General features: G+C 54.2%; 113 protein-coding genes, 3 tRNA genes, 3 rRNA genes and 1 pseudogene (1 of these 120 running past the window's edge). 14 read left to right on the plus strand and 106 right to left on the minus strand.

Annotated features, from left to right (window positions below):
- Window positions 1-426: 426 nt before the first annotated feature.
- The 68 genes and pseudogenes from WC859_02295 to WC859_02630 all read right to left on the minus strand — a co-directional run bounded on the left by WC859_02295 (window position 427) and on the right by WC859_02630 (window position 56,244).
- On the minus strand, window positions 427-903 hold the full coding sequence (locus WC859_02295) for a hypothetical protein (GenBank protein ID MFA5974980.1): 477 nt from the start codon (window positions 901-903) through the stop codon (window positions 427-429).
- A gap of 444 nt (window positions 904-1,347) precedes the next feature.
- A complete protein-coding gene (groL, locus tag WC859_02300; GenBank protein MFA5974981.1) occupies window positions 1,348-2,973 on the minus strand; it encodes a chaperonin GroEL in 1,626 nt (541 codons plus the stop codon).
- 27 nt (window positions 2,974-3,000) lie between these two features.
- Window positions 3,001-3,306, minus strand: a complete 306-nt coding sequence (groES, locus tag WC859_02305; protein ID MFA5974982.1) for a co-chaperone GroES — start codon at window positions 3,304-3,306, stop codon at window positions 3,001-3,003.
- A 132-nt stretch (window positions 3,307-3,438) separates the two neighbouring features.
- On the minus strand, window positions 3,439-4,224 hold the full coding sequence (gene proB / locus WC859_02310) for a glutamate 5-kinase (protein ID MFA5974983.1): 786 nt from the start codon (window positions 4,222-4,224) through the stop codon (window positions 3,439-3,441).
- A complete protein-coding gene (obgE, locus tag WC859_02315; GenBank protein MFA5974984.1) occupies window positions 4,214-5,494 on the minus strand; it encodes a GTPase ObgE in 1,281 nt (426 codons plus the stop codon). Before obgE ends, proB begins: the two co-directional genes overlap by 11 nt.
- Window positions 5,495-5,563: 69 nt before the next feature.
- Complete coding sequence (gene rpmA / locus WC859_02320; GenBank protein ID MFA5974985.1) at window positions 5,564-5,833, minus strand: 50S ribosomal protein L27; 270 nt, start codon at window positions 5,831-5,833, stop codon at window positions 5,564-5,566.
- A 9-nt stretch (window positions 5,834-5,842) separates the two neighbouring features.
- Complete coding sequence (gene rplU, locus WC859_02325; GenBank protein MFA5974986.1) at window positions 5,843-6,157, minus strand: 50S ribosomal protein L21; 315 nt, start codon at window positions 6,155-6,157, stop codon at window positions 5,843-5,845.
- Window positions 6,158-6,211: 54 nt separating this feature from the next.
- Window positions 6,212-7,918: an Rne/Rng family ribonuclease gene (locus WC859_02330; GenBank protein ID MFA5974987.1), complete on the minus strand. Its 1,707-nt coding sequence runs from the start codon at window positions 7,916-7,918 to the stop codon at window positions 6,212-6,214.
- Window positions 7,918-9,261 carry an FtsW/RodA/SpoVE family cell cycle protein gene (locus tag WC859_02335; GenBank protein ID MFA5974988.1) on the minus strand — a complete coding sequence of 448 codons (1,344 nt, stop codon included), beginning with the start codon at window positions 9,259-9,261 and terminating at the stop codon, window positions 7,918-7,920. Before WC859_02335 ends, WC859_02330 begins: the two co-directional genes overlap by 1 nt.
- Window positions 9,254-11,071: a penicillin-binding protein 2 gene (gene mrdA, locus WC859_02340; GenBank protein MFA5974989.1), complete on the minus strand. Its 1,818-nt coding sequence runs from the start codon at window positions 11,069-11,071 to the stop codon at window positions 9,254-9,256. The genes WC859_02335 and mrdA overlap by 8 nt, the downstream gene beginning before the upstream one ends.
- A gap of 3 nt (window positions 11,072-11,074) precedes the next feature.
- Entirely contained in the window at window positions 11,075-11,569 is a 495-nt protein-coding gene (mreD, locus tag WC859_02345; GenBank protein ID MFA5974990.1) for a rod shape-determining protein MreD, read from the minus strand.
- Window positions 11,566-12,411, minus strand: coding sequence for a rod shape-determining protein MreC (mreC, locus tag WC859_02350; protein MFA5974991.1), 846 nt, complete (start codon window positions 12,409-12,411; stop codon window positions 11,566-11,568). Before mreC ends, mreD begins: the two co-directional genes overlap by 4 nt.
- 49 nt (window positions 12,412-12,460) lie before the next feature.
- Entirely contained in the window at window positions 12,461-13,495 is a 1,035-nt protein-coding gene (locus WC859_02355) for a rod shape-determining protein (protein MFA5974992.1), read from the minus strand.
- Window positions 13,496-13,846 (minus strand): 50S ribosomal protein L17, encoded by a 351-nt coding sequence (gene rplQ, locus WC859_02360; protein MFA5974993.1) that lies wholly within the window; start codon window positions 13,844-13,846, stop codon window positions 13,496-13,498.
- Window positions 13,847-13,848: 2 nt separating this feature from the next.
- Window positions 13,849-14,868, minus strand: coding sequence for a DNA-directed RNA polymerase subunit alpha (locus tag WC859_02365; protein MFA5974994.1), 1,020 nt, complete (start codon window positions 14,866-14,868; stop codon window positions 13,849-13,851).
- Window positions 14,869-14,894: 26 nt separating this feature from the next.
- Window positions 14,895-15,527, minus strand: a complete 633-nt coding sequence (gene rpsD, locus WC859_02370) for a 30S ribosomal protein S4 (GenBank protein MFA5974995.1) — start codon at window positions 15,525-15,527, stop codon at window positions 14,895-14,897.
- Entirely contained in the window at window positions 15,527-15,982 is a 456-nt protein-coding gene (gene rpsK, locus WC859_02375; protein MFA5974996.1) for a 30S ribosomal protein S11, read from the minus strand. The genes rpsD and rpsK overlap by 1 nt, the downstream gene beginning before the upstream one ends.
- 9 nt (window positions 15,983-15,991) lie before the next feature.
- Window positions 15,992-16,399, minus strand: a complete 408-nt coding sequence (gene rpsM, locus WC859_02380; protein MFA5974997.1) for a 30S ribosomal protein S13 — start codon at window positions 16,397-16,399, stop codon at window positions 15,992-15,994.
- A gap of 9 nt (window positions 16,400-16,408) precedes the next feature.
- On the minus strand, window positions 16,409-16,522 hold the full coding sequence (gene rpmJ / locus WC859_02385; GenBank protein ID MFA5974998.1) for a 50S ribosomal protein L36: 114 nt from the start codon (window positions 16,520-16,522) through the stop codon (window positions 16,409-16,411).
- Between the two features lie 64 nt (window positions 16,523-16,586).
- A complete protein-coding gene (gene infA, locus WC859_02390) occupies window positions 16,587-16,805 on the minus strand; it encodes a translation initiation factor IF-1 (GenBank protein MFA5974999.1) in 219 nt (72 codons plus the stop codon).
- A gap of 9 nt (window positions 16,806-16,814) precedes the next feature.
- On the minus strand, window positions 16,815-17,600 hold the full coding sequence (gene map / locus WC859_02395) for a type I methionyl aminopeptidase (GenBank protein ID MFA5975000.1): 786 nt from the start codon (window positions 17,598-17,600) through the stop codon (window positions 16,815-16,817).
- Complete coding sequence (locus tag WC859_02400) at window positions 17,585-18,238, minus strand: adenylate kinase (GenBank protein MFA5975001.1); 654 nt, start codon at window positions 18,236-18,238, stop codon at window positions 17,585-17,587. The genes map and WC859_02400 overlap by 16 nt, the downstream gene beginning before the upstream one ends.
- Before the next feature lie 5 nt (window positions 18,239-18,243).
- On the minus strand, window positions 18,244-19,575 hold the full coding sequence (gene secY / locus WC859_02405; protein MFA5975002.1) for a preprotein translocase subunit SecY: 1,332 nt from the start codon (window positions 19,573-19,575) through the stop codon (window positions 18,244-18,246).
- Between the two features lie 14 nt (window positions 19,576-19,589).
- Complete coding sequence (gene rplO, locus WC859_02410) at window positions 19,590-20,042, minus strand: 50S ribosomal protein L15 (GenBank protein ID MFA5975003.1); 453 nt, start codon at window positions 20,040-20,042, stop codon at window positions 19,590-19,592.
- Window positions 20,029-20,511: a 30S ribosomal protein S5 gene (gene rpsE / locus WC859_02415; GenBank protein ID MFA5975004.1), complete on the minus strand. Its 483-nt coding sequence runs from the start codon at window positions 20,509-20,511 to the stop codon at window positions 20,029-20,031. The genes rplO and rpsE overlap by 14 nt, the downstream gene beginning before the upstream one ends.
- Window positions 20,512-20,595: 84 nt before the next feature.
- Window positions 20,596-20,961, minus strand: coding sequence for a 50S ribosomal protein L18 (gene rplR, locus WC859_02420; GenBank protein ID MFA5975005.1), 366 nt, complete (start codon window positions 20,959-20,961; stop codon window positions 20,596-20,598).
- Window position 20,962: 1 nt separating this feature from the next.
- Entirely contained in the window at window positions 20,963-21,538 is a 576-nt protein-coding gene (rplF, locus tag WC859_02425; GenBank protein ID MFA5975006.1) for a 50S ribosomal protein L6, read from the minus strand.
- A 4-nt stretch (window positions 21,539-21,542) separates the two neighbouring features.
- The gene (gene rpsH, locus WC859_02430) at window positions 21,543-21,938 is read right to left on the minus strand and encodes a 30S ribosomal protein S8 (protein MFA5975007.1); all 396 of its coding nucleotides are present in this window, start codon (window positions 21,936-21,938) and stop codon (window positions 21,543-21,545) included.
- A 7-nt stretch (window positions 21,939-21,945) separates the two neighbouring features.
- Window positions 21,946-22,131, minus strand: a complete 186-nt coding sequence (locus WC859_02435; GenBank protein MFA5975008.1) for a type Z 30S ribosomal protein S14 — start codon at window positions 22,129-22,131, stop codon at window positions 21,946-21,948.
- Window positions 22,132-22,140: 9 nt separating this feature from the next.
- Entirely contained in the window at window positions 22,141-22,764 is a 624-nt protein-coding gene (gene rplE, locus WC859_02440) for a 50S ribosomal protein L5 (GenBank protein MFA5975009.1), read from the minus strand.
- A complete protein-coding gene (gene rplX / locus WC859_02445; GenBank protein ID MFA5975010.1) occupies window positions 22,761-23,075 on the minus strand; it encodes a 50S ribosomal protein L24 in 315 nt (104 codons plus the stop codon). The genes rplE and rplX overlap by 4 nt, the downstream gene beginning before the upstream one ends.
- Complete coding sequence (rplN, locus tag WC859_02450; GenBank protein ID MFA5975011.1) at window positions 23,075-23,443, minus strand: 50S ribosomal protein L14; 369 nt, start codon at window positions 23,441-23,443, stop codon at window positions 23,075-23,077. The genes rplX and rplN overlap by 1 nt, the downstream gene beginning before the upstream one ends.
- Window positions 23,440-23,724 (minus strand): 30S ribosomal protein S17, encoded by a 285-nt coding sequence (gene rpsQ, locus WC859_02455; protein ID MFA5975012.1) that lies wholly within the window; start codon window positions 23,722-23,724, stop codon window positions 23,440-23,442. Before rpsQ ends, rplN begins: the two co-directional genes overlap by 4 nt.
- A complete protein-coding gene (rpmC, locus tag WC859_02460) occupies window positions 23,724-23,942 on the minus strand; it encodes a 50S ribosomal protein L29 (GenBank protein ID MFA5975013.1) in 219 nt (72 codons plus the stop codon). The genes rpsQ and rpmC overlap by 1 nt, the downstream gene beginning before the upstream one ends.
- Window positions 23,942-24,355: a 50S ribosomal protein L16 gene (gene rplP, locus WC859_02465; GenBank protein ID MFA5975014.1), complete on the minus strand. Its 414-nt coding sequence runs from the start codon at window positions 24,353-24,355 to the stop codon at window positions 23,942-23,944. The genes rpmC and rplP overlap by 1 nt, the downstream gene beginning before the upstream one ends.
- Before the next feature lie 2 nt (window positions 24,356-24,357).
- Window positions 24,358-25,161 carry a 30S ribosomal protein S3 gene (gene rpsC / locus WC859_02470; protein MFA5975015.1) on the minus strand — a complete coding sequence of 268 codons (804 nt, stop codon included), beginning with the start codon at window positions 25,159-25,161 and terminating at the stop codon, window positions 24,358-24,360.
- Window positions 25,162-25,172: 11 nt separating this feature from the next.
- Window positions 25,173-25,520 (minus strand): 50S ribosomal protein L22, encoded by a 348-nt coding sequence (rplV, locus tag WC859_02475; protein ID MFA5975016.1) that lies wholly within the window; start codon window positions 25,518-25,520, stop codon window positions 25,173-25,175.
- A 6-nt stretch (window positions 25,521-25,526) separates the two neighbouring features.
- Window positions 25,527-25,814: a 30S ribosomal protein S19 gene (gene rpsS, locus WC859_02480; GenBank protein MFA5975017.1), complete on the minus strand. Its 288-nt coding sequence runs from the start codon at window positions 25,812-25,814 to the stop codon at window positions 25,527-25,529.
- A gap of 12 nt (window positions 25,815-25,826) precedes the next feature.
- The gene (gene rplB / locus WC859_02485) at window positions 25,827-26,663 is read right to left on the minus strand and encodes a 50S ribosomal protein L2 (protein ID MFA5975018.1); all 837 of its coding nucleotides are present in this window, start codon (window positions 26,661-26,663) and stop codon (window positions 25,827-25,829) included.
- Entirely contained in the window at window positions 26,663-26,956 is a 294-nt protein-coding gene (rplW, locus tag WC859_02490; protein MFA5975019.1) for a 50S ribosomal protein L23, read from the minus strand. Before rplW ends, rplB begins: the two co-directional genes overlap by 1 nt.
- 1 nt (window position 26,957) lies before the next feature.
- Window positions 26,958-27,593, minus strand: a complete 636-nt coding sequence (rplD, locus tag WC859_02495; GenBank protein MFA5975020.1) for a 50S ribosomal protein L4 — start codon at window positions 27,591-27,593, stop codon at window positions 26,958-26,960.
- Window positions 27,594-27,703: 110 nt separating this feature from the next.
- Window positions 27,704-28,369, minus strand: a pseudogene (rplC, locus tag WC859_02500) (50S ribosomal protein L3).
- A gap of 7 nt (window positions 28,370-28,376) precedes the next feature.
- On the minus strand, window positions 28,377-28,715 hold the full coding sequence (rpsJ, locus tag WC859_02505; protein ID MFA5975021.1) for a 30S ribosomal protein S10: 339 nt from the start codon (window positions 28,713-28,715) through the stop codon (window positions 28,377-28,379).
- A 2-nt stretch (window positions 28,716-28,717) separates the two neighbouring features.
- On the minus strand, window positions 28,718-29,914 hold the full coding sequence (gene tuf / locus WC859_02510) for an elongation factor Tu (GenBank protein ID MFA5975022.1): 1,197 nt from the start codon (window positions 29,912-29,914) through the stop codon (window positions 28,718-28,720).
- A gap of 17 nt (window positions 29,915-29,931) precedes the next feature.
- A complete protein-coding gene (gene fusA / locus WC859_02515) occupies window positions 29,932-32,061 on the minus strand; it encodes an elongation factor G (protein MFA5975023.1) in 2,130 nt (709 codons plus the stop codon).
- 5 nt (window positions 32,062-32,066) lie between these two features.
- On the minus strand, window positions 32,067-32,546 hold the full coding sequence (gene rpsG, locus WC859_02520; protein MFA5975024.1) for a 30S ribosomal protein S7: 480 nt from the start codon (window positions 32,544-32,546) through the stop codon (window positions 32,067-32,069).
- Window positions 32,547-32,615: 69 nt separating this feature from the next.
- Window positions 32,616-32,993, minus strand: a complete 378-nt coding sequence (gene rpsL, locus WC859_02525; GenBank protein ID MFA5975025.1) for a 30S ribosomal protein S12 — start codon at window positions 32,991-32,993, stop codon at window positions 32,616-32,618.
- A gap of 3 nt (window positions 32,994-32,996) precedes the next feature.
- On the minus strand, window positions 32,997-37,073 hold the full coding sequence (gene rpoC / locus WC859_02530) for a DNA-directed RNA polymerase subunit beta' (protein ID MFA5975026.1): 4,077 nt from the start codon (window positions 37,071-37,073) through the stop codon (window positions 32,997-32,999).
- Between the two features lie 81 nt (window positions 37,074-37,154).
- Window positions 37,155-40,997 carry a DNA-directed RNA polymerase subunit beta gene (gene rpoB, locus WC859_02535; GenBank protein MFA5975027.1) on the minus strand — a complete coding sequence of 1,281 codons (3,843 nt, stop codon included), beginning with the start codon at window positions 40,995-40,997 and terminating at the stop codon, window positions 37,155-37,157.
- Between the two features lie 50 nt (window positions 40,998-41,047).
- On the minus strand, window positions 41,048-41,428 hold the full coding sequence (rplL, locus tag WC859_02540) for a 50S ribosomal protein L7/L12 (GenBank protein ID MFA5975028.1): 381 nt from the start codon (window positions 41,426-41,428) through the stop codon (window positions 41,048-41,050).
- 78 nt (window positions 41,429-41,506) lie between these two features.
- Entirely contained in the window at window positions 41,507-42,031 is a 525-nt protein-coding gene (gene rplJ / locus WC859_02545) for a 50S ribosomal protein L10 (protein ID MFA5975029.1), read from the minus strand.
- 2 nt (window positions 42,032-42,033) lie between these two features.
- Window positions 42,034-42,765: a hypothetical protein gene (locus WC859_02550; GenBank protein MFA5975030.1), complete on the minus strand. Its 732-nt coding sequence runs from the start codon at window positions 42,763-42,765 to the stop codon at window positions 42,034-42,036.
- 31 nt (window positions 42,766-42,796) lie between these two features.
- Window positions 42,797-42,913, minus strand: a 5S ribosomal RNA gene (gene rrf, locus WC859_02555).
- Window positions 42,914-42,971: 58 nt separating this feature from the next.
- A 23S ribosomal RNA gene (locus tag WC859_02560) occupies window positions 42,972-45,978 on the minus strand.
- 216 nt (window positions 45,979-46,194) lie between these two features.
- Window positions 46,195-46,267 (minus strand) — tRNA-Ala (locus WC859_02565).
- A gap of 14 nt (window positions 46,268-46,281) precedes the next feature.
- Window positions 46,282-46,355: transfer RNA gene (locus WC859_02570), tRNA-Ile, on the minus strand.
- Window positions 46,356-46,578: 223 nt separating this feature from the next.
- Window positions 46,579-48,126 (minus strand): 16S ribosomal RNA (locus WC859_02575).
- The 16S, 23S and 5S rRNA genes sit together here with 2 tRNA genes alongside, the layout of an rRNA operon.
- A gap of 318 nt (window positions 48,127-48,444) precedes the next feature.
- The gene (locus WC859_02580) at window positions 48,445-48,876 is read right to left on the minus strand and encodes a F0F1 ATP synthase subunit epsilon (GenBank protein ID MFA5975031.1); all 432 of its coding nucleotides are present in this window, start codon (window positions 48,874-48,876) and stop codon (window positions 48,445-48,447) included.
- Between the two features lie 15 nt (window positions 48,877-48,891).
- The gene (atpD, locus tag WC859_02585) at window positions 48,892-50,331 is read right to left on the minus strand and encodes a F0F1 ATP synthase subunit beta (protein MFA5975032.1); all 1,440 of its coding nucleotides are present in this window, start codon (window positions 50,329-50,331) and stop codon (window positions 48,892-48,894) included.
- Between the two features lie 45 nt (window positions 50,332-50,376).
- Window positions 50,377-50,799: a PilZ domain-containing protein gene (locus WC859_02590; protein ID MFA5975033.1), complete on the minus strand. Its 423-nt coding sequence runs from the start codon at window positions 50,797-50,799 to the stop codon at window positions 50,377-50,379.
- Between the two features lie 6 nt (window positions 50,800-50,805).
- Window positions 50,806-51,669, minus strand: a complete 864-nt coding sequence (gene atpG, locus WC859_02595; GenBank protein ID MFA5975034.1) for an ATP synthase F1 subunit gamma — start codon at window positions 51,667-51,669, stop codon at window positions 50,806-50,808.
- Between the two features lie 7 nt (window positions 51,670-51,676).
- Complete coding sequence (atpA, locus tag WC859_02600) at window positions 51,677-53,197, minus strand: F0F1 ATP synthase subunit alpha (protein ID MFA5975035.1); 1,521 nt, start codon at window positions 53,195-53,197, stop codon at window positions 51,677-51,679.
- A 113-nt stretch (window positions 53,198-53,310) separates the two neighbouring features.
- Window positions 53,311-53,847 carry an ATP synthase F1 subunit delta gene (atpH, locus tag WC859_02605; GenBank protein MFA5975036.1) on the minus strand — a complete coding sequence of 179 codons (537 nt, stop codon included), beginning with the start codon at window positions 53,845-53,847 and terminating at the stop codon, window positions 53,311-53,313.
- The gene (gene atpF / locus WC859_02610; protein MFA5975037.1) at window positions 53,848-54,348 is read right to left on the minus strand and encodes a F0F1 ATP synthase subunit B; all 501 of its coding nucleotides are present in this window, start codon (window positions 54,346-54,348) and stop codon (window positions 53,848-53,850) included.
- A 137-nt stretch (window positions 54,349-54,485) separates the two neighbouring features.
- Complete coding sequence (atpE, locus tag WC859_02615) at window positions 54,486-54,779, minus strand: ATP synthase F0 subunit C (protein MFA5975038.1); 294 nt, start codon at window positions 54,777-54,779, stop codon at window positions 54,486-54,488.
- 124 nt (window positions 54,780-54,903) lie between these two features.
- The gene (atpB, locus tag WC859_02620; GenBank protein ID MFA5975039.1) at window positions 54,904-55,683 is read right to left on the minus strand and encodes a F0F1 ATP synthase subunit A; all 780 of its coding nucleotides are present in this window, start codon (window positions 55,681-55,683) and stop codon (window positions 54,904-54,906) included.
- Window positions 55,680-56,042: a hypothetical protein gene (locus tag WC859_02625; GenBank protein ID MFA5975040.1), complete on the minus strand. Its 363-nt coding sequence runs from the start codon at window positions 56,040-56,042 to the stop codon at window positions 55,680-55,682. The genes atpB and WC859_02625 overlap by 4 nt, the downstream gene beginning before the upstream one ends.
- Entirely contained in the window at window positions 56,020-56,244 is a 225-nt protein-coding gene (locus WC859_02630) for an AtpZ/AtpI family protein (GenBank protein MFA5975041.1), read from the minus strand. Before WC859_02630 ends, WC859_02625 begins: the two co-directional genes overlap by 23 nt.
- Before the next feature lie 93 nt (window positions 56,245-56,337).
- On the opposite strand from WC859_02630, the gene WC859_02635 reads away from it, so the two are divergent.
- Together WC859_02635 and WC859_02640 are read left to right on the plus strand one after the other, a co-directional pair.
- Window positions 56,338-56,691 (plus strand): hypothetical protein, encoded by a 354-nt coding sequence (locus WC859_02635; GenBank protein ID MFA5975042.1) that lies wholly within the window; start codon window positions 56,338-56,340, stop codon window positions 56,689-56,691.
- 23 nt (window positions 56,692-56,714) lie between these two features.
- On the plus strand, window positions 56,715-57,572 hold the full coding sequence (locus WC859_02640; GenBank protein ID MFA5975043.1) for a GAF domain-containing protein: 858 nt from the start codon (window positions 56,715-56,717) through the stop codon (window positions 57,570-57,572).
- 15 nt (window positions 57,573-57,587) lie between these two features.
- On the opposite strand, the gene WC859_02645 is transcribed toward WC859_02640, so the two are convergent.
- The 13 genes from WC859_02645 to WC859_02705 form a co-directional block, all read right to left on the minus strand.
- Window positions 57,588-58,583, minus strand: a complete 996-nt coding sequence (locus WC859_02645) for a hypothetical protein (GenBank protein MFA5975044.1) — start codon at window positions 58,581-58,583, stop codon at window positions 57,588-57,590.
- Window positions 58,584-58,735: 152 nt separating this feature from the next.
- Window positions 58,736-59,575, minus strand: a complete 840-nt coding sequence (locus WC859_02650; protein MFA5975045.1) for a M23 family metallopeptidase — start codon at window positions 59,573-59,575, stop codon at window positions 58,736-58,738.
- Complete coding sequence (gene tyrS, locus WC859_02655) at window positions 59,572-60,747, minus strand: tyrosine--tRNA ligase (GenBank protein MFA5975046.1); 1,176 nt, start codon at window positions 60,745-60,747, stop codon at window positions 59,572-59,574. Before tyrS ends, WC859_02650 begins: the two co-directional genes overlap by 4 nt.
- Entirely contained in the window at window positions 60,744-62,000 is a 1,257-nt protein-coding gene (locus tag WC859_02660; protein MFA5975047.1) for a sugar phosphate nucleotidyltransferase, read from the minus strand. Before WC859_02660 ends, tyrS begins: the two co-directional genes overlap by 4 nt.
- A gap of 12 nt (window positions 62,001-62,012) precedes the next feature.
- Window positions 62,013-63,194 carry an aminotransferase class V-fold PLP-dependent enzyme gene (locus tag WC859_02665; protein MFA5975048.1) on the minus strand — a complete coding sequence of 394 codons (1,182 nt, stop codon included), beginning with the start codon at window positions 63,192-63,194 and terminating at the stop codon, window positions 62,013-62,015.
- Window positions 63,184-64,263 carry a tRNA 2-thiouridine(34) synthase MnmA gene (gene mnmA / locus WC859_02670; GenBank protein MFA5975049.1) on the minus strand — a complete coding sequence of 360 codons (1,080 nt, stop codon included), beginning with the start codon at window positions 64,261-64,263 and terminating at the stop codon, window positions 63,184-63,186. Before mnmA ends, WC859_02665 begins: the two co-directional genes overlap by 11 nt.
- Before the next feature lie 129 nt (window positions 64,264-64,392).
- On the minus strand, window positions 64,393-65,820 hold the full coding sequence (gene hpnE, locus WC859_02675; GenBank protein MFA5975050.1) for a hydroxysqualene dehydroxylase HpnE: 1,428 nt from the start codon (window positions 65,818-65,820) through the stop codon (window positions 64,393-64,395).
- Window positions 65,781-66,779 carry a squalene/phytoene synthase family protein gene (locus tag WC859_02680; protein ID MFA5975051.1) on the minus strand — a complete coding sequence of 333 codons (999 nt, stop codon included), beginning with the start codon at window positions 66,777-66,779 and terminating at the stop codon, window positions 65,781-65,783. The genes hpnE and WC859_02680 overlap by 40 nt, the downstream gene beginning before the upstream one ends.
- Before the next feature lie 2 nt (window positions 66,780-66,781).
- The gene (hpnC, locus tag WC859_02685; GenBank protein MFA5975052.1) at window positions 66,782-67,813 is read right to left on the minus strand and encodes a squalene synthase HpnC; all 1,032 of its coding nucleotides are present in this window, start codon (window positions 67,811-67,813) and stop codon (window positions 66,782-66,784) included.
- Window positions 67,814-67,823: 10 nt separating this feature from the next.
- Window positions 67,824-68,513: an HAD family phosphatase gene (locus WC859_02690; GenBank protein MFA5975053.1), complete on the minus strand. Its 690-nt coding sequence runs from the start codon at window positions 68,511-68,513 to the stop codon at window positions 67,824-67,826.
- Between the two features lie 22 nt (window positions 68,514-68,535).
- A complete protein-coding gene (locus tag WC859_02695) occupies window positions 68,536-69,303 on the minus strand; it encodes a glycerophosphodiester phosphodiesterase family protein (GenBank protein ID MFA5975054.1) in 768 nt (255 codons plus the stop codon).
- A 12-nt stretch (window positions 69,304-69,315) separates the two neighbouring features.
- Window positions 69,316-69,389 (minus strand) — tRNA-Met (locus WC859_02700).
- A 318-nt stretch (window positions 69,390-69,707) separates the two neighbouring features.
- Window positions 69,708-72,116 (minus strand): DEAD/DEAH box helicase family protein, encoded by a 2,409-nt coding sequence (locus tag WC859_02705; protein ID MFA5975055.1) that lies wholly within the window; start codon window positions 72,114-72,116, stop codon window positions 69,708-69,710.
- Between the two features lie 186 nt (window positions 72,117-72,302).
- Here WC859_02705 and WC859_02710 point away from each other — a divergent pair, with 186 nt between their 5' ends.
- The 5 genes from WC859_02710 (at window position 72,303) to WC859_02730 (ending at window position 79,595) form a co-directional block, all read left to right on the plus strand.
- The gene (locus WC859_02710; GenBank protein ID MFA5975056.1) at window positions 72,303-73,055 is read left to right on the plus strand and encodes a type IV toxin-antitoxin system AbiEi family antitoxin; all 753 of its coding nucleotides are present in this window, start codon (window positions 72,303-72,305) and stop codon (window positions 73,053-73,055) included.
- On the plus strand, window positions 73,055-73,879 hold the full coding sequence (locus tag WC859_02715; GenBank protein ID MFA5975057.1) for a nucleotidyl transferase AbiEii/AbiGii toxin family protein: 825 nt from the start codon (window positions 73,055-73,057) through the stop codon (window positions 73,877-73,879). Before WC859_02710 ends, WC859_02715 begins: the two co-directional genes overlap by 1 nt.
- 938 nt (window positions 73,880-74,817) lie before the next feature.
- Window positions 74,818-76,782: a TonB-dependent receptor gene (locus WC859_02720; GenBank protein ID MFA5975058.1), complete on the plus strand. Its 1,965-nt coding sequence runs from the start codon at window positions 74,818-74,820 to the stop codon at window positions 76,780-76,782.
- Between the two features lie 130 nt (window positions 76,783-76,912).
- Window positions 76,913-77,701, plus strand: coding sequence for an ABC transporter substrate binding protein (locus WC859_02725; protein ID MFA5975059.1), 789 nt, complete (start codon window positions 76,913-76,915; stop codon window positions 77,699-77,701).
- A 67-nt stretch (window positions 77,702-77,768) separates the two neighbouring features.
- On the plus strand, window positions 77,769-79,595 hold the full coding sequence (locus WC859_02730) for an ATP-binding protein (protein ID MFA5975060.1): 1,827 nt from the start codon (window positions 77,769-77,771) through the stop codon (window positions 79,593-79,595).
- Window positions 79,596-79,845: 250 nt separating this feature from the next.
- On the opposite strand, the gene WC859_02735 is transcribed toward WC859_02730, so the two are convergent.
- The 13 genes from WC859_02735 to WC859_02795 all read right to left on the minus strand — a co-directional run bounded on the left by WC859_02735 (window position 79,846) and on the right by WC859_02795 (window position 93,640).
- Window positions 79,846-80,928 (minus strand): response regulator, encoded by a 1,083-nt coding sequence (locus tag WC859_02735; protein MFA5975061.1) that lies wholly within the window; start codon window positions 80,926-80,928, stop codon window positions 79,846-79,848.
- 2 nt (window positions 80,929-80,930) lie between these two features.
- A complete protein-coding gene (locus tag WC859_02740; protein ID MFA5975062.1) occupies window positions 80,931-82,001 on the minus strand; it encodes a response regulator in 1,071 nt (356 codons plus the stop codon).
- Between the two features lie 75 nt (window positions 82,002-82,076).
- The gene (cheB, locus tag WC859_02745) at window positions 82,077-83,171 is read right to left on the minus strand and encodes a chemotaxis-specific protein-glutamate methyltransferase CheB (GenBank protein ID MFA5975063.1); all 1,095 of its coding nucleotides are present in this window, start codon (window positions 83,169-83,171) and stop codon (window positions 82,077-82,079) included.
- 23 nt (window positions 83,172-83,194) lie between these two features.
- Window positions 83,195-84,427 carry an ATP-binding protein gene (locus tag WC859_02750; GenBank protein MFA5975064.1) on the minus strand — a complete coding sequence of 411 codons (1,233 nt, stop codon included), beginning with the start codon at window positions 84,425-84,427 and terminating at the stop codon, window positions 83,195-83,197.
- A gap of 11 nt (window positions 84,428-84,438) precedes the next feature.
- Window positions 84,439-84,888 carry a chemotaxis protein CheX gene (locus tag WC859_02755; GenBank protein MFA5975065.1) on the minus strand — a complete coding sequence of 150 codons (450 nt, stop codon included), beginning with the start codon at window positions 84,886-84,888 and terminating at the stop codon, window positions 84,439-84,441.
- Window position 84,889: 1 nt separating this feature from the next.
- Window positions 84,890-85,273, minus strand: a complete 384-nt coding sequence (locus WC859_02760; GenBank protein ID MFA5975066.1) for a response regulator — start codon at window positions 85,271-85,273, stop codon at window positions 84,890-84,892.
- 20 nt (window positions 85,274-85,293) lie between these two features.
- Window positions 85,294-85,713 (minus strand): PilZ domain-containing protein, encoded by a 420-nt coding sequence (locus tag WC859_02765; protein ID MFA5975067.1) that lies wholly within the window; start codon window positions 85,711-85,713, stop codon window positions 85,294-85,296.
- Entirely contained in the window at window positions 85,710-86,576 is an 867-nt protein-coding gene (locus WC859_02770; protein ID MFA5975068.1) for a protein-glutamate O-methyltransferase CheR, read from the minus strand. The genes WC859_02765 and WC859_02770 overlap by 4 nt, the downstream gene beginning before the upstream one ends.
- A 25-nt stretch (window positions 86,577-86,601) precedes the next feature.
- Window positions 86,602-89,055: a Cache 3/Cache 2 fusion domain-containing protein gene (locus tag WC859_02775; GenBank protein ID MFA5975069.1), complete on the minus strand. Its 2,454-nt coding sequence runs from the start codon at window positions 89,053-89,055 to the stop codon at window positions 86,602-86,604.
- A 10-nt stretch (window positions 89,056-89,065) separates the two neighbouring features.
- Window positions 89,066-89,515: a chemotaxis protein CheW gene (locus tag WC859_02780; GenBank protein ID MFA5975070.1), complete on the minus strand. Its 450-nt coding sequence runs from the start codon at window positions 89,513-89,515 to the stop codon at window positions 89,066-89,068.
- A gap of 1 nt (window position 89,516) precedes the next feature.
- A complete protein-coding gene (locus tag WC859_02785) occupies window positions 89,517-92,333 on the minus strand; it encodes a chemotaxis protein CheW (protein ID MFA5975071.1) in 2,817 nt (938 codons plus the stop codon).
- Window positions 92,323-92,826: a chemotaxis protein CheX gene (locus WC859_02790; GenBank protein ID MFA5975072.1), complete on the minus strand. Its 504-nt coding sequence runs from the start codon at window positions 92,824-92,826 to the stop codon at window positions 92,323-92,325. Before WC859_02790 ends, WC859_02785 begins: the two co-directional genes overlap by 11 nt.
- A 7-nt stretch (window positions 92,827-92,833) precedes the next feature.
- Complete coding sequence (locus WC859_02795; protein MFA5975073.1) at window positions 92,834-93,640, minus strand: response regulator; 807 nt, start codon at window positions 93,638-93,640, stop codon at window positions 92,834-92,836.
- A gap of 327 nt (window positions 93,641-93,967) precedes the next feature.
- On the opposite strand from WC859_02795, the gene WC859_02800 reads away from it, so the two are divergent.
- Entirely contained in the window at window positions 93,968-95,830 is a 1,863-nt protein-coding gene (locus WC859_02800) for a PAS domain S-box protein (protein ID MFA5975074.1), read from the plus strand.
- Here WC859_02800 and WC859_02805 read toward each other — a convergent pair.
- Entirely contained in the window at window positions 95,827-96,342 is a 516-nt protein-coding gene (locus WC859_02805; GenBank protein MFA5975075.1) for a hypothetical protein, read from the minus strand. The genes WC859_02800 and WC859_02805 overlap by 4 nt on opposite strands.
- 169 nt (window positions 96,343-96,511) lie before the next feature.
- Here WC859_02805 and WC859_02810 point away from each other — a divergent pair, with 169 nt between their 5' ends.
- The 3 genes from WC859_02810 (at window position 96,512) to WC859_02820 (ending at window position 98,817) form a co-directional block, all read left to right on the plus strand.
- Window positions 96,512-97,411, plus strand: a complete 900-nt coding sequence (locus tag WC859_02810) for a response regulator (protein ID MFA5975076.1) — start codon at window positions 96,512-96,514, stop codon at window positions 97,409-97,411.
- Window positions 97,412-97,500: 89 nt separating this feature from the next.
- Window positions 97,501-97,701, plus strand: coding sequence for a hypothetical protein (locus WC859_02815; GenBank protein MFA5975077.1), 201 nt, complete (start codon window positions 97,501-97,503; stop codon window positions 97,699-97,701).
- Window positions 97,702-97,710: 9 nt separating this feature from the next.
- The gene (locus tag WC859_02820) at window positions 97,711-98,817 is read left to right on the plus strand and encodes an FIST N-terminal domain-containing protein (protein MFA5975078.1); all 1,107 of its coding nucleotides are present in this window, start codon (window positions 97,711-97,713) and stop codon (window positions 98,815-98,817) included.
- A gap of 20 nt (window positions 98,818-98,837) precedes the next feature.
- Here the strand turns inward: WC859_02820 and WC859_02825 are convergent, their stop codons facing one another.
- From WC859_02825 to folE, 6 genes are all read right to left on the minus strand, one after another.
- A complete protein-coding gene (locus WC859_02825) occupies window positions 98,838-99,620 on the minus strand; it encodes a HEAT repeat domain-containing protein (protein MFA5975079.1) in 783 nt (260 codons plus the stop codon).
- A 106-nt stretch (window positions 99,621-99,726) separates the two neighbouring features.
- Window positions 99,727-100,293, minus strand: a complete 567-nt coding sequence (locus WC859_02830) for a MarC family protein (protein MFA5975080.1) — start codon at window positions 100,291-100,293, stop codon at window positions 99,727-99,729.
- Window positions 100,294-100,337: 44 nt separating this feature from the next.
- Complete coding sequence (gene sucD, locus WC859_02835; protein ID MFA5975081.1) at window positions 100,338-101,240, minus strand: succinate--CoA ligase subunit alpha; 903 nt, start codon at window positions 101,238-101,240, stop codon at window positions 100,338-100,340.
- A gap of 42 nt (window positions 101,241-101,282) precedes the next feature.
- Entirely contained in the window at window positions 101,283-102,446 is a 1,164-nt protein-coding gene (gene sucC / locus WC859_02840) for an ADP-forming succinate--CoA ligase subunit beta (protein ID MFA5975082.1), read from the minus strand.
- A complete protein-coding gene (locus WC859_02845) occupies window positions 102,443-103,597 on the minus strand; it encodes a citrate synthase (GenBank protein ID MFA5975083.1) in 1,155 nt (384 codons plus the stop codon). The genes sucC and WC859_02845 overlap by 4 nt, the downstream gene beginning before the upstream one ends.
- 15 nt (window positions 103,598-103,612) lie before the next feature.
- The gene (gene folE / locus WC859_02850; protein MFA5975084.1) at window positions 103,613-104,209 is read right to left on the minus strand and encodes a GTP cyclohydrolase I FolE; all 597 of its coding nucleotides are present in this window, start codon (window positions 104,207-104,209) and stop codon (window positions 103,613-103,615) included.
- A gap of 86 nt (window positions 104,210-104,295) precedes the next feature.
- On the opposite strand from folE, the gene WC859_02855 reads away from it, so the two are divergent.
- Window positions 104,296-106,056: a glycogen/starch/alpha-glucan phosphorylase gene (locus tag WC859_02855; GenBank protein MFA5975085.1), complete on the plus strand. Its 1,761-nt coding sequence runs from the start codon at window positions 104,296-104,298 to the stop codon at window positions 106,054-106,056.
- Window positions 106,057-106,059: 3 nt separating this feature from the next.
- Here WC859_02855 and WC859_02860 read toward each other — a convergent pair whose 3' ends face one another.
- The 5 genes from WC859_02860 to WC859_02880 all read right to left on the minus strand — a co-directional run bounded on the left by WC859_02860 (window position 106,060) and on the right by WC859_02880 (window position 112,538).
- On the minus strand, window positions 106,060-107,349 hold the full coding sequence (locus WC859_02860) for a hypothetical protein (protein MFA5975086.1): 1,290 nt from the start codon (window positions 107,347-107,349) through the stop codon (window positions 106,060-106,062).
- Window positions 107,349-107,852, minus strand: a complete 504-nt coding sequence (locus WC859_02865; GenBank protein ID MFA5975087.1) for a type II secretion system protein — start codon at window positions 107,850-107,852, stop codon at window positions 107,349-107,351. The genes WC859_02860 and WC859_02865 overlap by 1 nt, the downstream gene beginning before the upstream one ends.
- The gene (locus WC859_02870) at window positions 107,846-110,404 is read right to left on the minus strand and encodes a carboxypeptidase-like regulatory domain-containing protein (protein ID MFA5975088.1); all 2,559 of its coding nucleotides are present in this window, start codon (window positions 110,402-110,404) and stop codon (window positions 107,846-107,848) included. Before WC859_02870 ends, WC859_02865 begins: the two co-directional genes overlap by 7 nt.
- A gap of 218 nt (window positions 110,405-110,622) precedes the next feature.
- Window positions 110,623-111,855, minus strand: coding sequence for an ATP-binding protein (locus WC859_02875; GenBank protein MFA5975089.1), 1,233 nt, complete (start codon window positions 111,853-111,855; stop codon window positions 110,623-110,625).
- Window positions 111,852-112,538, minus strand: a complete 687-nt coding sequence (locus tag WC859_02880; protein MFA5975090.1) for a response regulator transcription factor — start codon at window positions 112,536-112,538, stop codon at window positions 111,852-111,854. Before WC859_02880 ends, WC859_02875 begins: the two co-directional genes overlap by 4 nt.
- A gap of 170 nt (window positions 112,539-112,708) precedes the next feature.
- On the opposite strand from WC859_02880, the gene WC859_02885 reads away from it, so the two are divergent.
- Together WC859_02885 and WC859_02890 are read left to right on the plus strand one after the other, a co-directional pair.
- Window positions 112,709-115,237, plus strand: a complete 2,529-nt coding sequence (locus WC859_02885; protein MFA5975091.1) for a carboxypeptidase-like regulatory domain-containing protein — start codon at window positions 112,709-112,711, stop codon at window positions 115,235-115,237.
- On the plus strand, window positions 115,231-115,343 hold the 5' portion of the coding sequence (locus WC859_02890; GenBank protein ID MFA5975092.1) for a prepilin-type N-terminal cleavage/methylation domain-containing protein. 379 nt of this gene lie beyond the right edge of the window; only the first 113 of its 492 coding nucleotides appear in the window; it begins with the start codon at window positions 115,231-115,233; its stop codon lies off the right edge, out of view. Before WC859_02885 ends, WC859_02890 begins: the two co-directional genes overlap by 7 nt.

The raw sequence follows: 115,343 nt of genomic DNA on the forward strand, positions 1-115,343 counted from the left end.
GGAAAAAGCGATTGAAGACATCGTCAAGGAGGGTATTTTGGACTCCTATAAAAACAATTCTGCCCATGGCCACTTGTGAAAGGATTCCGGCAGGATTAACCCTTCAAGAACCCGCAAAGCCGCGTAAACCTACGGTTAGGCAAAAACGTCTCTTATCCCTACGCTAAAACAAGTCGAATCGCTATGGCACCGGAACCGCGGTAGTTTTCAGCTTTGGGTCAAACCCCTCTCATCTCAAGCTCCCGCCTATTCCACTCGTGAAAGGATTCCGGTAGGGTTAGCCCGCCGAGCACCCGCAAAGCAGCCTAAATTTACGGCTACCCCGTTCGGCTGGAACGTTTACTGGCACCACCGCAAATGAAGAACGGAAGCAACGTCCCCTATCCTGATTTGAAGAACGGAAGCAACGTCCCCTATCCTGATTTATCATCCATCCAAAGGCAAGCTCTTCTCCATCGCAGTTATTCGCCGATGCGCTTCATCCATGACTGACGAAAAAATCGCTTCCAGGGAATCGACTTGCTTTAACACTTCTTTTGGATCTGGAGGTTTAAAACCGATTGGATACATCGGCCCCACCTTGGTTTTCCAGCCATAGAGTTTTGGATCGAGGACTTTAAGATCAGTATGTGCTATCAATTGGTCGCGCAAATCAAGAAGTTGACGATGAAATGGAAGATGTTCCGGCGGGACATAGGATTCATCCAGTCGGATGGTATTTTCAATTTTTCCCCTACACTTCGTAAAAGGACGGCAGTAAGCTATTACAGAGTAACGGACTAAAAACGACTTCGCTTCTACATTCTCCAAGACCTTGGAAACTCTAACAGCTCTTAGTGCTTCAGTGAAATCATCGAATGCAAACCTATTAAAAACGAACATTTCTTCATTTTTATTATCCATGAATGTTTCCGTCCACCCGTACACCTCTCTCTCATTATTTTGTCCATTCGTTCCTTCAACTCCGGGCGGTCAGCCGGCCGCCCCTACGATTCTCATCCGATGTGTCGTATCGCCCGCAGGCCTCTGTCCGGCGGAGCGAGCGCCACACTACAGGCGCGCTCCGCCTGCCGTGTGGCGGAGACTTGCGGGTTCAGCGAGCAGACCGGCCGGATATGAGTCCGGAACCCGTGTGTGGGGCTCGGAAACGAGCGGCCAAGACGGCTGCGCGCCCGGAAACCCACCCGGAGCGAACGGAAAAGCGGTTCTGCCCGCTGACAAAAAAGCCCCCGACCATTGCTGGCCGGGGGCTTTTTGTTACATTCTCGAGGACGGGCGCACAGCGGTGCGCCCCTACAGTTCTAATGCCATGGCCGATGTTCGACCTTCAGCATTTGTTCCTGTCCTTTAATACATTTCCGCCGGGTTGGGCATGCCCGAAGGCGCGCCGGCTTTCTTTTCCGGGATGTCCGTGACAAGGACTTCCGTGGTCAGAAGCAGGCCCCCGATGGAGGCCGCGTTCTGCAACGCGGTGCGCACCACCTTGGCCGGATCGACAACACCCTGTTTGAGCAGGTCGCCGTACTGGAGCGTCTCGGCGTTGAGCCCGAAGTTCGGGTCGCTGGAAGCGCGGATTTTGTCCACAACAACGGAGCCTTCAACCCCCGCGTTCTCGGCGATCTGCCGGACCGGCTGCTCGAGCGCCTTACGGACGATGTTGATGCCCGTCTGCTCGTCTGCGTCATCCCCCTTGGTCTTGTCGAGCGCATCAGCCGCCCGCAGAAGCGCAATGCCTCCGCCGGCTACAATGCCCTCTTCAACACCCGCGCGGGTCGCGTGCATGGCGTCTTCAATCTTGAATTTCTTCGCCTTCATTTCGGTTTCAGTGGAAGCGCCCGCCTTGATCAAGGCCACACCGCCTACGAGCTTCGCCAGGCGCTCCTGGAGCTTTTCTTTGTCGTAGTCGGAGGTGGTGTCTTCGATCTGTTTGCGGATCTGGTTGACGCGCTTCTCCACTTCCTTTTTATCCCCGCCGCCATCGACGATCAGGGTGTTCTCTTTATCGACGACGATACGCTTGGCGCTGCCGATCATGGTGATCTCGGCCTTTTCAAACTTGACGCCCAGCTCTTCGGAAATGACCTTGCCGCCGGTGAGAATGGCGATGTCCTGAAGCATTTCCTTGCGGCGATCGCCAAAGCCCGGAGCTTTAACGGCCGCGCACTTCAAGCGACCCTGCAGTTTGTTCACGACGAGCGTCGCGAGCGCTTCACCATCGATTTCCTCCGCGACGAGCAGGAAAGGCCGGTTGCCAGCCTGCAGGAACTTCTCGAGGAAAGGCAGCATTTCATTGAGCGCGCTGACCTTCTTGTCCGTGATGATCACGGAGCAGTCTTCCAGAACGGTTTCCATCCGCTCCGGGTCCGTGATGAAATAGGGGCTCACGTAGCCGCGGTCGAACTTCATGCCCTGGACTTTGTCGATTTCGGTAATGGCGGATTTGCCTTCCTCCACCGTAATAACGCCGTCCTTGCCCACTGTCTTCATTGCATCCGCGATAAGTTTTCCAATTTCGCGATCATTCGCCGAAATGATGGCGATTTGTTCGATCTCCTGATCCTTCACCGGTTTGGACGCCGCCTTGATGCTTTTCACAACCAGATCCACCGCTTTGTCGATCCCGCGCTTGATGTGTATCGCGTTGGCGCCGGCCGTAATGTTGCGGAGACCTTCGGTGATAATGGCCTGCGCGAGCACGGTCGCCGTGGTGGTTCCGTCACCAGCCACGTCGTTCGTCTTCGAAGCCACTTCCCGCACGAGCTGGGCGCCCATGTTTTCAAACGGGTCTTCCAGTTCAATTTCCTTGGCGATCGTCACGCCATCATTGGTGATGGTGGGCGAGCCGAATTTCTTGTCGAGCACCACGTAGCGGCCCTTGGGGCCCATGGTGACCCGTACGGCATTGGCGAGCTTGTCGACGCCCGATTTAATGGCGCGACTGGCTTCGTCCTGATATTTCAATTGCTTAGCCATTGTTATTTTCCTCCAGAAAGATAACGGTTATGCGACAATGCCCAGGATATCGTCCTGGTGCATGATGAGATATTCCTGACCATCGATCTTCACTTCGGTTCCCGAGTATTTCCCATACAGAATCCGGTCCCCCGCTTTGACATCCATCGGGATCAGCTTTCCATCGTCCCCGATTTTGCCCTTGCCGGCGGCGATGATTTCGCCTTCCTGGGGCTTCTCTTTCGCGGTGTCCGGGATAATCAACCCTCCACGCATTTCGTCTTTTTTCTCAACAGCCTTGACGAGTACGCGGTCGCCCAGCGGTCTCAAATTAACGGATGCAGCTACGGCCATAATGAACCTCCTCTAACAGTTTTTAATTCGGATTTGCATCAAAAACCTTGGCAGGTTAGCACTCAGTTTCTGACAGTGCTAATTTTACGAATTGATTAGCAGCCTGTCAAGCAGGGTGCCAATTTAAACGGGTTATCGACGAGGAGTTGCGGGAAGAAAGCGGGTGCCGACCGCTTCATGGGCGAGAATGCGCTCCAATATTCCGGGTTTTTGGCCGTTGGCAATCACCAGGGTCACACCCTGCCGCGTCGCCAGTTTGGCGGCCCGGATTTTGGTCGACATCCCGCCGGTGCCCCCTTCGGTTCCAGGAACGGCATGGGCGATCGCTTCGATATGAGCGTTCACTTTGTCGACCAGGGGGATCAGTTCCCCCGGGCCATCCTGCGGGTGGACCGTCATGAGACCGTCCACATCCGTAAAAAGAACCAGCAGGTCGGCCTTGACCTGAATCGCCACGAGCGCGGCCAGCGTGTCGTTGTCACCGACCCGGATTTCTTCCACAGCCACGGTGTCGTTTTCATTAATAATCGGAATCACACCGGCCTTAAATAAGGTAAAAAGAGTTGCGCGGGCGTTTTCCCGGCGGGTCCTGTTCTCAAAATCTTCCCGGGTGAGCAGCACCTGGGCCACGCTGACGCCTTCCTGCCGGAAGTAGTAGCGATAACTCTCCATGAGCCGGGGCTGGCCCACCGCGGCCGCCGCTTGTTTTTTGGACAACTCCGAAGGACGCTTCTTCCATCCGAGTTCCCCCATGCCGGCGGCGATCGCTCCGGAGGTGACCAGGACCACATCGACTCCCTGTTTTCGAACTTCGGAAAGCTCGCGGGCAAAACGCGCGAGACGTTCTTGATCCAGGAGTCCTTCCTTCCGGGCCACCAGGCTGGTTCCGACTTTGACCACCAGACGTTTAAGGTTCATAGAAAAATTCTACCTTACCGATGCGGACGCTGTCACCGGGCTGGGCTCCCTGGTGGGCCAATTCTTTTTCCACACCCATCTTTTTAAGAATATTCTGGAACCGCTTCAACGCTTCCTGCTGATCAAAGCGCGTCATGGCCGCCAGACGCTCCACTTTCGCGCCCGTGACGATAAAGTGGTCCGCTTCTTTCTGGACCTGATAGTCCATCTCCACGATAAAGCGCAGCGGTTCCTCCGGTTCCACCTGGGCCGCCTCGGGTTCTGCTTTCGCCAGTTCTTTAGCGGCATAGGCCAGAAGCGCGTCGACGCCTTCACCCGTGACTGCAGAAATCGGGAAAAACCGGGCGCGTTTGAATTTCTTCTTCAATTGGGCAAGCGCCTGATCCGCTCCGGTTAAATCCATTTTATTGACGACAAGGACCATCGGTTTTTTCATCAGTATCGGAGAATAGAGCTTCAATTCCTGATCAATGACTTTGATCGTTGTGGCCGCATCATCCGGGCCGAACCCGAACACATCCACCATGTGAAACAAAATTCGGGTGCGTTCGATGTGGCGCAGGAAGTCGTGCCCCAGCCCTTTGCCGGCATGCGCCCCTTCGATCAAGCCGGGGATATCCGCAAAGATCGTACGGGTCCCGTGCCAGTCGGCCACACCCAAATTCGGGTTGAGGGTGGTAAACGGATAAGCCGCGATCTTGGGACGGGCGCTGGTCAGACGCGACAGCAGCGTGGATTTACCCGCATTCGGCGCTCCGATGAGACCCACATCCGCTAGAAGCTTGAGTTGAAGCTCTAGCTCACAGGTCTCGCCAGGCTCCCCTTTTTCAGAGAGCTGTGGGGCGGTATTGCGATGGGTCTTAAACGCCGCATTGCCGCGCCCGCCGCGGCCACCCTGGGCCACCTTTAACGTTTCGCCGGGAGTTTTAAGGTCGGCGATGGCTTTTCCGTTCCGGTAGACAACGGTTCCCATCGGCACATCGACCCAAAGGTCTTCGCCGCCAGCCCCGTATTTATCGGATCCCCTGCCGCCCGCCCCATCCGCCGCATAAAAATGAGGACGATACGTGAGATCGAGAAGTGATTTCTTATCCGGGGTAGCCTTCAAAAAGACGTCTCCACCTTTCCCGCCATTGCCGCCGTCGGGGCCGCCCATGGGGACATACTTCTCGCGCCGGAACGACAGGCAGCCGTCGCCGCCGCTGCCGCCGCGCGCCACAATGCGGGCGTGATCGATGAACATGGATCGGTCTTTGGATTCGGTGGACATAACGATTTGGGGTGCCAAAAAAATAAGGGCGCACAGCGGTGCGCCCCTACGGTTCAGAGGAAACGGATATCAGGCCGGTTTGGCGTTGACCGGATAAACCGAAATGCGCTGACGGTCTTTGGACTGCCACTCGAACTTCACCGTGCCCGGAATGCGCGCGAAAAGCGTGTTATCTGAGCCCATTTTCACATTCAGGCCCGCGAAGAATTTGGTCCCGCGCTGGCGAACAATAATGGAACCAGCGGTCACGACTTCTCCGCCGTAAGCTTTGATCCCCAAGCGCTGGCCGGCCGAATCGCGACCGTTGGATGAACTACCCTGAGATTTTGTACTCGCCATAAGAAACCCCTAAGCGCCCGTAATGGATTTGATCAACAGTTCGGTATAGTTCTGCCGATGACCGATCCATTTTTTGTATGTTTTTTTGGATCGTTTTTTGAAGACGATTACTTTTTTCGCCCGGTCGTTGGCCACCACTTGCGCCGTGACTTTGGCGCCGGTGACCACCGGTTTGCCGATTTTCAGGCCGCTGTCCGCCTGAAGCAATAAGACCTTATCGAGAGCGATTTCCTCTCCGACCTGATGAGGCAACGACTCCACCCGGAGACGGGTCCCCTCTTCGACACGATACTGTTTGCCGCCTGTTTCAATAATTGCGTACATAAAAAGCCTCTTTGCTTAATTTGGAAGTCCTAATAATAGCAATTTCCGTGCACCTTACTCAATCAGGATGCGGAATTCTTCCCAGGGCAGATTGGGATCCGGCTGAATGATTAAGTGATGCTTGACCGCATGCTCCAGGCGCTGATGGCGCTCCTGGAAGTACTGCGCCACCGCCGGATTGAGGAACAATTTGATGGTGTTCCCGGGCCGGCCGTGCGTCGTGGTCAAGATTTCACGCTTCAGCTTCACATACATCGAGTCTTTAGAGAGAACCCGGCCACTGGAATGGCATTGCGGGCAGGCTTCGCCGAGGAGCGCAAACAGGGATTCGCGCTTGCGCTCACGGGTCATCTCGATCAGACCGAGTCGCGTGATCGGCAGGATCTTGATCTTGGCACGGTCCGTGCGCACGTGATGAGCCAATACTTCCATGACCCTTTGCCGGTTGCGGGCATGCCGCATATCGATAAAGTCGATCACGATAATGCCGCCGATGTTCCGCAGGCGCAACTGGCGGGCTACCTCTTCAGCCGCTTCCACGTTCGTCGCGGTCACGGTTTCCTCTTGCGAGCGATTCCCGGTAAACTTGCCGGTGTTCACATCAATGGCGCACAGACCTTCCGCCTCCTGAATAATGATGTAGCCACCCGAGGGCAGGTCCACGCGCGCGGACCGGATTTTCTCGATCTGCTCTTCGATATGGAACGCCGTAAACAAAGGCGTTTTCCCTTCATAGAGCTTCACGCGGCTCTTCAACTCCGGGCTCAGGGAGTCCAGGAATTCCATCAGATCCCGGTATTCGCTCCGGGAGTCGACAAGGAAAATGGACGTACTTTCCGTAAAAACATCCCGCACCGTCTGAAATACAAGACCCAGATCGCGATGAATCAAGCTGGGAATGGGTGAACTCTCATAGCGGCGCGAGATATTCTCCCAGAGCCGTATCAGGTAGGCCATTTCACGCCGCAGGGCCTGTTCGTCGGCTCCTTCGGCCTCGGTCCGGATAATCACGCCGCCCTTCTCAGGCGCGCAGCTCTCGACAATGCTGCGCAACCGGTCGCGCTCCTTGCGGTCTTCGATATTTTTGGACACCCCCAGATGTTCGGCGATAGGCATATAAACCAGGAAACGGCCCGGAAGTGAAATATCCATGGTCACTTTGACGCCCTTGGTGCCGATCGCTTCTTTGGCCACCTGCAGCATCACAATGTCATTGCGCGAGATCATCTTCTCGATCTGTGAGGACGGGGCGTTTTTGCCCGTCGGCAGGACATCGCTGACATACAGATAAGCATTCTTCTCAAGACCGATATTCACAAAGGCGCTGGAGATCCCCGGAAGGACGTTTTCCACACGGCCTTTGTATACATTTCCAACGATCTTTTCGGACTCCGAACGCTCGATCAGCAGCTCGATCAGATCGTCGTTTTCAAGGACAGCCACACGGGTTTCCTCGGGGGAACAATTGACCAGGATCTCTTTTTTTTGTTCTTTCCCATTCTCCCGGGGTTCGCGGTGCCGGAGGTCTCGCTCTCCATGGCGGCGGAAACCGTGATGATATGGGCTCTGGTGGGGAGTGATCCGCTTATGACGGGAGAAACGTTCCACGTCTTTATCGGGCGCTTCCACGATTTCCAACGGTTCGTCCGGGAGAGCAGGAGCCGGCAACAACAACGGCGCAGCCGGGGGGTGCGATTCGACCGGGGGATTGGACTTGGGGGTCTCATCCACCGTGTTTGATGTGTTCTCAGAATTATCCATTAATAGATATACCTCCTAAAGTTAACGCTTTGCAAAAGACCGATGGCCAGCAGGCCACTCACCATGTGCGATCCGCCATAGGAAACGAGGGGCAGGGCCACCCCGGTCACTGGCAACAGACCGATGGTCATGCCGATGTTCATGACACACTGAAATCCAAACAAACAACCGAGCCCCACGGCGACCAGGGATCCAAACCTATCCTGAGTTTCCGTCGCAATCACAAAGGCACGCCAGGTGATCACCGCAAAAGCGATCAAAACCACGGAGGCCCACAGAAAACCTAGTTCTTCCCCGATGACAGAAAAAATGAAATCGGTGTGTTTCTCCGGCAAAAAACCCAGCTGGGTCTGTGAACCGGAAAAAAGGCCTTTCCCGAACACCCGCCCGCTCCCCACGGCAATTTCAGACTGCAAGATGTTGTAACCCGCTCCTAAAGGATCGAACCCGGGGCTTAAAAAAACAACGATCCGTTTACGCTGATAATCCTTAATGGAATGCTGGGCCAGATGAGCCGAATAAATGCCCAGAGGAATGATCAACGACAAAAAAAGCGGGTATCGCCAGGGAATCCGGAACCGCATTTTTTGGAAAAACCACCACAGCGCGAAAATAGCGGAAGTTGTGATGAACAGCAATTCAATCGCTTTCCGCCCACCCGCCGTACTCGCAATCAAAAAGCGCAACAGGGGATAGGAATCCATCAGCTGCGGCTGTATCGAAAAAAAGGTCGACAAAATCGGGATTCCGGCGGCAACGCTTCCGTAGAAAATAACAGCCAAAAGATACAAGGGGCGCATCCCCGCGAAGTAAAGCATCCCCAGCACAATCGGCACATAGGCGAGAATTCCCCCCAGATACGGTTCCAGGAGAATTAATCCCATATGGCCCCCGGCTAATGCAAAAACCACCGCCAGCAGTCGAAGCGGACGCATCTCACGCTCCGGCTGGTCTAGAATGGCCGCCAACACGAGGATGAAACCGATGCGCGCGAACTCCACCGGCTCAACCGACACCGGCCCAAAAACTATCCAGCTTTTCGCCCCATGAATGCGGCGACCGACCAAAAGAACCGAGAGAAGAGCCACCAACGTCAAGGCGTAGAGAATCCACGGGTGCGAACGAAATATTTGATAATTGAGACTCGTCAGCAAAACCAGACCGATCATCCCAACGCTCACCGCCGTCAACTGCTTGATCATGTAACGGGCAGGGTTTCCCATGGGACTGGTCGCCGATAAAACAACCACTAATCCAATGGCGAGGAGGGCCCCGACGGCCGCCATGAGCGGCCAGTCCACCCGCCGGCGCCAATGATCCAGGGCTTCGGTTCGTTTAATCACTTTCTGTTCTCAATTCTTCTCCATGCCCTTCGGTCTCGCTTCTCCCGAGCTCCAGCGCCAGCAGATCGTGCGCAATAGGTGCGGCCATAGAGCCCCCGTGTCCCCCATGCTCCACCACAACAGCGCAGGCGACTTGCGGGTTTTCCGCCGGAGCATAAGCGACAAACCAGGCATGGTCTTTGCCTTTGGATGCTTGGGCGGTGCCTGTTTTACCGGCAACATCAACTCCTTTGATTTTGGAAGCGGCACCGGTCCCGCTCTGAACCACCAGCAAAAGCCCCTTTCGAACTAAATCCAATGCGTCATTTGAAATCGCAATACGACCAAGCCGGTGGGAACTTCCCAGACGTTCCGGTTTCTCACCGAAATGCCTGGCTTCTGCGACCAAATAGGGTTGCCATAAAGATCCTCCGTTGGCGACCGCCGCAATCAAATTGGCCATTTGCAACGGGGTCACCTGAAGCAATCCTTGGCCAATGGCATAGTTCAGGGTGTCCCCACCCTGCCAATGCTGACGATGCGCCTCTTTCCACGCCAGGGGAAGCGCCCAACGCTTTTCATGCGGGAGATCGATCCCGGTCAGTTGTCCCAAGCCGAACAGCTTGGCCATTTTCTCAATCGCTTCCGACCCGGTCCGCTGCCCAAGATGGTAAAAATACACATCACAAGACTGAGCCAACCCCTCGAGAAAACTAATGCTTCCATGCCCCTTTGGTTTCCAGCAATGAAAAATACGCCTCTCTTTCCCCAGGGAATAAGAACCGTTACAATAGATGGTTTCCGCGGGATCCACGCGATGCCCTTCCAAAGCAGCCAGTGACGAAACGATTTTAAAGGTCGATCCCGGCGGATAGAGCGCTTGAATGGTGCGGTTATAGAGCGGCAGTTCAGGGTCTCGGAGCAAACGCTTGCGTTCTTCGGAATCCCCAAGCGGCAAAAAGATATTTGGATTAAACCCTGGCGAGGAGGCGAGAGCCAACACCTCCCCTGTCTGAGGATTGAGAACGACCGCGGCCCCGGGAAGTCCTGTGCTGCGAAGCTGTTCTTCGGCTAACTTCTCAAGTTTATAATCAATCGTCAGAACCAAGTCTTTGCCGGCCTGAGGCAGCAGATGGCGAACCACGCGCACTTGCCGGCCACGGGCATCGATTTCTGTCAGAAAACCACCGTCCTGACCATGCAGGGAAGGGTCGTAAAGCCGCTCGAGCCCTGATTTGCCGATCCAGTCCCCTGAGTGGTAGCCTTGCTCAGCGAATTTCTCCAGTTCATCTTCCGTAATCTGGCCAACATAACCCAGAAGATGGGAAGCAAACACCTCTTTGGGATAATAACGCTGTTCTTCGATCGTCAACGAGATTCCCGGCAAACGGGGACGGTCCTGCAGAATCCTGAACGCTTGAGCGCGCGTCAGGCGGTCCGAAATGCGCATCATGGACTTGGCCCGGACCGCCGCAAAAAGGCGCCGTTCCAATTCATTGGGGGGCACTTCGAGAATGACGGAAAGCCGCCCCACCGCTCGCTGGAAGTCCGCAGGACCCAATCCCAGCGGAGAAAACAGCGCCACAAAAACCGGTCGATCGTCTGCCAGCACTTCCCCGTTTCGGTCAAGAATGCGCCCGCGCGGCGCCCGTTCCACCAGCACCTGGGTATGATTGTTTTCCGAAGCCTGGACAAAAGCCCGTCCGCGAATGATCTGCAGATAACCCAACCGCAACAAACAGGTGCCCATCACAAAAAAACAAAAGGTCATGAGCCATCTCGCGCGCCAGGCGCGAACCGATTGGGCCGCCGCTCCAACTAAAAAAGCCATCGATTAATTCTCCGCCGGGAACAACTGCCACAGCTCGACCCAGGCATGGACAGACCAGAAGAAAATGGGGGCCAAGAACGCATTCACCAACGGCTGGACCGCCAACTGCCACCCCATGGATCGAGTGGTTGTTGCAAAGAGATGATCCAGAACCAGATACAAACCGGTGTAACAAACGGAAACAGCAAACGTGAGAATCACTTGCGTAAACGCCTTGCTCTCATCCAGCTGCCGCCGCAACATCCCCGCCCCATAACCGGCCAGCGCATAGAGCAGGCCATGCAACCCCATCACGCCAAGCGATGACGCGTCAATCAAGAGCCCCCAGACAAAGCCCATGACCTGTCCGGTGACGGGTCCGCGAAGAAGACCGAAATACAACACCACGATCAGGATCAAATCAACGGAAAAACGGGAACCACCCAAATAATGATTATGCAGCACTTGTGCCCACAAGACGAGCCAGATCGTCAGCACATAAAACAAGAATCGCTTCACTCGTGGGGCCTTTCGGTCGAATGGACCAGAATCAAAACCACATGGAGCCCACCCGTTTGAACCGCTGGCCGCAAACGAGCCTGTAAAAAGAGTTGTCGAGGATCCAAGCCGATCTCCTCGACCCAACCAATCGGGATGCCTTCCGGAAAGTTTTCCCCGAGTCCAGAAGTCAGGACCGGATCCCCAATTTTGATCCGGCTGTTGCGATCAATATAACGCAGATAGAGATCATGGCTGTTGCTTCCTTCGACCACCCCATCTTCGGCGCCAACCCCAAAGGCCGTCGCGGCCACCGCGCTGAGCGAATCTTGAATCAACATGACTTTCGCGACATGATCGGCCACGTCCGTGACGCGCCCCGCCAGGCCCTCCCGCCCCCCCACGACGGCAATGACAGGATTATTAATGGAAACACCGTCTCTTTTCCCTTTGTCGAGGACAAGCTCTTGGAACCACCGCTGAGGGTCTCGCCCCACCACATGAGCGGCCACAGCGTGCGGCCAGCGCCGTTCCTGTAACTCGAGAAGATCCAGCAACCGTTTGTTTTCCTGTCTCAGGACCTGAACCGTTCGCCGCGCCTCGGGTGGTCCCCCCCAGGAAGGAACGGTGGCCAGAGGCTCGTTAACGGATGACGGGGTAGAGGACTCTGTGACAGGGGAATTTTCCGGCGGCGCTTTTAAACCAGACAGGAAACGCTCGGTCGGCAACGTCGTAATAACCAGGAAAGTCCTTAAATGCCGAACAACAGAGGTGCGCTGGAAGATCAGCAACAGAAAGGAAACAAACACAACTCCCAGTAATAGGAGAGTGGCGCGGTATCGTTGGTAAAGTTCCCAGTCCATGGTTCCCGATGGACTCAGGAAGAAACGCGCCCGCAGGGTGGCGCCCGGTTTAATGCAGCGGCAGGGTGCGGCGCTCTCGCCGCATTTGATCCAACTCTTCTAAATAGCGCCCTGTTCCCATGACCACACAGGTCAAAGGATCTGCTGCCATGACAACCGGGAGTTCCGTCTCTTGAGACAACAGGTCAGGAAGCCCGCGCAAAAGCGCTCCGCCTCCTGCCAGAACAATTCCGGTGTCCACTAAATCGGCGGCCAATTCGGCCGGGGTTTCTTCCAGAGTCTGTTTAATGACCTCAATAATGAGTTTGATCGGATCTGCCAGCGCCTGGCGGACTTCCTCAGACGTAATCGCAACCGTCTTCGGCAATCCTGTCACCTGGTCGCGCCCTTTAACATCCATCACTTGTTCTTCCGCTAAAGGGAAAACAGAGCCAATTTTGATTTTAACATCTTCCGCGGATGTTTCTCCGATCAACAGATTGTATTTGCGGCGGAAGTACTGAATGATCGACTCATCCAGTTCGTCTCCGGCCACATCGAGTGATTTGGATACAACCATATCTCCCAGAGAGACAACCGCCACTTCGGTGGTGCCACCGCCCATATCCACAATCAGATGGCCTCGAGGCTCGTTAATCGGAATATCCGCCCCGATAGCTGCGGCCATCGGTTCTTCGATCAAATACACTTCACGGGCTCCCGCTTGTTGGGCGGATTCTCTGACCGCGCGTTTTTCAACTTCGGTAATACCGGAGGGCACGCCGATGACCACCCGGGGGTGTAACAAGCTTCGGCGGTTATGGACTTTTTTAATAAAGTAACGAATCATCCGCTCCGTCACATCAAAGTCGGCGATCACGCCATTGCGCAAGGGACGCACCGCAATGATGTTGGCGGGCGTTTTGCCCAGCATCCGCTTGGCCTCCGCGCCAATCGCCAATACATTACGAGTGTCTTTTTCAATGGCGACAACGGACGGCTCGCGAAGAACAATTCCCTGCCCTTTCACATAAACAAGGGTATTGGCCGTTCCAAGGTCAATACCCATGTCATTGCTGAAGAGGCTGAACAAATAATTAAACATTTAGGAAACCAACTTAAGGATACCCATTTCAGCGCCATCTGACAACCGGGAACCGATTCGGATGAACTGCGTATACCCGCCTGCCCGGCTTTTATAACGAGGAACCAAAACCTCAAAAAGCTTGGTTTGGACTTTTTTATCCCGAATATCCCGGGCGACTTTCCTCCGGGCCGAAAGGCCTTCCCCTTTGGCCGCCGTGATCAGACGCTCGGTAAAACGAGCCACCTCCCGCGCTTTGGGGACCGTCGTTTCAATCTTCTCATGGTGGAGAAGGCTCGTGGCCATGTTCCGGAACATCTGGAAGCGGTGGCCGGTAATTCGTCCGAGTTTACGCCCTGCGTGTGTTTTCATGATTAGGCCGTCGCCTTCACTGGCGGAAGCACTCCGGTGAGGTCCATCCCCAGTGTCAGGTTTAACTCTGCCAGGCGTTCTTTGATTTCGTCCAATGATTTTTTACCAAAATTCTTGTACGAAACAAGTTCTTCATCTTTTTTCGAGACTAAGTCCCCGATCGTTCGAATTTTGGCGGCTTTGAGGCAATTGGAAGCTCTGACGGATAACTCGATAATATCCACCGGCTGGTTTAACAACTCCCGGAGACGTTCAACATCCGGAGCGCCAACCGCTGCAGCCGTCGCCGTGGAAGAAGCCGACTCCTCAACCGGGACCACTTCTTCCTCTTCAAAGGTAATGAAAATGGAGAGGCTGTCCTTCAGGATCTTGGCTGAATAAGCGATCGCGTCGCCCGGAGCAACGGAACCGTCCGTCCAGACATCTAGGATCAAACGATCATAGTCTGTGACCTGCCCGACGCGGGAATTCTCAACGTCATAATGCACTTTTGTCACAGGAGAGAAAAGCGCATCCAGCATGAGCGTGTCCGCCGGATAGCTTTCACGATTTTGCCGGTCTGCTGAGAGATAACCGCGACCTCGGGCGACCCACATCTGAAGAGCCAGCTGTCCGGAGGTATCCAACGTCGCGATCGGCAACTCGGGGGTCAGAATCTCGACATTGGCGTTGGGTTCGATGTCTTTGGCGCGAACCACTCGTTCACCCTTCACGGAAAGACGCAGAATTTCAGGGTCAGGCGTATGCAGTTTGAACCGCAACTGCTTTAGGTTCAAAAGAATCGTAACGATATCTTCACGAATTCCCTTAATGGAGGAATATTCATGAACCACCCCGTCGATTTTAACAGCCGTAATGGCACATCCTTCAAGACTGGACAACAGGATGCGCCGCAACGAATTACCGATCGTATGGCCATACCCCTTCTCAAAGGGCTCGGCATAAAAACGGCCGTAGGTGTCCGTCAATGTATCCTGGTCGCACTCCAGCCGCTGTGGTAGAACCAAATCTTTCAGTCTCATCCGAACGTCCTCCTCGCTTAATCTGGTTATTTAGAGTAAAGCTCAACGATCAATTGTTCGTCGATCGGGTACGAAATTTCATCCCGCGTTGGCCAACTGCGCATCTTGCCGGAGGCATGCGCCACGTTCACTTCCAGCCACGAGGGAGAAGGCCCCCGTTTTTGAGCTCCCTGCAGGGACTGCTGGACAGCGGCATGTTGACGCATTTCATCGGACAAAGCAATGCGATCTCCCGGCTGAACCGCGTAACCCGGAACATCCACCCGCTTATCATTCACTTTCACGTGGCCGTGCAAGACCAGCTGACGAGCCTGCGCTTCTGAAGCGGCAAACCCCAGACGTTTGACAATGTTATCCAGCCGCGTCTCCAGCAACTTCAACAAATTCTCACCGGTCAGCCCGGGGAGCTGCTCCGCCTTTCTGAAATAATGACGAAACTGCTCTTCCGTCAAACCGGCGATTCGTTTTGTTTTTTGCTTCTCACGCAACCGACGCGCATATTCCGAAATCTTGGCTCGCCGCGCTAAATGCATCCCCGGAGCCGACTTCCGCTTGCCCTTTTCAAGGGTACAAGCCGAATAGCATTTCTCTCCCTTGATAAAAAGTTTCGTGCCTTCGCGGCGGCACAACCGACACACAGGACCAGTATATCGTGACATCAGACTCTCCTTGGCTTGGGCGCCCGGCAACCGTCATGCGGAATAGGCGTTACGTCGCGAATGGAAAGAATGGCCAAGCCCGCCCCCTGGAGCCCTCGGATCGCTGTTTCGCGACCTGACCCAGGCCCTTTCACCTGCACATGCACCTGTTTGACACCCGCTTCAAGAGCGCGTTTGGCCGCGGTATCGGCGGTCACCTGGGCGGCAAAAGGCGTTCCCTTTTTGGTGCCCTTGAAACCGCAACTCCCGGCAGTCGCCCAGACAATGACCTGCCCCTGTTCATCCGTAATACTGACAATGGTGTTATTGAAAGAGGATTGAATATGCGCCCGCGCGACAGTCACGTTACGCCAGACCTTTTTCTTGCGGGTGGCACTGCGCGCCCCCGCCGGCGGCGCTCCTGCAGCCGGTCGACTTTCGGATGAAGCAGGTTTGCTTGGTTTTTGTTCTGCCATAAATTCTCCTTAACTAGCGGCTGCCGCGGGTTTGGCCGTTGACGGCTTTTCAGCGCGCGCCGCGCCCACCGTCTTGCGACGACCTCTCCGGGTTCGAGCGTTCGTTTTGGTCCGCTGACCGCGACAGGGCAAGTTGCGGCGATGCCGGAAACCGCGATACGAGTTGATATCGATCAGACGGCGGATGCTGGCTTGAATCTCACGTCGCAGGTCGCCTTCGACTTTGACATCGCGCGAGATCAGGGTGTTGAGCTTATTGATTTCACCTTCGGTTAAATTCTTCACCCGGGTGGCCGGATCAATCTGAGCCTCGACAACCAGTTTCCGACCCAACGGTCGTCCGACACCGTAAATATACGCAAGCGCGATATCAATGCGCTTCTCTTTCGGAAGGTCAATTCCTGCAATACGCGCCATAAAGACTCCTTACCCCTGTCGTTGTTTATGGCGCGGTTCGCTGCAAATCACGCGAACAACACCTTTTCGTCGAATCACTTTGCACTTGCTGCAAATCGGTTTAACGGATGCCCGAACATTCATCTTTCGACTCCTTCCCCTTGCTTAGTCGCTCAAGATGACCCTGAGCGAAGTCGAGGGGTTCATCTTATTTCTCCCTGAAGGTGATGCGCCCACGCGTTAAGTCATAGGGCGAAAGTTCCACCTTCACCTTGTCTCCCGGCAAAATCTTGATGTAATGCATGCGCATCTTCCCCGAAATATGCGCCAGAACTTGATGGCCGCCTTCAATCTCCACTTTAAACATGGCATTCGGGAAGGCTTCCACAACGCGTCCTTCCACTTCAATCTTTTCTTCTTTCGCCATTCAGAATCCTCAGTTAGTATGGGGCGTCAGCACATCAGCCCCGTGAACCGTCAGGGCAACCATTTTCTCATAATGCACAGAAGGGCGGCCGTCCGCCGTCACCACGGTCCAGCCATCCGGCTTGTGACGAATGTCGGCGGTTCCTTCATTGGCCATCACTTCCAAAGCCAGGACCATGTTTTCCACGAGACGGATCCCGGTACCCTGTTTACCGTAACAGGGTACATGGGGTTCTTCATGCATCGCCCGGCCAATCCCATGACCGCCATACTCGCGTACCACATTGTAGCCGGCCTTTTCAATCACCGCTTGCATGGCCGAAGAAACATCCCCAAGTCGATTTCCAATGACGCACGCTTCGATCGATGCCTGAAGCGACTCCTGACCGGCTTTTATCAGCCGCTCTTGCTCCAGAGAGGCCTTCCCCCCTACAACAAAACTGATGGCCGTGTCACCGCAATACCCCTCGACGAACATCCCGATATCCACACTGAGCAAATCGCCGTCTTTCAAACGACGGGGCCCAGGGATCCCGTGAACCACTTCCTCGTTAATAGACGTACAAACAGTCGCAGGGAACCCTCGATAGTTCAAAAAAGCAGGACGAGCACATCGGCTCCGCATCAACTCCTGAGCCATCTGATCGATGTCGCGCGTGGCCATCCCCGCGACAATCCTGCTTTTCAACGTCATGAGGATCTCCGCCGCTACGTGACCGGCTTTACGTAGCAATTCCACTTCTCGCAGACTTTTGAGTTCAATCCGTGACGGTTGATCCACTAAATTTCGGAACATACAGCCGCGACCTGCCGGGTGACTTCTTCGACGGATAATGACGCATTGACCACTCTTAAAGTTCCTTTTTTCTCGTACTGCTCCAACAAGCGGCTCGTCGTCTCTTCGTAGACCGCCAAACGCTTCCGAATCGATTTAGGGTGGTCATCGGTACGCATCACCAGAGGAGCCGCGCACTTATCACACTTGCCGTCCGTTTGGGGCGGCTGCGAAAACAGGTTATAGGTCTGTCCACAGTGACTGCAGATGCGTCGTTTGGCCATCCGATCGATTACAACGGCCGCATCCACCTTAAAATAAAGAACCCGATCGAGAGGACGGTGTGACTTTTGCAAATAGACATCCAACGACTTCGACTGCCCCAGACTTCGGGGATACCCGTCTAGAATAAAACCTTTCTTGCAGTCCTTCTGTTTGAGACGCTCCACGACAATCGCGTTGGTCAGCTGATCCGGAACCAGAAGGCCGGCGTTCACAAACTGGGCAATCTGTTTTCCCATGGACGTCTCTTTGGCGATCGCCTCGCGAAAGATTCCGCCCGTTGCAATGGCCGGAATCGCTAATTGCTGGCTGACAACAACGGCCTGCGTCCCCTTACCGGCGCCCGGAGGACCAAGAAAAATGAACCGTGTGCCCATGATCGTCAGTTTCCAACATTGAACCAACGGCCTTTGAAGCCGCCGCCTTTGAAGAAACCGTCGTAGTGCCGCATGATGAGATGCGACTGAATCTGGACGATGGTATCGAGCGCCACACCCACGACGATCAGCAGCGCTGTCCCTCCAAAGAAAAACGGAGCATTCACCGCCCGTCTGAGGATATCCGGCAGCACCGCGATCGCCGCCACAAACAGCGCGCCACCGAGAGTAATGCGCTCCAGAATCTTTTGAATATAGTGCGCGGTCGCCTCGCCGGGTCGGATCCCGGGGATAAAGCCTCCCCATTTGCGCAAATTCTCGGCTAAATCAGATGGATTAAACGATACCGAATTATAGAAATAGCAGAAAAAAATAATCAATCCCGCATAGAGCAGCTCATAGATCCAGCTCCCGCGTTGTTCCAGCTGAGCAATCCGCGAGGCCCAGGCGGAATGCGGGAAAAAAGCGGCCACCGTGATCGGAACCGCGAGTAAAGACACGGCGAAAATCACCGCGATCACGCCGGACTGATCCACCTTGATCGGAAGATACGTGCTGGCGCCGCCATACATCCGGCGACCGACGACACGCTTGGCATATTGAACCGGAATTTTGCGCTGAGCCGTTTCAACCCATACGACCAATCCCGTTACAGCAATCACAAAGATCACAAGCCCCAGAGCCATAAATAATGACATTTCTTCAATCCGAACCAACCGCACCAGATCGGCGATGGCCGCCGGAAGCCGGTCGACGATCCCCGCAAAAATAATGAGTGACACGCCGTTTCCAATCCCGCGCTCCGTAATTTGTTCTCCAAGCCACATAATGAAAACGGACCCCGTGGTCAATGTTAGAACCGTCATGGCGATCCAACCGAGTGTCGGGTTGATCACAATCGGCAATCCGCCCGGTGCCGTCATCTTTGAAATCGTCAGCGTCAAGCCCAAGGATTGCAGCGCCCCCAAGACCAGTGTCATATAACGCGTGATTTGATTCATGCGCTTACGACCTTGCTCGCCTTCTTTGGCCAACCGGTCAAGGTAAGGGATCACATGAGCCCCCTGCAGCAAGCTCATAATAATCGACGCATTAATATAAGGACCAACCCCCATGGCGAAGATGGCCAGACGCCCCATCGCCCCGCCGGAAAAAATGTTTAAAAATCCAAGCAACGTGTTCTGTTGAGCCGAGAAAAAAGCTCGGAGCGCATCGGTATTCACGCCGGGTACAGGAATGGTCGCGCCAATGCGGTAAACGGTGATAATCGCTAATGCAAAGAAGATCCGGCGCTTAAGCTCCGGAACTTTGAAAATATCCGCGATCGGGTTGCCCATCCTCTCCGTCGCCATTATTTCTTTAGAACCTCGATCCGGCCCCCGGCTTTCTCAATCAGTTGTTTAGCACTGGCTGAAAAAGCATGGGCCTGCACCGTTAAGGGTTTGCTCAATGCACCCTGGCCGAGAATTTTCACACGGACGCCCATCCCCTTGATGAGCCCCAATTGTCGCAAAGAATCCGGCGTGACAGATGCATTTGCTTCAAAACGATTTTCCAATTCGCCTACGTTGACGGGTGAATACTCGATTCGCCACATGGTATGGCGAAAACCCCTTTTAGGAATCCGGCGAATCAACGGAACTTGGCCGCCCTCAAATCCAACCATGCCGCCAAAACCGGAGCGGGACCTCTGCCCTTTCATTCCACGAGTCGATTGAGCACCATGTCCGCTGCCAATGCCCCTTCCGACAATTTTACGACGATGCCGGGAGCCCGGAGCTGGTTTTAATTCATCGAGCCGCATCGCTGGTTACCGCCTCTTTTGATCGAATCGCATTGATTTGCTCTTTGGTTCGCAGTCCCTTGAGTGCTTCCAGGGTCGCATAGACCACGTTGTACGGGTTGGAAGATCCGAGCGATTTGGTCAGAATATCTTTAATACCGACCGCATCCAGAACCGCACGAACGCTACCCCCGGCGATAACACCCGTTCCCGGAGCCGCAGGCTTCAGAAACACGCGACCAGCCCCGAAACGACCGATAATCGAATGAGGGATGGTGACACCCAGCAGGGGGACATGGATCAGTTCTTTCTTCGCCCGGGCAATCCCTTTTTGGATCGCCGATTGGATTTCCTTCGCTTTACCAACGGCCGTGCCCACATGCCCCTTCTTATCCCCTACGACAATGAGGATACTGAATGAAAAGCGTTTTCCACCCTTGACCACTTTAGCGACCCGATTGATCGCAACAACGGTTTCGGCTAATTCCATTCCATTCGGATTAATTCGTGCCACAGGGGCTCCTCTTCGGCTCGCTCCGCTCACTCAGAGTGGTGAGCATAGTCGAACTACTTTTTAAAAATCCAAACCGGCTTTACGGGCCGCTTCGGCCAGCGCTTTGATGCGACCATGATAGACGTGCCCGCCCCGGTCAAAGACAATCTGCTTAATGCCCTTGGCCAGCGTTTTTTCCGCGACCAATTTCCCAACGGCCTCTGCGGCGGGAATATTCCCACCACTTTTCAGCTGCCCCTTCAAGTCTGAAGACAAAGAAGAAACGGCAACCAAGGTTTGACTCTTGGCATCATCTATAATTTGCGCATAAATATGCTTCGATGCCCGGTAAATGGATAGACGCGGCCGGGCGGTTTGCGAGGCCCGGATTTTTCGACGCGTGCGTGCTGCTCGATAGTGATAACGTTCCAGTGTGATTCCGTGCATATTATTTCTTGGCTCCTCCGGCCCCTCCGCCAACAGCCCCTGCTGCGGCTTTCCCGGCTTTCCGGATAATATGTTCGCCCACATACTTGATGCCGCTACCTTTATAAGGCTCCGGCTTCTTCAATCGGCGGATTTGCGAGGCCACTTCCCCAACGGTATAGGCATCCACGCCAGTAATCGTTAAAAGAGTCTGCTTGGGATCAATGGCCACTTTGATACCGGCGGGCAACCGGAACACAACCGGATGCGCAAATCCCAACGTCATGGTCAGCTTATCGCCTGCCACTTGGGCACGATAACCAAGACCGATGATTTCCAGCTCCTTTTTAAAACCTTGCGTCACCCCAACAACAGCATTATTGAGAAGCGAACGAGCCAAACCATGAAGGGCCCCTGCATTTTCAAGGGTTGGATCCACTTCCACAATCGCCTGATTTTTTTCCACTTTAACCGAAATACCAGGAGGAAGTTTCTGAAGATTCTTCCCCAAGGGGCCGTTGACTTCCACCAACCCGTCCTTGAGTTCGAGTTTGACTTTGTCAGGGATCACGATAGGCTGTCGTCCAATTCGACTCATACCATCACCAGATTTGGCAGAGGACTTCGCCGCCAGCCTTCGCCTGATAGGCTTGACGATCGGTCAGAAGGCCTTTCGACGTAGAGACAATCGTAATGGCACCGGCCTCTCCGCGCCGGGAAAAAGCGGTATAGGGACGGTAAATCCGCAGGCTCGGACGGGAAATACGCTTCAATCCCTGAATCACTTCCTGTTTACTCGAAGCGTATTTGAGATAAACGCGGATAAACGGATGCTTCTGGGCATCTTCCATGACTTTGTAATTGGCGATAAAACCTTCCGCCTTAAGAATACGAACCAACCCGACCTTCAGCCGTGATGAAGGAGCATCCACCTTTTCAAATTGACGGTGGCTGGCGTTTCGAATGCGGGACAACAAATCTGAAATCGGATCACTCATAATATTCTCACCAGCTGGATTTTACGACACCCGGGATTTCTCCACGGTGTGCCATCGATCGAAAACACAACCGACACAGACCAAAATCCCGATAGAAGGAACGCCCTCGCCCGCAATTACGGCAACGGTTCCGGAAACGCGTTGCGAACTTTTGGGGCTTCCGCATTTTTGCGACGATTGAAATACGAGCCACGATATCTCCTTATGCTTGCCCGGCCGCCGGAGTCGCCGCAGACCGCGACACACGGGTTTTGACGTCGCTGTCCGTCGCTTTAAAAGGCAACCCAAAAAGCGACAGCATCTCACGCGCCTGGACATCCTCCCCGGCGGTGGTCACGATGGTCACATTCAACCCGCGAATCTTGGGCGAATTATCCAACTCGACTTCCGGGAAAATGTGCTGTTCCGCCAGGCCAAGGTTATAGTTCCCGCGTCCATCAAAGGCGCGCGAATCCAGACCGCGAAAATCACGAATACGGGGCACCGCAATATTAATAAAGCGATCCAGGAATTCGTACATCCTGGCCCCACGCAACGTCACCCGCAAACCAATGGGCATCCCCTGGCGCAGTTTAAAGTTAGAGATCGACTTCTTTGCGCGCCGCACTTGCGGCTTCTGTCCCGCGATGGCCGCCAGCTCAGCCGTGGCCACATCCATCGCCTTGATATCTTCCTTGGCGTCGTTGACGCCCATATTGATGACAACCTTCTGGATACGAGGCACTTGAAAGATATTCTTGAGGCTAAATCGCTTAATCATTTCCGGAATGACCTGATTCCGGTAATGATCCTTCATTCGAGGGTTGTATAGTTTTTTAGAACTCATGACACCAGCATCTCCCCGCACTTGCGGCAGATTCGCACCTTGGTTCCATCCGTCAACTGGTCACTTTTCGGCCGCATGGCGCGATTGCACTTCGGACAAATAAGCATGACATTAGACAGATGAAGCGGCGCTTCCTTTTCTCGAATGCCGCCCGGCTGCGTCTGCGTGGGCCGGGTGTGGCGCTTGATGAAATTGACCTTGGAAACAATCACGCGGTCATTGCCTTTCAGCACCTGGACCACTTCGCCCTGCTTGCCGCGATTTTTCCCTGCTAAAACGAGGACCTTGTCTTTTTTTCGAATAAGCGACATCACACAACCTCAGGAGCTAATGAAATAATTTTGATATAGTCGCGCTCGCGCAGCTCACGCGCAATGGGGCCAAAAATCCGGGTTCCGCGGGGTTCGCCTTCTGCATCGATCAGGCATACGGCATTGTCGTCAAATTTGACATAGCTACCATCCGCTCGACGATGCTCGCGAGTCGTTCGAACGACCACCGCACGAACCACTTCCCCTTTTTTGATCGCGGACGTCGGGAGCGCATCCTGAACGGAACAGATGATGACATCCCCAAGACCCGCATAACGACGCCGGGTCCCGCCCAAGATCCGGAAGCATCGAAGACGCCGGGCTCCCGAATTATCGGCCACATTAAGAATCGAACGTTCTTGAATCAAGCGCTTTTCTCCAATACACGCATGACACGCCAGCGTTTTAATCGCGAGAGTGGACGAGTTCCCATAATTTCAACTTTGTCGCCCATGTGGCTTTCGTTTTTCTCATCGTGCGCATAAAAACGGCTCGATCGACGAAGCACTTTCCGGTAGCGAGGATGAGTGGTATTCCAACGCACCTCAATCACCCGGGTTTTATCCATTTTATCGGACACCACCCGCCCAATTCTTACTTTTCGGGCGGCACGCAACTCATGAACGGGGGCAGCCACTTTTGTTTCCATTAAACTGTTTCCTTTTCTTTCGTCCGAAGGATCGTTTTTAAACGGGCGACCTCGCGGCGCGCCTGTCGAATCTCCATGGGATTCTTCAAGGGATTGCTCGCATGACGAAAGCGAAGACGGAAGTGATTCTCCTGAACATCCTGTAACCGCGCTTCCAGTTCCTGGGCGGTCATCTGATGCAAGGATTCCGGCCCTTTCGTTTTTGCTTTTTTCGCCATCAAAATTCCTCTCGAACGACAAATTTGGTGCGGATCGGCAATTTATGAGCCGCCAACGTCATGGCTTTCTGGGCCTCCGCGACAGGCAACCCTTCCAACTCAAACAGGATTCGACCCGGTTTGACGACAGCCACCCAAAACTCAGGGGCCCCTTTACCTTTCCCCATACGTGTTTCAGCGGGCTTCTTGGAAATAGGCTTATCCGGGAAAATGCGGATCCACAGTTTGCCGCCTTTTTTAATAAACCGCGTTAAGGCGACTCGAGAAGCCTCTATCTGTCGGCTGGTGATCCAAGCCGCACCCAGCGCTTGAAGGCCGTACTGACCAAAATCAACGTTGGTGGCGCCTTTCGACAGGCCCTTCAGCCGGCCGCGATGGGATTTTCGATATTTGACGCGCTTGGGCATCAACATATTTAAACCCCTTCCTCAGGAAGCGTCTCTTCTTCGGTATTGGCTTCTGCCGGGACGTCGGCCACCGCGGCTTCTTCGCCGGCAGGCGGCGACAGGACGGCGGTTTTAGCCAATTGTTCCAACTCTTCCTTTGGAATCAGTTTGACCTCTTCGATCAAATCTTCGCGCGTCTTCTTAAAGAGCTCTTTCTTAAAAATCCATACTTTGCAGCCGATGCGTCCCATGGTGATGAGGGCTTCGGCGAATCCGTAATCGATATCCGCACGGAAGGTCTGCAATGGCACGCGGCCCTCTTTCATCCATTCCACGCGGGCGATTTCGGCGCCGCCCAATCGACCGGAAACGCGCACTTTGATTCCCAGCGCTCCGGCCGCCATCGTTCGTTCCATGGTTTTCTTCATGACCCGGCGAAAACCAATATTCTTTTCCAGCTGAAGAGCGATTCCTTCCGACACCAGCTGCGCGTCCAGCTCAGGGCGCTTAATTTCCATGACATTCAAAGAAACATCCGGAAGCTTACGATCCGTCATTAAGGAGATATCGCTGCGCAAATTATCGATATCCGCCCCCTTCCTCCCAATGACAATCCCAGGGCGGGCCGTAAAAATGGTCACGCGCAGCCGCTTGCCCGCACGCTCCACCATAATACGCGACACCGCCGCCCCTTGCAGTTTGTGCTTCAAATACTGGCGAATCCGGCGATCCTCCTCAAGAAGATCCGGCATCTGGCGGAGGTTAAACCACTTGGAGTCCCACTCCTTAATGTAGCCGAGCCGTAGACCTTTTGGATGGATTTTTTGTCCCACTGAATTTCCTCCTAGCGAACTTTCTTGCCCGCTGGTTTTTGATCGCTGACGACAATCGTCATATGCGTTGTCCGGTGACGAATGGTCGCCCCTCGCCCCATCGCAAATGCCCGCATGCGTTTAATCTGAGGTCCTGCCCCGACCCAGGCTCTCGCCACATACCACTGATCCGGGTTTTGCGCCCCAGAATTGGCAAACGCGCTCTGCAACGTCTTTTCAACGATCGGGCGTGCCCCTTTGGTGACCAGCCGCAACGTAGCCAAGGCGCCAGCCACGGACTTCCTGCGGATCAGCATCAAGATCTGATCCACTTTGCGTGGTGAAATTCGAGCATATCGAGCGTGCGCAATAGATTCCATGTTCAATTAGGTTAATGAAGACGCTTCTTTGGTATGGGCCGCCCCATGACCTCGAAAGAAACGAGTCGGCGCCATTTCGCCAAGTTTATGTCCGACCATTTCTTCCGTGATAAAGATCGGCAAAAATTTTCTCCCATTGTGAACGGCCACCGTATGACCGACAAAATCGGGGGTAATCGTGCTGCGCCGGGCCCATGTTTTAAGAACTTTTTTATCTCCACCCTTGTTTTGTTGTTGAATTCGTTTTAACAGTTTCTCGTCAACGAAAGGGCCTTTTTTAGTCGATCGTCCCATAGTCTCCTCGAATTAGATGACTGTAACCGTTTGTTTGGAGCGGTGCTTCAGGATCATCCAATCCCAAATCTTCTTGGAACGGGTCTTATACCCTTTGGCCGGCTGGTTCCACGGAGAACGGGGCTGGTTATTTCCCTTGGATCGCCCGCGACCGCCTCCATGCGGATGGTCCACTGCGTTCATCGCGGTTCCACGCACAACCGGACGAATTCCTAAATGGCGGCTGCGGCCGGCGTTACCCAGGACGCGGTTCTCATGATCAATGTTTCCGACCTGTCCCACCGTTGCCATACAGTTCCGCCACAACTGGCGGATCTCCCCGGAGGGCATACGAACTTGCACGTAAGGACCTTCTTTAGCCATCAACTGGGCGGCGGCACCGGCCGAGCGAACCAGCTTCGCGCCACGTCCCGGCATTAGCTCAAGATTATGAATAAGCGTTCCTTCCGGAATTCGGTCCAGAGGAAGCGCATTTCCTACTTTAATATCGGCTTCAGGCCCTGATAGAATTTGATCGCCAACTTTCAACCCTTCCGGATGCAGAATGTATCGTTTCGCACCATCCGCATAGTGGATCAAAGCAATGCGGCCACTGCGGTTCGGATCATACTCGAGGGCAACCACTTTCCCGGGTACCCCGGGCTTGTTGCGCAAGAAATCAATTTCGCGGAAAAGCCGTTTATGTCCACTGCCCTGATGGCGCACAACCACCAGCCCGAAATTATTACGACCGGCCTTCCGACGCAAGGAACGGGTCAGGCTTTTTTCCGGTTCTTTCTTGGTGAGCCAGGAAAAATCCTCAACCGTGATAAATCGACGCGACGGTGTATAGGGTTTAAACGATTTCATCAGGCTTCTTCCATCACTTTAATTTCTTGTCCCGCTTGAAGCGTCACAATCGCCTTTTTCCAATCCGCCCGGCAGGCCCCGGCCGATTTCCCCATGCGCCGGAATTTCCCGGGCACGCGCATGGTATTGACTCGAAGCACTTTGACCTTAAAAAGCTTTTCAACGGCCTGCTTGATATCCCGCTTGGACGCCTGCATCAGGACCCGAAAAACGTATTGGTTCGCCAGCGCCTTTAAATTGGTCGCGCGTTCAGTGATCAAAGGCCGCAGAATGATTGATAAACTGTTTTCCATATTAACCTTTCGGGAACCGGTTCATCAGCCCGTCAAGACCCGCCTTGGAGATCAGCACCTGCCTCGCCCGCATCACGTGGAATGCATTGAGTTCGGCCACATCCACCACGCATACTCTGGAAACATTTCGGAACGCCCGCGTAATGTCCGGGTTCTTTTTATCAAGCACCAGTAAAATAGTCCCGGCCACTCCTGTTTTCTTCAAAAGCGCATCACCGGAACGTGTTTTCCCGTCGCCAACCGCCACCGAGTCAATAACGCCCAACTGCCCCGCTTTCGCTTTTTCGATGAAGGCTGTGTGCAAAGCCGTTGACCGCTTGCATGCATCGAGGTCAATGCGGTAGGAACGTGGCTGAGGCCCAAAAATGATTCCGCCTTTTCTCCACAACGGCGACCGGTTCGATCCAGCCCGGGCATTTCCGGTTCCTTTTTGCTTCCAAGGCTTGCGTCCTCCACCGGAGACAAGACCCCTTGTTTTGGTGGCTGACGTTCCCTGCCGCTGATTGGCCTGAAGAGCGACCGTCACTTCATGAAGAATACGACGGGATCCCTCTCCACCAAACAAGGACTCCGGCAAATCAATTTTGCCTTTGGCTTCGCCTGAAGACGAATAAAACGATGCTTGCTGTAAGGCCATTACTTGGCAGCCTTTCCTTTTGGCGCGGCCGCAGGAGCGGCTTTCGCCCCCGCTTCTTTCTTCGCCTTCTTCGAGCTTTCGACGTGATGTTCCACTCGGTGTTTCATTCGCTTAACGGTTTCCTGTATCACCACAAGACTCTGCTTCGGCCCCGGAACAGCGCCTCGAATAATCAGCAAATCTTTTTCAGTATCCACTTTTACAATTTCCAGATGCTGAACCGTCACTTGTTCCGCACCTAAATGACCGGGAAAACGTTTACCCTTAAAGACGCGCCCCGGATACGTATTGGATCCCGATGATCCAGGGGCTCGCGCCCGGTCAGACTGTCCATGCGTGTGAGGACCCCCGCTAAAATTGTGGCGTTTCATCGCGCCGGCAAATCCCTTTCCTTTTGAAACACCCGTCACATCGACAAAATCACCCGGCGTAAAGGAATCGACTCGTAACGTTTGACCCACTGAAAAAGACGACGCTTTGTCCGTTCGCAGTTCACGCAACCATCGAGCGATGGCCACATTGCTCTTCTTGAACTGCCCCATCTGAGGCTTATTGACGGACTTTTCACGAACAGCTCCAAAGGCCACTTGAACCGCGGCATATCCATGCTTCTCTACCATAAGAACCTGCATCACATGACAAGGCCCCGCCTGGACCACTGTCACAGGGATAACGCGCCCATCCTGGCCGAAAATCTGGGTCATTCCTACTTTTTGACCCAGAATCGCCTTCAAGGACGGGGCTGCCGGTTTCTCTGTTGCTATTTCTGAACTCATAATGGATCTAGGATGATTTAATTTCGACATCCACACCCGCCGGTAGGTCGAGCTTCATCAACTCTTCCACCGTATTGGGTGTGGGTTCCGAGATATCAATCACGCGCTTATGGATTCGCATTTCAAACTGCTCGCGTGATTTTTTGTCGGTATGCGGAGAACGCAAAACCGTATACTTCTTAATCTGCGTAGGCAATAACACGGGCCCTACCAAAACCGCTCCAGTGCGCTTCACGACATCCACGATTTTAACCAGGGAGTCATCCAGCATTCGATGATCATATGACCGTAAACGAATGCGGATTTTCGGGGCCGTAATCTTCGGAGCGGCAGCGGGAGTAGCCATTGTCAGGCAATCACTTCCGAGACGACGCCGGCGCCCACCGTATGGCCGCCCTCACGGATCGCAAACCGCACACCCTTCTCCATCGCGATCGGCGTGATCAGTTCCGCCTCAAACTCAATGTTGTCCCCAGGCATCACCATCTCCACCCCGGTCTTTAATGTCACATCCCCCGTGATGTCGCTCGTCCGAAAGTAAAACTGCGGCCGGTAGCCCTTGAAAAAGGGCGTGTGCCGCCCGCCTTCTTCCTTCGTCAGAATGTATACGCTCGCCTTGAACTTCTTGTGCGGCGTGATCGATCCCGGCGCCGCCAGCACCTGCCCGCGCTCAATCTGGTCCTTCTCCACCCCGCGCAGCAGAATCCCCACGTTGTCCCCGGCAATGCACTCGTCCATCACCTTCCGGAACATCTCTACCCCGGTAATCACCGACTTGCGCGTCTCCTGGATCCCGACAATCTCGACGTTGTCCCCCACCTTCGCCTTCCCCCGCTCCACTCGGCCCGTCGCCACCGTCCCGCGACCCGTAATACTGAAAACGTCTTCCACCGCCATCAAAAACGGCTTGTCCATCTCCCGCTTCGGCTCCGGAATGCTCGTGTCCAGCGCTTCCATCAGCTTCTTGATCGACGGCTCCCCGAGCTCCGTCTGATCCCCCGCCAGCGCCTTCGTCGCACTCCCTCGAATCACCGGTATCTTGTCCCCGGGAAACTCGTACTTCGTCAAGAGCTCCCGCACTTCCATCTCCACCAAATCCAATAACTCCTTGTCCTCCACCACATCGCACTTGTTCATGTACACCACCAGGCTCGGGACGTTCACCTGACGCGCCAACAACACATGCTCCCGCGTCTGCGGCATCGGCCCGTCCGCCGCCGAGACCACCAAAACCGCCCCGTCCATCTGCGCCGCGCCCGTGATCATGTTCTTGATGTAGTCCGCATGCCCCGGACAGTCAATGTGCGCGTAATGCCGCTTCGCCGACTCGTACTCCACGTGGCTCACCGCAATCGTCACGATCTTCGTCTCGTCCCGAACCGTCCCGCCCTTGGCGATGTCCGCGTAGGCCAGCTCTTTGGCCTGTCCCGTTTTCGCCAAGACCTTTAAAATCGCGGTCGTTAACGTCGTCTTCCCATGATCCACGTGTCCGATCGTTCCGACGTTCACATGGGGTTTCGTACGCTCAAATTTAGGCTTGGACATAACTTTGTCTCCTCCCGTTATCCTTTAGAACTACCCGAAGCGCTGCTCCCTCCGGCTTTAGCGACAATCTCTTCAGATACATTGCGAGGCACTTCAGCATAATGGCTTGGCTCCAGATTGAACGAAGCTCGACCCTGGCTGAGGGATCGCACCGTTGTGGCATACCCGAACATCTCGGCAAGCGGCACCACGCCACGAATAAGACGTGCATTACCCCGCTGCTCATTTTCATTCACCTGAGCACGGCGGGAATTCAAATCCCCAATAATCGTCCCCATATAGTCTTCGGGGGTCACCACTTCAAATTTCATCACAGGCTCCAGCAATACCGGGCGCGCCTTCCTAGCACCTTCTTTGAAGGCCATTGAGCCCGCAATTTCAAACGCCATAGCATTGGAATCGACGTCGTGGTAGGAACCGTCGAAGACGGTACATTTTACATCAACCACAGGGTACCCGGCAAGGACTCCGCTTTCCATCGCCTGCTTCACGCCCTTTTCAACCGCCGGGATATATTCGCGAGGGATCGAACCGCCCTTGATTTTATCGACGAACTCAAAACCTTTTCCGGTCTCCAGCGGTTCCACAATAATCCAACAGTGTCCATATTGACCGCGGCCTCCGGTTTGCTTGATATATTTCCCTTCGACTTCGACTTTCTGACGGATCGTTTCGCGGTAAGCCACTTGCGGACGGCCGACATTAGCCTGCACGTTAAACTCGCGCTTCATGCGATCGACAAGAATTTCCAGATGCAACTCTCCCATACCCGAAATAATCGTCTGGGATGTTTCTTCGTCTGTTCGAACACGGAACGTCGGATCCTCTTCGGCCAAACGACTCAACGCCATCGCCAGGCGCTCTTCATCCGCTTTCGATTTCGGTTCAATGGCGACCGAAATCACCGGTTCAGGGAAATGCATGGACTCGAGGATAATGGGGTTTTTAATATCGCAAAGGGTGTTTCCGGTCGTTGTCCCCTTCAGACCAACCACCGCCGCGATATCGCCAGCGTAGACTTCTTTGACGTCTTCGCTTTTATCGGCATGCATGCGCAAGATTTGGCTAATGCGTTCTTCGGAATTTTTTGAGCTGTTCGCGACATAACTGCCCGCCTGAAGCGTCCCCGAATACACACGAAAATAGGTCAGTCTCCGTCCTCCGGCGCGAGGATCGACTTGGATTTTAAACGCCAGCGCGGAGAAAGGGGCCTCATCTTTTGGGTCTCGAGTGATCGCTTCATTGGTTTTCTGATCATGACCCGGCGTCGGAGGAAGATCGACCGGCGAAGGAAGGTAATCGCAAACAGCATCTAAAAGCGGTTGAACTCCTTTATTTTTGTAAGCAGAACCGCACAAAATCGGGAAAAATTTGCCGGTGATGGTCGCTTTCCGGATGCCGACGATCAGTTCATGCTCGGAAATCTCTTTGCCATCTAAATATTTTTCCATCAGCTTGTCGTCAAACTCGGCGACTTTTTCAACCAAGTGGGCATGGGCGGAGTGGGCCGCTTCCTTCATTTCGGATGGGATTTCCATCGTCTCATATTTCGTGCCAAGTTTATCGCTGTTCCAGACATAAGCTTTCATCCGAACCAGATCGATAAGACCCGAGAAGTTGACCTCTGCTCCGATCGGAAGCTGGATCGGAACCGGGCCCTTCGCATCCAATTTCTCGTGCATCGACCGGACGCACATATCAAAATCCGCCCCGACTTTATCCATCTTATTCATGAAGGCTAGGCGCGGCACGTGATAACGTTCGGCCTGCCGCCAGACGGTTTCCGATTGAGGCTCAACACCATTCCCGGCGTCAAAAACGACAACCGCCCCATCCAGCACTCGCAGAGAGCGCTCCACTTCCATCGTAAAATCGACGTGCCCAGGGGTGTCAATAATATTAACCTGCCGCTCCACCCCATCCACTGGTTTCCAAGTACAGTAGGTGGCGGCCGCCGTAATCGTGATGCCGCGTTCCCGTTCCTGCTCCATCCAGTCCGTCGTCGTGTTTCCGTCGTGCACCTCGCCGATTTTGTAAATGCGACCGGTGTAAAAAAGGATACGCTCGGTCGTGGTCGTCTTGCCTGCGTCAATGTGGGCGCAGATGCCAATATTTCGGATTCGCTCTAAAGGAAATTGTCTGGGCATAAAAATTACCAGCGGTAGTGTGCAAACGCCTTATTGGCATCCGCCATTCGGTGGGTATCTTCTCGCTTTTTAATGGCTCCGCCTTCCCGGCGACTGGCGGCAAGGATCTCGTCGGCCAATCGCTCCGAAAAAGGCTTCCCAGTCTTTTCGCGGGCGAACTGCATGATCCAACGCATCGCCAAAGCCGTTCCTCTTTCAGGGCGCACCTGGACTGGAACCTGATACGTGGCTCCGCCCACACGCCGTGGTTTGACTTCGACCAGAGGTTTCACATTATCAATCGCGCGATTAAAAATAGCCAGCGGCTCTTCTTTTGTTTTCGCTTGGATTAGATTAAAAGCCTGCTCCAAAATTCGCTCCGACATGCTCTTTTTCCCCTCAAAATTCATGCGGTTAATAAAGCGGGATACCAAAACGGATCCATACTTAAAATGGGGGTCCGGCAGTGCACGACGCTCACGAGGTTTTAACGTTTTTCGGGGCACTTCGAATTCTCCTTAAAAAATAATTGACATGACAAGGCATTGCCTTTGGACAGGCATCCTCGGTGTCGCCTAAGCCGCTTTCGGCCTTTTGGCTCCGTATTTCGAACGACTTTGTTTGCGATCTTGAACGCCCGTAGCATCCAGTGTGCCGCGAACGATATGATATCGAACTCCCGGAAGGTCTTTAACGCGGCCGCCTCGAACCAGAACAATAGAGTGTTCTTGCAGATTATGGCCAACACCGGGGATATAAGAGGTTACTTCGAAACCAGAGGTCAATTTCACACGCGCCACTTTTCGCAACGCCGAATTGGGTTTCTTAGGAGTGGTCGTATACACACGCGTGCAAACACCACGACGCTGAGGACACTCTACCAAAGCGGGGGCTTTGGTCTTCGAAATCAATGGCATGCGACCAGATCGTACCAACTGATTAACTGTAGGCACTTTTTAACTTCCTTCTGTTATCAAACGATTCTGCCGCAATCCGGTCCCGGCCGGAATGAGGTGACCAATAATAACATTTTCTTTGAGCCCGCGGAGATAGTCCATGGCACCGGAAGCGGAAGCCTCGGTCAGGACACGCGTGGTTTCCTGGAAACTCGCCGCAGAAATCAAAGACTCCGACGACAGGGAGGCTTTGGTGATTCCCAGGAGCACGGGCTGCGCCTCAGCGGGTTCGCCGCCATTGGTCAGGACCTGCTCATTCAGCCGCTTAAAGCGGTTTTTGCTGACGATTTCGCCAATCAGCAACTCGGTGTCACCGGACTTGGTGATCCGCACATTGGAAAGCATTTGCCGGACGATAATTTCAATATGTTTGTCGTTAATGACCACCCCCTGCAGGCGATACACTTCCTGAATTTCGTTAACCAGATGTTCCTGGACCGCCTTGGCATCTTTGACCTTCAGGATGTCGTGCGGATTAATGGACCCGTCGGTCAGCGCTTCGCCAACAGCGACCCGATCGCCTTCATAAACCACAAGGTGTTTACCATGCGGGATGTTGTATTCCCGAACTGTTCCAGTTTCTTCATCCGTCACAATAACCTTCTGGCCACCCTTCGGCGTCGTTCCCAGTTTCACGGTTCCTGGAATCTCGGAGATAATACAGGCATTTCGGGGACGGCGAGCTTCAAAAAGTTCGACGACGCGCGGTAAACCGCCGGTGATATCCTTGGTCTTGGTGACTTCCTGCGGAATCTTGGCGAGCACATCGCCGGCTTCCACCTTCTGTCCTTCTTCAACACTCACGTACGTATCCACAGGCAATGTGTACGCGGCCATCCGCTTTCCGTTTTTGAGAATGACCACCTGCGGATGCAGACGTTCTGCACGGTGTTCGATAATGACCCGTTCGGTCAGTCCCGTCACCTTATTCTTCTCCTGGTGAACGGTAATACCTTCGATTACATCCTCCAACTTGACCGTCCCGTCAAACTCCGTAATGATGGGCATCGCGTGCGGATCCCATTCCGCGATGAGGGTCGCTTTGGTAACCGCCTTATTCTCGGTGACTTTCATGCGCGCGCCATAGGGCAATCGATGATGTTCTCTTTCTTTGCCGCTTTCTTCCTTAATCGATACCTCGGCGTTGCGGCTGAAAACAATTTGTTGATTGCGCTTATCTTTCAATAGGCGAACATTAAAGAAGCGAACCGCTCCATCGTGCCCGGCCACAATTTGTGATCGTTTTACGACGCGGCTCGCCGTTCCGCCGATATGGAACGTCCGCAGGGTCAGCTGCGTACCCGGTTCGCCAATGGATTGAGCGGCGACAATTCCGGTGGCTTCTCCCATACCCACCATGCGGCCGTTCGCCAGATTCAAACCGTAGCATTTGGCGCACACGCCCCATTTCGATTCGCACGTCAAGACAGAACGAATCCGAATGCGGTCGATTTCCGCCTCTTTGACCTTTTTGGCCGCATCAGCCGTAATGAGCTCGCCCGCTTTAATAATGACCTCATCGGTCAACGGATGCGTCACCGTATCCAGCGCCACTCGTCCGACAATACGTTCTTCCAGAGGCTCAATGACTTCGTCACCAGAGGACAGGGTCCCGATGGACACTCCTGTAATGGTGCCGCAGTCCTCCTGCGTAATCACCACATCGTTGGCCACATCCACGAGTCGCCGCGTCAGGTAACCGGCATCCGCTGTTTTCAGAGCGGTATCGGCCAAACCTTTACGACCACCGTGCGTGGAAATAAAGTACTCCAGAACCGTGAGACCTTCCCTAAAGTTGGAGATAACAGGCGATTCGATAATTTCGCCGACGCCGCCCGTCAATTTCTTCTGCGGCTTAGCCATCAAACCGCGCATGCCGGCCAGCTGACGAATCTGAGCCGCGCTCCCGCGGGCGCCGGAGTTCGCCATCATATAGATCGAGTTAAATTTCGATTCACCGCTCTTGAAAACCGACATTTCCTGTTTCTTCATCTCGTCAAACATGAGGTCCGAAATACGATCGGTTACACGCGTCCACAAGTCGATAATTTTGTTATAGCGTTCGCTTTCCGTAATCAGACCGAGTTTGGCCTGCCGCTCGACTTCCAGGGCTTGTGTTTGCGCCTCTTTAATAAACCGTTCTTTCTCTTTCGGAATCAGCATGTCTTCGATCGAAATAGACAGCCCCGCGCGCGTGGCGAAACGGAATCCGATCTGCTTAATATCGTCGAGCAATTGGACGGTTCGCGCCTGTCCCAGTGTGCGATAACACCGGTCGACGAGCTCGGCCAACTCTTTCTTGCCCATCATATTATTGATGTGGCCCAATTCCGCCGGGACGACACTGTTGAAAATGACGCGGCCCACCGTGGTCCAGTCTTTCCACTTGGAGGGGTCCGCATTATCCGTTTCGGAGAGCTCGGGTTCAACCATTCGATTGATGCCGCGAACCTTGATCTTGGCATGAAGGGAGACTTCATCTCGCTGGAGGGCCGCTTCGACTTCTAAACGGGAAGCAAAAACTTTTCCTTCACCGAAATCGCCACCCTTGACTTTCGTCAGGTAGTTACACCCCAAGACCATATCTTGAGAAGGTACGGCAATCGGCCGGCCCGAAGCGGGAGACAGAAGATTGTTGGCGGAAAGCATCAGCAATCGCGCTTCAAGCTGGGATTCCAGGGAAAGCGGAATATGCACCGCCATCTGGTCACCGTCAAAGTCAGCGTTAAAGGCGGCGCAGGTGAGCGGATGCAGCTGGATTGCTTTTCCTTCGATGAGAACCGGCTCAAACGCCTGGACACCCAGGCGGTGCAGCGTTGGGGCACGATTCAAAATGACGGGATGGTGTTTCGTCACCTGATCCAGAATATCCCAGATCTCGGGCTTGACGCGTTCCAGCATGCGCTTGGCCGCTTTCAGCATGACGTTTTCCTTCTTCATCAGCTCGCGAATAATAAACGGCTTGAAGAGTTCGAGCGCCATCTCTTTCGGCAAACCGCATTGATGCAGTTTGAGATTCGGGCCAACGACAATGACGCTGCGGCCCGAGTAATCCACGCGTTTACCGAGAAGATTTTGACGGAAACGACCTTGCTTGCCTTTGAGAATATCGGAGAGGGATTTTAACGGCCGGTTTCCGGCCCCGACAACGACTTTGCCGCGCGCCCCATTCTCGATCAGGGCGTCAACCGCCTCCTGGAGCAGCCGTTTTTCATTATGAATCATGACCTCCGGCGCGCGGAGCGATTCAATGTGCTTCAAACGATTGTTGCGGTTGATAATGCGGCGATAAAGATCGTTCAGGTCGGACGTCGCAAATCGTCCGCCTTCCAACGGGACGAGGGGACGGAGATCCGGCGGGAGCACCGGTAAAATGGTCAGAATCATCCATTCCGGCTTCACTTTGGACCGCAGGAAAGCTTCCACAACCCGCAGGCGTTTCACCAACCGGCTTCGCTCCGCATCAGAGGTCGCTTTTTTGACCTTTTCATGCAGGTCGGTAGCTTCGAACGGGATATCGATTTTCGTCAGCAAGTCACGTACGGCTGCCGCGCCAATGCCGACCTTCACCTTGCCGCCATATTCCTGGCGGATCTTCTGATATTCTTCTTCCGTCAGAAGCTGCTGCGCGCTAAAAAGAATTTTATTATCAGTATCTTTAAAATCTTCCAAGACGATGTAACGCGCATAATAGACCACACGTTCCAAGTCCGAAATTTTCATATTCAAGAGAGTGGCGACACGGGAGGGCGTCTTGCGGAGATACCACACATGCGCGATCGGGACCGCCAGCTCAATATGTCCCATGCGCTCACGACGAACTTTTGATTCGGTTACTTCGACGCCACAACGGTCACAGATGACGCCTTTGTTCTTGACCCACTTATACTTCCCGCAGTTACACTCCCAGTCCCGGACGGGTCCAAAAATACGCTCGCAAAACAATCCGTCTCTTTCCGGCTTGAACGTCCGGTAATTGATCGTCTCCGGCTTGCGGACTTCGCCGTAGGACCACGAGAGGATTTGTTCTGGACTGGCCAAACTGACGCGAATTGCATCAAAGTCAGCGAAGTTCAACTCCTTGTCCGCTTTCTTTTTTTCGCGACCAGGGGTCAGAGATTTCCGCTCTAATAATTGTTGAAAGGACACTGAGGCCTCCTAGGATTTCGCCCCGACTTCTTCGGAGACTTTTCCGGCACCCGTCGACTTGGAACCGCTGCCGCTCTTGTTCTGATCTGAGCGAACCAGTTCGATATTCAAACCGAGCGCACGCAATTCGCGCGCCAGCACTTTAAAGGATTCCGGCACACCGGGCTCGGAGAACGTCTCCCCTTTAATAATGGCTTCATACATCTTGGCGCGGCCCGTCACATCATCAGATTTAACGGTTAAAAACTCCTGCAAACAGTGGGCGGCCCCATAGGCTTCGACTGCCCACACTTCCATTTCGCCAAACCGCTGGCCGCCGAATTGCGCCTTCCCCCCCAGCGGCTGCCGCGTAATGAGGGAGTAGGGTCCCGTCGAGCGAGCATGGATTTTATCCTCCACCAGATGGGCCAGCTTAATGATGTACATGTAACCGACGGTAATTTTTTCGTCGAATTTTTCTCCCGTGCGGCCGTCATACATGGTGAACTTGCAATAGTCACTGGGAAGGAATTCGTCGGGGGTACCGTTGCCCTTAAGCTTTTTCTTGGCTTCGCGAATCTTTTCAATCACCTGCTCTTCTTTTGCCCCATCGAAGACGGAGGTATTCATCTGCGCGCCCAGCTGTTTAGCAGCCCACCCCAGCATCGTTTCGAGCAACTGTCCCACATTCATTCGGGACGGGACACCCAGAGGAGAAAGCACCACATCGACCGGCGTGCCATCCGGAAGGAACGGCATATCCTCCTGAGCAACGATACGGGAGACCACTCCTTTATTCCCGTGCCGGCCAGCCAGCTTATCTCCGACCTGAACTTTGCGCTTAATCGCGATATAAACTTTAACGATCTTATTCACCGTTACAGGCAACTCATCACCCAGCTTCAACGCTTCCTTTTCTCGGGCCATTTCCAGACGAAGCTGCTGTTCTTTTCGCTGCGAGTAGACCTTGATTTTCTCTTTCTCATCATCCGCTTCACGGCTGGAGAACTTCTTTTCTTCCTTTAAGCGATCGACGTCCTCAATCCGGAGTTTGCGATCCTCCCGGATCGCTTCAACCAGCTTCTCGTAATGGGCTTCAATATCCCTCGTGCGGCGGTTTTCTTCTTTCAGCGCCATCTTTTCCCGGCGAACAAAAACGCGCACACCGATCACTTTCCCAGACACGCCCGGCGGCACACGCAAAGAAGCATCCATCGTATCTTCGGCCTTCTTACCGAAAATGACTTTCAAAAGCCGCTCTTCAGGCGTCACTTGTTGCTCGCCTTTAGGAGCCACTTTACCCACCAGAATATCACCGGGAATCACTTCCGCTCCTGGCCGCACAATACCGGTTTCATCCAGATTAATCAGTGCATCGGCACCGACATTCGGGATATCGCGAGTGATTTCCTCAGCCCCCATCTTGGTATCGCGGGCTTCCATTTGGAACTCGTGGATATGGACAGACGTCAGAAGATCGTCACGAACGACGCGATCCGACAATAAAATGGCGTCTTCGTAATTGCATCCTTCCCAGGGCATGAAAGCCACCAGGAGGTTGCGACCCAAGGCCAACTCCCCACCGCTCGTGGCCGGCCCGTCGGCAATCATTTGACCCCGTTTCACCTTATCGCCTTTTTGCACAGACGGGGTCTGGTTGACCGTCGTATCCTGATTCGATCGGATATATTTTTTCAATCGATAAATATCAATGTGTTTATCCATTCGGGCGTGAGGTTCCCCTTCCGGCAAAGGCTCATCCGAATGAAGGGCGATCTCATCTGCAGAAACCGCGATGACCTGTCCACCGCGCCGGGCGGTAATGGCGGCACCGGAATCCCGGGCCACGCGTTCTTCAATACCGGTTCCAACGAGCGGCGGATCAGCCACCAGAAGCGGGACCGCTTGCCGTTGCATGTTGGATCCCATCAAGGCGCGGTTCGCGTCATCGTGTTCCAAGAATGGAATAAGCGCCGTAGAAACGGACACCACCTGCATCGGGGAAATGTCCATATAGTCGATTTCTTCCGGCGGAAATTCGCGGAAATCCCCTCGGTAGCGACAAAGAATACGAGGGGTTGAAAATTTACCGTTTTTGTCGAGAGGCGCGTTGGCCTGCGCAACAACTAGATCGTTTTCGCGATCAGCCGTCAGATACTCCACTTCATCCGTCACGCGGCCATTGGAAGCTTTCCGGTAGGGGGACTCAATCAATCCGTACTCATTGACTCGAGCATAGCAAGCCAGGGAGGAAATCAGACCGATGTTCGGACCCTCCGGAGTTTCAATCGGGCAGATACGCCCATAATGAGTATGGTGTACGTCACGAACTTCAAAACCAGCGCGTTTCCGGTGAAGACCGCCGGGACCCAAAGCCGAAAGACGCCGTTTATGCGTGAGTTCCGCCAACGGATTGGTCTGATCCATGAATTGGGAAAGCTGAGAACTTCCAAAGAATTTTCGGACAATCGCCACCACCGGAGCCGCATTCATGATCCCGCGCGGTGCCAGTGTCGCTTTATCCTGGACATTCATCCGTTCGCGAACAATACGCGCCATTTGGGACAATCCAATGCGGATCTGATTCTCCAAGAGCTCGCCGACCGCACGAACACGACGGTTCCCCAGGTGATCGATATCGTCCATTTCGATGGGATGGGATTCTTTCCCAACCATCACTTCGCTGACATCGTTATTCAGGAGAATAATGTATTTGATGGTGCAGACAATGTCTTCCGGAGTCAACGTACGCTTTCTTTCATTGGGCACTTCATACTTCAATCCCGGTCGTTGCGTGATCCATTCACTCAAGGGCGCTAATTTTTTATTGATTTTGTAACGACCGACACGCGTTAAATCATATTTGCGGATCGACTTAAAAAGAAGGTTGTCGAGATACGTCTCTGCTTGATCGGCTGCGATAAACTCCTGCGCACGTAGTACGCGATAAATCATGTTAATGGAATCTTTACGACTCTTCAGATTGTCCTTGGCCAGCGTATTGCGGATGGTCACATCGTTAACCGCCGGGTCCAGAATCAGGAGAGTCACGTCTGACACTTTTTTGGCATAGAGCTGCGCCACATTCTCGCGCGTCAGCTCCCGATTCGCTTCAAATAGAACTTCTCCATTTTGTTTCAGAACCACATCGGTTGCCAGAATTCGCCCGACTAAAACATCGGCTTTGCCATCTTCAACCTTTAATGTCTCCTGGTCATAAAATACGCGCAAAATATCTTCATCCGACTCCAAGCCCATGGCTCTCAGAAGGACGGTGGCAGGCAGTTTCTTATGTTTATCGAGCCTCACAAAAAGAGCGTTATTCAAATCGTACTCAAACTCAACCCACGCGCCGCGGTAGGGGATCATACGAGCGAAGAAAAGGTTTTTCCCGTAGGAGGAAATTTTCTTTTCTTCGTCTTCTTCAAAAATAACACCCGGCGAGCGATGGAGCTGGCTGACCACAACGCGTTCAGCTCCGTTAATGACATAGGTGGCATTTTCCGTCATAAGCGGAATATCACAGATATAGACATCTTGTTCAGCGATTTGTTTGACTTTGCCGTTTTCTTCGCGCTGGAGGATGCGGAAGGTGGCTTTGAGAGGAGCGGAGTAGATAGTATCTTTGGCCAAGGCTTCTTCGACCGTATACCGTGATTCTCCCAGATCATATGCAACAAACTCGAGCGTTAAGCTCTCATCGTTGTTGCTGATAGGAAAAACATCCAGAAAAGCAGCCTGCAATCCTTGTATCTTCCGCTTTTCGGGGGGAACAGTCCATTGCAGAAACTCGGCCATGGACGTCTTCTGCATGGCCAAGAGTTCCGGCAACGGAATTATGGACGGGATCCGCGAAAAAGTAACTTTCTCCAAGCTATCCTCCTGTTTTAATGCGTGGTCTTAATACAGGTCCGTTGATTTGGTTACTTAATTTCGACGGTAGCACCAACATCGGTCAATTTCTTTTTTAGATCTTCGGCTTGACCCTTATTGACGCCTTCTTTGACCGGTTTGGGAGCGCCTTCAACCAGATCCTTCGCTTCTTTCAGGCCGAGTCCGGTGATTTCGCGAACCACCTTGATCACGGGGATCTTGTTCGCACCGCCACTGACGAGAACAACGGAAAATTCCGTCTTCTCTTCAGCCGCTGCACCACCCGCCGCCGGAGCACCCGCGACTGGAGCAAACGCCATGGGCGCTGCTGCCTTCACACCAAATTTATCTTCTAAGGACTTCACCAGTTCTGACACTTCCAGAATGGAGAGTTTGGAGATTTGTTCGACTAACTCTGTCATGCTTGCCATATGATCCTCCTGAGGACTACCGTTTGGAACGACCGCCTCTGATGGCCGGACACCCGGCGACCGGGGATCGTCTTGGTTCTAATTTTGCTCTGGCGATTTCTTGGCGACCTGGTCTAGGACGCTCACCAGATCACGCACCGGAGCTTGCAGAACGCTGACCAAATTAACCAGCGGCGCCTGCAACGTCCCTAAAAGTGTTGCGAGCAGAACTTCCCGTGTTGGCAGAGAAGCAATCGCCTTCAGTTCTGCGGCCGTGACAACTTTTCCATCAAAATAACCACCATTGATTTTGAGGCTCACGTGTGTCTTGGCAAATTCAAAAACAGCCTTGGTCGTTGCGATCGCATCGCCGCGCTCCAGGACTATAGCGCTCGGCCCCTGCAACGCATCGGCTAAAGCTTCCATGCCGGCCTGACGCAACGCGATGCGCGTGAGGCTGTTTTTCACAACATGGCATTCGCCCTGCAACGCGCGCAGCTTTAGACGCATTTCATTTAACTCGACCGTTTTCATGGCCTTGAAGCCTGCCACGATAAAGCCGTTGCAATCTTTTGTCTGTTTCTCTATATCCTCAACCGCTTTAATTTTTTGTTGTGTAGGCATAGTTAAAAAGAAGCTATCGTAAATCCGACGGTGGCGGCTGTTTCATAAAGGAACCGACCTTCCATCTGAATTCGGACATCCGGAGTAACCTGAACGGGCAAACCCGCAACGATCGAAAGATTGCCGTGTGCGTGACCGGAAATACCGTCGGTCGCTCCGGCCTCTGGCCTGTTATCTCTCCACGTCGCCGAACTCCCGAAACTCCGCAAACCCGCATACGGCGTCAGGCGTTTCAATCGCAAAGTGGCCAGTACCGCCCCATGGTATTCAACGCCCGATACTCTCTGATCAATCGTTGTGACGGTATTGCCGGAGATCAATCGATCAAGCGGCACCTGAAAACCCGTTGCACCGACACTCAATTGAATCCCTGGACGATACCCGGTCGCAGGGAACACTTCATTGTAAAGATCAACTCCGTAAAGATAGCCAGATCGGCTCTGCCACTGACTCCCTTGAGCGTCCTCTTGGGGATCCACAAGAACCGCAACCTTGACGGCGACAGCGATCTGGTCGGTGATTCCATAGCCAAACTGCGAACCGACCGCATGGCTTTTAAAATCAACTCGACCCCGATTATCAAAGTCCTCGCTGACCTTTAGATACTCATAAAGAAGCGAGGATGTCCATTTGCCTTGATGAATGGGTAATACGAGAACCCCAAGATCACGACCGAAGGCGTGAGAGGCGATGCTCCCGCAAATAACAACCATCAATATGAAGGATTTCTTCAATCAATTCCTTCTTTCAAATGGACAAAGAAAACCCCGGCAGCGACCTACTCTCCCAGTCACTTGCGCGACTAGTACCATCGGCCCTGGTGAGCTTAACTTCCGAGTTCGGAATGGGATCGGGTGTGGCCCCACCGGAAAAACCACCGGGAAATCTATAAAACCAAATGGATATCAACATCAAGCACGAATTTCAAGGATCGAATGATACGGCCAAGCCGCACGACCAATTAGTACAGGTGCGCTACACGCCTTTCAGCGCTTCCACGTCCTGCCTATCAACCCAGTAGTCTTCTGGGGGTCTTGAGTGCCCTTGCGGGCAGGGAATACTTATCTCAGGGCAGGTTTCACACTTAGATGCTTTCAGCGTTTATCCTATCCGAACTTGGCGATCCAGCCATGCTCCTGGCGGAACAACTGGTAAACCAGAGGTTCGTCCATCCCGGTCCTCTCGTACTAGGGACAGATCCCTTCAATATTCCTACGCCCACGGTAGATAGAGACCGTACTGTCTCACGACGTACTGAACCCAGCTCACGTACCGCTTTAATTGGCGAACAGCCAAACCCTTCCCACCTACTTCAGCGGGAGGATGCGATGAGCCGACATCGAGGTGCCAAACCGGATCGTCGATATGGACTCTTGGATCCGATAAGCCTGTTATCCCCGGAGTAGCTTTTATTCGTTGAGCGATGGCAATTCCACATTCAACCACCGGATCACTAGGTCCTGCTTTCGCACCTGCTCGACTTGTAAGTCTCGCAGTTAAGCTCCCTTCTGTCCTTGCACTCGAGGCGCGATTTCTATACGCGCTGAGGGAACCTTTGAACGCCTCCGTTACTCTTTAGGAGGCAACCGCCCCAGTTAAACTGCCCACCTGACACTGTCCTTCGCCTCGATGAAGAGGACGAAGTTAGAACCACAAGACCGGAAGAGTGGTATTTCACTGTTGGCTCCGCCCCACCCGAAAGCAGGGTTTCAAAGCCTCCCACCTATGCTACGCATCCAGTCCCGTGACTCCGTATCAAGATACAGTAAAGCTTCACGGGGTCTTTTCGTCTAGCCGCGGGCAGCAAGCGTCTTCACTTGCACCCCAATTTCACCGAGCCTCTGGTTGAGACAGCGCTCTCTTTGTTATGCCATTCGTGCAGGTCGGAACTTACCCGACAAGGAATTTCGCTACCTTAGGACCGTTATAGTTACGGCCGCCGTTTACTGGGGCTTAGGTTCAATGCTTTGCGCCTTGCGGCGCTAACATCTCCCCGTGACCTTCCAGCACCGGGCAGGCATCAGCCCCTATACATCATCTTGTGATTTCAGCAGAGGCCTGTGTTTTTGTTAAACAGTCACGAGAGCCAATTCACTGCGACCCGCCAACCCTTCCCCTGTACGGGGTTAAGCCAGCAGGCATCCCTTCTTCCGAAGTTACGGGACCAGTTTGCCTAGTTCCTTAACCAGAGTTCACTCGCGCGCCTTAGGATATTCTCCTCGTCTACCTGTGTCGGATTGCGGTACGGTCATGTCTAGCACTCCCTACGAGGCTTTTCTTGGCAGCGGGATTGGGCCACTTCCCCTGGGTTTCCCCAGAGTCGTATTCAGGTCTCGGCTATCTCGACGGATTTGCCTATCAAGAAAGGCCTACGCCTTTAAACCTACACATCCAACGGTAGGATGGCTTACTCTTCTGCGTCCCCCCTTAGGTGATAACGCACTAAACATGGTTCCGGAATATTAACCGGATGTCCTTCATGTACGCCTTTCGGCCTCCACTTAGGACCGACTAACCCTGAGCCGACGAACGTTGCTCAAGGAAACCTTAGACTTACGGCGGACAGGATTCTCACCTGTCATATCGCTACTTATTCCGACATTCTCACTTCTGGACAGTCCAGTGCTCCTCTCGGTACACCTTCGTCCCATCCAGAACGCTCCCCTACCCCTTCAGTTGCCCTTAGGCGACTGAAAGCCATGATTGCGGTACCGGGCTTGAGCCCCGATCATTTTCGGCGCAGACTCGCTTGACTGGTGAGCTGTTACGCACTCTTTAAAGGATAGCTGCTTCTAAGCTAACCTCCCAGCTGTTTCAGCAAATCCACAACCTTTACCACTTAGCCCGGATTTCGGGACCTAGATCGATGGTCTGGGATGTTCCCCTCTTGCCCGCGAAGCTTAGCCCTCGCGTACTGACTCCCAGGCTCACCTTGAGGTATTCGGAGTTTGGTTAGCTTCGGAACCAAGGTTATTGGCCCTACACTATCCAGTGCTCTACCCCCTCAAGTCATCGCCTGAGGCTAGCCCTAAAGCTATTTCGGGGAGAACCAGCTATCACCAAGTTCGATTGGCCTTTCGCCCCTAACCCCACCTCATGTAGGAGTTTTTCAACACTCAACACTTCGGGCCTCCACCACCGATTAAGGTGGCTTCACCCTGGACAGGGTTAGATCACTTGGCTTCGGGTCTATTGATGGCAACTAATCGCCCTATTCAGACTCGCTTTCGCTACGGCTTCCTCGGCTGCTATTCACAACCAAGTTAACCTTGCTACCACCAATAACTCGCCGGATCATTCTTCAACAGGCACGCTCTCACCCATTCCTTATCTTGCGATAAGGCATAGGGCTCGAACTGCTTGTAAGCATACAGTTTCAGGTACTTTTCACTCCGCGTCTGCGGTACTTTTCACCTTTCCCTCGCGGTACTAGTTCACTATCGGTCGAACGCTCATATTTAGCCTTGGAGAGTGGTCTCCCCAGATTCCCACCGGATTTCACGTGCCCGATGGTACTCAGGAACTTGTCCAGGAAGTCGATCCCCTTTCGCCTACAGGACTCTCACCCTCTTTGGTGGGCCTTTCCAGACCCTTCAACTAGGAGATCGATTTCTGACTTCCCGGCCTCGCGGCCAGACAAGCCCTACAACCCGAATCAAGTTTGCACCTGATTCGTTTAGGCTGTTCCCCGTTCGCTCGCCACTACAAGGGGAATCTCTTTGATTTCTTTTCCTCCGGGTACTGAGATGTTTCACTTCCCCGGGTTGTCCTCTACGCACTATGAATTCATGCGTAAATCCTTAATCTCACGATCAAGGGGGTTTCCCCATTCGGAAATCTCCGGATCAAAGGCTGTTTGCGCCTCCCCGAAGCTTATCGCAGCTTACCACGTCCTTCATCAACGGCGTTCGCCAAGGCATCCACTATATGCTCTTTGTAGCTTGGCCATATCATTTAATCCTTCTGACCTTTCGCCAGAACTCATAAAGATATGATTAATTACATCATCTTCACACCTTAATAATTGAGGTGCTTGACGTTGCTAATTACCCATTTAGTTATAGATATATTTAATTATCAAAGACCGAACGTATAAAACACAGTTTCCGGATCACACGCCCCGGAATAACTGGGCTAAAATTGACTACGCTTACGCCATAAATTGGAGGTGACCGGGGTCGAACCGGTGACCTCGTGCTTGCAAAGCACGCGCTCTCCCAACTGAGCTACACCCCCTAAAAGGGGAAACCTGGACCCGGGCAGAGTCGAACTGCCGACCTTACCCTTATCAGGGGTACGCTCTAACCAACTGAGCTACGGGTCCGCAATTCAGCGAGCAAACTACTCGCGAGCCAGCGAGCGAGGAACCTAATGCCTTTCCTTGCTTGCGAGTTCGCTGCTTGCCAGCTCACTGATTTTAAAAACGCGCGAGCGGATAAACGCCCCGGACAACCCATGCCATGCTTTACGCTTGGCACACTTCCAACATTCCAAGTCGGAAGAAAAGATCGACTTCAATTTTTTATCGGAACATCAATAAAAAATAGAAAGGAGGTGATCCAGCCGCACCTTCCGATACGGCTACCTTGTTACGACTTCACCCCAATCACCAACCACAACTTCGGCGGCTCCCTCCCTTGCGGGTTGGTACACCGACTTCTGTTGCAACTGGCTTTCGTGGTGTGACGGGCGGTGTGTACAAGGCCCGGGAACGTATTCACCGCTGCCTGCTGATCAGCGATTACTAGCGATTCCACCTTCACGTGGGCGAGTTGCAGCCCACGATCTGAACTGGGGCCGGCTTTAAGGGTTTGGCTCCACCTTGCGGTATTGCTTCCCGTTGTACCGGCCATTGTAGCACGTGTGTTGCCCCGGACATAAGGGCCATGAGGATTTGACGTCGTCCCCACCTTCCTCCTTCTTATCGAAGGCAGTTTTCGAAGAGTGCATCCCTTGCGGGATTAGCAACATCGAATAGGGGTTGCGCTCGTTGCGGGACTTAACCCAACATCTCACGACACGAGCTGACGACAACCATGCAGCACCTCTGCTCGCTCCCTTGCGGGTCGGCCAATGTTTCTATCGGCCTACCACGAGTAGTTCAAGCCCGGGTAAGGTTCTTCGCGTTGCGTCGAATTAAACCACATGCTCCACCGCTTGTGCGGGCCCCCGTCAATTCCTTTGAGTTTCAACCTTGCGGCCGTACTCCCCAGGCGGCTCATTTAATGCGTTAGCTTCGGCGCGGGAGGGGTCGATACCTTCCACACCTAATGAGCATCGTTTAGGGCTAGGACTACCAGGGTATCTAATCCTGTTTGCTCCCCTAGCTTTCGCAGCTCAGCGTCAATGATGGCCCAGAAGCCTGCTTTCGCCATAGGTGTTCCTCCCGATATCTACGCATTTCACCGCTACACCGGGAATTCCAGCTTCCTCTGCCACATTCTAGCCCGACAGTTTCCCTTGGCCTCTCCCAGTTGAGCCGGGAGCTTTCACAAAAGACTTATCGAACCGCCTACCTGCGCTTTACGCCTAGTGATTCCGAGTAACGCTTGCCACCTACGTATTACCGCGGCTGCTGGCACGTAGTTAGCCGTGGCTTATTCGAAGGGTACCGTCACCCTGCGTTTTTCACGCAGGCATTCTTCCCCTCCAAAAGGAGTTTACAATCCGAAGACCTTCGTCCTCCACGCGGCGTCGCTGGATCAGGGTTGCCCCCATTGTCCAAAATTCCCCACTGCTGCCTCCCGTAGGAGTCTGGCCCGTGTCTCAGTGCCAGTGTGGCCGATCACCCTTTCAGGCCGGCTACCCGTCAAAGGCTTGGTGAGCCGTTACCTCACCAACTACCATGATAGGACTCGGGCTCCTCCTCAAGCGCCCCTTGCGGAGCTTTGACCTCTGGAATATGCACTCCTGTGGTCTTATGGGACATTAGCCCGCCTTTCGGCAGGTTGTTTCCCTCTCAAGGGCAGATTGCCCAAGTATTACTCACCCGTCTGCCGCTATCCCAAACGATGTGCTGTCTGAAATCGCTCGACTTGCATGTGTTAAGCACGCCGCCAGCGTTCACTCTGAGCCAGGATCAAACTCTCCATTAAAGTTTTAGGTGGTTGCCAGAACTACTGGCGACACCATCCATAATAGAGGTTTGCTATAAGGCTCTATCTGGCCCCATCGACATTCGGTCGATGGGTTTTACACCAAAGTCATTTAATTGGCCCTTGGTTGCCCCTTAACAGAGATTATCTCCCTGCTGGGGCGTTTATCGGCTTGCGCGTATGTAGACTTCTGTCAAAGAACAATGCATAAAAAACAAAAACCTCCGCAAGCGGAATAACATTCCTCTTGCGAGGCGTGAGCCATATTACGAAATCCCTCGAAATTATGTCAAGGATTTATTTTTGTTGACGGATAAATTATCTTTTTACTCGTGAGTGCGATGTGTTTTGCTGAATTTCCTCATACGCATGCAGACGCGCCAGCGCGCGACGCAGCGCTGCCTCAGCCTGCAAAACCTGGATATCACTTTCAGGCTCCCGCAAGGCAGCCTTGGCACGTTCCGCAGCCTGTCGCGCGCGCTCGACATCAATTTCCCGAGCCATCTCAGCGGTTTCAGCAAAAACTAAAACACGGTTTTCCCTGATTTCAACATAGCCGCCGGAAATCGCGAACAACTCCACCAGATCCCCACGACGCAAATGAATTTGGCCGGGCTGGAGTTGCGCCAACAACGGCGCATGATTCGGCAAAATTCCGAGCTCTCCGTCAGCCGCTGGAACAATTACCGAATCGGCCAGACCCTGCATCACCAATCGATCCGGCGTTACGATATCGATATGAAGATCCATGTTGTTTGATCTAGATCAAGCGCCTTCTGCCTGAAGTTTCTTGGCTTTTTCTAAGACTTCCTCGATACCCCCAACCATAAAAAAGGCCTGCTCCGGCAGCTGATCGTGCTTCCCCTCGATGATCTCCCTGAAACTGCGAATCGTATCTTTGAGCGGCACATACCGTCCCGGCTGACCCGTAAAGTTTTCCGCGACAAAGAAAGGCTGCGAGAGAAACTTCTGAATCTTCCGGGCACGGGCCACGGTGAGTTTGTCTTCTTCCGATAATTCATCAATCCCCAGAATCGCGATAATGTCCTGAAGATCTTTGTATCGCTGGAGAATCTTCTGAACCGCCCGCGCGGTTTGATAATGTTCCTCCCCGATGATCTTCGGATCCAAAATGCGCGATGTGGAATCCAGCGGATCCACCGCTGGATAAATACCAAGTTCAACGATTGACCGGGACAACACCGTCGTCGCGTCCAGATGCTGGAAGGTAGTCGCCACACCGGGGTCCGTCAGATCATCCGCTGGCACATAGATGGCCTGAATCGATGTAATGGATCCTTTTTTTGTCGAGGTGATGCGCTCCTGCAGCACACCAACCTCTGTGGCCAACGTCGGCTGATACCCCACAGCCGACGGCATCCGGCCCAGAAGCGCCGAGACTTCAGCCCCCGCCAGAACGTAGCGGAAAACGTTATCGATAAAAAGCAGCGTATCCGCTCCTTCGACATCCCGGAAATACTCGGCTTGTGTTAGAGCGGTCAGCCCCACGCGGGCGCGAGACCCCGGCGGTTCATTCATCTGCCCGTAAACCAGAACGGTTTTCGAAAGGACCGGCGAACCGTCCGACAACTTCGACTCCTGCATTTCCAGCCACAAATCATTCCCTTCACGGCTGCGCTCCCCCACCCCGCCGAACACCGATACACCGCCATGTTGCTTGGCCACATTATTGATGAGTTCCATAATAATGACGGTTTTGCCGACACCGGCACCGCCAAAGAGCCCGACCTTGCCGCCTTTCTGATAGGGCTCCAATAAGTCGATAACTTTAATTCCAGTTTCAAAAATTTGCGGATTCGTCTCCTGATCGACAAAAGCAGGAGCCGGCTTATGAATCGGAGACCGGTCTTTCGTTTGAATCGGGCCGCGCTCATCTTTCGGCTCGCCCAGTACATTCATCAAGCGACCCAGACACGATCGTCCCACCGGCACCATCAAGGGCCCGCCGGTATCGATCGCCTCCATGCCGCGCTGCAGGCCTTCGGTCGGCCCCAAAGCAATGGTCCGCACCTGGTTATCCCCGAGATGGGAAGCGACTTCCACCGTCAAACGGTTCTTTTCCCCGGATGGGTTTTGGGTTGGCAACGGAATATGAATCGCGTTATAAATGGCCGGAAGTTTTCCGGGGGCGAACTCCACATCCACGACCGGACCGATTACCTGGATGACTTTACCTGTGCTCATGAATCTCTCCTCTAATCGGGCGCACAGCGGTGCGCCCCTACATTTCTATAAAACGGCCAATGGCCCGTTATATTGTTTCCGAAGCACTCGTCTTAAGTGAACCACGTCCCGAAACCCCATCTTCTGGAACTTGACGCCGTACCGGTACCGGAGCTCCGATCCGCCCGGCACCTCCATGCGAAAAACGATTATTCCGCTTAAAATTAACGAAACACTGTCCAATAAAACCCGTACCTGACTGCCTTCCGGCCAGGACACTAAAGTCATCATCCCCACGCCGCCTAAACTCAAATTAATCGCGGTCCCCTGCCCTTCCGCGCCTAAATATGGATTATCGATCCGGCAGGGAATCTGGACGGGAACCCGCTGAAAAAGCCGCCGGTCCCGCCCCAACGAAGCGTTTTCCGGATCCCACACCTCGCGCGAATGATGATGCGCCAGGAAAATTTCTCTCAATTCCTGAAACATACAATCCTATTTCAGCGCCTCGGCGCCGCTGACAACTTCCAGGATCTCTTTGGTGATGAAAGCCTGCCGCGTCCGGTTCAAACGCAACGTCAAGGATTCCATCAGGTCAGAGGCGTTGCGCGTGGCATTGTCCATGGCGCTCATCCGGGCACCCAGTTCCGCTGCGTTCGATTCCAGCAACACCCGGTACACCTGCGCTTTCAAGAACCGGCGGATCAGCCCATCCAACAATTTCTCTTGAGCCGGTTCAAAAATAAAATCAGGCCAATGCGGCTCCCGGGGAACCGACGCAACAGAAGCCATCGGCAGCAGCGGCTTGATCGTCACTTTCTGAAAGATCGCAGATTTAAATTCATTGTAGAGCATGTCCACCTGAACAAACGGCTGCTTCTCATAAGCCTCCAGGAGATCCTGCGTCACAATTTCAGCGTGAGCAAAACTCAAGTTGTTGAATATATTGACGTATTCCTTCCGGAGAGTCACGCCATGGCGTTTGAAGTAGTCTCGGCCCTTGCGCCCAACGATAAAAAAGTGAACGTTCGGCAATCCATGCGTCTTCGCGTAGCGCAGCGCTTCCCGAATCAGGTTCGTATTGAAAGCCCCGCAAAGTCCTTTATCAGAGGTGACCAGCAGGAGCGCCCGCTGAGTCCCTTCCCGCTTACAAATGAGTGGATGCTGATCCGGGTTTCCCAAACGCTGCAACAAATCCGTCATCAATCCTTCCATTCCCTGAGCAAAAGGTCGCGCGGAAAGAATGCGCGACTGGGCTTTGCGCAGACGCGCCGCCGCCACCATCTTCATGGCCTTGGTGATCTGCTGAATCGATTTAACCGACTTAATCTTCCGCCGGATATCTCTTAATGACACCATGTCTTCCTCAGGCGACAAACCCCTGTTTAAATTCTTTGATGGCAGTCTCGAGTTGAGGTTTTAAAGTCTCATCAATGATCCGCTTCTCCCGAATATACTGAAGCAGTCCCACAGAGCGGCGTTCCAGAAAGGCCAGGAGTTCGCTTTCCCAACGGCGGACGGAATCAATCGCAACGTCGTCGATAAAACCGTTCACGCCGGCGTAGAGGATCGCCACCTGTTTTTCGACCGTCATGGGCACATACTGATCCTGCTTCAGAATCTCCACCATGCGCTGACCGCGAGACAATTGGGCCTGAGAAACTTTATCCAGGTCGCTTCCAAACTGGGCGAAGGCAACAAGGTTGTTGTATTGGGCCATATCCAGGCGCAGCTTGCCCGCCACCTGCCGCATCGCCTTGACCTGGGCGCTTCCTCCGACGCGGGACACGGACAGCCCCACATTGACCGCCGGTCTCACCCCAGCGTAAAACAAACCGCTCTCCAGATAAATCTGGCCGTCGGTAATCGAAATCACATTGGTCGGGATGTAGGCGGAAACGTCTCCGGCCTGCGTCTCAATAATCGGCAGCGCGGTCAGCGACCCGCCTCCATTTTTGTCGGAAAGCTTGCAGGCCCGCTCCAGCAACCGGGAGTGCAGATAAAACACATCGCCCGGATACGCTTCGCGGCCCGGCGGCCGCCGGAGCAGGAGCGAAAGCTGGCGATAGGCCACCGCGTGTTTGGAAAGATCGTCATAGACGCAAAGGACCGCCTTCCCCTTCCACATGAATTCCTCGCCCATGGCGCAGCCGGCGTAAGGCGCCAAATACTGCAGCGGCGCCGGATCGGAAGCGGTTGCGGCCACGACAATGGTGTATTCCATCGCCCCCGAATCCGCCAGCTTCTGGACCACCTGGGCGATAGTGGATTGCTTCTGCCCGATTGCCACGTAAATACAGATCGGCCGGGCAGCGGCCGGTTCATTTTTCTGATTGATAATGGTATCGATCACGACCGCTGTTTTTCCGGTCTGGCGGTCACCGATGATCAATTCGCGCTGGCCCCGGCCGATGGGGATCATCGAATCGATCGCCTTCAGTCCTGTTTGAAGCGGCTCTTTGACCGGCTGCCGCTCGATAATACCGGGGGCAATCACTTCCACGAGCCGGGTCCGAGTTGTTTTGACCGGGCCCTTTCCATCCAGCGGTTGTCCCAGAGGGTTCACCACGCGACCGATCAGCGTTTCGCCCACCGGCACTTCCATGACCCGTCCCGTCCGTTTGACGGTATCGCCCTCTTTCACCAGATGATCATCGCCCAGAAGAACCGCGCCAACGGTATCGGCTTCCAGATTCATCACCATGCCCACGACCCCGTTTGGAAATTCGAGCAACTCTCCAGCCAAAGCCTGCTTGAGCCCGAAGATACGGGCGATTCCGTCGCCGGTCTGCAGGACAGAACCCACTTCCGAAAGCTCGAGTTTATTCTCGAATCCTTCGAGTTGCTGCTGAATGACGCTGGTGATTTCTTCTGAACGGATACTCATAATCGCTCCTTAAAACCCTCGGTATTTGTCCGGGCGCACACCGCATACGACCGCGGTGCCTGCGCGCTATAAGTAATTGCGGAAGCGCGGGCAGCGGTGCGCCCCTACAGTTCCTATCGAATCAATTGGTCACGCAATCGTTTCAACTGTCCCTTCAAACTCTGATCCAACACCCGGTCCTGTGTCTGAACTACGAGACCGCCGATGAGGGAGGAATCCACCTGAACATCCAGGCGGACTTTTTGGCCCAGCCATTTTTCCAGATTCGCCTGGAGTACCTGCTGCTGGGCTTCCGCCATGGGGAACGCTACCCGGACGCGCAAGGGCTGCACCTCCTGATAACGATCCACCTCCTCCTGGTATTCCTGGACGATAGCCAAAAGCGCGTCAAACCGATGTTTGCTAACCAGAAGATAAAAAAAGCGCTCCAAAAGCGGCGTCGCCCACTTCCCCAGAACCGAATGGATCAGGCGTTTCTTTCCATCCGAGGCAATAAACGGATGGGTCAACACATCCCGGAGAGACACCCGCAGCCGCAGAACGCGAATGAATTCTTCCAAGCCCTCCTGGCAGAGGAGAATCTGGTTATGGCTTTTCGCCTCGGCAAAAAGCGCCCTGGCGTATTTTCGCGCAACAACGGACTCCTGCATTTATTTCACCGGCCCTTCCAAATCTTTGAAAAATTCCTGAAGCAACGCGTCCTGCTCTTTCGGGTTCATCGCGTGACGCAAAAGCTTCTCTGCAGCTTTGACGGAAATCACGGCCATTTCCTGGCGCAGTTCTCTGGAGATCTTGGCTTTATCCTCTTCCAGCTGACGGCGCGTCTGGGATACCCTGCGGCGGGATTCTTCCTGAGATTCATTCAATATCTGATCCCGGACCCGCTGGGCATCGGCTTTGGCCTGGTCCAGTATGTCCTGGACTTTGGATTGCCCCTTGGCCAATTCCGCCTCATATTGGGCCCGCAGCTGGTCGGCCGTCAACTTGGCATTGGCCGCGTCATCAATGGCCTGGCGAATGCCCATTTCCCGATCACGCAACGCGGTCAGGAGCGGCTTCCAGGCGAATTTGGCGAGCACAAAAACCAGCGCCAGAAAACTGACGATGGTCCAGAACATCAGCCCCTTGTCAGGGGTTAAGAGGTTTTCCATAAATAAATTCCTTTGTCGACGGTCTCCCTTTTCGTCATCCCCGGCGGACGCTGGCCGGGGATCCAATCATCTAAAACACGCATGGATTCCCCGCCAGTGACCGCGGGGAATGACGATTGAGAAACCGCATCACATCTTTATTTCGTTGCCGCTGCGCTCGTTTCAGCCGTTGCCCCGCTCTTCGGCAGAGACGTGTTCAAAGCCAGAGCGATCAAGAGACAAATCACTAGGGCAAAGAACCCGAGTCCCTCAATCAGCGCCGCCGGGATCAACATCGATGTCCGGAGATTGTCCGTCGCTTCCGGTTGACGGGCTGTTCCTTCCAGCGCCGCGCTGGCCAGCCGCGCGATCCCGCTGGCGGCCCCCAGAATGATGAGTCCAGAACCAATCCCCGCTGCCAGATAACCCAAACCAAGATGCCACAAGCTCATGTTGTTCTCCTCTTCGATTCGCTTCGCCCACTCAGAGTGGTGAGCGTAGTCGAACCACTTTTATGTTGCTCGCATCTGCCCTATCCATCAGGGGTGCGGTACGACCTCCCGCCTTACGGCGAGGTTAATGCTGCGGATTCACCGCTGCTCCAACGAACACCGCTGTCAGGAGCGTAAAAATGTACGCCTGCAAAAACGCGACAAAAAGCTCCAACAACCCCAGCCCCACAACCGCCGGCAGCGAGACACCCAGCGCCACCCCCACCCCAACGATGGAACTGTGAAAAATCTCCCGCATAATGAAGATCAAACACAGAAAAGCCAGGATGACAATATGCCCCGCAATCATGTTGGCGAAAAGCCGGATGCAGAGCGCAAATGCTTTCGTGAATATCCCCAAAACCTCAATGACGAACATCAACGGAACAAGCCAGAAGGGAAGTCCATGCGGCACATACGTTTTCAAATAATGCCACACCCCGAGCTTCCGGATCCCTGCAATATGAATCATCATGAACGTCGTCAAAGCCAGAGTCGCGGTCACGGAGATGTTCCCCGTCGCCGTCGCACCGTAAGGAACCAGCCCCAGCAGATTACACAAAAGGATGAAGAAGAAAAGCGTGCAGAAGTAGGAAAGATAAGAATCACCGGCATCGCCTAAATTGGGCCGTACGATTTCATCCCGGATGTAAACAATAAAAACCTCTATCAAATTGGCCACCCCAGTCGGGACGCCCCCTTTGATCTGAAAACGAGCGATCCCAAGCACGGCGATCAGAAGGACCGCCACAATCAGCATCATGAGTCCATGCCTTGTGAGATACACCGGGATTGTTCCAATGGGAAAGAGGTAGTGGATCCGGTGATCCAGGATATGGTGTTCCAAAAGTTCCGCAAAATTCATCGAGAAGACCTATGCAAAAAAGGGATTTGAATCAGGGAGAGCACCAGATACCCCATGGCTAGTGAAAGAAGGGGGAACGTGAAGGGTGTCCTGGTCTGGTAAAGCACACCAACCGCCACGGCCAGGACCACTAACCGGAGAAGCGCGTCACCGACAAAAATGGAATAAAAAATCTTGCTGGAACGGGTCATCGACCAGACAAAACCGCTGAAGGCGGCCATGCTCTGCACGCCGGTCCACCCCAGGAGCCAGGCCGCCGCTTTTTGAGAATGCCCTTTATAAAGGAAAGAGAGCAAAACAAAAAGAATCGTCGCGCTCGCAATAAAACGAAGCCCTTTAACCGGGCTTTTTGGATTCATCTGTAAACTCTTTAAAAAAATTATAAAGACCGGCACCGATACCCAGAAACGCTCCGATAAGAATCCCCCAGGGCCTGGTTCCCCGGTGCTGATCGAATAAATAGCCCAACCAGATGCAGACCAGAACCGAGGCCGCCAGAGTGATTCCGGCTCCAATATGTCTCCAAACACTGGAAGAACTTTTTGGCGGGAGCGGGTTCATGTGTTCCCTCGACGGTAAGTCAAGGAATCATATCAAATTCTTTAAAAATTTCCCTTGAAATAGAGGCGTTTCTCTTTAAGCTAAGGGTGTCCCATGGCAACCGACTTCACTCATTTCCCCTGGATTGCCCCCTGGCAAGCCATCTCATTAAAAGGGCGGGAAGCCTATGAGTATGAACTCCTGTCGGAACTGGCCCCAGGCCATCCCCTCTATGGAGTGAAAATTACGGCGATCGGACGGGTCTGCTATGGAGACGATGTTCTCTTTCAGCTGGAGGATCATCCCGCTGAATTAGCGGTTGTCCACCTGACCTACACCGGACGCCCTGAAAAAGAAGCGCACTGGCCTTCCGTTGTTTTCTACAACAACCTGGATCACTGGGTGGCTCGAAGCATGCTGCCGGATGCCGCCAGCTACGAAATCGGCCCAACGGACCGCGCAGCCTGAATTCCTTTGATATACTCTAGGCTATGTTGGGAACCTACCATCTGACGTCGCTTTTCGACATTCTGAACAAAATCCATTTTGTCTACGACCCCGTAAAACTCTGGGACTTTATTCTGGAGCAGGCGTGCAAAACGCTGCAATCTGAAGCGGGCACCTATTATGAAGTTCTGGAGGATGAGCAAACGCTCCGGGTGGCTGCGGCCTACGGGATTGACGTGAAACGGCTAGACCAGGTTCCCTTCCGGGTGGGTTCCGGGATCAGCGGCTGGGTCGCCCAATATCATCAACCGGCGCTGGTCAGTGATGTGCGGCAGGACAATCGATTCAACCGGCACGTCGATATGATGACCGGCTTTCAGACGAAATCCATTTTGTGTATTCCCGTTTTTTCTCAGAAGCGGACCTACGGAGTCATCGAGATCATCAACCGGAAAAGCGGGCAGTTTAATCCTCAGGACCAGGAGTTTATGACCCTCCTCGGGCGTCAAGTGGCCATCGCTTATCAGAACCTCCTGCTGATTCAGGAGGTCCAAAACAAGGAAGTCCTTCTGGAAAGCCTGCTGGCCAATCTCTCCGGCGGCCTGATCGCCATTGATGCCACCCAAACCATCACAATTCTGAACCCTTCCGCAACACAATTGCTCCGACTGGACGGTCAGCCATCGGTCGGCAAACCGGTTAACGTGATTTTGAAGGACTATCCGTGGTTTATTGAGACGCTCCAGCAGACGTTTACCAACCGGAATACGGTGTCCCGCCAAGAAACAAAAATTCCCATCAACGGGGAAGATCAGCGGATCGGTTACACCACCATTCTTATTTCAGACAAGCAACAGCAGATACTGGGCTCCGGCATTATCTTCCAGAAACTTTCTTCCTAGAACTCCTTCCGGTTACTACCGGGGACGGATCATCTCCACACCGGGGATAACTAAGCGACCGCCGGTGCCGTCGGCGCGCAGAACATACAATGGGTCCTGCCCCACCACGAGCGTGGTCGGGTCAACCGCATTGACGCTGGGTTCCCAATCGGCTCGCGGCAGCTCCTGCAGGCGGCCCCCCCAGACATCCACAACGATCAGGTTCTGTTCTTCGAGGCGCGTGATCTCTTTCGATTCTTTAAAATAAAAAAACTGATGCCCGGGGAAGGCTCCCAGCTGGCGCTGAAACACGCAGGTCTTCGACCCAGTCGTTGGCGGCACAAAAGGATAAAACCGATTCTTGCGTCGATTCCATAATTGAAACACATCGCATTTCTTCGATTGACTGGCGGTTTTTAGAATAATCTGGTCCGCATCATCCGTATAGGCGGCTTCCATGACCGGTTCGGAAAGAATTTGAGTGCTGGTATCGGTCTGAACGCTGTATTCATCCAGCCAGCTCGGCAAAGCCCCCGGGATAGACAGGAAAAGCAGCCTCTGGCCATCTAACGACCAATCTGGAGAATAACCTTGCCCGAGCAGCGTGGTAGCTTGGGTTTCCCATTCATGCACAGCCAGGATCGGCCATGCGGCCGGACCCATGACCTGAAGCGCCAGGCGTTTGCCATCAGGTGAAAGCAAAAAACGGAAAGGTCCCAGGGGGTTTTCATAGACCGGCTTTTCATCCCCACCCGGCCACGCCTTCACATAGACGCGGAACGGATCGCGGGGCGCCTGCCGGGCTGAAAAAAAGACCCTGCCCCGCTCCCTGTCCCAGAAGAAATCAATAAACTGGGCGTAAGACGCTTTCAGCGGAAAGGATTGGAGCCGGTGCGTGTCGAGGTTATAAAAGAGGGGTTCGGGCGAGGTTTTCTGGCGGGATTGGACGAAGAAACCCGGCGGATACGACCCCGGCTCCGCCGCCCAGACCACGGAAGGGATAAGCAAAAGAAAAAGGGCGAATGTCTTCAAATCATGAGCAGATACCCTCACCCGCGCATGTCCGGCCTAACGGCCGTCCTGCTTACCCTCTCCCTCAGCAGGGAGAGGGAGTGAGAGCCTCCTCACAAACATCATCCCCCTCTCCCTGCTGAGGGAGAGGGGTCGGGGGTGAGGGTTACTGGTTAAAATTCGGTTTCCATCCATTGCTTCGGATCGACCGGGACCCCATGCACGAAAACCTGCCAATGCACGTGCGGGGCTGTACTGAGGCCGGTGGATCCCACCTTCCCGATGATCTGTCCTTTTGTGACTTTTTGCCCTGGCTTCACGCGCAAGGAGGACATATGCAGATAAATGGTCATGACCCCCTGGCCATGGTTGAGGAGGATCGTTTTCCCGTGAGCCTTCAGGGGGGCGGCCAGTTCCACGATGCCGGCGTTGGATGCCAGGACTGGGGCGCCCTTGGGAGACCGGAAATCCATCCCCTTATGAAAACCAGCATTCTGGGTTCCGTTGCGCGTGCGATGAAGGCCAAAAGGCGCGATGGACGGCCCCGAAACCGGCGGAAGAAACGTTCCCTCCCAGCTCTGTTCCTTTCTTAAGATCGCGGCCTTCCGGTGAATCAGCGCGCTTTCGCGGTGCTCATTCTTCGCCAAGCTGGTTTTCGCTTGAGAAAAGTTAATGTTTTCCGTCGGGTAGTTCCGGCTGCTGATGGACACCGCGGTGTAGGCCAATGGAGAAGAGGAGGCATCGGGATCAGCCGATTTCAGCGCCAGCGGAAGGGATTGCGGCGGCGTGCCAAGGGGAACGCCAATCAGCGCCCGTTGGGCATTCGGCCCGACCGGGTAGCAGGGGTACGATTTTTTGTTAAAAAGGACCCGCAGTTTTGCATCTGGCGAGAGGCCATCCACTTCGACCCGGAGCGTCTGGCCAGGCTGGAGCGTATGCGAAGAGAGTACAATCTGCGGCGAAGCCGCCCAAGCGGACGAAACCAAAAACAACAGGGCAATGAAACACGTCACGTCGGGATCACGCGCATAAACCGGCGTTTCCCGACCTGAATCAACACCGGGACCTGAAGATCCAGCGTGTCTTTCTCCGTCCTGCGTTTTCCGTCGACTTCGACCGCCCCTTGATCCAGCAACCGGCGGGCCTCTTTTTTGCTCGAGGCTAAACCGGAAACGGCTAGAAGATCAATCAGAAGACATTTCCCACGAACTGTTTTGAACTCTGGGATTTGATCGGGGACCTGCTTTTTGGAAAAGACCCGGTCAAACTCGGCGGCAGCCGCCTCGGCCGCGGGGGCGCCATGGAACATCTCGACGATGGTCTTTCCCAGGAGCGCCTTGGCTTCCCGCGGATGCATTTTCGCCGCCGTCGCAACATCCAGATCCGTGAGCAGCTCAAAATATTTCGGCATCAGAGCATCCGGGATCGACATGGTCTTGCCAAACATCTCATTCGGGGGATCATTGAAGGCCACAGTGTTCCCGTAGGATTTGGACATTTTCTTTACGCCGTCCAGCCCTTCGAGGAGGGGCATCATCATCACGACCTGCGGTTCCTGCCCCTTTTCCAACTGGAGCTCCCGCCCCATCAGCAGGTTGAATTTCTGGTCGGTTCCGCCGAGCTCGAGGTCGGCCTGGATCGCGATCGAATCGTACCCCTGAAGCACCGGATAGACGAGTTCGAGAAGAGAAATCGGCTCTTCGTCTTCAAACCGTTTCGCAAAATCGGCGCGTCGAAGCATCTGGGCGACCGATGTCCTCCGTTGGAGATCGAAAATCCCTTTCACACCAAGCGGTTCCAGCCAGCGGCTGTTGAAATGGAGCTGCGTCTTCTGGTGATCGAGAACGCGGAAAACCTGTTCCTGATACGTTTGAGCGTTCGCCGCCACCTGCTCAGGTTCCAGCGCGGGCCGAGTTTCCGAACGCCCGGACGGATCCCCGATCCGGGCCGTGAAGTCTCCGATAATGAACTCAATCTGATGCCCGAGGTCCTGAAATGCTCTTAATTTTCGCAAGACGACCAGGTGTCCCAGGTGAAGGTCCGGAGCCGTGGGATCCACACCCAGTTTGATCTTGAGCGGTCGGCCTTTCTCCAGCTTGGCGCGCAGCTCCTGTTCCGAAATAATCTCGGCGCATCCACGGGTGATCTTTGACCAATTCTCAGGCGATAAATTCACAGCGCTCATCGTATAATACCCGGCCCGGAAAGAACAACCCGGCGACCGGTGAGCCGGACTGAAATACCCTTCAACCCATACGCGATCAGCCGTCCCCGTTTCACCTGAAAGCGGCAATCCCGGCATTTTTGGGCAAAAACAGGCCCGGATCCGGCCTGCTGAGCGGCTTGGACCAGCTCCTTGACGCGCGTCACGTCCCGTTCCGGCAGAAGCAGGAGTGTTTTGTTTGAAAAAGCCGCGATCAGCCCCTGCAAGCCCCGGCCTTCAATACGATACCCCTTGTCAGCGGACAGAATCGAACCGGTTGTGCGGGTATCGATCTTCACAGATCCGATACGGATCGTATTTCGCGAGTCCGCCGGAACGACCTTTCGCAACGCGTCCCACTGACCCAGATCCGTCCATTTCAAAAGCGCACGGGTGGCGGCTTTGGCCGTCCCATCGAACGGCGTCTGCACCAGCGGCGTCATGATCGAGTAATCAATGGTATTGTCAACCAGACGATCAGGTTCCAGCGGGTGCGGGATCTTGGCCGGGAATTCGCTGAAGAGACGCTCTGCGAGCGCTTCCCTCCGATTCCGGATCGCCGCAACGAGCTGGTCATAAATCGCGGCCATCGCGGGCTGATATTGTCTCAAGGCCCTCTCCGCAACGGAAATCCGGTAAAAGAACATGCCGGCATTCCACAACCATCCCCCTTGCCGGATCATGACACCGGCCCGTTCCCACGCTGGCTTTTCCTCAAAACCAATGATCTCACTTCCCCGGGTGCGCACCGCGCCGAACCCGCACCACTCCTCGGGGTTCGACGTCGGCTGGACGCCGACCAGAACGATCGCCGCCTCCTTGTGTGCCAGATCCATCGCTTCCCGCAGACTCTGCCGGAAAGCGTTCACGTCCGGAATCACATGATCGCCGGTGACCACAGCCAGAAGAGCGTCCGGATCCTGCTGGCGAATATGCGCCATCGCCCACAAAAGCGCCGGCCATGTGCCGCGGCGGACCGGGTCGCTTAGAAAATGGCGGGCGGGGAGTTTCAACTGTTTTTGCATCGGCCGGATCCACTCCCGGGCGCTCAGTACGTAAACGTGGTCCGGCGGCACGAGCGGCGGCTGACGATTGGTCTGACGTCCGGCGCTCAGGCGGTCTAACGCCTGCTGCAGCAGCGTCCGGCCGGAACCGGTCATGTCCGAGAGAACTTTATTGAACGGGAAGAGTCGGCTGCTTTGACCGCCGGCCAGAATAAGTCCGTAGACACTCATGGGCAGGAAAGGTTACCGGATGGCCACAACGGGGTTCTTCGCCAGACCGGAGAGCGCCGCCAATGCCCAATCCACGTCGTCGGCCGTATTGAAGTAGCCCAGCGAGAAGCGGGTGGTCCCAAGGGGAAAGGTTCCGAGGGCCTGATGCGCGCCAGGCGCGCAATGAAGGCCCGCGCGAGTCATCAGGCCGGCACGCTCAAACAACCGGTGCGACAGCTCCATCGGAGCGTAGTCATCCAGACGGATCGAGATGACCGGGAGGCGTTTGGAGGATTCCCGGGGTCCATAAAGCGTCAGTTGACGAATGCGGGAAGCGCCTTCCGTAAACTGTTTGGTCAAAGCTTCTTCCTGCGCGCGAATGCGTTCAATGCCTTCTCTCAGGACGAACTCAAGTCCCGCCTTCCAACCGGCAATCCCCAGCGCGTTATGCGATCCCGGCTCGTAGCGGTCCGGCAGAAAATCCGGCTGCACTTCATGCTCTGACTGGCTGCCGGTGCCACCTTCGCGCAACGGCTCCAGATCAAGTCCTTCTCGAACATAAAGCCCCCCGGTTCCCAGCGGCCCGTAAAGCGCCTTGTGCCCCGGGAAAGCCAGGAGATCGATTTTCATCGCTTCGACATCGATCGGCAGCGCGCCAGCCGATTGGGCCGCGTCCACCAGAAAGGGAATTCCTTTTCGCCGGGCGATCGCACCCACCTCGGCGACCGGCTGGATCGTGCCGCTCACGTTGGACGCGTGGACCAGCGTAATTAATTTCGTATGGGAATCGATTGCTTTGGACATTTCAGCCGGATCGATGGCGCCGTCGCTGTTGGCCTTCACCTTGTTGATCTTGATTCCTTTACGGTTCTTGAGCGCATGTAGCGGGCGAAGAACGGAATTATGTTCCATGGCTGAAATGACCACGGAATCACCGGAATGCCAGTCAATCCCCTTGATCGCCAGATTCAGGGCATCCGTGGCATTGAGCGTGAAAACAATCTGATTCGTTTTCCGGATATTGAAGAGCTTGCCCAACAGCTTGCGCGTATCCTCCAGCAAGCGGCCGCAGAGGACGGCTCGCGGATAGGCTCCGCGCCCGGCGGAAGCACCCAGGTTGTTATGGAAATTGAGCAGGGCGGCCTGGACTGTATCCGGTTTTGGAAAACTGGTGGCCGCGTTATCGAAATAGATCTCTTTGGGTTCAGATGGCATGATCAATTACCCCGCCTCCTAGAACGGTCTCCCCCTCGTAGAAAACCGCTGCTTGACCCGGCGTAATCGCTGACTGAGGTTTCTCAAAAACCGCCAGAAACATCCCCTCCGAACCAGCGTCGAGTGTGGCAGGAGCTTCCTTATGCTTATATCTTATTTTAAGCTGAATCGGGCGCGGTAATCCAGGGATTTGACCGCTGCCCCACGAGACCTCCCGAATGATCAGGCGTGAAGCCATGACGTCTTCCTTTCTGCCGACCACCAGCGTATTGCTTCTCCGATCGATGCCCGTCACATAGAGAGGATGTCCGACCGCCACCCCCAGCCCTTCCCGCTGGCCGATCGTGTAGAAAGGAAGCCCCTTGTGCCGGCCCAAAAGCCGTCCGTCCTTATGCCGGATAGGTCCTGCCGGCCGCTGGCCCTCGGGGATTTCTCCAGCAAGGAATTCCCGGTAATCATTGTTCGGCACAAAGCAGATTTCCTGGCTGTCGGGTTTATCCGCGGTCTGCAGACCCAAGCGGTGCGCCAGTTCCCGGATCTGCGGCTTGGTGTAGTGACCGATCGGAAAAAGCAACCGGGACAACTGGGGCTGATGAAGCCGATAGAGGACGTAGGATTGGTCTTTGTCTGGATCGATCGCTTTTTTTAAAACGAAGCATTGGCCATTATTTTCGATACGGGCATAATGTCCCGTGGCCAGATAATCGGCTCCCAGCGTCTCCGCCTGCCGGAGCAGGCGATCAAATTTCACGTATTGGTTGCAGGCGATACAGGGGTTTGGCGTTTCACCAGCAAGGTAACTCTCCTTAAAATAAGAGATCACCGACTCCCGAAAATTATCGACGTAGTCAAAATAGTAATGAGGAATACCCAGCGTCTCTGCCACGGAACGCGCATCGGCCATATCCGAAGATCCGCAGCAACTGTCGAAAGAAGTGGACCCGGTCCCTTTCCGATCGTGCAGCTGGAGCGTGATGCCGAGCACGTCGTAGCCCTGCTCTTTTAAGAGCGCTGCTGCGACGGAACTGTCCACTCCTCCGGACATGGCAACGGCAACTTTCTGGGTCATAGCTCGTCATCCCCGGCGGTCTCTGGCCGGGGATCCATGAATAGCGCATTACAATGATGGATTCCCCGCCAGCAACCGCGGGGAATGACGAAACTGGACATTATGCCACAGTCCTTAGGACGTTTCCGGTTAGACAAAAACGATTTCCCGCTGTTCGGGAGTGTTCGATATCCCCTGCGCGGCAACCAGGTCCGCACAGCGATGCCCGCTCAGGCAGGCGCTCTCAATCGTGGCAGGCAGTCCGGTCCGCGTCCAGTCGCCCGCGATCAGAAAATGCGGCAATGGCGATTGAAACTCTGGCCTCAAACGCTCCGAGCCGACGGTCGGGGAAAGCGTGGCTTGACGCTCCTGGATGACCAGAGACCGCATCAAAACCGCTTCACGGGCTTCGGGGAAAAGCCGCCGCAACTCTTCCAGCGCCAACGTCAACAGTTTCCGCTCCGGCCATTCCTCAAAACAGTGTGCTCCGCTGATCACGAGCGATATATATCCCTCACCGGACGTCGTTTTGCGCAAAATGCGCGCCTTATTAAAAAACCACTGGATATGCGTATCCAGGAGCCCGGCAAAAAGACTGCGGCTGATCGGACGATCAAACCAGAGATGGATTGAAATAATCGGCGAGAAATGAAGGTTTTCAATCCGCTGGAAAACCGGTTCCCGTTTTTTAATTTTTTCCGGGATCAATTTTGAGAATGCGCCAGCGGAAACGGCCGCGATCACCCAGTCGGCCTGGAAACGCCGGCCGTCCCGCAAAAGAACCCCGGTCACGCCGCGATTCGAACAGACCAGTTGGGCCACAGGCGATTGGACCTTGACGTGCCCCCCATGCGCCTCGATAAAACGCTTCGATGAAGTCGCGTAAAGGTCACTTAACCCTACGCTGGAAAGTCCCAACCGTGAGGCTTTCCGCCGGTCAAAAAAAGCCTGCGATAAGACCGCGACAAAAGGGGCCGCTGAAGCGATGGAGGGCCCTTCATTAAGCGCCGCGATCGCCAGGAGGTCCCACAAATGGCGCCGCGCCCGCTCCGACTGCCGGGCGCGAATCAGCCACTCATCGACGGTAACATCATCCAGCCCCTGGGGATTTCGAACCCCGTCTTTCAAAGCCTTCCGAAGATAACGGAGGTTCCAGCGGTCCTTCCAGGAGAGCGTCGATAAACGCAACAACCCGCTGAGCAGATGCCACGGGGAGGGCAGCGGCCAGCAGGACAGGCGCGCATGACGCCCCCCGTCTCCGTAAAAATCGACCGACAAATTGGGCTGAAAGGTGAGCAGGTCCCGGGTGCCGATCCGCTCCAGAAACGCCAGCGTCTCCCGGTAGCAGCCCATAAACAGATGCTGTCCGTTATCGACCGCATCGCTCATTTTCGGGTCCGCAAACGAGTACGCCCGTCCGCCCAGGACCTGGCGTCCCTCCAGAACCGTAACGTGAAAACCGCGCTCAGCCAGCGAAGTCGCGGCGGAAAGCCCCGCAAAACCGCCCCCGATGATCAGGACGTTCTTTGTAATTGTTGTCATGATCGGCACCGCCACCAGGCTTGTAGGGCCAACCATAATTTTACCGGCGCGGGGACGCAAATGCGGGGACCAAAGACCTGAAATTGCCGCGCTTCTATGCGGTCTAGTATGTCTGCATAGACCGCGCGCATAATTTCCGCTGTTTTCAATATCGGCCACTCCTCCGCCCGGGGCAGTGCGGACGCTTCCTGATAAAAAGCGTGCGCCCGTTCCACTTCGAAGGCCATGAGACGTTGGAAATTACCCATACCGCCGTCCTGACCGTCATTCCCAGCGGTTACCCCGCCGTCATCCCCCGCGGACTCTGGCGGGGGATCTATAGATTCCCCCCCAGTGACCGGGGGGAATGACGTTGGTGTGGCTGCGAGGGATGACGATTTGTTGGCCTGCTGCAAAATCCATCCCTCGTCCACGCCAAACCGTTTCAAGTCTTCCTGGGGAAGGTAAATTCTATTGCGCTGAGCATCCGCACTTACATCGCGGAGGATGTTGGTCAGCTGGAAGGCCATCCCCAGTTTCACCGCGTACGATTTCAAATGCGGCGAACGGGTCCCGAAAATCTCCATACACAAAAGCCCGACTTCGCTCGCCACGTGGTAGCAGTAGGTTGACAGGCTCTCAAAAGTAGGATAGCGGTCCGTGGTCAGGTCCATGGAAACACCCTGAAGAATCCCGTCAAAATAGACTTTGCTTAAATGGAATCGCTGGATCGCCTGAGCCAGGGCTTTCGTCAACGGCCAGCTTGGTTTTCCTTCGTAGGTCCGCGCCAGCTCTTCTTTCCAACGGGCGAGTGTCGTTGCTTTATCTTCCTGGCCCGGGCTGGCCTGCTTGCCGGCAGGCAGGTCTACCACGTCATCCACTTCCCGGCAAAAAGCGTAAACCGCGGTGATGGCCTGGCGCTGATCCTTTGGCAGAGAGAAAAACGAGATCGAGAAATTGCTGCGACTTCGGCGGGTCACCGAGCGGACGTAGGCGTCGTTCTCGTTCAGAGCCATGGTCATGGCCGCAACACCCGGAGGGCGATTCCGAACCAATCCGCCCGGGTCACCACCGGCCGGTGAGTGAACACATCGTACCGGACCGCTTCGATCTTATCGAGAATGCGCACGCCTCCATTCCAGGTGAAACGCAGCTCGTAGCGCAGCCGCCCGAAGACGCGCTCTGGCAGCGTGCGCCCCACGCTAAAGAGTTGCCGGGTTCGCGCGACTTCCATCTGGAGGAGGTCCTCAAAAGCCTTATTGACCACCCGCTGGCGAAGGTGATCTTCGGAATAACCGAAACGTGCCATATCTTTCTGAGGCAGGTAAATGCGGTCTTTTTCAAGGTCCACCGCCACGTCCTGCCAGTGATTGGCCAGCTGCAGTCCGGTGCAGATGGCGTCGGACAACCGGTAAAGCTCCTCGTCACGATAACCGAAAAGCGTCAGGATCAGCCGGCCGACCGGGTGGGCGGAGTAACGGCAGTAGGCCAGAAGATCGTCGTAGGTCTGGTAGCGGCGCACCGTCACATCCATCTGGAAGGCGTGCAGTAAATCCCTCAACCATTCGACCGGCAGGCGGTGCTGCTCCAGCGTTCGCCGCAGCGCGATGAAGATGGGGTGACGGGCTTCGCCTCTGACGCAATCGTCAAGAAGGGCCTCCCAGCTCCGGAGCCACGCCAGCCGCTCCGTCTCATCGCCGGTTCGGCGGTTTTCATCCGAGAAATCATCGGAGGTCCGCATGAACGCGTAGAGGGCGTGCACAGCGGGTTGAAGCCGGCCTGGAATCAGGACGGATCCGACAGGAAAATTTTCGTAGTGGCCCCGGGTCAGCCGCTTGCAGTAGGAAAAGGCTTCCGCCTCGCTCCAGGACCGGCCGAAGGGCTCGGCGACCGACGGAGGAAGCAACAAGCCGAGCTTTTCCTGTGAACTCCCTCGCCCGACCGAAGTGCCGGGAGAGGGCGGGGGTGAGGGCACAGCCGCTGACGTGCCCTCATCCCAACCTTCTCCCATCCTTCGGACGGGAGAAGGGGTCTCCTGAAGCTTTCTCAATTCCTCTCTGCTAGACAAAGAGTTTCTCCAAATCCGCGATCTCAAAACCGACCAGGCTACTGATAATCAGGTCAGCGTCTGTCAGCTGATCCGCCCGGTAGGACGTTGTGACCGCCGCGCTTTTCATCCCCGCGGTTCTGGCCGCGGCTAAGCCGTGTCGGGAGTCCTCAATCACCACGCACTCCTCGGGTTTGATCTCAGGCGAATCTACCAAACGCCGCTCGTTCAGCAGTTTCAAAGCAGTCAGAAAGGATTCCGGATGCGGCTTGCCCTGCTGGACATCGTCGGAGCTGACAATGGCCGTAAAAAGCCCGCGGATCTTTCCTTTTCTGAGAACATATTCGACCTCCAGCCGCCGCGCACCCGAGGCCAGCGCCAGAGCAAATCGGGTCGACAGCTTTCGGATCAAGGCTTCGGCGCCGGGATAGATAACCAGATGCTCCTTCATCGCCTCGTCGAAATAGCGCGCTTTGCGATCCACCAGGTCCTGGAGCGTTTTTTCGTCGAGAGCCGGCCGGCCGTTGGCTTGGAAAATCATGCGGAAACATCCCCGGTCGTCAAAAGCCAGGTAACGGTCGTAATATTCCTGATCCGTTAAAAGAATGCCCAGCTCATGAACCACCCGCTGAAAAGCTTTCAGGTGCAGCGGTTCGCTGTCGCAAATCACGCCATCCATATCAAATATAACAGCTCTTAACATAGGTTAGGGGTTCCTTAAAAAACTATTCCATGAGGGACCGTAAGCGGTCCGGAAAGTTGGTGGTGATGGCGTCGACACCGCAGGAGATCAGGCGTTTCATCTCGTTTTTGGTGTTGGCGGTCCAGGTGGACACCGCCAGATCCGCTTTGTGCGCCGCCTGCACGCCCCGGGTCGTGATGCACGTTTTGCGCGGGAAGAGTGCTTGCGCACCGATCATTTTGGCCTGATCGACCCGCGATTCGTCGCCTTCTTCGGAATAAAGCAGTCCGATCGGCACGGTCCGGTGGGCAACGCGGACTTCCTGAAGCGCCACCGCGTCGAAAGAAATAATAACGACCCGTTCCACAAAATCGTCTTTCTGCAACCGGTTCACCACCGCATCCGCCAGCGCGCCGCCGAGCCCCCTGACGGTTTTCAGTTCAATAATAAACCCCAGCGCGTGCCGGCTGGTGGTCCGCCGGCCTTTGAACCGCTGGATGACTTGCGACAAGGAGGGAACATATTCCCCGGCGTATTCCGGGCTGTACCACATTCCGGCATCCAAACTGCTTATTTTTTCCCAGGACAGGTCGCGAACGATGCCTTCGCCGTTGGTCGTGCGGTCCACCGACGTGTCATGCAGAACAACCACTTCACCGTCTCTCGAGAGTTGAACATCCAGCTCGATCAGGTCCGCGCCGCGACGCACCGCCTCTTCGAAAGAAGCGAGTGTGTTTTCAGGCGCGTAGCCCATGGCGCCGCGGTGTCCGACGATCAGGCAAGGAGCTTGACGAGGCCAGAGAGTCATCATAAAAGAAAAAAGTAGCGGGGGCCGGACTTGAACCGGCGACCTACAGCTTATGAAGCTGCCGCTCTAACCAGCTGAGCTACCCCGCCGAAATGGATTCGACTCGCTACGAGCGGTGGTAATCGCCCTGAGCGCAGTCGAAGGGCTACCCCGCCTAAATTGGTTTAGAAACAGGAGGGATTATATCAATTCAATTACTATGGACATAGTTGCGCGGACAGTACGCGAAATCTTTTTCCGCCCATCCGCGTTAAGCCCTTCCCTCGTTAACTTAGGGGTCCCGGCTGGCCTGCCGCACCAGAAAGGCGTCACATTTTTCCGAGACCTTTGCGAATATGAGAAGTATTTCTTGAACAATTCCGGCGAGAGCTTCGTTGCTTCCGGGCTCAAATAGGCAGACTTGGTTTTTAGGAAAAGTGCATGGTCTTGTAGGCCGCGGCGCGGCGATAATACATCTGGTTCAAAACCGGCACCTGCTTATCAAGGTAGTCGTAGACCACCACGCTGGTTTTCCCATCGTGCTTGCGCAATATCCGGCCGACATACTGGATGAGCTTGCCGCGAAAAGCGATGGGAAAAGCCAGAAATAGCGTGTCGACCTGGGGACAGTCGAATCCTTCGCCCAGGTATTGGCCGGTGGCGATGATCAGAAGCTCATTCTCCGGCGGCTGCTCTTTGATCTGGTTCAAGATTACGGTGCGCTGCTTCTTCCCAACCGCACCGCTCAAAAGATAAGGGGATTTCCCCTTCAGTCTCAAACCGTCTGCCAGTTGGCGGCAGTGTTCCTTCCGGTGACTTAAGACAAGGCATTTGCGTCCTTGTGAGAGGGCCAGGGCAACGTCCTGTTCGATCAGTTCGTTTCGTTCCTTATCCCCCGCCATGGCTTTGAAGACGTCTTGGATTGACGTTTCGGGGGCAAGCGGCGGCATCGCGGTCTCGCGGAGGATGAGTTGGCGCGGGATGCCATTATCTTCCATCGCCATCCGGTAGCGGATCGGACCGCATTGCATCGGCATGATGTCATGGAGACCGTCGCTGCGATGCGGAGTAGCCGTTAATCCCAGAATATAGCGGGCGCACACCCGCTTCAGGCTGGCTTCAAAGGTCACGGCGGGGATATGGTGGCATTCGTCGATCACCACAAAGCCGTATTGGGAAAAGAAAGCTTGCAGTTCAGCCGGCTGCTTACCATCCAGGCTTTGCAACATGCCCAAATCGAGGACGCCTGTCTGGCGGTCCCGGCCACCACCGACCTGTCCGATATCGGATGACTTGAGCTTAAGGAATGTCATAAGCTGACGGCGCCATTGCTCCAGAATCGGTTTCCGGTGCGAAAGGACAATGCATGGGACGTTGCGCCGCGCAATGGCATAGCAGCCCATCACGGTTTTGCCCGCCCCCGGCGGAGCTACCAGGACGCCGATGTCGTGCGATAGCATCGTTTGCATCGCGTGTTCCTGGCCATCGCTTAGCCGGCCGTAGAACTCAAACGAAAGCTTTGCGGGGACTGGCCGCAAGTCCTCAATGATAGGCACGGTCCCCACCTCTTTGAACAGGCTTTCCACCTCTTCCTGCGTTCCACGCGGCAGGTGGAGATGGCTCATGTCCTCCTCGTAACACCGAATGAGCGGAGGAATGCCGTAAGTTGAAAAGCGCTTTCGTTGTTTTTCAAAGAAAATCGGGTTCCAGAGAGAGGCCAGATGCTTGAGCCGGGACAGAAGCCAGGGCGGTATGCCTGATTTCTCGATACTGAACATGGCCCCGACCGCGCAACGCACCTGATCCGGCGCAGGCAGCCGCTGTCGGGCCGAAGGCAAAGAAACGGTGAGCGCTGTTTCCAAACCCACGGAAATGAGCGGTACCTTAAGTAAAATTCCCTTCAATTCTGCCGACGATATCCGCTTCACCTGACTCAAAAACAACCATTGGTCCGGCCAGGATTTCAGTTCCTGGCTCGCCGGGTCAATAAACTCTGAATGGCCCAGTGCGCGACATTTCTTTTGGAGCGGGAGGGCGATCAGATTGCCGAATCCTCCCCTCGGAGTAAAATCCTGGCTTGGGAAAAACCGGTCGTAGCTGGCCAGGTCCATCTTGGCACGTACTTCCATGACCTGCCGCAAAAGGCGCATGCCAAGCTGGCGGGCCGTTTCCGCTTTCACGGGCCCGCTGAAGAAAATCCAGACATGGCCGCCGTCTCCCGACCGGGAGCGTTCCAGATAAGCGGGTACGCCGTACCGCCCGCAGACGTCCAAGTAAGCCAGCGCATCTAGCCGCCAGCCCTGGCCGTCGAAATCGCAGGCCAGAAAGCAACAACGGTTATCTTTGAGCAGGGGATAGACACCGATGGTCTTCGTGCCGGAGAGATGGTCCAAGAGAACCTGATCAGTTAAAGGAAGATACTTCCTCGGTTCTTTATTCTTAATGGAATCCCACTTGTTCTCGCAAGCCGGGGAATAACCCCTTTTGCCGGAGTATTCACTTTCCCATCGTTCCGCATAGACATCCTCGCGACCCTTGAAAAGGTCTCGGAACAATTTGACCTTATAATCGGCTGGCGAATTGTTTGCAACGGAGGGGACGGCACTCTCGACGTGGTCGAATTCGGGCGAGGAAATGAAGAGTTGCTGCGGAGGTTGCGGTGCGATTAGTGTCAGAGGAACGGGTTCTTTTAGCTTCTTCTTAAGCTCCTCGTTCTCACGACGAAGCCGCTCTAATTCTCGCTGAAGTTCTTCCGAAGTAGAATCCACCTTCGCATTCCTTTTTCTAGCGGTGGCGATGGCCATCGGCAAGTCGGTCGCCAGACGTCCGGTGACCATATCGATGGTCGGTCAGGTCATCAAGGTTTCGGCTATTGCTTCTGATTTTATCAAAAGGACATCGACAAAAGACCCTTTTTATGTATACTTGTTATGCGGTTGGTCACCTATTGAGTTACCAACAGCATAATGGATATGAAAACTCTTGGGCCAACCTCCTCTCTTCTACTTTCCCGACTGAACGAAATGGGGCGCCCCATTTTTACCCTTTTGGAAGCCCAGCATATCCTTCGGGCCAGTTATGGAAACACAAAAAAGCTCCTCCACGACCTGGTTCGGCTGAACTGGCTCCGGCGTCTAGGGCGCGGGAGATACCTCATTGTTCCCCTAGGCGTTTCGGATCGGAATGAATACACCGCAGATGAGCTTCTTATCGCCTCCCACCTGGTTTCCCCCTACTACATCTCCTGGTGGACGGCCTTGCATCACTATGGTTACACGGAACAGGTTTCACGGAAGGTCTATATCGCCGTCCAAGCGCAAAATCGCCCACTGACGCTATCCGGCGTGACGTATCAGTTCATTACGTTGAAAAAAAGCAAATTCTTCGGCTTTGAAGAGGTCTGGGTGCAGGACCAGAAAGTGAAGATGGCCAGCCGCGAGAAAATGGTCATCGACTGTCTGGATCGTCCAGACCTGTGCGGGGGGATTGTAGAGGCGGCCAAGGGGCTCTGGAATGGCCGGACTGAACTCGACCTGTCCCTGCTTGTTCGTTACGCCGTCATGATGAAAGCGAAAACGGTATGCAAGCGCTTAGGCTATCTACTTGAGTTCTTCGAACTCGGCGGAAAGCCGGACCTTCTGCGGCTTCAGAACATCATGCTCCCGGGATGGTCGATCCTGGATCCAAATCTCCCCAAAACAGAGAGATACATGAGCCGATGGAGACTGCAACTGAACGTTCGTGATGAAGATTTACGCTCTTGGAAAGGAACCTAATGATTCCCATCAACCATATTCATCAACAAGCGGCCCGTGATGGCGTTAAAGAACGCGCTGTCGAAAAAGATTATGCACTGACCTGGTTCCTTCTGGCTCTGGGCGAGCTTTCTGAACCGCTCAAAGGCCTCCGATTCAAAGGAGGCACCTGTATCCGCAAAATGTATTTCCCGCATTGGAGATACTCCGAGGACATTGATTTCACGCTGACCGACCCGGCCTTGCTTCAAAGTTGTGCCGCTTGGATCAGCCAAATAGCGAAGAAGGCCGGACAATTATCAGGAATGGCGTACACCCCTCAGACCCCCGAATCCCAGCCTGAAACGGGACAACTCGAAAACCAAGTGATTTATGTGGATTATGTCGGCCCGCTGCAACGGACCGGGTCCCCGCGCAAGTTCAAAGTGGACATAACAGCAAGCGAACGTTTGATCGATCCGCCCACGCAAAGGAAAGTGAGTGGACTCTTTGCGGATCAGAAGGATCACCACGGCAAGCTTAACATCTACTCCTTGGAGGAGATTTGCTCCGAAAAGATGCGGTCACTGATACAGCGTCGTGAACCGCGAGACCTTTACGATATTTGGCGCCTGATGAGTGAAGTTCCGGAGCTGGATCGGTCAAAAGTGACCGATATGTTTATGGAAAAATGTCGTTTCAAGAAGATCCCGCTACCGACTTTACGGAACTTGCTCGGCAGTCATAACATCCCAACACTCGAGAAACTATGGAGCGTCCGGCTCGGCGAGCAACTAGCAGACCTCCCGCATTTTGAAGAGGTTATCCGCGAAACGCGCCGCCGGCTGCGTGCTTGCGAGAGTTAGATGGATCTACTCAAACGGGGAGGGAATGTGTGAAAATTTCCTGCTTTTCCCGCTGATTTTCCTTCCGAAGCGAATCGATAATGAATCCGTCCACCCTTTTCCAAATATAGCTTACGAACTTTACGGGCTTTGGCCGTCCGCGACCGTCCCTGTAATTGAGGTCATAAGTTTTAAGCTGCCGGTACAAAAGGGGGATCGATTCCGAAAGCAGGTCTTCCCCATAACGCCTCACAAGATCGGGCCAGCCGCGCTTATGTAATCGAAAAACGATGAATTCTAAATGCCGGAGGATAATCTCATTGGCGCATTTCCGGGAGCCCCGTTTAGCCTTGGCTATTAGACACCGCTCTTCCAAGAGCGATAGCGTCGGATACCGGCGAAAAACCGTTCCATTGCCGTGCCGCATCGGTCGATTCTATCACTGGCCACTAGGCCACGATGAGTGCTTTGGGAGGCGCAAAGTACCTTTTTCAGGTACTTATTGCGACCGAAGATTTGGCCAAAAAATCGTGGTACACTTTTTGGGACACTTTGTATCAGAATCGGAGGGTACGGATCGGGAAGGTCGGGACAGCGTCTCCGTCGGATACGGCACTTTTCGGCAAGGTCCGGAACCCCCTCAAAACAGCTTATGAAGTCCGCCACGCAACCGGCAGATCCGCCGGACGTCTGGCGGACTAAATCGACGGGGCTGCACCATAAAACTCGGCAGGAGGACGGTGCTGAGCTATCCCGCCGAAATGGATTCGACTCGCTACGCTCGCTCATCATTGCCCTGATCGGAGTCGAAGGGCCTCCGAAATTGACTTAGAGGACGTTTCACGACGGAGATATCGGCCCGCCCCTCATTAACATTTTGTTTCCTTGATGGCAGCCCCATGTCCCTTTATGTCTATAGTGCTATGAAAAACCTGGACACGTTCGAGAAGACTACCATAATGATAAAGAGAATCTTGACGCTGGGAGCACTAATCGGATTGACGATGGGACAAAACCCGTGCTCCTGGGCCGCCGGAGCCCCAGCGGGGGGAACGGATCCCTTTCAATTTTTCGAGGAAGAGTCCAAAGTCGTTACGGCTTCCAAGAAGGAAGAAAAACTACAGGATACCCCCGGCGTCGTCGCGGTCATTACCGCGGAGGACATCCGCCGCTTTGGAGCAAGGAATTTGCGGGATGTGCTCGATCGGGCTCCCAGTCTTTATACCCTGAACGGAACACTTTATCCATCCAACGTTGTTTCCATCCGAGGAGACACACAAACGCAGGCGGATAGCCATGTTCTTTGGCTCGTGGACGGTCGCCCGATGCGGGAGGTGGCCTTCGGTGGAGTCAACTTCCCCCTCTTGACCTCCTATCCGGTGGATCTTGTGGACCATCTTGAGATTGTCCGGGGTCCGGGTTCTGTTCTTTACGGTTCGAATGCTTATACGGGGATCATCAACATCATCACCAAGAAAGTCCCAGAGCGCGAGGCGACCGTCAGGGGCGGCGGTGGCTCTTACAACACAACCTATGGAGCGTTTTCAGGCGGAGTCCCTTTGAATGATCAAGGCAGCGTGACAGGCGCCGGCCGCTATTTCCGGTCCGCCGGCTGGCGTTATTCCGCCACAGACGAAGGCCGGATTAATAGTTCCATGCGCGTGAAGGAAGAGGACACCAGTTTTGCCTTGGCCTCCCGCTACCGCGACTGGACCCTGACCGGCTTTTATGCCGAAGCGCATCACCTCGATCTCGGAACCCTGCCGCGCTGGCCGGACGATCCAACCAACACCCTTAAAGGCATGTTCGATGTGGGTTATAAGCACGCCCTGGCCGAAAACTGGAACACGGCAGTCAATACCACATACAACTTTTCTCGCTTGGGCGTGACCGATCCCGGAGAAATCGACACCAATCGGGATGGAACGAGCTTTCTAACCGAAGCAACGATTCAAGGTACCCCCCTGAGAGATCTGAACATCACCCTGGGAGGCACCGGCGACTACCACGAAATCGTTTTCGATCCGGAGGGCCTGCATCCTCACGAAACTTGGTGGAGTTTCTATTCGCAAGCCGATTATCGTCTGATCCCGTCAGTGAAATTATTGGGTGGCGCGCAGTACAACAAGCCCGAAGGCGTTTCGGCCAATATCTCCCCTCGCGGCGGCGCCATCGTAACCTTCGATCCCAATTGGGGCGCAAAGCTTCTTTACGGAGAAGCGTTCCGGGCGCCTTACCCGGCGGAGACCCAGATGCGGTCTACCGCGCTTTACGGGAATCCGGATTTAAAACCGGAAACCATCCAAACGTACGACGCGCAGGTGTTCTATCAATCCAAACCGGTTCGCGGCAGCCTGACCTTTTTCCACAGCCGCCAGCGGGATCGCATCATCCGAGTCGTCGTCGGCGGAGTTCCGACGTTTGCAAACGTCGACAATCTGACGTCCGATGGAATCGAACTGGAAGGCGTGGTTAATGCGACATCCCGTTTATTCTTCACCGGGTCCTATCTCTACCAAATCAACAAAAACCAAAACGCCGTTCACGATGCGACGTTCATGCCAACCCACATGCTCAAAACGGGCGTTTCCTACGCAGGGGATTCGGGCGTCACGATGGGACTCTTTAACACGTACATCGGCGAACGGGGAGACGTGAATGCAGTCAACTCAACCGCTCGGGAAGTCAATCCACCCGCTCAAGCCTATCACTGGTTGACACTCCATGCCATCTTCGACTTGCAGAAGTTTTTGAAGCAAAGCCTTTTCTCAGGGATGGAGTTCCGAGTCTACGCGATCAACCTGCTCAACGAACAGGTTTATGATCCAGAGTTTAACCGTAGACAAATTAATACCGTCCCGGCCCGTGAAGGCCGGTCAGCCTATGGCGAGATCAGTGTGAAATTCGGTGGAAGAAACTTTTGACGTTGAAAGTCGCGGCCGAGAGGCTGGCGTGAGGATATCCGATAGGCTCCAGAGCTTTTTTGGCTTTATCCTCTTGATCCTCGGTTTGGTTTTCCCTCTCGCAATAGGGGCGGAAGACATTGTCGTCGTCTTGAGTTCCGATTCGCCGCCGTATCAAGAAGCTCTGGCAGGGGTCAAGGAAGCCCTGGCCCGGCCCTTGCGGGTCGTAAATTTAGCACAATCGGAAAACGTCCCTCCGACGCGCCTCATTCTGGCCATTGGCGGGAAAGCCGCTCTACACAGCTACCCACGGAAAAGCGCGATCGTTTACTGCCTCGTCCCAAACGTCATGCTGAGACCGGATCAATACAGCGGTCCCTTGGTCAGGGTCTCTCTGTCCCCAGCACCGGCCGTGATGCTTCGAAATTTAAAGGAAATTCAACCGACGCTAAAGCGCCTGGGGATTCTGTGGACCTCGGATGCCTACGTTGGCTATACCGCCCAACTCAAGGCGGAATCCCCCAACTTCGGTGTGGAGGTGATTGCCGAGCGCTTAAAGACCCCTGAAAATCTGTTGGACGGAATCAGGGCCATCAAGGACCGCGTGGACGCACTCTGGTTGCCTCCGGACCCTTTTCTGATCACCGCACACAACTTTGCGGCGTTCAAACAATTCTCTCTTTCCAATCACATCCCGCTTTATGTCCCCATGGACAACCTGGCGGACCAAGGGGCAGTGGCGGCGGTTTCCAGCAGTTTTCACAACATGGGTCAGAAAGCAGGAGAAGTCGCCGAAAAAATACTCTCTGGAAATCCAGTAACGGAGAGCTCCGTCTACGTTGAAAAAGTCACGCTGACGATTAACGCGTCTTTCGCCGCCCAAAGCGGGCTGGAACTTCCCCCCGCTGTTCTGAAAAAGGCAGACAGGGTGATCCCTTGACCCGTTCGACTGCGCTCAGGGTCATCGTGAGTGGAGCGTTCGTTTTAGCGAACGCGGAATCGAACCGATGAAACTGCAACCCAAAATGCTGCTGGTCTTTTGTTCACTGACCCTCCTGGTGGGAGCTCCCTCCTTATGGACGGTCCGAACAACGGTTCATCAGATCCTCCTTGATGACGTCAAAAATCGGGGTCTTTCTGCTGCCTCAGATTTGACCCGTGATTCTTGGCGCGGGTATAAAGCGCACAGCGAACATCTCTTCCTGCCGCCTTTGCAATCCGCCCAAGAACGCGCGGCCGCATCTTACGCGGCAGCACTTGGTCTATCGGGAGAAGTACTCGCCCACACCAATGTGGCTGAAAAGGGAAAGGTGTACAACGATGTCGTCACCTTGGAAGCGCTGCGGGCTGGCTCCACCCTCACGCGCATTTCCCATACGCAAGAGGGCGCCCTCTTGCTGATCTTAGCCCCTGTATGGTCTGTCGAGAAAAACAACGTTGAGGAAGAATTCCTATTTGGGGGTGGAAACGAAACGCTCGGCAAGACGCGTTTGGGAACCGTGCGCCTGGCGATTCCGCTGAAGAAGGTCCTGGAAACAGAATACCGGCTTTTCCGAAAAATCACAGTCATTGTCGTGACGGCCGGCGGGGCCAGTTTGTTGTTGATCCTGATCTTTATGCGTCGCTTACTTTTGCCAATCAAATCTCTGTCCGAAGGGACCTCGCGTATCAGCCACGGGGAATACGGGATCAATGTTCCGGTCTTTTCTAGGGACGAATTGGGCCAACTCGCCAACGATTTTAACCAAATGAGCAAGGCGCTGGCGGAGACAACCATCTCCAAGGACTATCTGGGAAATATTCTTTCCCATATGATCGACCCTCTGATCGTGCTGTCCATGGATGGCATCATTCAAACCGCCAACCAGGCCGTTTTGGACCTGCTTGGGTATGCCAAACAAGAGCTTGAAGGCCAACCTGCCCACACCCTGTTCTCGGCCAAGGACCACTTATCCAGCCATGGCAAGCAGGGAACCGTGATTACGGACAGCTCGGTTCGCAACCTGGAAGCAGAATTCATAACAAGATCAGGGGCCAGGGTCCCGGTCCTTTTTTCGAGCTCTGTGTTAAAAAATAATGAAGGCGTTCCCAGCGGCATCGTTGTCGTGGCCAAGGACATAACGGAGCGCAAGCACATGGAAAGCATTATCCGGCAAGCAGACAAGATGTCAGCGGTGGGTCAACTGGCCGCGGGGGTCGCCCACGAGATTAATAATCCCCTCGGAATCATTCTGGGGTTCGCCCAGGCGATGGTCAGACGCCTGCGGGTCAATGACCCGCTAGAGATGCCTCTGAAATCGATCGAAAAAGAAGCGATCCGCTGCAAAAACCTGGTTAAGGACCTTCTCACCTTTTCGCGGACCTCCAAAGCGGAGCGGGAGCCTATCGATATCAATCGGGCGATTGAAGAAGCTCTTCCCTTAATAATAGCGCAGGCGCGTCTGACGCATATCGAAGTCAAACAGGATCTTGCGCCAAACCTGCCGCACCTTTTGGGCAATTTAAACCAGATCCAACAGATTATTGTGAATCTGTCGAACAACGCCTTCGATGCCATGGGCGACCGAGGGGGAAACTTGACTGTAAAGACGGAAATCATCAAGGCAGATCCATATCAATGGATCTGCCTACGAGTTACGGATACCGGCGTAGGCATTCCATCAGAAATCCTGTCACGGGTGTTCGAGCCTTTTTTCACAACCAAACCGGTGGGTAAGGGAACAGGTTTAGGACTCAGCCTTATCCATGAGATTGTCAAAAAGCATTCGGGGACCATTGACGTTGAAAGTCGGCCGGGTTGCACAGAATTTTGTATTAAATTTCCAGTCCACTAGACCCCCTTGTAACAACGCAGAAACACCATTGACGAGGAGACCTAAAAGTACTCCAATATAAGGGAGGGCAAGACGATGGCTTCCATAAACCCGAGAGGGAGGAAGTCATCCTCGTGGAAGTCTCCACTAACGGCGAACGGGTTCACTAACGAATCGGCCCGAGACTCCCCCTCACCGGGTAAGCGATTACCTGAATCACCGCTCCAAACTGATGGGGCGGTGATTTTTTGTGATATGTCTCTTGGAAAACTTATGCGGTTGGGGGAAGAGTCATTTCCTTCATCTGGCAGGGACTTTTCTGCAGCAGAGCCGCGATTTCTCCTCGGATATCACAGCTGCCCTTTTCGATGATTCGTTCGACCTGCTTCTGGAGTTGCTGAGTTTCCTCGGGACTCAGATGACAGGAGGTGATCACCACCACCCGCACCTGACACAAGGCTGGATCCTGAGCCATCGCTTCCAGAACACCAAAACCGCTTAACTCAGGCAGCATGAGATCCAATAACACGAGGTCCGGTTTCTGGGCCCTCATTTTTGTCAACGCCTCCCGACCGTCAGAAGCCGTTTCCACCCAAAAACCTTCCTGCTTTAAACCCAGCTCCAGCAACTGCACGATAGAGGGGTCGTCATCCACCAGGAGAATGTGCTTGCCGGAAACGTCGGGTTGGGTTCCTTTTAATTGATGGACCACGGCCTGCCAGCTGAGCGGGGTTTCCGTGATCGGTTTGTCAAAAAGCTTCAATATGTTTTGAATGAGCCCAGTCAGCTGTTTGGCCTGGACCTGAATCTCCTTAAAACCTTCGACGCGGGAGGGCAGGCCCGCCGTTGAAGCCTGTTCCATCATGGACGTGCTGGTTCGAAGAATTTTGTTGACCGGATCCGTCAAAGACTGGCTCAAGGCGATCAGGAAGTCGGATTTGATCCGGCTGATTTCCTGCGCATGCTGAAGTTGAACGGTCAACCGGTGCCGCTCCAAGGCTCTTTGAAAAACGGTATTCAGATGTTCCAGGACGAACGGTTTGGCGAGGTAATCGTACGCGCCCGCTTTCATGCAGGTTACGCTGGTTTCCAGGGACGGATACCCGGTTATCACGATGACCTCGGTGTCCGACGAAATTTCCTTAATTTTCCGGACCACGTCCACCCCGCTTATCCCCGGCATCATGATATCCGTCAGGACCAGATCAAAATGCTGCTGCCGGACCTTTTCAATCCCGGCCTCCCCGCTCGAAACAGTTGTGACCTGGTAATCGGGCAACCCGAACTGAAGCATATCGCGCAAGCCCTGCTCATCTTCGATGATGAGCAGGCTGGGCCTACGAGAGGATTCCATGGTTAGGCCGCGGAAGGAAGAACGACTTCTTTCAATTGAAAGGACCCTTCTTGCAGGAATGCGATGACTTCTTCGGTGACGTTGGCAGTCCCTTTTTGAATAATTCGTTCCACGCGCTCCTCGAGTTGATGGGTTTCACGAGGGGAAAGATGTCTCGCGGTAACGACGACCACTCGGACATTCTGCAGAACCGGGTTCTGAGCCATTGCCTTTAGGGTATCAAAACCGCTCATTTCAGGCAGCATAAGATCCAACAACATGAGATCGGGTTTCTGAAGCGCCATTTTCTCTAACGCCTCACGACCGTTGGAAGCGGTCTCAATGGTAAGGCCCTCACGGGCCAACCCGTAACAGAGCAGTTGCAAGATGGCCGGGTCATCATCGACCAGCAAAATATGCTTGATCAAAGGGTCTGGGGTAGCCCCCTTCAACTGCTGAATCAGCGCCTGCCAGTCCAGGGCCGAGTCCGTCAGAGGTTTGTCCGTTAATTTGAATATGTTTTGAACCAGAAAATCCAGATGCTGGGCGCGGGTACGAATTTCTTTCAGATTTTCCTCATTTGGCAACACGCCTCCATCCAACATGGCCGCGCTGGACTGCAAGATCCGACCGATCGGATCGTTCAGAGCCTGGCTCATGGTAAACAGAAACTCCGATTTGATTCGATTCATCTCCTGGGAATGTTTCAACTGAAGAGCCATCCGTCGCTTTTCCAGCGCCTTTTGAAGGACAAGATACAGTTGCTCCATGATAAACGGCTTGGCAATATAATCGTAGGCACCTCCCTTGATGCTGGCGACACTGGTTTCCAGGGATGGATAGCCCGTCATGACGATAATCTCGGTCTCGGGGGAGACTTCTTTCAGTTTCTGAATGACCTCCACCCCGTTCATCCCCTGCATCATAATATCTGTCAGGGCCAGATCAAAGCGGCGACGTTTGGCTTTTTCAATACCCTCTTCCCCGCTGCTGGCGGATTCGAGCTGGTATTTAGAAAGCCCGAATGTCAGCATGTCGTGCAAGCCGGGCTCGTCTTCGATGATGAGCAGGCTGGGAGGCGTATGAAGTTCCATGATAAGCATTCTTATCCTATAGCCAGCCTTCGGAGCAAGGAAATTAAAAGAAAATTTAATGCAAAAAGAATGAGGCTACGGTTGGAAGGAACGGCCGACTTGAACGCGTCGAATGATTTCAGGTGCGATCTCACGAAGTGGCAACACTTTTTCAGCCAGACCCGCATGGACCACAAACCCGGGCATCCCCCAGACCACACTGGTGGCTTCATCCTGCGCGATAATCTGGCCGCCAAAAGAAGCGATCGTCTCACAACCCCGCAGCCCGTCCTGGCCCATCCCCGTCAGGATGACCGCCAAAGTTTGCCCAACATACGTTTCTGCCACGGACTTAAACAACACGTCAACGGATGGACGGCACCAGTTCTCGGGTGGATTCTGATTTGTTTGAACCGTCACCAGGTCGTCTGAGTGACGCTCCAGAACCATATGATAATCTCCTGGCGCAACCCAGATGGACCCCGGAAAAATCCGGTCGCCGGAGACAGCCTCAATAACCCGCAAGTGGGACTGAGAGGAAAGACGTTCTGCTAATAGCCGCGTAAAGAGCGGCGGCATATGCTGGACCACGACCACGGGAACCGGAAAATTGGGCGGCAGAACCGGCAATACCTCGGCCAACGCATTGGGGCCGCCGGTGGACACACCGATGGCTACGACATCCACCCGTCCTGATGACCGACGGTCCTGTTGCGCTGGCAACAACGCCGAAGGGGAACGGACCTGCGGCACACTGGGGACAATGTCGGATGGGCGGTCCTTCAGACAAAGGGCTTTGATTTTGGCAGTCAGATCCCTCCAGAATAGTTTGGGGTCCTGGGCATCCCCGGAGAGGAGATTCGGCTTGGTCACATAGTCGCTAGCCCCCATCGATAGCGCGTCCAGCGTAGCCACAGCGCCTCGCCGGGTTTGGGTGCTGAACATGATGATGGGTAGCCTGGGATACGTTTTACGGATTTCGGCCAGGGTCTGCAGCCCGTCCATCTCAGGCATTTCCATATCCAACAGAATTAGATCAGGATTCACTTCAGGAATTCGGGCGAGTGCGATGCGACCATTGGAGGCGGTGCCGACAACAACCAGGTCTGGATCAGCAGACAACGCGTTGTTGGCCAAACGACGAACAACCACCGCATCATCAACAACTAAAATTCGAACTTTCTGGTTCATTCACTCGCCCCTGTGTTAGAAGCTTATAATCGAAATCCCTGGTGGGCCTGAATAACAGGGAATTTCACCAGAAATTCCGTGTGCCCCTGTCGGCTTTTGACATCGATCGTTGCTGAATGTTTGGTCAGGACCTGATAAACAAAACTCAATCCAAGCCCTGTCCCTTTCCCGATCGGTTTGGTGGTAAAGAAGGGCTCGAAAATACGCGGCAGAATTTCAGGAGGAATCCCCTTGCCGGTATCGGTGATTGATAAAATTACGCTGGTTTGCTGTCCCACCTGTTCTAACCCGGTTTTGATGGCCAGAACACCTGCGCCAGGCATAGCCTCCAGAGCATTGAGCCCCATATTAACCAAAACTTGCTCAATCTGTTGCGGATTTCCAAAAATTCGAGGAAGATTTTCGCTTAATTCCTTCCGGACTTCAATGGCCCCGGCTTCCAGCCTGGAGCCCAAAAACAGCAGGGTTTTTTCCACAACCCCATTGAGATTCATCAGTTCCCAATCCGCCTGGGCCGTACGAGAAAACGTCAACAGCTCCTGCACCAGATCCCGACAGCGAATAGTTTCGCGTTCAACGGATTTGAGCGGGTGTTCCATTTTATCGCCAGAGGCAACGCGCGCCAACAAACCCTGAACAAACCCGAGGATCACGCCCAGGGGATTATTAATCTCATGCGCTATTCCGGCGGCCAGTTTCGCAACAGCATTCATTTTCGAGGATTGCGCTACCAACGCTTCCAGCCGTTTTCGTTCGCTTAAATCACGAACAATGACCGTATACGTATGACGCATTCCCAACAGAACTTCGCTGACGGATAACTCTACCGGAAATACACTTTGATCCTTACGCCGACCCTGCGCTTCTTTCATCGGTCCTGGCGAATGGGGGTGCAACAGGATTTGCAGAAAATCAGCTTCGTTAACCACCGGATCCGCTGACGCCAGGACCTTCGTAATTGGACCGTACAAAATTTCTTTATCGGAAAATCCGAACATCTGCTCGGTGGCCGTATTGACAGATTCCATTTGTCCCGTCTCATTCAAAATGATAATGCCATCGACGGCCGTCTCAAAAACAGCCCGCATTTGCGCTTCGCTTTCCCGAAGCATGCTCTCAGTCGCCTGCGCACGCTGGCACTCTTCCAGCGCTTGAAGCCGCTCGGCTTCGGCCTGCGTACAGGTAGGACAACGCGAATCACTCCTCGAAGAAGTCTTCCGGGACCGCCACAAGGGATAGAGAGAAAATAAGTTCAAGGGGGGCACCGCTAGGGCTGCAAAATGAGATGCAAATCCAGACGCCCCTGATCGGTCTGGAAAACCGCATGGACCACCTGGGCCGACGCCTGTTGACAGAGCGCTTCGGGATGAGTGGATTCCAATGGCGCAGCTATTTTAAACACCGCCCGAGGATCGTCAACGTAGGGAAGGATATTGCCGCAGATAATGTTGGCCATTTCCTTAAGGGAGTCCTTCTTCTGCAGATCCGTTAACGAGGCTTCGCCTTCGTTCATTTTCTCAGCCATCACGGACAAGAGATCGCCGTACGAACTCATCACCAGCGTCCCTCGCAGAGGTCCTTTAAAGTCCAGCTGAACGGAAAATTCAGGTTTTAAATCAGAAAAGGTGCCGGCTTCAGGGTTCGGATAGAGACCACATACCGCCCCAAACGATTCCACGGTGACATTGTATAGTTGTTCTGCCAATTTGTTGGCCATCTTATCCTCCAATCGCCGCTAAAACGGCATTAATCGCCTCCAAAAGGGCCTCCGGCGTAAAAGGCTTATGGACAAAACAGATGCCGACTTTCAGGAGATTCTCCACCTGTGTCACGCTGCTCTCGCTGGAAACGAAAATAAAAGGGACTTTAGCCGTAGCGGGATTCAACCGAGCGTTTTTCAGGAACTCGATCCCATTCATCACCGGCATATGGATATCGACGAACGCCATGTCGATCTTTTCTTTATTCAGGGTGTTCAATCCTTCCTGACCATTGGAAGCTTCAAACACCTGCTTGATCGGCAAGCCGCAAAGATTCAGATTCCTTAAGAGAATCTTCCGCATCGTTGAACTGTCGTCTACGATCAGGATATTCAAAGCCATGGCTTCGCTCCCTTCCGCCGTCACGCCTCCGGCCCGATATCGGACGGTTTCTCATCACTCTCGCTTCGCCGTTTCAGCCCAATATGCTGGTCCAATTCTTCCTGAACCCGATCGGCATCTTCTGCATGATAGAGAACATATCGGCACAGATGTTCATATTGCTCAAGATCCACCTCCAGAAACTCCAACCCCATGCCCTTTTCCTCAACACGGACCACCTTGGCCCGTCCGGTGATGGCCTGAACCGGGCCCATCCCCTTGACGGAAAGAATGACCTTGCAGACACACCCTTCCGGCCAAGGATTGTCACAGAACGCATAAAAACCCTTCGGGCTGAGATCCCGTGTTCGAAGCGCGTGCAAAACTTGCTCGCCATCCATCAGATCCACCTGCCAGGGTGACGTCACCCTCGAAAATTCCCGGCGCTCATCGGATGTCATGCGTTCTTTCCTCCGTTGGACAGCGGTGAATGCGCTCCCACTTGGCCGGCTAACTGGTAACACCCCGTCGCCGTAACAGGGACCCGCTCAAAATTATTATTCAAGTTGATGGTGGTCTCAGCCCCCCCCAAAAACAAGTACCCCTCCGGTTTCAGGATGGTCTGCAGCTTTTTCAGAATGCGCTGCTTCGTCGGAATATCAAAGTAGATGAGGACGTTTCGCATAAAAATGATGTCCACTGAAAATGGCGGGAGAGGCCACTCCCGAATCAAATTGATTTGCTGGAAATCCACCATTTTCCGAATGTCTGGCTTGAGCCGCCAACAAGCCTCTTGTTTATCAAAATATTTCGTCAACATCGCGGGAGGCAACCCCCGGTTAATTTCCAACATGGAAAAAGCTCCCTCGCGCGCCCGATCGAGGATTTTTTTCGAAATGTCACTGGCAACGATTTTGAGATTCCATTGCGACAACGCCGGGAAATGCTCCTGGATCAACAACGCGATACTGTACGGTTCCTGCCCACTGGAACAGGCCGCGCACCAGACGGTCAACTGGCGGGATTGATCGTGGCGACGCATCAACTCCGGCAGACAAGTGGACTTCATGAGCTCAAAAGGGTTTCGATCACGGAAGAACATGGTCTCGCAGGTCACCATGGCCTCCACAATATCCCATTCGATGGTTTTCGAACCGGAATCGGGCCGGAGGCTGGCGATCATTCCGTCAATGTCGTTGAATCCTTTTTGCTTAGCGAGCGGCGTCAGGCGCAACTCTGCCATGTATTCCTTGCCCTTATCCAGGCACAGACCCGCATAATCCCAGATTAACTTGCGGATATATTCAAACTCTTCGTCCGTCATAAAACCCTTTCACATGCGGAGCAGGTCAACTTAAGGCATTTTTCCAATGATCAATGGCTTCCAGAAGCGACTTAGACAGTGCCATAAAATGACCCCCCTCGGACAAAGCGCGTTCTGCTTCATCCGATTGTCCATGGATCGCGAGCTCCAAAATGCGCGCGGCTTCGTGATGGAATTGTGCATGCGCTTCCCGGATGCCTGCATGGTATTGGTCCGCTCCCGGCGCATGAGACAACGCGCCGTAGAGGGCTTTCCCAAACTCGCAAACATTATCTTTTCGAGCCGCCTCTGGAGTCGTATCACCGTTCTTCGTTTTGATTGCCATGGACAACCGCGTCCGCCAACGGGTGTGTGGGAAAACGGCATTGACAAGAATTTCTTTGATGTGATTCTTGTCGGCTTGACTCCCGCCGATTGCGACCGCCTGAGCGGAGGTAGAACCTTCATATTTAAAGGCACTGACCAGGCTCAGCAATTTAGCCGATATTTTCGCCAACTCTTCAGCAGCGGTCTGCGCGGTGGCCGTCGCCTGAACCGTGCCTTGCGCGCCTTTGGCGACCCCGGTAATGTTCTCCGCAATTTCCCCTGTGGCCTTGGCCGCTTCGGTGACATTGCGACCGATTTCATTCGTCGTCGCAGACTGCTCTTCCACCGCGCTGGCAATGGTCGTTGAGATGTCATTGATGCGTTTGATCACCTCGCCAATCTGCCCGATGGCCTCAACCGATCCCTGCGTATCCGACTGAGTTTGCGCGATACGACTGCTGATGTCTTCCGTGGCCTTGGCGGTTTCCATCGCCAGTTCCTTGACTTCATTGGCCACAACCGCAAACCCTTTGCCGGCTTCTCCGGCGCGGGCCGCTTCAATGGTCGCGTTTAAGGCCAGCAGGTTCGTTTGTTCGGCGATCGAAGTAATCAACTTAATGACTTTCCCGATCTCCTGGCTGGATTCTCCCAACTTCGAGATCGCGGCATTCGTTTTATCGGTTAACTGAACCGCCTCCCCGGCCACACGCGCAGCGTCCGCCGCGTTCTTGGCAATCTCTTTGATGCTGGAGCTCATTTCCTCGGATCCCGTAGCCACGGTCTGCACATTCTTGGATACCTGCTCGGCAGCAGCCGAGGCGGCTGTGGCTTGACTGGAGGTCTGCATCGCATTGGCATTGACCTGCGAATTCACTGTAGACAACTCTTCTGCAGAGGATGCCAGCACCATGGCGCTTTGCGCGATCTGCTTGACCGCCTGCTGGAACTGTTCCGCCAGCGTATTGGCGGCCTGTTTGATGGAATCAAAATCTCCCTGGTAGGCTGTCTTTACCCGTACCGTGAGGTCATTGCCGGCCAGCTTGGTCAGAATTTCGCTGATATCCCGGATCGGGTTGACCACCGCATCAAGCATGGCATTCATCCCCGACATGATCGGACGGAATTCCTTTGCCACCCCTTCCGCGTTCAGGCGAATGGACAATTGTCCCTGAAGCGCGTTTTGAACCACCTCGCCTGCCGAGTTAACGACATGGCTGATGATCCCGTTGATGTAACGAATAATGAACTGATAAACCATCGACAACGAGAACAAGAGCGCAATCACAAGACCCATCCAGGACAAACGTTTGATTTGGACGATTTCGGAATAGAATTCTTCTTCGTAACTGCCGGCGGCCACAATCCAATCCCAGGGTTCGAAATACGCATAATAGACAACCTTGGGCCGGCCTTCCCAAATGTAACGTACCCAGCCTGTCTTGTTCTTCATCATCTCCTTGGCGAAATCATACTGTGCCAAACTGAACCCTGCCTCCAGTTTCGGATGGACCGTGATTTCTGCCGAGGAAGTCATGGCATAGAGATACCCCGTCTTACCAATCTTGGTGCGGAGAATCGCATCCCGAATGGCGGCGAGATTGTCCTGTTTAATCCCTACAAAAAGCGCACCCGCCACCTGACCGCGGCGGATTATCGGTTCATACTGCACAATGCACCAGTCCCCAACAACCTGTGCACGGCCTTGGAAACTTTTGCCCGCTACAATGGCCTGGTAAACAGGACTCGTTGAATCAATGGTCGTTCCAACCGCTCGATCACCGTTTTTGAGCCGCACGCTGGTCGCCACCCGCGTCATCCCCGAAGAAGTCACTTTAAAAATCGTTGCAAGGGATCCGGTCAAATGGGCGATTTGGTCTGGAACCCGGTTATCCGCTCCCACTTCAGGAATAATCGCTCCGGAACGAATAAAAATGTCCTTCATGGACTCGAAATCCGCCGCAAGCTTTTTTGTGGTCTCTATATGTTGAATGCGGCACATGGAAATGGCATCGTTGGTGAGGTTTCCCAGATTAATCCTGCTCTCATCAAGCAGGGCGGTTTTCGCCGCCGACGTTTGATAAAACGTTATCGCTATCAGAGGAATGGACACGCACAAACCAGCCAGCACAAAGATGCGCGCTTTCAACGAGATATTGCTTATCAGATTACGCATATAACTCCTCTTAATTCATTTTTTCCAGCTGAAGAACCTTGTCTGTATCGAGCACGATCAACAATCGATCTTTCAGCTTGTACGCCCCGCAAATCATGTCACGATCTTTTTTTTGCAGGGTGGCCGGGGAACGTTCAAATGTCTCATCGGTCATCTCCAGTACGTCGTGAATTTCATCCACGAGTAGGCTGACTGCCCCTTCTTTGGTGTTGACCACCACATGCATCGGAATCTGACCGGGTTCCCGATCAGGCAATCCCAAACGCTTGCGTAGATCAATGGTTGTCACAATTTGCCCACGCAAATTAATGAGTCCTCCCACCACGGCCGGAGCCAGCGGAACCCGTGTAATGGATACCTCCTGATGCCGCACCACTTCCTGGACTTTCTTGACTTCAACCCCATAGAGGTCGTTCTGTAGATAGAATGTGCAATATTGCTGCGTTTTTGATGTCTCCATATCAAATCCTCCCGGCCATCGCCGACGCGGGGGGCTGCGTCTCTCCCCCTGAATCAAACATCCGAACCAACGCCTCCGCATCCACCAGCTCCGTCACCTTCTCCTGGATCACCGTGTAATACAGAACCCCCGGCCGATGACTCTCCGATTTAACCACCACCCGCTGATCCACGATGTCGATGATTCGCTCGGTTACGAACCCGATATCCCGGTCCCCCTGTGTATGGACGACCACTTGGATCTTCGCACCCTGCCCCGCGCTGTTCTCCAGGACCCGGCTTGTACTTTCCCGGTGCCGCCGTCCAGGGCGTGAATTGAGCGCCTCTGACAAATAAAGTAACGGCATGATTCGGCCACGGTATTGCACCACGTCCCGGTTGTCTGCCCGTTCCACTCCTTTTAAGGAAAACTCTTCCAAACGCGTAACCTGCGTCAGGGGGATAGCTAATCTCCGGTCATTGGCAATACTGCAGATCAGCAAAGTTTGGGCCTCTCCGGCGATCCCCTCCTTATTAAGGGAAGATTCTTGATCATGAATGGCATTGTTTTCTGTAGAGTCCGAAATGACACTGGCCCGCTGAGCCAAACCCAAGACATCCAGGATCAGTGCCACTTGGCCATCTCCCATAATGGTTGCTCCGGCAAAGGTCGACAATCCCTTGAGATGTTTGCCCAAGGGTTTAACCACGATTTCCAGCGTGTCATTGATATCATCAACAACCAGCCCGAACTGCCGCGTATCCGCCTGCAAAACAATAATGCTCGTCCTGTTGAGATCGCCGTGCCCGGAAGTCTTACTTCCAACTTTTAATTCACGACTTAAATACACCAGCGGAAGCAGATTCCCCCGCAACCGGTAGACCGGTGCGCCATGGATTTGTTCGATGCCCTTTATCATCTGCTCCCCTTCCAATCGAACACACTCCAAAAGATTCGCCTGGGGGATGGCATAGCGATCGCCACCTTCTTTCACCAGCAACGCCGGAATAATCGCCAGGGTCAGCGGTATTTTGACCTTGACTGTAGCCCCCTCCCCGCGACGGCTCTGGACATCAATGGTTCCTCCGATTTTTTCAATATTTGTCTTCACCACGTCCATGCCCACGCCCCGGCCGGACACCTGCGTGATCTTTTCTGCGGTGGAAAATCCCGGCAGGAAAATCAAATTGACCAGCTCCGACTCGCTCATGCGGGCCGCTTGATCCGCGCTTAAGATTCCTTTTTGAATGGCCTTATCGCGGATGCGTTCGAAATCCAGCCCCCGGCCATCGTCTGAAATCTCAATATTGACCTGGCCCCCTTCGTGATAGGCGCGCAAGAAAATCCGGCCTTCTTCGGCTTTCCCTGCTTCGCGGCGGACGTCCGCCTTTTCGATGCCGTGATCCACAGAATTCCGAACGAGGTGAGTCAAAGGATCTTTAATCGCTTCGATCAACGTCTTGTCCAATTCCGTGTCTTCCCCCTCCATCTCGAGACGCACTTTTTTCCCGAGCGAAGCTGCCAAATCACGCACAATTCGCGGGAAGCGGCCCCAGATATTTTCGATGGGCTGCATCCGGGTCTTCATGACCTTCTCCTGGAGTTCAGTTGTCACCAGATTCAGCCGTTGGGTATTGGCTGTCATCGCATTCGACTTATCGCCGGACGTCACCTGCATGATCTGATTCCGGGCCAAAACCAGCTCACCGACAAGGTCCATCACTTTATCAAGCAGTTCAATTCCAACGCGAATGGTACGATCCACCCCGCCCGACTTGGGCACATCATCCCCCTTGCCTTCTGCCGGAGCAACTTGCTCCGGACTCGAGGCGGTTGTCTCTTTGACGACCGGTTTCGCAGTTGGAGGTTCTGCCCTTTTCTCGAGGACAGCCGGGTCCAGGTGCTCCATTTTGAATCCCTCATCGTGTGGGGGCATGGGAAAGACCGGTTCTGGATTAGTCATGGAATTCTCCGTTGACTTCTGAATAGGCTTCCGCTCCGGTGTCGGAGACGGATTATCACTGACACTTTCGATGGCGCTCAAACGCTCAATGAGCTTTTTATAATCTGTTGATCCCTCGGTTTGCACGGTCTCAATACTGCCCAGGATTTGACGAACAGCATCGACCATCGACAGCAGCGCATCCGTGAGGTCCTTGTCCAGGAGGAGTGCGCCTTCCCGCAAACGACCCAGCAGGTTTTCTCCCACATGGGTAATCGCCCCCAGTTTTGAGAACCCGAGAAACCCAGACGTCCCTTTGATGGTGTGAATCGTTCGGAAAATGGAATCGAGGGTTTGACGATCCTGGGGGTTCTTCTCCAGCGTCACAAAATCACGGTCCAGGTGATCCAGATTCTCACGACTCTCCGTTAGAAAATCCTTAATCAACCCGTCCAGATCATTCAGAGGGGTTGGCGGAACCGCCGGCGCGCCGGAAAAATCAGCGGAAGGCCGCACCCCCGAAGTATCATTGGCCGCCACCGGAGAGACCTTGGACAGGTCGTCAGAAAGGATTTGCTGCAACGTCCCCACCACGTCATTAAATGATCCGCCAATGAATTGAGTCGTCAAGATCTGGGATGTGGCGATAATTTTTCGTAGGACATCCCGGACGGAATCCAGAATCGCCTCGGGACGTATGGCTCCGACAAAAACACTCTCCAATCCCTTCAAACAGAACTGAAGGGACGGGACAAGTCCCGATTCTTCTATCGGCAAAGAAGCGGTAAACGTCTCCAGCTTGGCCCCTAAAGCAAACAGGTTGTCGCGATCATGAACAGTCACCGTTGCCAGATCAGCCAATAGACCTTCTAATTCTTGTCGCAGTTCATTTTTCATTTGACAATTCCTTTGGCCACGACAACTGGGCCCAAAACTCTCCCTGAGACGACTGGAAACACAGGATCGCAGACGCCAAGTCTTCGGGGTTGGCTAGTCTCAGAGATTTCCCACGAAGCACGGTGGGAAGGGAGAGCTGGGCTTTTATCCCCTCCCGGTCCAGCCGGGCCACCAGATCTCCGCCGATAATATTGGACATTTCACCAACAATATCCTTCATGTCCAGACTGTCATAGGAGATCTTAAAACCCGAGAATTTTTCCGTTACTAACTCCGCCGTCGCTTTCGTCAAAACCAGGGCAAACACCCAATTCACGTCCCCCACCAGCGAGATGACGGATACCACCGGGCTGGCAGGGTCCTCGGTGGAGCGTCCGTTGCAGGCCACAAAAGATGCGCCGCAGAGGGGGCCAAAAAACTGAATGATCGCATCTTGAAGATGTTTCAGAAATTTCGCCGGAGGATGTTTAGTCGTGGTTATCGGATGATCCATAGTGATCTCAAGACTTTCTGGAGAAACCGCCAAAGAACCCTTGTTTCGGTTCTGCCGCGGCTTTAATTCGTCCAGCACTCTCCTCAAGCCCCTTCATCACTGGCGCGAGTCGTGCCCTCACTAAAGCCGGGTCAAACGGCTTAGTGATATAAGCGTCTGCGCCTTTATTAAACGCTTCCTGCACCCTGGCAGGCGTTTGTTCGCTGGTGACCAGAACAATGGGCATGGCCCGGTTGTCAATTTCCTTCCGGACCAAGACAACGAATTCAATACCATTCATCTGGGGCATGTTCCAGTCTAAAAAGACCAGATCGACGTCACTGGACAAACAGCTGGTCAGCGCTTCCTGTCCGTTGGACGCTTCCTGGAAGATAAAGTTGGCCATCCCAATTGTCTGCAGCGCTGATATGATGATTTTCCTCATCACGGCTGAATCATCCACCACCAGGGTCTTCAAGGACTGACTGCCCGCTGTCCCTTTGGGGTAAGCCGCGACAATCAACCCCCGATTCAGGGCATGCAATTCGAGCTCATCCAGGGATTTTTTCTGTGTGGAAGCCTCCCGGGCCTTTCCGGTCAGGAGCATCACTTTTTCGGGAATGTTTTCCACGCCGGACGTCGCATTGACATGAAAAAAGGGAAGCTCCTGGATCTCCAGGAAAACAGCCAGCGCTTCGTCTTCCGTAAAGGACTCCCCCGGCGCCTTTTGCAATTGATCAAGCACAATACCGTCAATGGGCCTCCCCTGCTGCAATTCCTTAACGAGCGCATCGACGATAAAATCGCCTTTTCGAAATCTTGCTTTATCTCTCACCGCTTGGCCTCCCATCCCATCCAGGGAAATTCAAAAATCAGCCGATGTTTACAATGCATATATATCTTCTCCAGACCTAAAGATTGATCGAGTCAAGGGAGTTGTCAAGGACATATTTTTTCCTGTAATTTACGCATCACTTTGTTAAACTTACCGCGGTAAGCTTTTTCGCGCAAGGAAACAATATGGAGCCAAGAATTATTCCTCCTAAAATTGCGTTTTGTTTGCGAAATGTTTCCTTGCCGACTCCTTGAACATAACGTAATCCTATGAAGACGATTCCATAAAGAGCGTTAAAGAGGACAGCGACCTCAAGGAACGATTGTTATGACGACAAAAGAGCAAAATCAAGCCAAAGAGGCGCTTCAAAAATACGAAGATCTGGTCAATAACCTGCCCATCGGGATCTATCGAAACACACCCGGCGACAATGGCCGCTTCCTGGAGGCCAATCCGGCAACAGTCGCCATGTTTGAAGCCGCCTCCAAGGAAGAATTTATGCGGCATAGCGTCAGCGAACTTTACCGCCGGCCGGAACAGCGGAAAGCCTTTAGCGACAAACTTTTGCGGGACGGATTTATTCATGGGGACGTTCTGGAACTACTCACACTCAAGGGCCGGCCCATTTGGGTTTCCATTACGGCCGTTATGAAAAAGAATGAAAATGGGGAAATTTTCTTTGATGGAACACTGGAAGATATTACCGAACGTAAACTTGCCCAAGAGGCGCTGCAAGACAATGAAAAGAAAGTTCGCCTGTTGTTGGATTCGATCACAGAAGGTGTCTATGGAGTCGATTTGGAAGGGCGATGCACGTTTATCAACCGCAAGGGCTTACAGTTGCTGGGCTACACCGATGCGCATCAGTTATTGGGGGAAAACTTATACAGCCACATTCATCACGCCCAGCTAAATGAAACGCCTCTGCCGGCCAAAATCAGCCGGATGCTGATGGCGCTACACGAAGGCCGATCAACCCATACGGAGGAGGCGGAGTTTTGGCGCGCTGACGGGAGTTCCCTCCTAGTCGAATATTGGTCGCATCCTCTCTTGGAGGGCAGCCGCGTGGTGGGGATGGTCACCACTTTTAAGGATCTGACGATACGAAAGGAAGAAGAGCGCAAGCGCAAACTACTCACCACGGCTCTTGAACAGTCCTCCGAATCCATCATCATTACGAATGCGGCCTCGACGATTATCTACGTGAACCCCCGCTTTGAGCAATTGACTGGTTACACCTCGCAAGAGGCCGTTGGCCAAAAACCGGCTATTCTCCGCAGCAATCGTCATGACGCCGCTTTCTACAAACAGATGTGGGAACTCCTTCTCAACAAAAAAGCCTGGCAGGGGGTTTTTATCAATCGGTGTAAAGACGGTCATCTGGTTGAAGTTGAAGCCACCCTTACCCCCATCATCGACGAGTTCGGACAAATCGTGAACTATGTGGCCGTGCAGCGCGACATCACCGAGAAGAACCGCCTGCAGAAAATTGTCCGTCAAACCGAGAAAATGTCCGCGATCGGCACGCTGGCGGCGGGAGTGGCCCATGAAATTAACAATCCGCTGGGCATCATCTTGGGTTTTTCGCAAGCCGTCATGAATCGCCTGCAACCCTCTGATCCGCTCGCCACCCCCATCAAATCCATTGAACGGGAAGCCACGCGCTGCAGGAATTTGGTTCAGGACCTTTTAACGTTCTCAAGAACCACGCACGCCGAGAGTGAGCCGATGGATCTCAATAAAACAATCGAAGGGACGTTGTCCCTCCTTCAAGCGCAGGCTCGACTAGTTAACGCGCAGATCCAGACAAACTTTGCAACTGTCCTTCCACGCATGACCGGAAATATCAAACAGATTCAACAGATCGTCATTAATCTGGCCAAAAATGCGATGGATGCAATGACAGAGGGTGGGACCGTCACCATCAGCACATCCTTGTGGGTGGATCAACCCCAATCCTGGGTATGTCTCAAAGTGGCGGATACAGGCAGTGGAATCTCACCGGATGTTTTGCCCAAGATCTTTGAACCCTTCTTTACCACAAAACCGGAAGGCCAGGGGACTGGGCTGGGATTGAGTTTAATTTACGAAATTGTGAAAAAGCATTCGGGACTGATTGACGTCCAAAGCCATCCTGGCTTAACTGAATTTTTCATTAAATTCCCCGCCTACACTGACAAAAACGCTTAGACTTGTATCGTCAAGGCCGGCTGGCATCGTCGAGAACAACGCAGGCGCGCACGCCAGCGTTTACGAAAGGCCCAGGGGGGGTCAAGCTTCAATTCTAAAAAAGTACAACCGCACTTGAAGAAAAGCGGCTGGGATTCCTCCGCCCAGCGCCTGGCGCGGGCCAACACCCCATCGGGCGGCCTCTCCGATGTCCGGATCTCGATCGGCAGGATGGATCCATCCCCAACATTTCCACGTTTATGATCAAGCGCTTTCAGAACATCCGCAGCTTCCAGCGGGAGCAAATAGTATCCCGGTTTCCAGATAGCGTTTCCTTCGATTTCGGCAGCCTCCAACAGGAATAAGAGATAGCGGCTTTTAGTTCCATAGGATTTTTCAAAGAATTTAGGCTGGCCTTCCGACACAAAATCATTGGGCTTTAACCCCAGCTTCTGATTGCATTCCCGAAGCGAGATGTCGACCGCTTCGGCTTCAGGAGAATGCCCGTAATGGCCGGAAAGCAGTTTACCCATGGTTCGATTCCGCTTCGCTCCACTCACCATGTCCTGAGCGAAGTCGAAGGACATGACGCCGATATACCCCTTGCAAACTCATGTATCAGACTTTATACCTTAATCGCCCATGGACTCCAACGCCACTTTATCGGACTACCTGAATCTTTCCTCAAAAACAAGTACTTTTGTGTCGATTGACGTGGTCGGATCAACCACGATTAAAAGCGGAGAGAACGAGCAGGACGTTATTTACACCTTTTTGGCCTATCACAAGCGGGTCAGCGACCTGACGTACACTTGTCACGGAGAAGTCATCAATATCACAGGGGACGGCATAATGTGCCGATTCTTGCGATCCGAAGATGCCGCTACCCTGGTCGAATCGATTTTAGGACAGCAGACCGCGTTTAACAAACGCCTCAATCGTCTTTCCCGGCCGCTCACGCTTCGCCTGGGGGTGCACACCGGCGAAGTTTACGAAAACCAATCCCTTGATGCGGGGCAATGGATTTCCCACACGATCGATATTGCGGCCAAGCTTCAACAATCGGCCCAACCCGATACCGCGCGTTTTTCTGAAGCCACCATGAACGAACTGAAAAACCGTCCCGGCGCCTACCGGCGAGTCGGTTGGGACGCTTCGCTCAGCATGAACGTCTATGCGTACCAAAGCCAGTCCACGATCATCAGCCGCAGCCATTCGCTTCCCGATCCAACCCGTATTCTGGTGTTGGAGCACGAACTGGACGAGATTGTGCGCTTGAAGAAAATCCTTTCCGGACGGCGCCATGACACGCTCACCGTGTACAACCAGAATCAGGCGGCTCTGGGGATCGCCGCCTGGAACCCTCATCTTATTCTGTTGAGCACGGATCTTCCCTGGGAAACCGGATGGGAACTACTGCTCAGTCTTCGTGCAGATGAAGACCTGTCCAAGGTTCCCATCATCGTCATGTCCCGGCAAACCACCGGTGAGATTATTCAGAAAACCTTCCGAATGGGCGCCAATGGTTTTCTTCGAAAACCGCTGGAAGACCAACAAATTATTAAACGAGTCGAAATGGTTCTACGCGAGTTCTACTTGTAGTTCCCCCCCCCCCCCAAGAACCTGTCCACAAATATTGGACTTGTGACACTTTAATTGAACATATAGAATTTCTTAGGGAGGAGTATCTTGTGGCCGGCCAAGTCAAACAAATACTGGAAACGCTGATTGAAAAACGCTCTCGCGGCGACACCCGACTGCGCGAGATTATCATTACAAAAATGATACTCAAAGGATTTGACCCAAAAAAGTTTGACCAGAACTCCCCTGATGATCCGAACACCATCGCCCAAATTTGCCATTTAGCCGAAGAGTTTGGAATGACTTTCTAGGACAAGCGCATGGCAGCCCAAACCGCTTTTTCAACGAACACCGACGTAAGCCAGGCGGTCCTAGAGATTAGCCGACAACTTCAAAGCGAAGGAATGAAGACGGTTGTCTTTTTTGCGTCGCCTCTGTATGACCCCGTCCTCTTGGCGCACGGCATGCAGCAAGCCTTTCCGAAAGTGCCGACCTGGGGCTGCAGCACCGCCGGAGAAATCGTCAGCGGACGACTGCTTACGCATTCTTTGGTAGCCATGGCGCTGCCAAGCGATCTGATTGACAACCTTAGCATCGAAGTGGTTGAAGGGTTGCAGCAAGGCGCGTCACCGGTGGCGGCCGCTAAAAAGCTTGGGTTTTATTTTGAGAAGGATATCGCACGGATGGATCACCGGCATTACGTCGGAGTCATCCTGATGGATGGGCTTAGCAATGCCGAAGAACGCGTGATGGATCAACTGGGCAACCTGACGGACATTATTTTTATTGGAGGATCGGCCGGGGATGACATGCGATTTGTCGTCACCCATGTCTATGCGCAAGGAAAAGCGTATACGAATGCCGCGCTTCTCGTTCTCCTGAAACCCCGCCGCCCCTTTGAGATTTTAAAAACTCAGAGTTTTTGCGCGCTGAACCGAAAACTAGTCGCCACGAAAGTGGATGCCGACCGGCGGACCGTCTTGGAGTTTAACCATCGCCCGGCTGTCACGGAATACGCAAGCGCCATCAGCGCCGATGCTGCTACCGTGACCGATCAATTCATGCACCACCCGGTCGGGCTGATGATCGACGGGCAGCCCTACGTTCGTAGCCCGCAGCGAACCGACCAACAAGCCATTGTTTTCTTCTGCCAGGTCCTGGAGGGAACGGAATTGGCGCTCTTGGAATCCACAAATATTGTCACGGATACTGCGAAAGCGTTGGAAGAAAAAAAGAAAGCGATGGATGGGATCTCTGCCATTCTCAATTTTCATTGTATTCTTCGCACGCTGGAACTGGAAAAGAAAGGCCAAACCGACGCTTACGCCAAGCTATTTTCGGATATTCCAACCATCGGCTTTAGCACGTACGGGGAAGCCTATATCGGCCACATCAATCAAACGTCAACCATGCTGCTATTGAAGTAAAACACCTTTCGGCATCTTTATCAGAACATCTGAAAATAGACCCCGGCAAGGATCCCTGCAACCACGAGAAACGCGACCAGATATAACGCCATTCGCCCAGGTTCTGTAGGGCGGGCACCCAGGCGACGCAGAGAAGCGGAAGCCGCCTGCCGAACCATGGCATCCCGGCGGCGGGCCGCTCGGCGAAGCGCCGGGATGGCCTCTTGATCGCCTGTTTCCCCCAGCGCATAAGCGGCATGGAAAGCGACCTCCCGGCTGCTATGGCGCGCCAATTTGGCAAGCACCGGAATCACGCGGCTATCCTGATAGCTTCCCAAGACATAGGCGAGGTAACTTTGGATAGTCGGATGCGGACGTTCGACTTCGCTCAACAGGGCCGGAAGAATCTCGGGTTCCCGGAATTGCGTCAAAGCCCAGACCGCCGCGGTCCGGAGATCGTCATCCCCGAATTTCGCCGCCTGGATCAGGACGGGAATCGATCGCCGATCACCGACGCGGCCCAGGACTTTCGCCACAGAAGCCAAACCGGGTTTGGCCAGGTCCGACAAAATACTCGTCAGCGCTTGAACAACCCCGAACCCCTTCTGCGCCATACGGACCACCGCTTGTTCCCTGATAAACGGATCGTCACTGGAGAGTTCCGCCAGGTCATTCTCAAAAAGCTTCCCGCCAGCGGCTTTCAATTCATTGGCAGAGGAGTCGACCTGAACGGATTGACCTTGTTCATTCCGATGACAATACGGGCACACCGTGATGGCGCGCGGGATACTCTTCTGACAAAATGGACAAGGTTTCAGCAACATGCTGATTCTATTTGGCAGGTAATAGTTGGAATTTCAAGGAAATGATGTCTTGACGTTGCCCTCACCCCAACCATCCCCCTCCGCAGGGGGATGGAGACAGGACGGGTCAGGGCAAAAGTAAGGTTTGAATCCCGCGGCGGATCATGCTCACGGCGATGGCGGCCAGAAAAAGGCAGATGACCTGGGACGTCGCGCGCAGCCCATCCTCTCCGATCACCTGAACCAGTCTCCGACTTTGTTTGAAGGCGACCATGACGATGATCAGGTTAACCAGGAGCGCCACAAATGTCATCCCGTATCCACGCAAGGGGATCAAAATAATCAGCGAGGTCAAAACCGCCGGCCCCACAATCAGGGGCGTCCCCAGCGGCACCGGCCCGGCGTGAAGGCCTGAGACGGATTTCCGACGATCGCCGAACAACATTTCCGCGATCCCCAGCACCAGCAGCAGGATGCCGCCGGCGATTTCAAAATCAGCCACGGAGATGCCCAGGACCTTGAAAACCAGCTGCCCGACAACAATAAAGGCGGCGCTGATCACAAACGCCGTAAAAATCGCCTGCCAGCTGACCAGGCGACGCTCGTCTTCGGATAAGCCCTTGGTCAGGGAGAGATACATTGGAATCAGTCCGCTGACGTCGATGGTCACAAAAATCGGAATGAATGTATACATAAAATCCAACCAGACTGTTTTCGATAAAAGCAGAGTCATCCGAGTCACTCCCGTTTAAGCCCGGAGACTTCCCGGGGCAAGATCGATGCCACAACCTCTCCCAACTCGTCCGGGCTATTGGCCAGACGAATGCCGGCCAATTTTAACACGGCCATCTTTTCCGCCGCTGAACCTGATTTCCCTTCAATAATAGCACCCGCATGTCCCATCCGGCGACCTGGAGGCGCGGATTGTCCGGCAATGAAAGCCGCCACCGGCTTGCGCATGTTTTTCTTAAAGTACTCGGCGGCTTCTTCTTCCTGACACCCCCCAATTTCTCCGATCAAAAGAACCGCATCGGTTTGAGGGTCCTTTTCAAACAGTTCCAGAAGATCGACGAAAGAACTCCCGATCAGAGGATCCCCTCCGATACCAACCACCGTGGACTGGCCGATCCCCTTGCGGGTCAGCTGAAAAACCGCTTCGTACGTCAAGGTCCCGGAGCGGGAAAGGACGCCGATCCGACCCGGTTGATGGATGTATGCGGGCATGATGCCGATTTTGCACTCTCCCGGTGTAATTAGGCCGGGTCCGTTGGGTCCGATCAGATGCCCTGGCCAACGGGATTCGGCGAGTCGCATTTTCACCCGCGACATATCCAGAATGGGAATTCCTTCGGTAATGCAGGCAATCAAGGAAACACCAGCGCCGGCCGCTTCCAAAATGGCATCAGCGGCAAAAGGGGCCGGAACGAAAATCAGGGAGGCGTTGGCGCCGGTGGCCTGGACCGCGGCTTCAACCGTATCAAAAACAGGGATCGCATCAACATGGGTTCCACCTTTTCCTGGCGTCACGCCGCCCACCACCTGCGTGCCATAGGACAGACACGCCCTGGCATGAAAGGAACCGGCTGTCCCGGTGATGCCTTGAACAAGAACCTTGGTGTTTTTGTCTACAAGAATGCTCATACTCACTTGCCCCTCGCCCGCGGGACGCGGGAGAAGGGGCCGTTATCCTTTCGTCAAAGCCACAATCTTCTCCGCCGCTTCCTTTAAATTTATCGCTGACTCCAGCGCGATGCCGGAGTTTTTCAATATCGTCCGTCCCTCGTCCACATTCGTTCCCTCAAACCGCACCACCAGAGGCACGTTTAACCCCATTGATTGGGCCACATCAACCAAGCTGCTGGCGACAACATCACATTTCACAATGCCACCGAAGATGTTCACAAGAATTCCCTTCACATTCGAATCCGAAAGAAGGATGCGGAAAGCCTCCGCGACTTGCGACGCGCTGGCGCCGCCGCCGACATCCAGAAAGTTCGCGGGTTCTGCGCCATGATGCTTAATGAGATCCATCGTGGCCATGGCCAGTCCCGCCCCATTGACCAAGCAACCGATGGTCCCGGTCAAGGCGATATAATTCACCCCTGCCTTTGACGCGCGCGCGTCCAGCGGATTTTCCTCCGAAGGGTCCTGCCATTCCTGTGCCTCCGGGTGGCGGAATAACGCATTATCATCCAGCACCATTTTCGCATCCAGCCCAATCGCCTGGCCCTGATCTGTCAATCCCAGCGGGTTGATTTCGATCAAAGAAGCGTCCTGTGCGAGAAATGTTTTGGCTACCGTCTGAATAACATCGGTAACTGACACAAGCATCTGGCCTTGCAGTCCGAGACGCTTGGCAAAAACCCTTGCCTGATAAGGCTGAACGCCTGTCCATGGATCCACAGGCGCGTAAACAATTTCATCCGGATGGGACTGAGCCAGCACTTCGATGTCTATCCCTCCATGAACGGAAGCCATGAGGATGGGTTGGCCCTTCGATCGATCCAGCACGCAAGCCAGATAGAGCTCCCGCGACACGGACTGAGACTGCTCCACATAGAGTTTGCGCACGACAACCCCTCGCGGGCCGGTCTGCAAGGTCACCAGGGCTTTGCCAAAAAGGGATTGAACCATAGACGTCACTTCGGAAGGGGTTTGCGCTTTCAGAATGCCGCCGGCTTGACCTCGTCCTCCGGCATGGATCTGAGCTTTGACCACCCAGGGCCCAGCGGTCAATCGGCCGAGGACCCCGGCAATGTCCTGTGGAGACGTCAGCAGCACACCGGGAGGGATGGGAAGACCGTCTTTCGCGAGGATGGATTTGGCTTGATATTCGTGCAGCTTCACAGCCGCGGCGAAGGTGAAGCGGGCGCTTCACCACGGGCAGACAACGGCGCGTAGATCAATTCCGAAGGACCGACGTAGTTGGTCAACGGACGAATCAAACGATTGTTCTGATACTGCTCGATAAAATGCGTGCACCACCCGATGACCCGGCTCATCGCAAAAATAAGCGGATACAAATCGATCTCGATGCCGAGATACTGGTAGACCGAAGCGGAATAGAAATCCATATTGGGATGGATTTTCTTCTGGCCCATCATCAGCCGCTCGATGACCTCGGACATTTCAAACCATTTGGCCGGACCGACCCTCTGGCTGAGCTCCTTCGACATTTCTTTCAGAATGGCCGCGCGCGGATCAATGGTGGTATACACCCGGTGACCGAATCCCATGACCTTCTTTTTGGCCGCCAGCAATTCCCGGATGAACGGCTCGGCCTTGTCGACGGTGCCAATGGCCTGCAGCATCTCCATGACTTTCTGGTTGGCGCCGCCGTGAAGCGGCCCTTTGAGCGTTCCGACCGCCGACGTCACGCCCGAGTAGATGTCGGATAATGTTGAGATGGTGACCCGACCGGCGAACGTGGATGCATTCAATTCATGGTCCGCCTGCAAAATCAAGGCGATGTCCATGGCCCGGCGGGAGAGGTCATCGGCTTGTTCTCCGGTCAGCATATAAAGAAAATTGGCGGCATGATTCAGCGCCGGGTCTGGTTCGATCAGCGGTTTTTTACGACGGATACGCTCAATGGCCGCGGTTAATGTTCCCAGCTGCGCGGTGAGTCGGATGGCCTTGCGGAGATTGGCAGGCTCGCTGTTATCATCGGCCTCGGGATCAAAAGCCGCCAGCGCGGAGACCGCGGTGCGCAACCAGCTGATCGGGTCGGTTTTCAGAGGGACGGCTTTCAGAATTCGAACGAGCCCCTCGGGAATGGCTCGATTGGCGCGCAACATTTTTTCAAATGCCCGGAGCGGCGCTTCCTGGGGGAGTTGACCGTGCAACAGCAGAAAGGCGACTTCCTCGTACGTGGATTTTTTGGCCAATTCATTGACGTCATATCCCCGATAACGGAGGATCCCTTTTTCTCCATCGATAAAGGTTATCGTCGACGTGGTCACCACCACATCTTCGAGCCCAATGAGCGGTTCAGGCATGATCAACATCCTTCTCTAGCGGCGTGCGCCGCGGATAAATCCAAGGAACTCTTCCCGCGTTCTGTGATCGCTTCTGAAAACACCCTCCATGGCGCTGGTCACCGTCGGAGAGCTCTTGCTCTGCGGCCCCCGCATTTCCATGCACAGGTGCCGGGCCTCCATCACCACCGCCACCCCCATGGGTTTAACCTTCTGCCGGATGACCTCGGCGATCTGCGACGTGAGACGTTCCTGCACCTGCAGACGCCGGCAAAACGCGTCGACGACCCGCGGGATCTTGCTCAGCCCGATCACTTTGCCGTTGGGAACATAGGCGACATGGCATTTCCCGAAAAAAGGAAGCAGATGATGCTCGCAAAGGGAATAAAAGTCCATATCCTTAACAACAACCATTTCGCTGTAAGGAACATCAAAAAGAGCGCCGTTGATGAGCTCGTCGATATCCACCGCATAACCGCTTGTCAACTCACGCAGAGACCGGACCACTCGCATGGGCGTTTTCAACAATCCCTCCCGTTTCGGGTCTTCGCCCAGTCCGATCAGCAGCTCGCGAACGAGCGGAGCCAGATCGGGCTCGTCCAAGTGATGGGGCAGAAGGTTCGAATGGTCCATTGTTTTCATATCGAGGGACTAATTATACCTAAAAATACCCGAACGGCTTGGAGCAGGCGGTCGCATTCGTGTATCATTAAATTCTCATGAGAGTCATCGAAGTGGCCATGGAAATTGCGTACCCGCCGGAGCTGCTGGAAGCGGTGTGGGCGCGCTACGGCTTCCGCCCGGCTCGCGAAGTGGCCATGTCCTCATCGGTCGGCGGCATCGGCCCCTTGCTGCGGGAGCGAATCGTTTGCCAGGCGGAAAAGGGCGTCGAGGTCATCGGCGTTTCGCTTCTCTATGAAACCACGTGGATCCAATGCTGGTTCGAATGGGGCCAGCTGCATCTGGAAAAGCGGGAGGTCCTTCCTTACCTCAAGGAATTTCTGAAAGAGACCGGGATCGAACTGACGCTTCCGATGTACGACGGGACCGAAGCCAAGATCAAGGTTTGGCAAATCCCTTACGGAAAAACATCCGTTTATTTCCTCGAGGCCCCCCCCCTGACCCATGTGGTTTATCCCAGCGAAGAAGATGCGCCGTCCAAACAGGCTCATCCGGGTGCCTGGGCGGAGGAGTTGCGGCTTAAGCAAAGCTGGCTCGTCGGACGTGGCGCGCTGGCCCTGGCCAAGACGCTGAACTTTCAGCCGGAGTTGATCGTTCAGAGTGAAACCCCGACGCTGTTCGCCAACCACCGGCTGGCTCAGGATGCCTTTCAGCAGGATCCATTCTTCGAGAACACCCGCTATATTTTTAATGACCACACCCCGATGGAATACGCCCATCCCATCTGGTCCCGCAAGGCCATTACGCGTCTCAAACTGGACGCGTCCGCCTATGTCCCGCCGCCCGCTCTGGTCGGCCTGCCGGCCGGACATACCAGCGCATCCGACAAAGGAGACATCGACATCACCCGTCTTCTGGTCGGCTCCGTGGAAGGGGCCTTCGGCGTCTCGCAAAAACACGGCCGCGTCATGCGTGAAATGCCGTCTTTAAAAGGATACAACGACAAAATCGAATCGATCACCAACGGCGTCTACACCCCGTACTGGCAGGCGCCGGAGTATCAAACCGCCGCCGCTCTCAGCGACGACGCGCTGATCCAGCTGAAAGAAAAAAAGAAAACGGAACTGCTCGATTGGGTCTGGCGGCACTATGGTCTCTGGCACACCTGGAAAGAACAGGTTCAGGGGAAAACCGTTGTCTTGTGGACACGGCGGATCACCGGATACAAACGGATGGACCTGCTCTGGACTATCTGCAAAGACGCCAACTTCAAACGTCAGTTTTTAGAAACCGACATCGTGCTTTTTATCGGCGGCCGCATTCACCAGCATGACGACCAGGCCCAAACCACGGTATACAACCTCCTGGACCTTATCGCGCTCGATAAGATGCTTCAAGAACGCATCGTGTTCCTGGATAATTTCAACGTCTGGATGGCGCCCCACCTGTTCCAGGGCGCGGATGCCGCCATCATGCTGGCCGACGACGGGAGGGAAGCTTCCGCCACAGGCTTTATGAAGGCTCAAATTAATGGGGAAATTATCATCGCAACTGAAGACGGCGCCATTCCGGAATCCGTGACCTTTATGGGCCGGGAAAAACAGGGGCAAGTCCCCAATGGAATTGAAGTGCGCTACTGGCATGGACATCCGACCACCGACGAACTCCTCCGCGCGCTTAAAACCCTGAAGCACGCCCTCAAAGATCCAGCGCATCACGCAGCGATGTTCCGCTCCGCCCTGGCCGCGCAATCGATGGTCAGCGTCGAACGCACCGTGACCGATACCCTGGCTCTTTACCAACGTGTGATGGAAAGACCCCTGGCCATTTCGACAGCTCAACCCCAACCGTCTCTCTAAACGTTAAGGACAGGAGGCGTTGGTGCCAGACCAGCCGCAGGAGATCTCCCGCCAAGCGGTACGGGTGGGTGTAGAACCCTGGGTATGCACACTTGCGGCGACGGTGTTGTCAAAGTAGACCGTGAAATTCGATGTCGTGAGCGTCGCCGTTCCAGGGGTGTAGACGGCGCCATGGAACCGGCCGTTGCCGCCTCCGTTAAGACCCGCCGCCCCTCCGGCGAAGATGAACCCATGAACCAGAATGCCGGTTAGATTGTAGGTCACTCCCGTGGCCACATAATCCGCCGCCTCAGCCGCTGCGTAAGTGGCGGGGGCGCCCGGATCAAAAACCTTATAGGTGGCCCAGTCATAGTAGTATTCCTGCCAGGCCAGGGGAGGAACGGTGGCGACATCCGTAACGCCGTTGGCTGAGCCGCCATTGCCGCTGACCGTGATATTGTTGCCGCAGATCAGAGTTCCTTCGATAAAGTTGCCGCCGCTTCCGGCCTGGAGAGTACAATCGCCCGTGATATAAAAGACGTTTCCGGTCGTATCCTGGCATCCTTTGAAAGACTTATTTCCATTGACGAAATACGCACCGCAATCGGCATCGGCTGACGTGCCGGCGGCCGTGGCAGCGGCCTGATAATAAGCGAAGTCAAGGCTCGGAAACGGCGGCAGATCGGTCCGGAAGGACCACCACTGATAACTGTCCGTATTGGGCGGCGTGCCGCCGTTGGAATCCTGGGGCGTAACGTTCCCCGTGGAATAAAAACGCGGGTAGGTTCGTCCGCCAGTGGCGATGCTGGTCAAAGAAGTCACCGACCCCCAATGCACGTCAACGGAGGCTCCGAAACTGGCGGTATCCTGCGCGCCGATTGAATAATTTCCAAGACCGGCGGTCGCATACGTGGCCTGGACCGCACGAACTTCCTTATGATCGCGGTCCCTCCCCACTCCGGTGATGGAGATCGAATTCGCTCCCAGCCTGGCGAAGCGGATCTGATACTCGCCTCCGGAGATTCCCGTATAGGTTTGATCAAAGTTGAAACCGGAAGGAATGACGTAATTCAGAACGCTTTGATAGGTCGCCGAGGACAGGATCATCTGGCGATAGCCGTCTTCCACCGCCGCCTCCGCGACATGGAAAGCGCGGGTGGTCCGCTGGCCTTTCAACGTCCAATCCGATTCCTGTTGGGTCTGCCGTACCAGAAACGGCACCAGGATCGCCAGAATCAGCAGAAGCACGATGGCCCCCACGAGGACTTGGCCGCCGCGGTGACGGAGCCGCTGAATGTCGTTTCCAAAAATCATCAGTTCATCACCCTAACCTTTTCAATGGAAAGTTCAAGCGCCTTTTTCTGCCCCTCATAGATCCCCTTTTCCATGGTCAACGCCACCGAAATAATGGTGGGGTCATCTGACCGGGGATAGGTGAAAGCCAGATAACGGAGCGTTCGGGCCAGCGGGGTGGTGTGAGTCGAGCCGCCGGCCGTCACCGATTGAATCAGTTGTTTTCCCGATTGATAAAAAATGATCGTGTCCCCATCCAGGTTTTGAAAGGTAATCCGGCTGCCTCCCGGCTGTCCGGAAACCTGGTCAATAACGATGGACGAGGACACCGCCTGCCGCAACGTGCGATTGATGACGTCAAGGCAGACCCGCGCATCCTGCTGAATCTCGGCCCGGGTGGAATGCATCATAAAGAAGCGGACCACATTAACGATGATCGGTGGTCCCACCATCGCCACGATGCCGAGAATAGTGACCACCAGCAAGGTTTCTACGAGAGTAAATCCCTTCGCGTTTTTCACCATGATAAATCCTGTGTCATGATCACCCCGCCGGTCGTCACCGTTACGGGATAAGGACCGACTCGGACGGTCGTGGGGGTGTTCCCGCTGAAAGTTGTATACCAGGCATAGAGCAGGTAGGGCGCGGTACCGGAACGAACATCCAGGGTGTACTCTCCGGTGGCCTGGCTGGAGGTGGCGTAATAACAGGGAGAGCAAAGCGGCCCGGTTGCTCCGGCAAGGCTGGGCGGCGGAGAGCTTGATGTTCCGCTCAATGTCGAGGTACTGGCCATCACCAGAACACCGGTGTTAATAGGCGCCCCGCTCGCCAGCACCTGTCCGGTGATCTGGCCGAGGGAACTGCTGACGGTGAAAGTGGAGAGGATCAGCGTTGAGCCGGGTGCGCTGAGACTGACCGACGTTAGTTCCGTCGGCGAAGACGATTCGGCCGCATCAAGCTGCGGCTCAATGGTATAGGTCCCTGTCGCCAGGTTCACGAGATAAAAATAGCCGGATTGATCCGAAGTCGCTTGAGCCATCTGACTGCCGGATTTTAATGCCACCGCGACACGTCCCGGAAGCGGCGTTCCGGAGCTGGTCTGGAAGCATCCCCGCATTCTTCCGCCCTGGGAAAGATAAAAGTTGATCGGGTCGTAAGACGACCCTGCGATCAGGGTCAATTCGGTACTTTCCAAGGTATAGGCGGGCATCCCGTAATCCGCATTGGCAATCACCTGGACCTGACCCGCGGGAGCGCGGAGCAGATACCGTCCTGAGGCTCCTGTATAAGTCGATGCTTCTCCTCCGGCCACCTTGACACCTTCCAGAGGTGATCCCGCAGCGGTATAGACACTGCCGGACACGAAAGCATAATCGGTAACGTTTTGCAGGAGCACGTTGGTCTGACCCGTGGCAGGCCAGACCGGCAAGGTCGAGCCGTTCGGAACCCCGGTGGAAACCCCTGCGGGGACCACCACGTTGCCGATTTCCGAATAATAAGAGTTCAGCATTGAAAATAAAGTCCACGTCCCTGTGGCGACGCCTACGAGCGAAAAAGAACAGACCGGGTCTCCTGACACCGTGGTATCCGTGCAGGCGGTGGTGGCGGACAGACCGTCATCGATATTAATGAGTGCTCCGCTTGCCGGGGTCCCGGACACGACCAATTCGATATCGGAACGGTTTCGGGGCGGATACACAACTGAACTGGAGGCAATCCAGTCCGTGTTGTTGTTGTTACTGTCATAGGAACGGCCATAACCGGAGGTCACACCACCAGGGATCGATTTCCGAACGTACTGTTCCTCCCTTTCCAGGCCGATGACCTGAGACAACGGACTCCCTTCATAGAGACCGGGGGAGTTCCCGCCAATCTTCCATCCGAATGCATCCAGCGAGGTCATCCCGCCGGCCTGCACAATCGACAGTCCCTGCGCGTCATTGCCCGGATCATAAGTGGCCACTTTCAGGATATTCGGAAAATCTAAATTGCTTGTCTGGTAGACAGCATCCGCCGTTCGAGTCACGCCGGCGGCTGTGATGGTGGTTGTATTGGCGATCAGGAAATAACCCCCGGGCGAGATGCTCGAATCGATCACCGCGTAATCGAGTGTAATCTGGGTAGGAGATCCGGCGGACCCGCGCTGATAATACAGGTTGATGTTGGAAATCGCCATTCCCGTCACCATGCGGACATAGGACGTGGTGGGGTTGAATAACTCGATATACTCCTGATCAAACCCGGACGCCGAAACGGTGCTACCGACGACCTGACTGATGACCGGATGGGTAATCACATAGGCATAGCCGGTCACCGTACCGCTGGCAATCAGACTCATAGAGAAATTCTGGGTGACGTTGGCTCCGGCGGCAACGGACAACAGGCCGCTGGTCTTGCTGTAATACCCGGTGGCTGAGGCCTGAAGGGTGTACGAACCGGGACTCACGTTAAAAGAATAATATCCGGAACTGTCTGCGGAGCCATACCACGAAGGGTTTTCCAGCACCTTTACCAGTGCACTGGGGAGGCTCCCTCCGCCGGATTTCGTTACGGTGCCGGAAAGAGTCGAATTGAGCGGGTCCGCCGCAGGGTTCACCAGTAGATTACTGAGTTCGGAATACTGCCACCCGCGTTCACTTTGCCAGAGGGTGTATACCGTGACTTTTTTAGCTCCCGTGTCGCTGTTATTCCAGGGGAGGACGGAAACAGCGCTTCCATTCCGGGAGGCGAAATCCACTCGTGTCGCACGGATAAATTGAACCCCACCCTCGACGATGGTTTGGGATGGGTAATTGCCGATATCGTAGGCAATCGGCGGTGTAAAATTTGAATTCGAGTGAGTGGCTGTTGTGACCAGCAGCATGTAATACGACAAATTCTTGAGTTTTTCGATCTGCTCCTGCCCAAGGTTACTGGCCAGGCTTTTGGTTCGGGACTGGACCAGGGAGGTCGACATATAACGGAACGTCCCGATGGCTGCCAGAACACTGATACTGATAATCGAGATGGCGATCATCAGTTCGACCAACGTCATGCCGCGATTCCCCGAGAAACGGTTCCCCCCCGTTTTTATCATGATCAGTATTTACATAGATTAACACTAAATTGCAACTTAATTATAATTGAATTGATATTTTTTACAGCTCTGATATAGACGAAGAATTCAATGCGATTCTATTAGACATCAGTAGTTAGGATTAGGGATTAGGGGACGCTGTTTAGTTTTGCACTTTTTCGTCATCAGCGTCGTCAATTCGAGAAAAAGTGCAAAACTAAACAGCGTCCCCTACCCCCCTACCCCATTCGAGGGAGGGTCAGCGTGAAGCGTGTCCCGCGGCCCAATCCTTCGCTGTGGGCATGAATCGAACCACCGTGTTTATCCAGAATACGCAACGCCGCGGAAAGACCTAAACCACTCCCCTGATTCATCTTGGTCGTAAAGAATGGCCGGAAAATCGTTTCGAGCTGATCCGGGTTAATACCGACTCCGCTGTCCGCAATCACCACGTCAAACATTTCCTGGTCTTTGGACCGCAGACGCCACCATTTCCCCCGGCGTATCCAATACAACCCCAGTTCAAGATCACCGCCCTCCGGCATCGCCTCCACCGCATTCTGCAGGACCGCCACAATGGCCTCTGCCAAAAGAACGGAATCGCCCTGAACGATAGACGGGGTATCCATCCCCTGGACATTCAGCCGAATGCCCTGTCGGGGAAGCTGCGGCTGAACCGTATCCAGCGCGCACTGAATGGCATCCCGTAAATCCATTCGCTGCACATCGATTTCTTCAATACGGCCCAGGTTGAGCAGCTTCTGAAGGATGGTCTTACAGTGGTCTACCTCCTGCTGAATCTGCACCAGATCTTTCTTCATTTTCGCAGGAAGATCACGCTGGTACGACAACACTTCGGCATTCACCCGGATGGTGGTCAAAGGCGCCTTGATCCGATGAGCAATTTCAGCGGAAATCTGCCCCAGAACCACCAGCCGTTCCATATGGAAAAGACGCTCACGGTGCTGCAACTCCATCTTTTTCCGATCTTCGTTCGAATCCCGGGACAGCATGGCTGTAAAGGCAGCGACGATCCAGAGATACGGAATGCGCAGCCAGAACTCGGTTCCAATCGTGATTTGGCTCGAGGACCGCAAGGAAGAATAGGCATATAAAAGAGTCGCCAATGATGCGATGATGAAACTCTGAAGCATATTCTGCGTCAGAGCTGTTCCCAGGATCACCAGAAAATAGGTCAGGTAAAGATCAGAATCCGGGCGCTGAGCCCACTGCAAAATGACGGAGGAAATAATCACATCAACAACAAACAAGGCTGCCTGGATTTTGGACTGCGCAAGCCATCCGAGAGGCGCCAAAGCCACAAAAGCGAGCAGCCCACTTAACCCTGAAACTAAGAAAATCCAGCAGATAACGGATTCTACCGCGAGCTCTTTGTGATAGAGAAAAAAGAGCAGCAGGATGACGGTCAAAAGACCTTGAAAAATGAAGTAGGTACTTCGACGTTCACTCATGAGGGAGGGGAGAAGCGGTATCCCGACTTCGGGATGGTTTCAATCCAGCGGGCGTTTGGCCCAAGTTTTTTGCGCAGGTTTTTGATATGGGTGTCGAGGCTGCGCGTGGAGACATCCGAACCGTAACTGGATGTGTTTTCAATCAGATACGACCGTGTCAGTGTTTTGCCCGGTCGAGTCGCCAGGAGACAGAGGACTTCGAATTCCCTCGGTTGGAGGTGGAGACGTTTGCCGTTGAGGGAAGCGATGCGATTGATTGAATCGAGAACGAATCCCCGGACACGAATCACTTTTTCTTCTTGTGCCTGCAAACGCGTCCGCCGCAGGACCGCCTGAATGCGTGCCAGAAGCTCCATGGCCCCAAAGGGCTTGCACACATAATCATCAGCCCCCAGATTTAATCCCAGTACACGATCCCCTTCACTGGAAAGGCCTGTCAGGAAAATTACAGGAATTCGCTTGGTTGCCGCATTCTCCTTCAGGTTTTTTAAAATTTGGCGGCCATCCCCCCCCGGCAATTTAATATCGAGGAGAATTAAATCCGGTTTATAGGCAACCGCCTCCCGGAGGCCCCCTTCCGGAGAGCTCACGGAACGGAATGAAATTCCAGGCTCTAAAGAAAAGGTCTTCTTTATCGCCTCGGTAATCCCGGGATCATCTTCCACAACGAGAATTCGCGGCATGGTTCTTTCACCAATTCACAATTTGCACACACTCCACACACACAATATTCACCCAAGGTGCTTAGACTTAGAGCGTGGCCCGATTAACTTTCCTTAACCGTTTATATAGGGTTTGGCCTGATTTTCAAGGGAAATCAGGGCTGTCGCTGGTCGAACTGATGGTGACCATTATGGTCCTCGGTATTGGCATTATCGCCAGTTTCGGGGCTTTTGGCGGCATCCAGAAAGCCATCCAGTACTCCAAGGCCAGGACCTTGAGCTCCAACCTGGCACATGAAAAGATGCAGATCGTCATGCAGAAACCCTACTATGAAATCCTCGTCACAACAAACCCGGCTTATGATACGCGCTTTACCCCCTACCTTCCCTATGACCCAGGTTACTTCCCTCCGGAAACACTATTGGAAGGGAGCATCCGGTTTACGCGCCTGACCTATATTCAAGTGGTGCAGGAAAACTCAGGCGTTATTCAAGTGCTTCCTCCCGGCTCCGGAGACACCGGGATGCGCCAGGTCACGGTGTCTGTTGTCTGGCAAAACGGCTCGGACTACAGATTTCACAGTTTACAGAATGTCATCAACAACCCGAACACCATCATGTCCAACGCCGTTATTAAAGGCCGGGTGAGTGACACGCTCACCACCGCAGGGGTCCCCTCCGCCCTGGTGGATGCCGCTGAAAACGTTGGCTGGCGGGACACCTCGAACGCCTCGGGAGACTACACGATCAATCTGGCTCCGGGGACATTTAATTTCGTCGCCACCGCTCAAGGCTACTATCCCAAAACCGTCATGGTTTCCATCGCGCCCAACACCACGGTCACTCAAGATTTTTCATTAACTCCCATCAGCACCGGCACGATCCAAGGGAACGCCTGGGTCAACAACCATCTGGTCATCAGCCAGGTGGTCGCCAGCACCGGGACGTCCGGAGGCCTTGAATTCATTGAACTCTACAATCCGACGACCAGCGCCTGGAACATCGCCTCCAATGTCGCCGCTAACGAGCCGGCGGTCTGGCCCGTCGTTAAAAATGTGGATGACGTCATCGCACGGCATCTGGTTTTCGTCAGCAGTTACGTCAAGTCTAACGCTTACTATCTCATTGCGAACACAAATGACGGATCCAATAACTGCACCACCCTGACGGCGGGTGGAACCGTCGTGCAGCCGGATGCCTGCTGGCGGTACGTCAACTATCCAAATCATGCGATCCAGAAACCGTTGGGATCAGGCGGTGGAGGAGGAATTTCAACACCCGATGCCGGCGGCATTTGTCTGGCCAATTCGAATTCAACACCCCCTTCATCAGCCGGCAAAATTGACTGCATCGCCTGGAACGGCGGTTCCGGCTTCGCGGATTTCAATTATGCGGAAGGAACTGCCATTTCTCCGACTGGAGCCACCGGCTTGATCGCCGGAGAACAATTTATCCGGAGAACGGATACCGGCACGGTCATCAACTTAGCGCATGGGAACGCCTACGACAGCGGCAACAACCTGGTGGATCTATTTGATCAAACAACTTTTTCAGACCCTCCGCGGGCAACAGCCAGCGGCACGGCTCGAACCCCTATCGCAGGCACTCCGGTCGCGGGGGCCATTGTTTCGGTCAACGACAACACCTCGTCCCCCTCCAGCACCACGTTAACAGGAAATCCGCCTTATGCCTCGTTTACAGTGCCCGGCGTTGCCACAGGAACCTGGAGTGTCTTCATAGACAGCGGCACATCTTCCGCCACTATTGACAATGTCGTGGTCACCAGCAACGCCATCACCCGGATCCCGAATACCGTTACCACGCCGACGTGGCCGGACAACGGGGTGTACTCTTCTTTCCTGTCCAACAACAACCTGGTCGGCACCATCAGCGGCAGGGTCACCAACGTCACGGGGGGCATCATCAGCCCTGCGATCGTGGTCACCATTGGCGGCGCCAGCGCAACGGTGGGAGCTTCGGGTAACTTTTCGATCCGCCTTCCGACCGGGACCTATAACGTGGTCGCTAACGCCAGCTGCGCCAATTCCAGCTATGAAAGCCAGACTCAAACCAATGTCAACGTGACCCTGGGCGATGTGACCGCGAACATCAACTTTTTTCTGGCCCAAGGCGGGAAAATCAGCGGATGGATCACCCGCGACGGCACGAATCCATTGCCGGCGGTTTCCGTGGTGGCGCTTGATTCGAACGGACAGGCGCAGGCTACGGAAGTCTCCGGATCAAACGGACAATTTCTTCTGCTCAACCTGACAACTGGAACGTACACGGTGCAGCCGGTCCTGGACACCAAGGAAATGTCCAGCCCGGTCAGCAACAGCGTCACGGTGGCCGCCGGAACAACGGTATCGGCCGGCACCTTCACGATTGTCGGAGCCATGGGATCCATTACCGGAAGCGTTACCGCACTCGGGAAACCGATTCAATCCGGCACTCTCATTGTGGCCAGCACCTCTGCGATTACGGTTCCCCCTGCAACGCTTAACGCCGCCACGCTGATGGGAGCCGCTTATTACGGCGGCTCAAGCAATGAGGATGGCACGTATTCGCTGGATGTCCGGGGGAGCACCACGTCTGTCTATACGGTCACCGCCTTTTATATGCGGCTGAACGGGCAAATTCCCGCCATCAGCTCAGGGACTCGAACGAACATTACCGTGAACGCCGGCCTCACCACGTCGGGGGTGAACTTTTCATGGTAAAGCGCAACAACGGGGTTACTTTAACGGAACTCCTCATGGTCCTGGCCATCCTTGGATCGATCGCCCTTCTGAGTCCGCCGATGCTGCGGCAGGCGACCAATTTCTT

This window comes from Elusimicrobiota bacterium (genome assembly GCA_041660185.1).
GTDB lineage: Bacteria > Elusimicrobiota > Elusimicrobia > 2-01-FULL-59-12 > 2-01-FULL-59-12 > JBAZWU01.

Excerpts from the sequence above, each read along its gene's own strand:
- WC859_02295 (MFA5974980.1), bottom strand. The coding sequence starts at position 903 with ATGGATAATAAAAATGAAGAAATGTTCGTTTTTAATAGGTTTGCATTC.
- groL (MFA5974981.1), bottom strand. The coding sequence starts at position 2,973 with ATGGCTAAGCAATTGAAATATCAGGACGAAGCCAGTCGCGCCATTAAA.
- groES (MFA5974982.1), bottom strand. The coding sequence starts at position 3,306 with ATGGCCGTAGCTGCATCCGTTAATTTGAGACCGCTGGGCGACCGCGTA.
- proB (MFA5974983.1), bottom strand. The coding sequence starts at position 4,224 with ATGAACCTTAAACGTCTGGTGGTCAAAGTCGGAACCAGCCTGGTGGCC.
- obgE (MFA5974984.1), bottom strand. The coding sequence starts at position 5,494 with ATGTCCACCGAATCCAAAGACCGATCCATGTTCATCGATCACGCCCGC.
- rpmA (MFA5974985.1), bottom strand. The coding sequence starts at position 5,833 with ATGGCGAGTACAAAATCTCAGGGTAGTTCATCCAACGGTCGCGATTCG.
- rplU (MFA5974986.1), bottom strand. The coding sequence starts at position 6,157 with ATGTACGCAATTATTGAAACAGGCGGCAAACAGTATCGTGTCGAAGAG.
- WC859_02330 (MFA5974987.1), bottom strand. The coding sequence starts at position 7,918 with ATGGATAATTCTGAGAACACATCAAACACGGTGGATGAGACCCCCAAG.
- mrdA (MFA5974989.1), bottom strand. The coding sequence starts at position 11,071 with ATGGCTTTTTTAGTTGGAGCGGCGGCCCAATCGGTTCGCGCCTGGCGC.
- mreC (MFA5974991.1), bottom strand. The coding sequence starts at position 12,411 with ATGGACTGGGAACTTTACCAACGATACCGCGCCACTCTCCTATTACTG.
- WC859_02355 (MFA5974992.1), bottom strand. The coding sequence starts at position 13,495 with ATGTTTAATTATTTGTTCAGCCTCTTCAGCAATGACATGGGTATTGAC.
- rplQ (MFA5974993.1), bottom strand. The coding sequence starts at position 13,846 with ATGAAAACACACGCAGGGCGTAAACTCGGACGAATTACCGGCCACCGC.
- WC859_02365 (MFA5974994.1), bottom strand. The coding sequence starts at position 14,868 with ATGAGACTGAAAGATTTGGTTCTACCACAGCGGCTGGAGTGCGACCAG.
- rpsD (MFA5974995.1), bottom strand. The coding sequence starts at position 15,527 with ATGTCACGATATACTGGTCCTGTGTGTCGGTTGTGCCGCCGCGAAGGC.
- rpsK (MFA5974996.1), bottom strand. The coding sequence starts at position 15,982 with ATGGCAGAACAAAAACCAAGCAAACCTGCTTCATCCGAAAGTCGACCG.
- rpsM (MFA5974997.1), bottom strand. The coding sequence starts at position 16,399 with ATGGCGCGTATTGCAGGAATTGACCTTCCGAAAGAGAAGCGCATTGAT.
- rpmJ (MFA5974998.1), bottom strand. The coding sequence starts at position 16,522 with ATGAATGTTCGGGCATCCGTTAAACCGATTTGCAGCAAGTGCAAAGTG.
- infA (MFA5974999.1), bottom strand. The coding sequence starts at position 16,805 with ATGGCGAAAGAAGAAAAGATTGAAGTGGAAGGACGCGTTGTGGAAGCC.
- map (MFA5975000.1), bottom strand. The coding sequence starts at position 17,600 with ATGTTCCGAAATTTAGTGGATCAACCGTCACGGATTGAACTCAAAAGT.
- WC859_02400 (MFA5975001.1), bottom strand. The coding sequence starts at position 18,238 with ATGGGCACACGGTTCATTTTTCTTGGTCCTCCGGGCGCCGGTAAGGGG.
- secY (MFA5975002.1), bottom strand. The coding sequence starts at position 19,575 with ATGGGCAACCCGATCGCGGATATTTTCAAAGTTCCGGAGCTTAAGCGC.
- rplO (MFA5975003.1), bottom strand. The coding sequence starts at position 20,042 with ATGCGGCTCGATGAATTAAAACCAGCTCCGGGCTCCCGGCATCGTCGT.
- rpsE (MFA5975004.1), bottom strand. The coding sequence starts at position 20,511 with ATGGAATTAGCCGAAACCGTTGTTGCGATCAATCGGGTCGCTAAAGTG.
- rplR (MFA5975005.1), bottom strand. The coding sequence starts at position 20,961 with ATGCACGGAATCACACTGGAACGTTATCACTATCGAGCAGCACGCACG.
- rplF (MFA5975006.1), bottom strand. The coding sequence starts at position 21,538 with ATGAGTCGAATTGGACGACAGCCTATCGTGATCCCTGACAAAGTCAAA.
- rpsH (MFA5975007.1), bottom strand. The coding sequence starts at position 21,938 with ATGAGTGATCCGATTTCAGATTTGTTGTCCCGCATTCGAAACGCCAGC.
- rplE (MFA5975009.1), bottom strand. The coding sequence starts at position 22,764 with ATGAGTTCTAAAAAACTATACAACCCTCGAATGAAGGATCATTACCGG.
- rplX (MFA5975010.1), bottom strand. The coding sequence starts at position 23,075 with ATGTCGCTTATTCGAAAAAAAGACAAGGTCCTCGTTTTAGCAGGGAAA.
- rpsQ (MFA5975012.1), bottom strand. The coding sequence starts at position 23,724 with ATGGAAACAAAAGTGGCTGCCCCCGTTCATGAGTTGCGTGCCGCCCGA.
- rpmC (MFA5975013.1), bottom strand. The coding sequence starts at position 23,942 with ATGGCGAAAAAAGCAAAAACGAAAGGGCCGGAATCCTTGCATCAGATG.
- rplP (MFA5975014.1), bottom strand. The coding sequence starts at position 24,355 with ATGTTGATGCCCAAGCGCGTCAAATATCGAAAATCCCATCGCGGCCGG.
- rplV (MFA5975016.1), bottom strand. The coding sequence starts at position 25,520 with ATGGAATCTATTGCGCACGCTCGATATGCTCGAATTTCACCACGCAAA.
- rpsS (MFA5975017.1), bottom strand. The coding sequence starts at position 25,814 with ATGGGACGATCGACTAAAAAAGGCCCTTTCGTTGACGAGAAACTGTTA.
- rplB (MFA5975018.1), bottom strand. The coding sequence starts at position 26,663 with ATGAAATCGTTTAAACCCTATACACCGTCGCGTCGATTTATCACGGTT.
- rplW (MFA5975019.1), bottom strand. The coding sequence starts at position 26,956 with ATGGAAAACAGTTTATCAATCATTCTGCGGCCTTTGATCACTGAACGC.
- rplD (MFA5975020.1), bottom strand. The coding sequence starts at position 27,593 with ATGGCCTTACAGCAAGCATCGTTTTATTCGTCTTCAGGCGAAGCCAAA.
- rpsJ (MFA5975021.1), bottom strand. The coding sequence starts at position 28,715 with ATGGCTACTCCCGCTGCCGCTCCGAAGATTACGGCCCCGAAAATCCGC.
- tuf (MFA5975022.1), bottom strand. The coding sequence starts at position 29,914 with ATGTCCAAGCCTAAATTTGAGCGTACGAAACCCCATGTGAACGTCGGA.
- fusA (MFA5975023.1), bottom strand. The coding sequence starts at position 32,061 with ATGCCCAGACAATTTCCTTTAGAGCGAATCCGAAATATTGGCATCTGC.
- rplL (MFA5975028.1), bottom strand. The coding sequence starts at position 41,428 with ATGGCAAGCATGACAGAGTTAGTCGAACAAATCTCCAAACTCTCCATT.
- rplJ (MFA5975029.1), bottom strand. The coding sequence starts at position 42,031 with ATGCCTACACAACAAAAAATTAAAGCGGTTGAGGATATAGAGAAACAG.
- WC859_02580 (MFA5975031.1), bottom strand. The coding sequence starts at position 48,876 with ATGGATCTTCATATCGATATCGTAACGCCGGATCGATTGGTGATGCAG.
- atpD (MFA5975032.1), bottom strand. The coding sequence starts at position 50,331 with ATGAGCACAGGTAAAGTCATCCAGGTAATCGGTCCGGTCGTGGATGTG.
- WC859_02590 (MFA5975033.1), bottom strand. The coding sequence starts at position 50,799 with ATGTTTCAGGAATTGAGAGAAATTTTCCTGGCGCATCATCATTCGCGC.
- atpG (MFA5975034.1), bottom strand. The coding sequence starts at position 51,669 with ATGGTGTCATTAAGAGATATCCGGCGGAAGATTAAGTCGGTTAAATCG.
- atpA (MFA5975035.1), bottom strand. The coding sequence starts at position 53,197 with ATGAGTATCCGTTCAGAAGAAATCACCAGCGTCATTCAGCAGCAACTC.
- atpH (MFA5975036.1), bottom strand. The coding sequence starts at position 53,847 with ATGCAGGAGTCCGTTGTTGCGCGAAAATACGCCAGGGCGCTTTTTGCC.
- atpF (MFA5975037.1), bottom strand. The coding sequence starts at position 54,348 with ATGGAAAACCTCTTAACCCCTGACAAGGGGCTGATGTTCTGGACCATC.
- atpE (MFA5975038.1), bottom strand. The coding sequence starts at position 54,779 with ATGAGCTTGTGGCATCTTGGTTTGGGTTATCTGGCAGCGGGGATTGGT.
- atpB (MFA5975039.1), bottom strand. The coding sequence starts at position 55,683 with ATGAATTTTGCGGAACTTTTGGAACACCATATCCTGGATCACCGGATC.
- WC859_02625 (MFA5975040.1), bottom strand. The coding sequence starts at position 56,042 with ATGAATCCAAAAAGCCCGGTTAAAGGGCTTCGTTTTATTGCGAGCGCG.
- WC859_02630 (MFA5975041.1), bottom strand. The coding sequence starts at position 56,244 with ATGAACCCGCTCCCGCCAAAAAGTTCTTCCAGTGTTTGGAGACATATT.
- WC859_02635 (MFA5975042.1), top strand. The coding sequence starts at position 56,338 with ATGGCAACCGACTTCACTCATTTCCCCTGGATTGCCCCCTGGCAAGCC.
- WC859_02640 (MFA5975043.1), top strand. The coding sequence starts at position 56,715 with ATGTTGGGAACCTACCATCTGACGTCGCTTTTCGACATTCTGAACAAA.
- tyrS (MFA5975046.1), bottom strand. The coding sequence starts at position 60,747 with ATGAGCGCTGTGAATTTATCGCCTGAGAATTGGTCAAAGATCACCCGT.
- WC859_02660 (MFA5975047.1), bottom strand. The coding sequence starts at position 62,000 with ATGAGTGTCTACGGACTTATTCTGGCCGGCGGTCAAAGCAGCCGACTC.
- WC859_02665 (MFA5975048.1), bottom strand. The coding sequence starts at position 63,194 with ATGCCATCTGAACCCAAAGAGATCTATTTCGATAACGCGGCCACCAGT.
- mnmA (MFA5975049.1), bottom strand. The coding sequence starts at position 64,263 with ATGACCCAGAAAGTTGCCGTTGCCATGTCCGGAGGAGTGGACAGTTCC.
- hpnE (MFA5975050.1), bottom strand. The coding sequence starts at position 65,820 with ATGGTTGGCCCTACAAGCCTGGTGGCGGTGCCGATCATGACAACAATT.
- WC859_02680 (MFA5975051.1), bottom strand. The coding sequence starts at position 66,779 with ATGGCTCTGAACGAGAACGACGCCTACGTCCGCTCGGTGACCCGCCGA.
- WC859_02690 (MFA5975053.1), bottom strand. The coding sequence starts at position 68,513 with ATGTTAAGAGCTGTTATATTTGATATGGATGGCGTGATTTGCGACAGC.
- WC859_02695 (MFA5975054.1), bottom strand. The coding sequence starts at position 69,303 with ATGATGACTCTCTGGCCTCGTCAAGCTCCTTGCCTGATCGTCGGACAC.
- WC859_02705 (MFA5975055.1), bottom strand. The coding sequence starts at position 72,116 with ATGGTCACCGGACGTCTGGCGACCGACTTGCCGATGGCCATCGCCACC.
- WC859_02710 (MFA5975056.1), top strand. The coding sequence starts at position 72,303 with ATGGGGCGCCCCATTTTTACCCTTTTGGAAGCCCAGCATATCCTTCGG.
- WC859_02715 (MFA5975057.1), top strand. The coding sequence starts at position 73,055 with ATGATTCCCATCAACCATATTCATCAACAAGCGGCCCGTGATGGCGTT.
- WC859_02720 (MFA5975058.1), top strand. The coding sequence starts at position 74,818 with ATGATAAAGAGAATCTTGACGCTGGGAGCACTAATCGGATTGACGATG.
- WC859_02730 (MFA5975060.1), top strand. The coding sequence starts at position 77,769 with ATGAAACTGCAACCCAAAATGCTGCTGGTCTTTTGTTCACTGACCCTC.
- WC859_02735 (MFA5975061.1), bottom strand. The coding sequence starts at position 80,928 with ATGGAATCCTCTCGTAGGCCCAGCCTGCTCATCATCGAAGATGAGCAG.
- WC859_02740 (MFA5975062.1), bottom strand. The coding sequence starts at position 82,001 with ATGGAACTTCATACGCCTCCCAGCCTGCTCATCATCGAAGACGAGCCC.
- cheB (MFA5975063.1), bottom strand. The coding sequence starts at position 83,171 with ATGAACCAGAAAGTTCGAATTTTAGTTGTTGATGATGCGGTGGTTGTT.
- WC859_02755 (MFA5975065.1), bottom strand. The coding sequence starts at position 84,888 with ATGGCCAACAAATTGGCAGAACAACTATACAATGTCACCGTGGAATCG.
- WC859_02760 (MFA5975066.1), bottom strand. The coding sequence starts at position 85,273 with ATGGCTTTGAATATCCTGATCGTAGACGACAGTTCAACGATGCGGAAG.
- WC859_02765 (MFA5975067.1), bottom strand. The coding sequence starts at position 85,713 with ATGACATCCGATGAGCGCCGGGAATTTTCGAGGGTGACGTCACCCTGG.
- WC859_02770 (MFA5975068.1), bottom strand. The coding sequence starts at position 86,576 with ATGACGGACGAAGAGTTTGAATATATCCGCAAGTTAATCTGGGATTAT.
- WC859_02775 (MFA5975069.1), bottom strand. The coding sequence starts at position 89,055 with ATGCGTAATCTGATAAGCAATATCTCGTTGAAAGCGCGCATCTTTGTG.
- WC859_02780 (MFA5975070.1), bottom strand. The coding sequence starts at position 89,515 with ATGGAGACATCAAAAACGCAGCAATATTGCACATTCTATCTACAGAAC.
- WC859_02785 (MFA5975071.1), bottom strand. The coding sequence starts at position 92,333 with ATGAAAAATGAACTGCGACAAGAATTAGAAGGTCTATTGGCTGATCTG.
- WC859_02790 (MFA5975072.1), bottom strand. The coding sequence starts at position 92,826 with ATGGATCATCCGATAACCACGACTAAACATCCTCCGGCGAAATTTCTG.
- WC859_02800 (MFA5975074.1), top strand. The coding sequence starts at position 93,968 with ATGACGACAAAAGAGCAAAATCAAGCCAAAGAGGCGCTTCAAAAATAC.
- WC859_02805 (MFA5975075.1), bottom strand. The coding sequence starts at position 96,342 with ATGGGTAAACTGCTTTCCGGCCATTACGGGCATTCTCCTGAAGCCGAA.
- WC859_02820 (MFA5975078.1), top strand. The coding sequence starts at position 97,711 with ATGGCAGCCCAAACCGCTTTTTCAACGAACACCGACGTAAGCCAGGCG.
- WC859_02825 (MFA5975079.1), bottom strand. The coding sequence starts at position 99,620 with ATGTTGCTGAAACCTTGTCCATTTTGTCAGAAGAGTATCCCGCGCGCC.
- WC859_02830 (MFA5975080.1), bottom strand. The coding sequence starts at position 100,293 with ATGTATACATTCATTCCGATTTTTGTGACCATCGACGTCAGCGGACTG.
- sucD (MFA5975081.1), bottom strand. The coding sequence starts at position 101,240 with ATGAGCATTCTTGTAGACAAAAACACCAAGGTTCTTGTTCAAGGCATC.
- WC859_02845 (MFA5975083.1), bottom strand. The coding sequence starts at position 103,597 with ATGCCTGAACCGCTCATTGGGCTCGAAGATGTGGTGGTGACCACGTCG.
- folE (MFA5975084.1), bottom strand. The coding sequence starts at position 104,209 with ATGGACCATTCGAACCTTCTGCCCCATCACTTGGACGAGCCCGATCTG.
- WC859_02855 (MFA5975085.1), top strand. The coding sequence starts at position 104,296 with ATGAGAGTCATCGAAGTGGCCATGGAAATTGCGTACCCGCCGGAGCTG.
- WC859_02860 (MFA5975086.1), bottom strand. The coding sequence starts at position 107,349 with ATGATTTTTGGAAACGACATTCAGCGGCTCCGTCACCGCGGCGGCCAA.
- WC859_02865 (MFA5975087.1), bottom strand. The coding sequence starts at position 107,852 with ATGGTGAAAAACGCGAAGGGATTTACTCTCGTAGAAACCTTGCTGGTG.
- WC859_02870 (MFA5975088.1), bottom strand. The coding sequence starts at position 110,404 with ATGATAAAAACGGGGGGGAACCGTTTCTCGGGGAATCGCGGCATGACG.
- WC859_02875 (MFA5975089.1), bottom strand. The coding sequence starts at position 111,855 with ATGAGTGAACGTCGAAGTACCTACTTCATTTTTCAAGGTCTTTTGACC.
- WC859_02880 (MFA5975090.1), bottom strand. The coding sequence starts at position 112,538 with ATGCCGCGAATTCTCGTTGTGGAAGATGATCCCGGGATTACCGAGGCG.
- WC859_02885 (MFA5975091.1), top strand. The coding sequence starts at position 112,709 with ATGGTCCTCGGTATTGGCATTATCGCCAGTTTCGGGGCTTTTGGCGGC.